General features: G+C 61.8%; 108 protein-coding genes and 2 tRNA genes (2 of these 110 running past the window's edge). 62 read left to right on the top strand and 48 right to left on the bottom strand.

Annotated elements, in window-relative coordinates; genetic code table 11:
- On the bottom strand, positions 1-79 hold the beginning of the coding sequence (locus ACM3N8_RS08575; protein ID WP_416015979.1) for an MATE family efflux transporter. Its footprint begins 1268 nt before the window's first position; 79 of the gene's 1347 nt are visible here — the first part of the coding sequence; its start codon is at positions 77-79; the stop codon falls past the left edge of the window.
- Positions 80-234: 155 nt separating this feature from the next.
- Between ACM3N8_RS08575 and mscM the strand changes: the two genes are divergently transcribed.
- The 7 genes from mscM (at position 235) to frdD (ending at position 10073) form a co-directional block, all read left to right on the top strand.
- Positions 235-3516: a miniconductance mechanosensitive channel MscM gene (mscM, locus tag ACM3N8_RS08570; protein ID WP_416015978.1), complete on the top strand. Its 3282-nt coding sequence runs from the start codon at positions 235-237 to the stop codon at positions 3514-3516.
- Between the two features lie 24 nt (positions 3517-3540).
- Positions 3541-4227 carry a glycerophosphodiester phosphodiesterase gene (locus ACM3N8_RS08565; RefSeq protein WP_416016123.1) on the top strand — a complete coding sequence of 229 codons (687 nt, stop codon included), beginning with the start codon at positions 3541-3543 and terminating at the stop codon, positions 4225-4227.
- 156 nt (positions 4228-4383) lie between these two features.
- The gene (locus tag ACM3N8_RS08560) at positions 4384-6261 is read left to right on the top strand and encodes a methyl-accepting chemotaxis protein (RefSeq protein WP_290021483.1); all 1878 of its coding nucleotides are present in this window, start codon (positions 4384-4386) and stop codon (positions 6259-6261) included.
- A 517-nt stretch (positions 6262-6778) separates the two neighbouring features.
- Positions 6779-8563, top strand: coding sequence for a fumarate reductase (quinol) flavoprotein subunit (gene frdA / locus ACM3N8_RS08555; protein ID WP_043555131.1), 1785 nt, complete (start codon positions 6779-6781; stop codon positions 8561-8563).
- The gene (locus ACM3N8_RS08550; protein WP_241325188.1) at positions 8556-9290 is read left to right on the top strand and encodes a succinate dehydrogenase/fumarate reductase iron-sulfur subunit; all 735 of its coding nucleotides are present in this window, start codon (positions 8556-8558) and stop codon (positions 9288-9290) included. Before frdA ends, ACM3N8_RS08550 begins: the two co-directional genes overlap by 8 nt.
- A gap of 16 nt (positions 9291-9306) precedes the next feature.
- Complete coding sequence (locus ACM3N8_RS08545) at positions 9307-9705, top strand: fumarate reductase subunit C (protein ID WP_021138209.1); 399 nt, start codon at positions 9307-9309, stop codon at positions 9703-9705.
- 11 nt (positions 9706-9716) lie between these two features.
- Positions 9717-10073, top strand: a complete 357-nt coding sequence (frdD, locus tag ACM3N8_RS08540; RefSeq protein ID WP_042867662.1) for a fumarate reductase subunit FrdD — start codon at positions 9717-9719, stop codon at positions 10071-10073.
- A gap of 54 nt (positions 10074-10127) precedes the next feature.
- Here the strand turns inward: frdD and ACM3N8_RS08535 are convergent, their stop codons facing one another.
- The 3 genes from ACM3N8_RS08535 to ACM3N8_RS08525 all read right to left on the bottom strand — a co-directional run bounded on the left by ACM3N8_RS08535 (position 10128) and on the right by ACM3N8_RS08525 (position 12964).
- A complete protein-coding gene (locus tag ACM3N8_RS08535) occupies positions 10128-10904 on the bottom strand; it encodes a substrate-binding periplasmic protein (RefSeq protein WP_290017810.1) in 777 nt (258 codons plus the stop codon).
- Positions 10905-10960: 56 nt separating this feature from the next.
- Complete coding sequence (locus ACM3N8_RS08530) at positions 10961-12181, bottom strand: winged helix-turn-helix domain-containing protein (protein WP_290017811.1); 1221 nt, start codon at positions 12179-12181, stop codon at positions 10961-10963.
- 144 nt (positions 12182-12325) lie between these two features.
- On the bottom strand, positions 12326-12964 hold the full coding sequence (locus tag ACM3N8_RS08525; protein ID WP_290017812.1) for a class I SAM-dependent methyltransferase: 639 nt from the start codon (positions 12962-12964) through the stop codon (positions 12326-12328).
- A gap of 219 nt (positions 12965-13183) precedes the next feature.
- Here ACM3N8_RS08525 and ACM3N8_RS08520 point away from each other — a divergent pair, with 219 nt between their 5' ends.
- From ACM3N8_RS08520 to ACM3N8_RS08490, 7 genes are all read left to right on the top strand, one after another.
- Complete coding sequence (locus ACM3N8_RS08520) at positions 13184-13828, top strand: thermostable hemolysin (RefSeq protein WP_290017813.1); 645 nt, start codon at positions 13184-13186, stop codon at positions 13826-13828.
- Positions 13825-15291 carry an AMP-dependent synthetase/ligase gene (locus tag ACM3N8_RS08515; RefSeq protein ID WP_290017814.1) on the top strand — a complete coding sequence of 489 codons (1467 nt, stop codon included), beginning with the start codon at positions 13825-13827 and terminating at the stop codon, positions 15289-15291. Before ACM3N8_RS08520 ends, ACM3N8_RS08515 begins: the two co-directional genes overlap by 4 nt.
- Complete coding sequence (locus ACM3N8_RS08510; protein WP_290017815.1) at positions 15288-15947, top strand: TenA family transcriptional regulator; 660 nt, start codon at positions 15288-15290, stop codon at positions 15945-15947. The genes ACM3N8_RS08515 and ACM3N8_RS08510 overlap by 4 nt, the downstream gene beginning before the upstream one ends.
- Positions 15944-16789 (top strand): SDR family oxidoreductase, encoded by an 846-nt coding sequence (locus ACM3N8_RS08505; RefSeq protein ID WP_290017816.1) that lies wholly within the window; start codon positions 15944-15946, stop codon positions 16787-16789. Before ACM3N8_RS08510 ends, ACM3N8_RS08505 begins: the two co-directional genes overlap by 4 nt.
- A gap of 1 nt (position 16790) precedes the next feature.
- Positions 16791-17429, top strand: a complete 639-nt coding sequence (locus ACM3N8_RS08500; RefSeq protein ID WP_241325196.1) for a tetratricopeptide repeat protein — start codon at positions 16791-16793, stop codon at positions 17427-17429.
- 84 nt (positions 17430-17513) lie between these two features.
- Positions 17514-18203, top strand: coding sequence for a response regulator (locus ACM3N8_RS08495; protein ID WP_043555117.1), 690 nt, complete (start codon positions 17514-17516; stop codon positions 18201-18203).
- Entirely contained in the window at positions 18200-19642 is a 1443-nt protein-coding gene (locus tag ACM3N8_RS08490) for an ATP-binding protein (RefSeq protein ID WP_416015977.1), read from the top strand. Before ACM3N8_RS08495 ends, ACM3N8_RS08490 begins: the two co-directional genes overlap by 4 nt.
- A 78-nt stretch (positions 19643-19720) precedes the next feature.
- On the opposite strand, the gene ACM3N8_RS08485 is transcribed toward ACM3N8_RS08490, so the two are convergent.
- Complete coding sequence (locus tag ACM3N8_RS08485) at positions 19721-20227, bottom strand: ATP-dependent zinc protease (RefSeq protein ID WP_416015976.1); 507 nt, start codon at positions 20225-20227, stop codon at positions 19721-19723.
- A 393-nt stretch (positions 20228-20620) separates the two neighbouring features.
- On the opposite strand from ACM3N8_RS08485, the gene ACM3N8_RS08480 reads away from it, so the two are divergent.
- From ACM3N8_RS08480 to ACM3N8_RS08460, 5 genes are all read left to right on the top strand, one after another.
- Positions 20621-21664, top strand: a complete 1044-nt coding sequence (locus tag ACM3N8_RS08480; RefSeq protein WP_042867634.1) for a GMP reductase — start codon at positions 20621-20623, stop codon at positions 21662-21664.
- A gap of 94 nt (positions 21665-21758) precedes the next feature.
- The gene (gene earP / locus ACM3N8_RS08475; RefSeq protein ID WP_378081413.1) at positions 21759-23006 is read left to right on the top strand and encodes an elongation factor P maturation arginine rhamnosyltransferase EarP; all 1248 of its coding nucleotides are present in this window, start codon (positions 21759-21761) and stop codon (positions 23004-23006) included.
- Positions 23007-23051: 45 nt separating this feature from the next.
- Entirely contained in the window at positions 23052-23618 is a 567-nt protein-coding gene (gene efp, locus ACM3N8_RS08470; protein WP_042867629.1) for an elongation factor P, read from the top strand.
- A gap of 119 nt (positions 23619-23737) precedes the next feature.
- Positions 23738-24502 carry a DUF3530 family protein gene (locus ACM3N8_RS08465; RefSeq protein WP_290017821.1) on the top strand — a complete coding sequence of 255 codons (765 nt, stop codon included), beginning with the start codon at positions 23738-23740 and terminating at the stop codon, positions 24500-24502.
- A 128-nt stretch (positions 24503-24630) separates the two neighbouring features.
- Entirely contained in the window at positions 24631-25587 is a 957-nt protein-coding gene (locus ACM3N8_RS08460) for a D-2-hydroxyacid dehydrogenase (protein ID WP_290017822.1), read from the top strand.
- Between the two features lie 81 nt (positions 25588-25668).
- Here the strand turns inward: ACM3N8_RS08460 and ACM3N8_RS08455 are convergent, their stop codons facing one another.
- Together ACM3N8_RS08455 and ACM3N8_RS08450 are read right to left on the bottom strand one after the other, a co-directional pair.
- Complete coding sequence (locus ACM3N8_RS08455) at positions 25669-26139, bottom strand: YMGG-like glycine zipper-containing protein (RefSeq protein WP_290017823.1); 471 nt, start codon at positions 26137-26139, stop codon at positions 25669-25671.
- Positions 26140-26349: 210 nt separating this feature from the next.
- Positions 26350-27909 carry a sensor domain-containing diguanylate cyclase gene (locus tag ACM3N8_RS08450; RefSeq protein ID WP_290017824.1) on the bottom strand — a complete coding sequence of 520 codons (1560 nt, stop codon included), beginning with the start codon at positions 27907-27909 and terminating at the stop codon, positions 26350-26352.
- A gap of 288 nt (positions 27910-28197) precedes the next feature.
- Between ACM3N8_RS08450 and ACM3N8_RS08445 the strand changes: the two genes are divergently transcribed.
- Positions 28198-28800, top strand: a complete 603-nt coding sequence (locus ACM3N8_RS08445) for a nitroreductase family protein (protein ID WP_290017825.1) — start codon at positions 28198-28200, stop codon at positions 28798-28800.
- 57 nt (positions 28801-28857) lie between these two features.
- On the opposite strand, the gene ACM3N8_RS08440 is transcribed toward ACM3N8_RS08445, so the two are convergent.
- Positions 28858-29511 (bottom strand): HAD-IA family hydrolase, encoded by a 654-nt coding sequence (locus ACM3N8_RS08440; RefSeq protein ID WP_290017827.1) that lies wholly within the window; start codon positions 29509-29511, stop codon positions 28858-28860.
- On the bottom strand, positions 29508-29753 hold the full coding sequence (locus ACM3N8_RS08435) for a hypothetical protein (RefSeq protein WP_416015975.1): 246 nt from the start codon (positions 29751-29753) through the stop codon (positions 29508-29510). The genes ACM3N8_RS08440 and ACM3N8_RS08435 overlap by 4 nt, the downstream gene beginning before the upstream one ends.
- Positions 29754-29867: 114 nt before the next feature.
- On the opposite strand from ACM3N8_RS08435, the gene ACM3N8_RS08430 reads away from it, so the two are divergent.
- The gene (locus ACM3N8_RS08430; protein ID WP_290017829.1) at positions 29868-30776 is read left to right on the top strand and encodes a LysR family transcriptional regulator; all 909 of its coding nucleotides are present in this window, start codon (positions 29868-29870) and stop codon (positions 30774-30776) included.
- 46 nt (positions 30777-30822) lie between these two features.
- Here the strand turns inward: ACM3N8_RS08430 and ACM3N8_RS08425 are convergent, their stop codons facing one another.
- From ACM3N8_RS08425 to ACM3N8_RS08410, 4 genes are all read right to left on the bottom strand, one after another.
- Complete coding sequence (locus ACM3N8_RS08425) at positions 30823-31779, bottom strand: sensor domain-containing diguanylate cyclase (RefSeq protein WP_290017830.1); 957 nt, start codon at positions 31777-31779, stop codon at positions 30823-30825.
- Between the two features lie 262 nt (positions 31780-32041).
- Positions 32042-32692, bottom strand: coding sequence for a cold-shock protein (locus tag ACM3N8_RS08420; protein WP_416015974.1), 651 nt, complete (start codon positions 32690-32692; stop codon positions 32042-32044).
- A 119-nt stretch (positions 32693-32811) separates the two neighbouring features.
- Positions 32812-33378 (bottom strand): cysteine hydrolase family protein, encoded by a 567-nt coding sequence (locus ACM3N8_RS08415; RefSeq protein ID WP_103471233.1) that lies wholly within the window; start codon positions 33376-33378, stop codon positions 32812-32814.
- A 33-nt stretch (positions 33379-33411) separates the two neighbouring features.
- Positions 33412-34575: an FAD-dependent monooxygenase gene (locus tag ACM3N8_RS08410; RefSeq protein ID WP_416015973.1), complete on the bottom strand. Its 1164-nt coding sequence runs from the start codon at positions 34573-34575 to the stop codon at positions 33412-33414.
- 267 nt (positions 34576-34842) lie between these two features.
- Between ACM3N8_RS08410 and miaB the strand changes: the two genes are divergently transcribed.
- The 5 genes from miaB to lnt all read left to right on the top strand — a co-directional run bounded on the left by miaB (position 34843) and on the right by lnt (position 40605).
- Positions 34843-36276: a tRNA (N6-isopentenyl adenosine(37)-C2)-methylthiotransferase MiaB gene (gene miaB, locus ACM3N8_RS08405; RefSeq protein ID WP_290017832.1), complete on the top strand. Its 1434-nt coding sequence runs from the start codon at positions 34843-34845 to the stop codon at positions 36274-36276.
- A 56-nt stretch (positions 36277-36332) separates the two neighbouring features.
- On the top strand, positions 36333-37373 hold the full coding sequence (locus ACM3N8_RS08400; RefSeq protein WP_290017833.1) for a PhoH family protein: 1041 nt from the start codon (positions 36333-36335) through the stop codon (positions 37371-37373).
- Positions 37370-37834, top strand: a complete 465-nt coding sequence (ybeY, locus tag ACM3N8_RS08395) for an rRNA maturation RNase YbeY (protein ID WP_108535393.1) — start codon at positions 37370-37372, stop codon at positions 37832-37834. The genes ACM3N8_RS08400 and ybeY overlap by 4 nt, the downstream gene beginning before the upstream one ends.
- Positions 37835-37937: 103 nt before the next feature.
- Positions 37938-38822, top strand: a complete 885-nt coding sequence (gene corC / locus ACM3N8_RS08390; RefSeq protein WP_042034712.1) for a CNNM family magnesium/cobalt transport protein CorC — start codon at positions 37938-37940, stop codon at positions 38820-38822.
- Between the two features lie 286 nt (positions 38823-39108).
- Positions 39109-40605, top strand: a complete 1497-nt coding sequence (gene lnt, locus ACM3N8_RS08385; RefSeq protein ID WP_290017970.1) for an apolipoprotein N-acyltransferase — start codon at positions 39109-39111, stop codon at positions 40603-40605.
- Between the two features lie 75 nt (positions 40606-40680).
- Here the strand turns inward: lnt and ACM3N8_RS08380 are convergent, their stop codons facing one another.
- Positions 40681-41163 carry a zinc ribbon-containing protein gene (locus ACM3N8_RS08380; protein WP_043135733.1) on the bottom strand — a complete coding sequence of 161 codons (483 nt, stop codon included), beginning with the start codon at positions 41161-41163 and terminating at the stop codon, positions 40681-40683.
- A 145-nt stretch (positions 41164-41308) separates the two neighbouring features.
- Here ACM3N8_RS08380 and leuS point away from each other — a divergent pair, with 145 nt between their 5' ends.
- The 16 genes from leuS to ACM3N8_RS08300 all read left to right on the top strand — a co-directional run bounded on the left by leuS (position 41309) and on the right by ACM3N8_RS08300 (position 57436).
- Positions 41309-43888 carry a leucine--tRNA ligase gene (leuS, locus tag ACM3N8_RS08375; protein ID WP_290017835.1) on the top strand — a complete coding sequence of 860 codons (2580 nt, stop codon included), beginning with the start codon at positions 41309-41311 and terminating at the stop codon, positions 43886-43888.
- 116 nt (positions 43889-44004) lie between these two features.
- Positions 44005-44487: an LPS assembly lipoprotein LptE gene (lptE, locus tag ACM3N8_RS08370; RefSeq protein ID WP_042867584.1), complete on the top strand. Its 483-nt coding sequence runs from the start codon at positions 44005-44007 to the stop codon at positions 44485-44487.
- Between the two features lie 13 nt (positions 44488-44500).
- Positions 44501-45535, top strand: a complete 1035-nt coding sequence (gene holA / locus ACM3N8_RS08365) for a DNA polymerase III subunit delta (RefSeq protein WP_290017836.1) — start codon at positions 44501-44503, stop codon at positions 45533-45535.
- 76 nt (positions 45536-45611) lie between these two features.
- Positions 45612-46256: a nicotinate-nucleotide adenylyltransferase gene (nadD, locus tag ACM3N8_RS08360; protein WP_290017837.1), complete on the top strand. Its 645-nt coding sequence runs from the start codon at positions 45612-45614 to the stop codon at positions 46254-46256.
- Positions 46257-46429: 173 nt separating this feature from the next.
- On the top strand, positions 46430-46771 hold the full coding sequence (gene rsfS, locus ACM3N8_RS08355; RefSeq protein WP_043135742.1) for a ribosome silencing factor: 342 nt from the start codon (positions 46430-46432) through the stop codon (positions 46769-46771).
- A gap of 22 nt (positions 46772-46793) precedes the next feature.
- The gene (gene rlmH, locus ACM3N8_RS08350; protein ID WP_042034723.1) at positions 46794-47261 is read left to right on the top strand and encodes a 23S rRNA (pseudouridine(1915)-N(3))-methyltransferase RlmH; all 468 of its coding nucleotides are present in this window, start codon (positions 46794-46796) and stop codon (positions 47259-47261) included.
- 101 nt (positions 47262-47362) lie between these two features.
- Positions 47363-49279, top strand: coding sequence for a penicillin-binding protein 2 (gene mrdA, locus ACM3N8_RS08345; protein ID WP_043135745.1), 1917 nt, complete (start codon positions 47363-47365; stop codon positions 49277-49279).
- Positions 49272-50375 carry a rod shape-determining protein RodA gene (gene rodA / locus ACM3N8_RS08340; protein ID WP_043135747.1) on the top strand — a complete coding sequence of 368 codons (1104 nt, stop codon included), beginning with the start codon at positions 49272-49274 and terminating at the stop codon, positions 50373-50375. The genes mrdA and rodA overlap by 8 nt, the downstream gene beginning before the upstream one ends.
- The gene (gene mltB / locus ACM3N8_RS08335; protein ID WP_290017838.1) at positions 50375-51373 is read left to right on the top strand and encodes a lytic murein transglycosylase B; all 999 of its coding nucleotides are present in this window, start codon (positions 50375-50377) and stop codon (positions 51371-51373) included. Before rodA ends, mltB begins: the two co-directional genes overlap by 1 nt.
- Positions 51315-52295 carry a septal ring lytic transglycosylase RlpA family protein gene (locus tag ACM3N8_RS08330; protein ID WP_103470947.1) on the top strand — a complete coding sequence of 327 codons (981 nt, stop codon included), beginning with the start codon at positions 51315-51317 and terminating at the stop codon, positions 52293-52295. Before mltB ends, ACM3N8_RS08330 begins: the two co-directional genes overlap by 59 nt.
- A gap of 195 nt (positions 52296-52490) precedes the next feature.
- Positions 52491-53681: a D-alanyl-D-alanine carboxypeptidase family protein gene (locus ACM3N8_RS08325; protein WP_043555087.1), complete on the top strand. Its 1191-nt coding sequence runs from the start codon at positions 52491-52493 to the stop codon at positions 53679-53681.
- A gap of 279 nt (positions 53682-53960) precedes the next feature.
- Complete coding sequence (gene ybeD / locus ACM3N8_RS08320; protein ID WP_042867550.1) at positions 53961-54224, top strand: DUF493 family protein YbeD; 264 nt, start codon at positions 53961-53963, stop codon at positions 54222-54224.
- 93 nt (positions 54225-54317) lie between these two features.
- Complete coding sequence (lipB, locus tag ACM3N8_RS08315) at positions 54318-55007, top strand: lipoyl(octanoyl) transferase LipB (protein WP_241325213.1); 690 nt, start codon at positions 54318-54320, stop codon at positions 55005-55007.
- Positions 55008-55092: 85 nt separating this feature from the next.
- Entirely contained in the window at positions 55093-56058 is a 966-nt protein-coding gene (lipA, locus tag ACM3N8_RS08310; RefSeq protein ID WP_042867544.1) for a lipoyl synthase, read from the top strand.
- A gap of 163 nt (positions 56059-56221) precedes the next feature.
- Positions 56222-56725: a GNAT family N-acetyltransferase gene (locus ACM3N8_RS08305; RefSeq protein WP_241278546.1), complete on the top strand. Its 504-nt coding sequence runs from the start codon at positions 56222-56224 to the stop codon at positions 56723-56725.
- A gap of 138 nt (positions 56726-56863) precedes the next feature.
- Complete coding sequence (locus ACM3N8_RS08300) at positions 56864-57436, top strand: RBBP9/YdeN family alpha/beta hydrolase (protein WP_241278547.1); 573 nt, start codon at positions 56864-56866, stop codon at positions 57434-57436.
- 41 nt (positions 57437-57477) lie between these two features.
- On the opposite strand, the gene nqrE is transcribed toward ACM3N8_RS08300, so the two are convergent.
- From nqrE to ACM3N8_RS08280, 4 genes are all read right to left on the bottom strand, one after another.
- Complete coding sequence (nqrE, locus tag ACM3N8_RS08295) at positions 57478-58077, bottom strand: NADH:ubiquinone reductase (Na(+)-transporting) subunit E (RefSeq protein WP_042867538.1); 600 nt, start codon at positions 58075-58077, stop codon at positions 57478-57480.
- A gap of 154 nt (positions 58078-58231) precedes the next feature.
- Positions 58232-58642 carry a hypothetical protein gene (locus tag ACM3N8_RS08290; RefSeq protein WP_043135758.1) on the bottom strand — a complete coding sequence of 137 codons (411 nt, stop codon included), beginning with the start codon at positions 58640-58642 and terminating at the stop codon, positions 58232-58234.
- A gap of 284 nt (positions 58643-58926) precedes the next feature.
- Entirely contained in the window at positions 58927-60657 is a 1731-nt protein-coding gene (gene recJ, locus ACM3N8_RS08285; protein WP_416015969.1) for a single-stranded-DNA-specific exonuclease RecJ, read from the bottom strand.
- Complete coding sequence (locus ACM3N8_RS08280) at positions 60623-61339, bottom strand: disulfide isomerase DsbC N-terminal domain-containing protein (RefSeq protein WP_043555080.1); 717 nt, start codon at positions 61337-61339, stop codon at positions 60623-60625. Before ACM3N8_RS08280 ends, recJ begins: the two co-directional genes overlap by 35 nt.
- A gap of 260 nt (positions 61340-61599) precedes the next feature.
- Between ACM3N8_RS08280 and mscL the strand changes: the two genes are divergently transcribed.
- On the top strand, positions 61600-62007 hold the full coding sequence (mscL, locus tag ACM3N8_RS08275) for a large-conductance mechanosensitive channel protein MscL (protein WP_005317444.1): 408 nt from the start codon (positions 61600-61602) through the stop codon (positions 62005-62007).
- Between the two features lie 66 nt (positions 62008-62073).
- Here the strand turns inward: mscL and xerD are convergent, their stop codons facing one another.
- Complete coding sequence (gene xerD, locus ACM3N8_RS08270; RefSeq protein WP_043555079.1) at positions 62074-62985, bottom strand: site-specific tyrosine recombinase XerD; 912 nt, start codon at positions 62983-62985, stop codon at positions 62074-62076.
- A gap of 207 nt (positions 62986-63192) precedes the next feature.
- Between xerD and fldB the strand changes: the two genes are divergently transcribed.
- The 6 genes from fldB to ACM3N8_RS08240 all read left to right on the top strand — a co-directional run bounded on the left by fldB (position 63193) and on the right by ACM3N8_RS08240 (position 68059).
- On the top strand, positions 63193-63711 hold the full coding sequence (gene fldB / locus ACM3N8_RS08265) for a flavodoxin FldB (RefSeq protein ID WP_042867526.1): 519 nt from the start codon (positions 63193-63195) through the stop codon (positions 63709-63711).
- A 14-nt stretch (positions 63712-63725) separates the two neighbouring features.
- Entirely contained in the window at positions 63726-63884 is a 159-nt protein-coding gene (locus ACM3N8_RS08260) for a hypothetical protein (RefSeq protein ID WP_416015966.1), read from the top strand.
- A gap of 189 nt (positions 63885-64073) precedes the next feature.
- Positions 64074-65474: a TldD/PmbA family protein gene (locus ACM3N8_RS08255; protein ID WP_416015964.1), complete on the top strand. Its 1401-nt coding sequence runs from the start codon at positions 64074-64076 to the stop codon at positions 65472-65474.
- Positions 65474-66814 carry a TldD/PmbA family protein gene (locus tag ACM3N8_RS08250; RefSeq protein ID WP_416015962.1) on the top strand — a complete coding sequence of 447 codons (1341 nt, stop codon included), beginning with the start codon at positions 65474-65476 and terminating at the stop codon, positions 66812-66814. Before ACM3N8_RS08255 ends, ACM3N8_RS08250 begins: the two co-directional genes overlap by 1 nt.
- 322 nt (positions 66815-67136) lie before the next feature.
- Positions 67137-67529, top strand: coding sequence for a VOC family protein (locus ACM3N8_RS08245; RefSeq protein WP_043555073.1), 393 nt, complete (start codon positions 67137-67139; stop codon positions 67527-67529).
- Between the two features lie 230 nt (positions 67530-67759).
- Positions 67760-68059 (top strand): type 1 fimbrial protein, encoded by a 300-nt coding sequence (locus ACM3N8_RS08240; protein WP_416015960.1) that lies wholly within the window; start codon positions 67760-67762, stop codon positions 68057-68059.
- 72 nt (positions 68060-68131) lie between these two features.
- Here the strand turns inward: ACM3N8_RS08240 and ACM3N8_RS08235 are convergent, their stop codons facing one another.
- The 5 genes from ACM3N8_RS08235 to ACM3N8_RS08215 all read right to left on the bottom strand — a co-directional run bounded on the left by ACM3N8_RS08235 (position 68132) and on the right by ACM3N8_RS08215 (position 73864).
- Positions 68132-69058 (bottom strand): L,D-transpeptidase family protein, encoded by a 927-nt coding sequence (locus ACM3N8_RS08235; protein ID WP_043135772.1) that lies wholly within the window; start codon positions 69056-69058, stop codon positions 68132-68134.
- 269 nt (positions 69059-69327) lie between these two features.
- Positions 69328-70611, bottom strand: coding sequence for a glycosyltransferase (locus ACM3N8_RS08230; RefSeq protein WP_416015958.1), 1284 nt, complete (start codon positions 70609-70611; stop codon positions 69328-69330).
- A complete protein-coding gene (locus ACM3N8_RS08225; RefSeq protein ID WP_416015956.1) occupies positions 70611-71486 on the bottom strand; it encodes a TauD/TfdA dioxygenase family protein in 876 nt (291 codons plus the stop codon). The genes ACM3N8_RS08230 and ACM3N8_RS08225 overlap by 1 nt, the downstream gene beginning before the upstream one ends.
- Positions 71487-71496: 10 nt before the next feature.
- A complete protein-coding gene (locus tag ACM3N8_RS08220; RefSeq protein WP_241278555.1) occupies positions 71497-72471 on the bottom strand; it encodes an L-tyrosine/L-tryptophan isonitrile synthase family protein in 975 nt (324 codons plus the stop codon).
- A gap of 544 nt (positions 72472-73015) precedes the next feature.
- Positions 73016-73864, bottom strand: coding sequence for a patatin-like phospholipase family protein (locus ACM3N8_RS08215; RefSeq protein WP_416015955.1), 849 nt, complete (start codon positions 73862-73864; stop codon positions 73016-73018).
- 141 nt (positions 73865-74005) lie between these two features.
- On the opposite strand from ACM3N8_RS08215, the gene ACM3N8_RS08210 reads away from it, so the two are divergent.
- The 6 genes from ACM3N8_RS08210 (at position 74006) to fumC (ending at position 82604) form a co-directional block, all read left to right on the top strand.
- Positions 74006-75370, top strand: a complete 1365-nt coding sequence (locus ACM3N8_RS08210) for an endonuclease/exonuclease/phosphatase family protein (RefSeq protein ID WP_416015953.1) — start codon at positions 74006-74008, stop codon at positions 75368-75370.
- A 224-nt stretch (positions 75371-75594) separates the two neighbouring features.
- Complete coding sequence (locus tag ACM3N8_RS08205) at positions 75595-77289, top strand: LytS/YhcK type 5TM receptor domain-containing protein (RefSeq protein ID WP_416015951.1); 1695 nt, start codon at positions 75595-75597, stop codon at positions 77287-77289.
- Complete coding sequence (btsR, locus tag ACM3N8_RS08200) at positions 77283-78032, top strand: two-component system response regulator BtsR (protein ID WP_098982827.1); 750 nt, start codon at positions 77283-77285, stop codon at positions 78030-78032. The genes ACM3N8_RS08205 and btsR overlap by 7 nt, the downstream gene beginning before the upstream one ends.
- Before the next feature lie 214 nt (positions 78033-78246).
- Entirely contained in the window at positions 78247-80055 is a 1809-nt protein-coding gene (locus ACM3N8_RS08195) for a carbon starvation protein A (protein ID WP_290017857.1), read from the top strand.
- 300 nt (positions 80056-80355) lie between these two features.
- Positions 80356-81084 (top strand): dipeptidase PepE, encoded by a 729-nt coding sequence (pepE, locus tag ACM3N8_RS08190; protein WP_290017858.1) that lies wholly within the window; start codon positions 80356-80358, stop codon positions 81082-81084.
- A 125-nt stretch (positions 81085-81209) separates the two neighbouring features.
- On the top strand, positions 81210-82604 hold the full coding sequence (gene fumC, locus ACM3N8_RS08185) for a class II fumarate hydratase (protein ID WP_290017859.1): 1395 nt from the start codon (positions 81210-81212) through the stop codon (positions 82602-82604).
- 65 nt (positions 82605-82669) lie between these two features.
- Here the strand turns inward: fumC and ACM3N8_RS08180 are convergent, their stop codons facing one another.
- Positions 82670-83044, bottom strand: coding sequence for a DUF1090 domain-containing protein (locus ACM3N8_RS08180; RefSeq protein ID WP_290017860.1), 375 nt, complete (start codon positions 83042-83044; stop codon positions 82670-82672).
- 178 nt (positions 83045-83222) lie between these two features.
- On the opposite strand from ACM3N8_RS08180, the gene ACM3N8_RS08175 reads away from it, so the two are divergent.
- Complete coding sequence (locus ACM3N8_RS08175; RefSeq protein ID WP_241278564.1) at positions 83223-83576, top strand: DsrE/DsrF/TusD sulfur relay family protein; 354 nt, start codon at positions 83223-83225, stop codon at positions 83574-83576.
- A gap of 134 nt (positions 83577-83710) precedes the next feature.
- Positions 83711-84793 carry a protoglobin domain-containing protein gene (locus ACM3N8_RS08170; RefSeq protein ID WP_241278565.1) on the top strand — a complete coding sequence of 361 codons (1083 nt, stop codon included), beginning with the start codon at positions 83711-83713 and terminating at the stop codon, positions 84791-84793.
- Here ACM3N8_RS08170 and ACM3N8_RS08165 read toward each other — a convergent pair.
- The 16 genes from ACM3N8_RS08165 to rlmE form a co-directional block, all read right to left on the bottom strand.
- Positions 84790-86010, bottom strand: coding sequence for an MFS transporter (locus ACM3N8_RS08165; RefSeq protein WP_241278566.1), 1221 nt, complete (start codon positions 86008-86010; stop codon positions 84790-84792). The genes ACM3N8_RS08170 and ACM3N8_RS08165 overlap by 4 nt on opposite strands.
- A 132-nt stretch (positions 86011-86142) precedes the next feature.
- Entirely contained in the window at positions 86143-88284 is a 2142-nt protein-coding gene (gene pnp, locus ACM3N8_RS08160; protein WP_043140206.1) for a polyribonucleotide nucleotidyltransferase, read from the bottom strand.
- Positions 88285-88451: 167 nt separating this feature from the next.
- On the bottom strand, positions 88452-88721 hold the full coding sequence (rpsO, locus tag ACM3N8_RS08155; RefSeq protein ID WP_005317514.1) for a 30S ribosomal protein S15: 270 nt from the start codon (positions 88719-88721) through the stop codon (positions 88452-88454).
- A gap of 129 nt (positions 88722-88850) precedes the next feature.
- Entirely contained in the window at positions 88851-89810 is a 960-nt protein-coding gene (gene truB / locus ACM3N8_RS08150) for a tRNA pseudouridine(55) synthase TruB (RefSeq protein ID WP_290017862.1), read from the bottom strand.
- 1 nt (position 89811) lies between these two features.
- Positions 89812-90243: a 30S ribosome-binding factor RbfA gene (gene rbfA / locus ACM3N8_RS08145; RefSeq protein WP_042866616.1), complete on the bottom strand. Its 432-nt coding sequence runs from the start codon at positions 90241-90243 to the stop codon at positions 89812-89814.
- Positions 90244-90298: 55 nt separating this feature from the next.
- Positions 90299-92995, bottom strand: coding sequence for a translation initiation factor IF-2 (infB, locus tag ACM3N8_RS08140; protein ID WP_043555054.1), 2697 nt, complete (start codon positions 92993-92995; stop codon positions 90299-90301).
- Between the two features lie 20 nt (positions 92996-93015).
- Positions 93016-94518, bottom strand: coding sequence for a transcription termination factor NusA (gene nusA / locus ACM3N8_RS08135; protein ID WP_043140200.1), 1503 nt, complete (start codon positions 94516-94518; stop codon positions 93016-93018).
- Between the two features lie 14 nt (positions 94519-94532).
- Positions 94533-94991: a ribosome maturation factor RimP gene (rimP, locus tag ACM3N8_RS08130; RefSeq protein WP_005317527.1), complete on the bottom strand. Its 459-nt coding sequence runs from the start codon at positions 94989-94991 to the stop codon at positions 94533-94535.
- Between the two features lie 166 nt (positions 94992-95157).
- A tRNA-Met gene (locus ACM3N8_RS08125) sits at positions 95158-95234 on the bottom strand.
- Between the two features lie 92 nt (positions 95235-95326).
- Positions 95327-95411: transfer RNA gene (locus tag ACM3N8_RS08120), tRNA-Leu, on the bottom strand.
- 9 nt (positions 95412-95420) lie between these two features.
- Positions 95421-95747, bottom strand: a complete 327-nt coding sequence (secG, locus tag ACM3N8_RS08115; RefSeq protein WP_025326063.1) for a preprotein translocase subunit SecG — start codon at positions 95745-95747, stop codon at positions 95421-95423.
- Positions 95748-96512: a triose-phosphate isomerase gene (tpiA, locus tag ACM3N8_RS08110; RefSeq protein WP_098982802.1), complete on the bottom strand. Its 765-nt coding sequence runs from the start codon at positions 96510-96512 to the stop codon at positions 95748-95750.
- A 131-nt stretch (positions 96513-96643) separates the two neighbouring features.
- Positions 96644-97978, bottom strand: a complete 1335-nt coding sequence (gene glmM, locus ACM3N8_RS08105) for a phosphoglucosamine mutase (protein WP_043140194.1) — start codon at positions 97976-97978, stop codon at positions 96644-96646.
- Between the two features lie 17 nt (positions 97979-97995).
- Entirely contained in the window at positions 97996-98841 is an 846-nt protein-coding gene (gene folP / locus ACM3N8_RS08100) for a dihydropteroate synthase (protein WP_043140191.1), read from the bottom strand.
- A gap of 62 nt (positions 98842-98903) precedes the next feature.
- Positions 98904-100853 (bottom strand): ATP-dependent zinc metalloprotease FtsH, encoded by a 1950-nt coding sequence (gene ftsH, locus ACM3N8_RS08095; protein WP_098982797.1) that lies wholly within the window; start codon positions 100851-100853, stop codon positions 98904-98906.
- Between the two features lie 45 nt (positions 100854-100898).
- Positions 100899-101528 carry a 23S rRNA (uridine(2552)-2'-O)-methyltransferase RlmE gene (gene rlmE, locus ACM3N8_RS08090; RefSeq protein ID WP_042866625.1) on the bottom strand — a complete coding sequence of 210 codons (630 nt, stop codon included), beginning with the start codon at positions 101526-101528 and terminating at the stop codon, positions 100899-100901.
- 97 nt (positions 101529-101625) lie between these two features.
- Here rlmE and yhbY point away from each other — a divergent pair, with 97 nt between their 5' ends.
- Positions 101626-101922 (top strand): ribosome assembly RNA-binding protein YhbY, encoded by a 297-nt coding sequence (yhbY, locus tag ACM3N8_RS08085; RefSeq protein WP_042035811.1) that lies wholly within the window; start codon positions 101626-101628, stop codon positions 101920-101922.
- A 105-nt stretch (positions 101923-102027) separates the two neighbouring features.
- A complete protein-coding gene (locus ACM3N8_RS08080; protein WP_043140188.1) occupies positions 102028-102621 on the top strand; it encodes a hypothetical protein in 594 nt (197 codons plus the stop codon).
- A gap of 47 nt (positions 102622-102668) precedes the next feature.
- Here the strand turns inward: ACM3N8_RS08080 and greA are convergent, their stop codons facing one another.
- From greA to pomA, 3 genes are all read right to left on the bottom strand, one after another.
- On the bottom strand, positions 102669-103145 hold the full coding sequence (gene greA, locus ACM3N8_RS08075; RefSeq protein ID WP_042866628.1) for a transcription elongation factor GreA: 477 nt from the start codon (positions 103143-103145) through the stop codon (positions 102669-102671).
- Between the two features lie 144 nt (positions 103146-103289).
- Positions 103290-104183: a flagellar motor protein MotB gene (locus ACM3N8_RS08070; protein WP_043140185.1), complete on the bottom strand. Its 894-nt coding sequence runs from the start codon at positions 104181-104183 to the stop codon at positions 103290-103292.
- Positions 104184-104188: 5 nt separating this feature from the next.
- The gene (pomA, locus tag ACM3N8_RS08065) at positions 104189-104947 is read right to left on the bottom strand and encodes a flagellar motor protein PomA (protein WP_290017877.1); all 759 of its coding nucleotides are present in this window, start codon (positions 104945-104947) and stop codon (positions 104189-104191) included.
- Positions 104948-105167: 220 nt separating this feature from the next.
- Between pomA and xseB the strand changes: the two genes are divergently transcribed.
- From xseB to dxs, 3 genes are read left to right on the top strand one after another with little or no spacing between them, the layout of a single operon-like run.
- Positions 105168-105419, top strand: coding sequence for an exodeoxyribonuclease VII small subunit (gene xseB, locus ACM3N8_RS08060; protein ID WP_005317577.1), 252 nt, complete (start codon positions 105168-105170; stop codon positions 105417-105419).
- Positions 105420-106310 carry a (2E,6E)-farnesyl diphosphate synthase gene (gene ispA / locus ACM3N8_RS08055; protein ID WP_416015941.1) on the top strand — a complete coding sequence of 297 codons (891 nt, stop codon included), beginning with the start codon at positions 105420-105422 and terminating at the stop codon, positions 106308-106310.
- 21 nt (positions 106311-106331) lie between these two features.
- Positions 106332-108197, top strand: coding sequence for a 1-deoxy-D-xylulose-5-phosphate synthase (gene dxs / locus ACM3N8_RS08050; protein ID WP_416015939.1), 1866 nt, complete (start codon positions 106332-106334; stop codon positions 108195-108197).
- A gap of 87 nt (positions 108198-108284) precedes the next feature.
- On the opposite strand, the gene ACM3N8_RS08045 is transcribed toward dxs, so the two are convergent.
- The 4 genes from ACM3N8_RS08045 to ACM3N8_RS08030 form a co-directional block, all read right to left on the bottom strand.
- A complete protein-coding gene (locus ACM3N8_RS08045) occupies positions 108285-109226 on the bottom strand; it encodes an ABC transporter permease (RefSeq protein WP_043140174.1) in 942 nt (313 codons plus the stop codon).
- Between the two features lie 101 nt (positions 109227-109327).
- Positions 109328-110302, bottom strand: a complete 975-nt coding sequence (locus tag ACM3N8_RS08040) for an ABC transporter permease (RefSeq protein ID WP_043140172.1) — start codon at positions 110300-110302, stop codon at positions 109328-109330.
- A gap of 97 nt (positions 110303-110399) precedes the next feature.
- On the bottom strand, positions 110400-111956 hold the full coding sequence (locus ACM3N8_RS08035) for an ABC transporter substrate-binding protein (RefSeq protein WP_098982787.1): 1557 nt from the start codon (positions 111954-111956) through the stop codon (positions 110400-110402).
- Between the two features lie 70 nt (positions 111957-112026).
- Positions 112027-113411, bottom strand: partial view of a dipeptide ABC transporter ATP-binding protein gene (locus tag ACM3N8_RS08030; protein WP_416015936.1) — the 3' portion only. 340 nt of this gene lie beyond the right edge of the window; only the last 1385 of its 1725 coding nucleotides appear in the window; its start codon lies beyond the right edge, outside the window — the gene reads right to left on this strand; it ends in the stop codon at positions 112027-112029.

Here is a 113411-nt window from a genome sequence, read left to right as displayed (position 1 = left end):
GCATGGCGGCCACGGTCGGCGTGACGTAGCGCCAAAACAGGCGGGAAAGGGGGGCCGAGCCCAGATCGACTGCTGACATAAGATGCTCTAAGGAGGGGAAAACGGCCGGAATAATAGCCAAACAAGGTCCGGATCGCCCGTTATTTATGTTACAAATCATTAATATGGAAAACTTTACCCGCCTCGGCCCCTGCTTTAGGCTAGGGCGACCTCTCATGAACGGAAACGTGCGCCATGTTGCAACGCCTGCTCTCCCTGCTGCTGCTCTCCCTCTGCCTCTCCCCCGCATTCGCTCAGGCCAATGACGCCATCACCCAGGTGGAGGAGCTGCTGCAGAGCGTGCCCAAGACCGACAGCCCGGAAAACCAGAAGTTGCGGGAAAGTTATCAGCAGGCGCTGCAATTTGCCCGGGAAGCCCAGCGCTATCGCGAGCAGGGCAAGGCCTATCAGCAGATCCTCATCGACTACCCCAAGGAGTCGGCCCGCCTCAAGGAGAGCCTGCACAACTATCAGCCCCAGTCTCGCCCGCCGCTCTCCTCCCTCAAGGAGGAGCCGCTGCGCCAGGCCATAGGCCTGAGCAGCAACCGCCAGCTCAACCTGCGCAAGGAGCGCCAGGCTGTGATGGACAGCCTCAACCAGCTGGAGAGCACGGGCCAGGAGTATCACCTGCGGGTCGACGAGCTGCGCAAGCAGTTGCAACAGACCCGCACCCTGCTCGATCGGCTCAGCTTCAGCAACGAATCGGATCGCCAGCAGGAGGCCCAGCAGCTGGTCACCCGCCTCAAGGAGCAGAGCCTGTCCGACCGGATCCAGATGCTGGAGCTGGAGCAGCTCTCCGCCCAGCAGCGCAACGATCTCGGCAAGCTGAAGCTGCAGGAGCTCAACCTCGCCATCACGGACGAGGACGAGTGGCAGACCAGCCTGCTCAACCAGCAGAACCAGCTGCGACGGGAGAAGACGGAGCTGGCGCTGGCGGAGAGCGAGCGGCTGCGCAAGCAACTCACCTCCGACATGCCGCTGCTGCTGGAACAGCAACAGCAGAACCAGGCGCTCTCCATCCAGCTCGGTGCGCTGGAGGATCAGATAGAGCGGGTGCAGGACGATCAAAGGGCCATCGACAAGAACCTCTCGGCCCTGAACGATCTGGTCAACTCGGTGCGGGAGCAATTGGAGTGGCTGCAGATCAGCAACGCCTACGGCGAGAACCTGCGCAGCAAGCTCTCCGATCTGCCGGCCTACTTCCCCCTCGACAAGCTGGAATCCGCCATCGTCAACGCGCGCATGGCCAAGTACCAGTACGAGACGGAGCAGGACGCGCTCAAGGATCCGCGCCAGATGCGCGAGCAGCTGATGGCCACCGATGAGATGGCCCTCGACCGCTCCCAGCAGGCGGTGCTCGACAACCTGCTCAAGGCCAGGCGGCAACTGCTGACCCGGCTCAACGACGCCTCCGACAGCCTGATCCAGGAACAGACCCGGCTCAAGCTGCTCTACAGTCGCCAGAACAGCAAGATCGACGAGATCCGCGATCTCAGTGCCAGCCACCTGTTCTGGATGCCGGACGTGCGCCCGCTCACCCCGGCCGTGCTGCTCGGGGTACCGGCGGCCCTCGGCCTCGCCCTCAACCCGGTCAACTGGCTGCAACTGCCCCAGGCCATCGCCGAGAACAACCCCATCACCCTCACCTTCGCCGGTATCGGCATCCTGGTGCTGGCCTGGTGCTGGTTCAAGCTGGCCCGCCATCTGACCCAATACAGCCAGCACATAGCGCCCCGCATCGGCAAGGTGACCCAGGACAAGTTCAGCCTCACCAGCCGGCTGCTGATGCGCTCCCTGCTCGCCTCCCTGCCCCTGCCCGCCATGGTGCTGATGGTGCGCGGCCTGCTCGACGGCGCCTGGCAATATCCGTTCGCGGTGGCGGTGGCCCGCGGTCTCGGCGAGATCTGGTTCCTGCTGCTGGCACTCTTGATGGCACGTCACCTGACCCTGGAGAAGGGGATCCTGATCCTCCATTTTCGCTGGCAGAAGGAGCGGGTGCAGAAGGTGTGGAGCCAGTTTCGCACCCTGCTGCTGGTGATCATTCCCAGCTTCTTCGTGCAGGGCATGGCCAACAGCTATCAGGATCACGCCTTCTACGACTCCCTCGGCCGGATGGCCTTCATCGTCGGCGCCCTCTGGCTGCTGCTGTTCTTCGCCCGTCTCAACCGGGAGCGGCTGCCGCTCACCTGGGGCCAGGCCGACATGACCAAGCCGCATTTGCTGCACCACTTCATCTGGAACAGCCTGATGCTGGCCCCGCTGCTGGCAGTGATCGGCTCCCTGCTCGGCTACTTCTACACCTCGCGCATCCTGCTGCGCCAGCTGGAGCTGAGCCTGCTGATGGGGCTGGGCTGCCTGCTCGTCTACTATCTGGCGCACCGCTGGATGCTGATCCAGCGCCGCCGTCTCGCCTTCGAGCGGGCCAAGAGCAAGCGGGCCGAGATACTGGCCCAACGCGGCCGGGAGGAGGGGCACGACGAGCTCAGCTCGGAGATCCCGGACGTGGTGGAAGATACAGAGCTGGATCTGGATACCATCAGCGCCCAGTCGCTGGGGCTGGTGCGTACCCTGCTGATGCTGGGCTTCACCATGCTGGTGGTGGTGCAGTGGTCCGAACTCAACTCGGCGTTCAGCTTCCTGCGCAGCATAGAGGTGTGGCAAGTCACCAGCAAGATTGGCGGCATAGAGCAGCTTTCCGCCATCACATTGCAGGATCTGATGCTGACGGCGTTTACCTTCATCCTGACCGTGGTCACGGCCCGCAACCTGCCTGGCCTGATGGAGCTGACCCTGCTCCAGCACCTGAGCCTCTCCCCCGGCACCGGCTTTGCCATCACCACTGTCACCAAATACATAGTGCTGGTGGTGGGGGCGCTGAGCGGTTTCTCCATCCTCGGCATCGACTGGTCCAAGGCGCAGTGGATGGTGGCAGCCCTCTCTCTCGGCCTGGGTTTCGGCCTGCAGGAGATCTTCGCCAACTTCGTCTCGGGTCTCATCATTTTGTTCGAGAAACCGATCCGGCTCGGCGACACAGTCACCATCCGCGAGCTGACCGGCACAGTCACCAAGATCAAGACCCGCGCCACCACCATAGTGGATTGGGACAGGAAGGAGATCATCGTCCCCAACAAGGCCTTCATCACAGAGCAGTTCATCAACTGGTCCCTGTCAGATGCCATCACCCGGGTACGACTGCGCATCCGCATCGGCCTGACCCAGGAGCCCAGGCGGGTACAGACCATTCTGGAAGAGTCGATCCGGGCCTCCACCCTGGTGCTGGAGACCCCCTCCCCCGAGGTGTTCCTGATCGAATTCACCGACTCGGCGCTGATCTACGAGATCCGGCTCTATGTGAACAGTATGGATCACCGCATGCCCATCACTCACGAGGTGCACTCGCTGGTGCTGGAGAAGCTGCAACAACAGGGGCTGGGGCTGCCGCACCAGCAGATCGACATTCGACTGAGCCGCGCCTGATCGCGGCGCAACAGGAGCCATATGATGCAGATCATTGCCCATCGCGGCGCCAGCGGGCTGGCGCCGGAAAATACCCTCAAGGCCATCCGGCTGGCGCTGACACTGGGCGCCCAGGCCATAGAGATAGACGTACAGCGGGCCGACGGCGAGCTGTGGGTCTTCCACGACCGGCGACTGGAGCGTTGCACCGACGGCCGCGGCGTGCTGACGGCGCAATCCCGTGCCTATCTGGCGGGACTTGATGCGGGGGAAGGAGAGCCCATCCCGACCCTGTGGCAGGTGATGGAAGCCATCGCCGGCAAGGCCGAGCTGCATATCGAGCTGAAAGGGGCACAAACAGCCGACGAGGTGGCCCGACTGACCCGGCGCGCCGAGGCCGAGCTCGGCTTCACGCCAGCGCACTGGGTCGTCTCCTCCTTTCACCATCCTGAGCTGGCCCGCTTTGCAGCCTTGCGGCCCGAGATCCGGCTGGGGGCACTGACTTCCACCATTCCCCTCACTCTCGCCAAGTTTGCGGCCGAGCTCGGAGCCTGGTCGCTCAACTGCGACCTGGACTTTGTCGACGCAGCGCTGGTCATGGATGCCCATCGACGGGGATTGAAGGTGCTGGTCTATACGGTCGATCACACTGCCGACCTGGCGGCACTGGCCGCCATGGGGGTGGACGGGATATTTACCAACCGGCCGGACCGCTTCCTTACTGCAGCCTGATCGGACTCATTATTTCGGCAGGAGATCGATAAACGCTGATTTAGGCTATAAATTTAAGTGCGCACCGGGATACAAAAAGTTCGACTTTGGCCGATAACAGTTGGCTCATAACAATAAAACGACACATCGCAGACTGACGCTCACAAGGATGTAAATATGAACTTATCCATCAAGAACAAGCTTGTCCTCGCCATCGGGGTCATTATCCTGGTCATCACAGGCCTGCAGGTCTGGTACAACACCTCCCAACTGAGAAGCGAAACCCAACGCCTGATCTGGAGTTTCATCGATGACAGCTCGGCTTCCAATGTGAAAGGCATCTCCCGCTGGCTGGATGCCCGGATCAGCATGGTCACCTCCACCAAGGAGGCCTTCACCAAGGAAGATGAACCCATCAGCCATCTGGCCCAGTCCATGAATGCCGGCAACTTCGATCTGGTCTATGCGGGCACGAAAGATGGCAAGATGATCCAGAGCAAGCCGACCAATCTGCCGGCCGGCTATGACCCCCGTCAGCGCCCCTGGTACAAGGACGCCATGGCTGCCGGCAAGCTCGCCATCACGGCGCCCTACGCCGACATCACCACGGGTCAACTCATCATCACCATCGCCGAGCCCTTCACCCGCGGCAATACCCAGGGGGTGATCGCCGGTGACGTCTCCATCGATGCGCTGGTACGCGATGTGCTGGCCATCAACTCGGAAGGCACCTACGCCATCCTGGTGGACAGCAATGGCACCATCATAGCCCACCCGGACAAGGAGCTGGCCCTCAAACAGGCGACCGCCATCTCCCCGGATCTGACCGCCGCCAAGGTCAACGAGCTGGCCCATGACAACACCATCTCGGAGATGGAGATCAGCGGCAAACCCAGCGTGTTCGACCTGACCGAGATCCCCAACACCAACTGGTATTTCGGCATAGTGGTGGATGAGGCGGTTGCCTATCAGTCCGTGTCCCGCATGGTCACCTCCGCCCTGCTGCAGGGCCTGCTCACCATTCTCATCGTGGCCGGCTTCTCTTATGTCGCCATCAACGGCTCCCTGGCCCCGCTGAAAACCCTGGGGGAGGCCATCGCCGACCTCTCTCGCGGCAACGGTGACCTGACTCGCCGCGTCAAGATCGAGCGTGAAGACGAGGTGGGGGTCGTGGCCAAGCACGTCAACACCTTCATCGACCGCATCCACGTGATGGTGCAGGACATCTCCAACTCCTCCGGCCAGCTGAACCAGCAGGCCAAGTCCTCCCACAACATGGCGGAGAAATCCAGCCAGGGTCTGGCACGTCAACAGAACGAGATCTCCCAGATCGCCACCGCAGTGCACGAGATGTCCGCCACCGCGGTGGAAGTGGCCAGCAACGCCGAACAGACCGCAGATGCGGCCCGCAGCTCCTCCAGCAGCTGTGATCACGGCAAGCAGGTTATCGCCCGCAACCAGCGCTCCATCACGGATCTCGCCACCCAGGTCAAACAGGCCTCCGGCATCATTCAGGAACTGGAGAAGAACGCGCAGGAGATCAACACCATACTCTCCACCATCCAGGGCATAGCCGAGCAGACCAACCTGCTGGCACTGAACGCCGCCATCGAGGCTGCGCGGGCCGGTGAACAGGGTCGTGGCTTTGCGGTGGTGGCCGACGAGGTGCGGGTGCTGTCACAGCGTACCCACAGCTCCACCGTCGAGATCCGCAGCATGATAGAGACGCTGCAACGCAACACCCAGGGCGCCGTCAGTACCATGCACGAAGGCCAGCTGCTGGCCCAGAACAGCGTGGAAGATGCGAACGATGCTACGCAGGCGCTGGAGCAGATCACCGCCTCCATCAACCAGATCTCCGACATGGCCACCCAGATCTCCAGCGCCGCCGAGGAGCAGCGCGCCGTGACCGACGAGGTCAGCCGCAACATCCAAGCGGTCAAGGATGTGTCGGACGAACTGGCGGTAGACGCCGACAGCTCTCGCCATCTGTCCGAACAACTTAAAAATATTTCAGGTGAACTGAGCAATCAGGTCGGCATGTTCCGCATCTGATCGGCGTAAATCAAAGGGGCCACACAGGCCCCTTTTTTTATGAAAAAATGCTTTTGTTTCAATAGTTATTACCACATCAACGATCGGGACTATGGGGATGAAAATTCTCATACGAAGCGGTATCTCGTCATAAAACAACGCATCACGATCGACATTCGGATTAGTTTTTTGAACTCATCCGCGTCATTAGCCAATCCGTGAATAATTCTTATTAAATATTTTTGATAAAAAACTTAAAAACTTTATGGGTAATACCTAAAAAGAGAGGTGTTTCTCATTTTTTTGAAAGAAAACTACGTATAATCCTGAGCTTAAAATAACCATAGCAATGACAGCGGCTGATACCGATAACTGAAGGATGGCGATAATTACGGCGTTTTCATCCATGGAATGGGGTGATTTTGATAAAAGTCACCATTGCCAAGCACTAAAACAAACCAGTTTGACTTGCATCAAGCCTGAATTTTTTTCATAGAGCAAAATCGTGCCCAGCAAATCTATCCCTAAGGAGGCAGATGTGGATATTATCAAGACCGATGTCGCCATCATCGGTGCCGGTGGTGGTGGCCTGCGTGCCGCAATCGCCATAGCAGAAGCACACCCGGATCTGGACATCGCCCTGATCTCCAAGGTCTACCCGATGCGCAGCCACACAGTGGCCGCAGAAGGCGGTGCCGCCGGTGTTGTCCGTGATGATGACTCCCTCGAAAACCACTTCAACGACACCGTATCCGGTGGCGACTGGTTGTGTGAGCAGGACGTGGTCGACTACTTCGTCAACAACGCCACCAACGAGATGATCCAGCTGGAGCACTGGGGTTGCCCCTGGAGCCGCAAGCCGGACGGCAAGGCCAACGTGCGTCGTTTCGGCGGGATGAAGATCCCGCGGACCTGGTTCGCGGCAGACAAATCCGGTTTCCACATTCTGCACACCCTGTTCCAGACCTCCATCAAGTACCCGAGCATCAAGCGCTTCGATGAGCACTTCTGCATGGACTTGATCGTGGACGACGGTCGCGTGCAAGGCGTGCTGACCTTCGATATCCAGAACGGCGTATCCCGCTTCATCCAGGCCAAGTCCGTCATTCTGGCCACAGGTGGCGCCGGTCGCGTTTACCGCTACAACACCAACGGCGGCATAGTCACAGGTGACGGCATGGCGCTGGCCTACCGCCACGGCGTACCGCTGCGCGACATGGAGTTCGTTCAGTATCACCCGACCGGTCTGCCGGGCACCGGCATACTGATGACCGAAGGTTGTCGTGGTGAAGGCGGCATCCTGGTCAACAAGGATGGTTACCGCTACCTGCAAGACTACGGCCTGGGCCCGGAAACTCCGGTCGGCCAGCCGAAGAACAAACACATGGAGCTGGGTCCGCGCGATCGTCTCTCCCAGGCATTCTGGCAAGAGCAGCAGAAAGGCCGCGTGATCCAGGGCCCCATGGGCGACGTGGTTCACCTCGACTTGCGCCACCTCGGCGAGAAGTACCTGAAAGAGCGTCTGCCCTTCATCTGCGAACTGGCCAAGGCCTACGTGGGTGTGGATCCGGTCAAGGAACCTATCCCGGTACGTCCGACCGCCCACTACACCATGGGTGGTATCGAGACCAACGGTCAGTGCGCCACCCGTATGCCGGGCCTCTACGCCCTGGGCGAGTGTGCCTCCGTCGGTCTGCACGGCGCCAACCGTCTGGGCTCCAACTCCCTGTCCGAGATAGTGGTATTCGGCAAGGTAGCGGGCGAGCACGCCGGTGAATTCGCCAAGACCCAGGCGCACGGCGACACCCAGGCGCTGGCCGCCAAGGCCGAACAGTTGATCAAGCAACACCTCTCGCTGATGGACATAGACGGTACCGAAAACCCGGCCGATATCCGCAACGAGTTGGGCATGTCCATGGAAGCCGGTGTCGGTATCTACCGTACCGAAGAACTGATGCAGGGCACCATCGACAAGATCAACGAGCTGAAGGCCCGTTACAAGAAGGTCAAGATCAACGACAAGTCCTCTGTCTTCAACACGGATCTGCTGTACGCCATCGAACTGGGCTACATGCTGGACGTGGCCGAAGCCATGGCACATTCCGCCATCAACCGGAAAGAGTCCCGCGGTTCCCACCAGCGTCTGGACGGTTATGAAGAGCGGGATGACGTGAACTACCTCAAGCACTCCCTCTCCTTCTACAACCAGGAAGGCGCCCCGACCATCGATTACTCCGATGTGAAGATCACTAAATCCCAACCGGCAAAACGCGTATACGGTTCCGAGGGTGAGAAACAAGACGAGGCTAAGAAGAATGGCTGAGATGATCGAAATTGAAATCCTGCGTTATCGCCCTGAGCAGGACAACGAGCCCTGGATGCAGACCTTCCAGGTGCCTTATCTGAAAGAGATGTCCCTGCTGGATGCGCTGCAATACATCAAGGATCAGCTCGACTCCACCCTGAGCTTCCGCTGGTCCTGCCGCATGGCGATCTGCGGCTCCTGCGGCATGATGGTCAACGGTATTCCGAAGCTGGGTTGCAAGACCTTCCTGCGTGACTATCTGCCGGGCAAGATGACCATAGAGCCGCTCAACAACTTCCCGATCGAGCGCGACCTGGTGGTCGACATGTCCGATTTCATCGAGAAGCTGGAGAGCATCAAGCCCTACATCATCCCGTCTGAGCCGCGCAGCCTGTGCGAGGGCGAGTACACCCAGACCCCGGCCGACATGGCGAAGTATCACCAGTTCTCCATGTGCATCAACTGTGGTCTGTGCTACGCCGCCTGTCCGCAGTATGGCATCAACAAGAAGTTCACCGGTCCGGCGGCCCTGGCACTGGCCTATCGCTACAACGCCGACAACCGCGACAGCGCGTCCAAAGAGCGGATGAAGATCCTCAGCCAGGACGAGGGCGTCTGGGGTTGTACCTTCGTGGGTTATTGCTCCGATGTCTGCCCCAAGGGTGTGGATCCGGCCGCAGCCATCCAGCTTGGCAAGGTCGAGAGCGCCAAGGACTACATGATCGCCATGTTCAAGCCAGATTGAGATCAGGAATGAGACCATGAACAACACCAATAGCAAACGTAAGCCTTACGTCCGCGAAATGAAGAAAGACTGGTGGCTGAAGAATGCCTTCTACACCGGTTACATGATCCGCGAAGGCACCAGCATCTTCGTCTCCATCTATGCCGTCGTGCTGATGTGGGGTCTGCTGCGTCTGGTTCAGGGTCAGGAAGCGTTCAACGGCTGGCTGGAATCCCTGCAAAGCCCGATCGCCATCCTGTTCCACGTCATCGCGCTGGCAGCCTGCCTGTTCCACGCCAAGACCTGGTTCGCCCTGGCCCCCAAGGCCATGCGCATCTTCCGTGGTGAAGACCTGGTGCCGGAGAAGCCGATCGTCATCGCCCAGTATGTGGCGCTGGCAGTGGTATCCCTGCTGATCCTGATCATCGTGGCTTGAGGAGATTAATGATGAGACGTTCTGACGAACCCATTTACTGGGGACTGTTTGGTGCCGGTGGCATGGTGGTTGCCATGTTGCTGCCAGTGATTGTCCTCATTACCGGTCTGCTGGTGCCCATGGGCATCATGGACGTGGAGACCATGAGCTACGAACGCGCACTCGAGTTCGCCAGCTCCTGGTGGGGTGCCTGCATCCTGCTGGTGATCATAGCCCTGCCCATCTGGCACGGCATGCACCGCATCTACCACGGTCTGCATGATCTGGGGATCCATACCACCAAGCTGCACCACTATGTGTTCTATGGCTTCGCCTTCCTGGTGTCCGCCATCACCGTCGGTCTGCTGATGGTGCTGGTCTTCCAGTAAGCGCATCCTGACGCAATGACAAACCGGGCCAAGTGCCCGGTTTTTTTATGGCCATCACTCCACCGGCGGCAAGAATCTGCGCATCACCTCGTCGCTGTAGCCGCTGTCCTGAAACTGGATGAGCACCTGATTGATACGGGTCACCAGCTCATAGGCCCGTGGTGAGCCCTTGCTCACCAGCAGATAGAAGCCCTTGCGACTGGGCAGGGCGAGGTTGAGCAGACCGCTCTCGCTCTGGTAGATGCCAAGGCCGATGCCGCTCGTCAGCGGCTCGATTTCACTTGGCAGAAAGTCGCAGCGATCCCGCCCCAGCATGTCCAGCGCCTGCTGCAACTGCTTGACCCGGCGCGGCTCCAGCACCAGCCCATAGGGGGCATAGTTGTAGCCAATCACACCACACACCCGGGAGCGGTTGACCGTCTGCAGATCGGGCACCTCGGGGAAGCGGCGCTTGAGATAGAAAAATCCGAGGTGGGTGTAGTAGAGCGGCACGCTGTAGAAGGCATATTCCGCCCGCTCGGGTTTGTAACTGGCATCCCAGGTCAGCTCGCACAGTCCGTTCTGGCGATAATCCGCAAGTTCCTGCTGCACCCGCGCCCAGGGCAGGTAGCGGATCTGGTGCGACAGTCCCAGTTTTTTCAGGGCATCGAGCACCAGTGTGGTGGCCGAGCCGGTGAGGCGGCGGGTGTCGGGCACGCCATCCTTGCGCTCCCAATAGGTGAAGGGGGCCCACTCATTACCCTCCCCCAGGCAGATCTGCACCTCGGTCTTGGCCGCCTCCACCAGCCCGGCCAAGCCCCATCCCAGCAGCAACAACATGGATCGCGTCATCGTCTCCCTCCTTCGCTTCCCTTGCAGCTTAGTTCAGGCGGGGGTGATGCTCCCCGTCAGGGTGCCCCCTCCTGCCACAGGGCCAGCAGGGGCGCGGGAATGGCGCCGTACTGCAGGCTCGGGGTCTGATGCCACTGCGCCAGCTTCTGCAGTGCCCTGGCCAGATCCTGCGCCAGGATGCGGGTCACCCTGACGCCCGCCTCCAGATAGAGGCTCTTTATCTCGAACACCCCTTGCTGGCGATGGGCCTTGGCGTCCATCCTGCCCACCAGCTTGCCGCGGTGCAGCAGCGGCAGCACGAAATAGCCGTACTGGCGTTTGGGCGCCGGGGTATAGCACTCGATGCGATAGTCAAAATTGAACAATTCACCTGCTCGCTTGCGATCCCAAACGAGCGGGTCAAACGGCGACAGCGCCGTGGTGTGGGTCGCCTTGAGGGTGCCGGACAGGGCCTGGGCCAGCTCATCGGCAAGGGAGGCGTGCACGAAGGCGCCGTGCTGCCACCCCTCCACCCGCACCGGCAGCAGCTCCCCCTCGTCCGCCAGCTGGTGGAGCAGGGCGTCGTATTTGCCGCGCCGCAACCGATAGTAGTCGGCGACCCAGCCGGTCTTGACCAGCCCCAGCGCCCGGCAGCTGGCCCGCACCATGTCCCTTTGCGCTTGTTCCGGGCTCGGCAGATCCCGCTCGTCACGCCAGTCGGGCATGATACGCTCGGCCAGATCATAGACCCGCTGGAAGTTGCGCCGCTCGCGTACCATCAGCTGGCCCGCGGTAAAGAGCACCTCCAGATGGCGCTTCTCCGGCTTCCAGTCCCACCAGCCGTTGCCCTTCTCCCCCTTGCGCTCGAAATCGGCCGCCCGCACCGGGCCATGCTGGCGAATGCGCTCGATGATTTGGCCTATCTCCTGCTGATGGGTGGCGAGCCAGTTGGCCGAAAACTTCCAGCCCATGGCGGCGGGATCCAGCATGCGATGGCGCAGCAGGCGGTAATCCTCGCGGGGTACGAAACAGGCCTCGTGGGCCCAGTATTCGAAAATCTCGCCGTCGGCCAGCAGTTGCTCCAGCCAGCGCGGCTCGTACTGGCCGAGCCGGCTGAACAGCACCAGATAGGGGCTGCGGGCCACCACAGAGATGGTGTCTATCTGCAGCAGCGCCATGCGGCGAATGGTGGCCAGCAGATCGGCCGGGGTCGCTTTGCTGCGACGGGGGGTCAACAGGCCCTGGGCCGCCAGTTGCAGATGACGGGCGTCCTGCAGCGAGAGATGGGGGATCGACATGAAAAACCACTCCTTGGTTTCAGGGTGCCGCGCTTGCCGCCTCATCGCGGCTCGCAGCGCCAGTGCGATGATAAACGGGGAAGGTAACGCCCTGCGGTCAGGCCATCAGCATGCCCAAGCCGCCGCCAAATGAAAATGCCCCGTTCAGGGTTTGGTGATGACCACCACATCCGCGTGGGGGAAGCAGACGTCCGCCTGCCAGCGGGCCGCCAGGGCGCGAAACGAGGCCTCGGCGAAGAAGACGATGTGGGTCGGATCGTGACGGTAGCGCCACTGCCTGAAGCGATCGTCTCCCAGCACCCGCTGAGTCTGCAACACCAGGATGCCGCCGGGCTTGAGGCAGCCCCACAGCATCTCCAGCACGGCGCGTGGGGTGGCGATGTGCTCGATCACCTCGGTACTGGTGATGAAGTCATACTGCCGCGTCAGCAGCTCGGGGAAGTCGGCATAGAACTTGTCGTAGCCCGCCATCTGGTAGCCCACCTCCCGTCCCATGGCGATCAGCGCCGGGCCCGGGCCGCAACCGAAGTCGAGGCCGCTGGCCGGTGGCGGCAGCCGGCTCAGCACCTCGCCGAAGGCCCGCATCAGAAAGCTGCGATAGCGGGGATCATCCACCTGGTTGTCGTGGCCGTCATAGACCGCCTTCTCGCGCTCGGGATCCAGGTGCTCGGCCGCATCCAGCCAGACCAGCTCGCAGGCCCGGCAGCGATGATACAGCTTGCCGGCCACCGGCAGCCCATAGGCATCGGTGGCGCAACAGAGCGGGCAGGATAAGGGGGTCATGGCATCTTCTCTCGAAAGCGGGGGGCGGTCTGAAATGGCCGCAGCTTGCCTGCCTGTCTGCTGGCTGACAAGGTTTTTGTCCTGCCGACCGGATGGCTCGTCACAGCTTCGCTTCATTTTTCAGGACGTTGCATCGCCCTGATACAAATTTTTTACCTCTTAAGGGTTTCTTAAGTTTGCCCCTTTAGTCTGACAACAACAGATCAGAAGGAGCCATCCATGACCACAGACATTCAAGCCCCCTACCGTTTGGTACTGGCCGATACCCCGCAACAGGTCATGGCATTGCAGGCCTACATACAAGCGGCCTACAGCCAGGAGTTCAACGCCCGCATTCCCCATTTTCTGCCCTGCCTGCTCGGTCTCTACCGGGCAGACGGCATCTTGGTTGGCGCCTGCGGCCTCAAGTTGGCAAGTGATGAACGCCTCTATCTGGAACAGTATCTGGACCACCCCATAGAGGTCGCCATCGAGACAAGGCTGGGTACCCCCACCCGGCGAAATCGCATCGTAGAGGTGGGCAATCTCGCCTGCAGCGAGCCGGGTAACGCCCGTCTGATGTTTGCTGCGCTCTGCCGCCTGCTGTGCGACAACGACCTCGATTATGTTGTGTTCACCGGCACAGCCCGGCTTCGCAACAGCTTCCATCGCCTCCACCTCACCCCGGTGGAGCTGGCCCCCGCCCAGGCCGACAAGGTGGGTGACGATGCCAGCGCCTGGGGCGCCTATTACCACTGCCAGCCCAAGGTGATGGTCGGCGATCTCGGCCAGGGACGGCAGGCACTGGCCCAGGGCAGCCTGCTGCTCTCCCTGCTGGCCCCCATGCCCTCCCTGTTCAACTGCCCGCACCGGAACGCCCTATGATGCTGTTTGACCAGATAGCCCATTTCGCCCGCCATACACCCCACAGCCCGGCCCTGAGCGGCGGCGAGCATAGGATCAGCTACCAACAGTTGTGGCTGCAGGTGTCCGCCCTGGCCGACCATCTGCAGCAGGCCGGCATAGCCCGGCTGGCACTGCAACTGGATAACGGCCTGCCCTGGGCATTGATCGACTTGGCCTGCGCCAAGGCCGGCATAGTGGTGATCCCGGTTCCCCACTTCTTCAGCCCGGAGCAGCAGGCGTGGCTGCTGGAGAGCAGCGGCGCCGACGCCCTGATCGGCCCCCACCATCCCGGCTGGCAGGCCAGCGAGCCGTTGCAACTGGCGGTCGGCGAGCTGCCGCTGTGGCGCCGCACGCCTGCCAGTCTGCCGCCCCTGCCAGCCGGCACCGCCAAGATCACCTATACCTCCGGCAGTACGGGGCAGCCCAAAGGGGTCTGCCTGTCGCTGGCCCAGATGATGGCGGTCTGCGCCTCGCTGGCCGAGCGGGTCGCCCCGGCCAACGTTGAGAAACACCTGACCCTGCTGCCGCTCACCACACTGCTGGAAAACCTGACCGGCCTCTACGTGCCACTGCTCACCGGCGCCTGCAGCCGCATTCCCTCGCTGGGAGAGCTCGGCTTTGCCGGCTCCAGCAAGCTGGACCCGGCCACCCTGGCCCAGGCCCTGCTGCGCTGGCCCACCCACAGCCTGGTGCTGGTGCCCGAGCTGCTGCGCCTGCTGCTGGCCCTGTGCAGTGCCAACCCGGCGCTGGCCGAGCAGCTGGCCGGCCTGCGCTTCGTCGCTGTGGGCGGCGGCAAGGTCTCACCCGAGCTCATCAGCCGGGCCCGCAAGCTGGGGCTGCCTGTCTATGAAGGTTATGGCCTGTCGGAGTGCGGCTCTGTGGTGGCGCTCAACGGCCCGGATGGACACAGCCTGGGCAGCGTCGGCCAGCCACTGCCCCACTGCCGGGTATCGATCGCCGCCGACGGCGAGATCCTGGTGGAGGGGGCTGCCATGCTCGGCTATCTGGGCAGCGACGAACCGGCGCCAGAGCTGGTCGCCACCGGCGATCTGGGCCACCTAGATGCGGAGGGTTACCTGCACATCACGGGGCGCAAGAAGAACGTCCAGATCACCGCCTTCGGTCGCAACTTCTCCCCCGAGTGGATCGAGGCGGAAGCCCAGCTCTGTCCCGCCATCGCCCGCATCGTGATCTTCGGCGACGGCCAACCGGCCAACGTGGCGCTGATCCAGCCGCTGCCCGGCGCCGACGCCCAGCTGGCCCAACAGATAGAGCAGCTCAACCACCGCCTGCCCGATTACGCCCGCATCCATCACTGGCTGCCGGTGGCGCTGGATCAGCATCCCGACCTGCTGACCGCCAACGGTCGCCCCCGCCGCGAGCGGATTTATCACCACTTTTCCCGGCAGATCAGCCAATGCCTCACAGGAGAGACCTCATGAGCTTCTACCAAGTGCTGCAACAAGTCACAGCCCAGGCCCGGGAGCATCTGTTCAATGCCCCCATCATAGAGGCATGCCGCAAGGGGGATATCTCCCGCGACACCTACCTGCGCTTCCTCGCCCAGGCCTTCTATCACGTGCGCCACACGGTACCGCTCTTGATGGCCACCGGCGGCAAGCTGGGCCAGGAGTATGAATGGGTGCGCGGCGCCATTGCCGAGTACATCGACGAGGAGTACGGCCATCAGGAGTGGATCCTGAGCGACATCCGCGCCTGCGGCGGCGATGCCGAGGCGGTGCGCCACGGCCAGCCCGAGCTGCCCATCGAACTGATGGTGGCCTTTCTCTACGACCAGGTGCAGCGCGGCAACCCCATGGGCTTCTTCGGCATGGTGCAGGTGCTGGAAGGCACCAGCGTCGCCATCGCCCTGACAGTGGCCGATCAGCTGAAAACGGGTCTCGGCCTGCCCCCCCAGGCCATGAGCTACCTGAGCTCCCACGGCGCGCTGGATCAGGAGCACCTCAAGTTCTTCGAATCCCTGATGAACCGGGTGGAAGACCCGGCGGATCAGGCGGCCATCATTCACTCGGCCAGGGTGGTCTACCGCCTCTACGCCGACATGCTCTATCAACTGACGGAAAACCAGACATCATGAAGCTTGAAGGAAAACTCGTGCTGCTCACGGGCGCCAGCGGCGGGATCGGCGAAGCGCTGGCCCAGGAGCTGGCTGCCCAGGGGGCACACCTGTTGCTGCATGGACGCAGGGCCAGTGCGCTGGAGCGCCTCTGCAAGGAGCTGCCGCACCCGGAGCGCCACCAGACGGTGATCGCCGATCTGGGCTCGCCCCAGGAGCGGGCCAAACTGCTGCAGCATCCGGCGCTGGACGAGGGGCTGGACGTGCTGATCAACAACGCCGGCTGCAACCAGTTTGCCTGGCTGGAGGATCAGAGCAGTGAACAGGTGGAGCGCCAGCTGCTGCTCAACATAGAGGCGCCGATCCAGCTCACCCGCATGCTGCTGCCCCGGCTGCGCAAGCCCGCCGTGGTGATGAACATAGGGTCCAGCTTCGGTGCCATCGGCTACGCCGGCTACAGCGTCTACTGCGCCAGCAAGTTCGCCCTGCGCGGCTTCAGCGAGGCGCTCGGCCGCGAGCTGGAGGGAACCGGCATCCAGGTGCTGCACTTTGCCCCCCGCGCCACCCGTACCCGCCTCAACTCGGAGGCAGCCTACGAGATGAATGCCGAGCTCGGCACTCACACCGACAGCCCGCAGGACGTGGCCGAGGAGGCCGTCATCGCCCTGTGCAACGAGACCCGCCGCAGCTGGCTCGGCTGGCCGGAGAAGCTGTTCGTGCGGCTCAACGCCCTGCTGCCCGGCCTGGTCGATCGGGCGCTGGCCAAGCAAAAACCCATCATAGAGCGCTATGCCCGCCACACGGCGCCCGGTGCCGGCAATCCGGGGCACTCCACTTCCGTCATGACAGAGAAGGAACGTTAAGATGAAGCACGCCACTTTCCGCCCCCGTTTCAGCCACGGCGCCCTCCTGCTGCTCATGCTGGGTTCAGGTCTGGCCCAGGCCGCCGACGCCCTGCCCGTCATCCAGCAGCAGTGGGCCGTCTGTCAGTATCAGCAGACCGGCAAGGCCAAGGAGAACTGCCTCGAGCAGTTGAGCAGTCAGGCCGATCAGGCCAGCGCCAAGGAGGCCTTTCGCACCGACCTCTTGATCTGGTCTGCCATCGTCAAGAGCACCTGGGCCGGCGCCAAGGGCGGGCTGGGGGCGCTGGGCCTGGTCAAGGAGGCCAAGGCCAAGCTGGAGATAGCCCTCAAGCAGGATCCCAAGGCGCTGGAAGGCTCCGCCTACACCAGCCTGGGCTCGCTCTACTATCAGGTGCCGGGCTGGCCGGTGGGCTTTGGCGATGACGAGAAGGCCGAGCAGCTGCTCAAGCAGGCGCTGCTCATCAACCCGACCGGCATAGATCCCAACTTCTTCTACGGCGACTTCCTGCTCGATCAGGGCCGCAAGGATGAAGCCAAAACCTATCTGGACAAGGCACTGGCGGCGCCGGACCGCCCCGGCCGCGAGCTGGCGGATCAGGGCCGTCGCATCGAGATCCGGGACCGCCTCGCCAAGCTATAAAAACAAGCCGGATCAAACAGCTATTTAAACTCTGCCCGCCCGCTTGCATACTGGTGGGCAGCGTCGTTTAAGGGGGGAGTGACTATGCGGATCCTGTTGGTCGAAGATGATGTGATGCTGGGTGATGGCATGGTGGATGCCCTGCGCAGCAGTGGCTACACGGTGGATTGGCTACAGCAGGGGCTGCCCGCCCTGTCGGTGCTCAAGAGCGAGGAGTTTGCGGCCCTTATTCTGGATCTCAACCTGCCGGATATCGACGGCATCAGCCTGCTGCGCAAGCTGCGCCGGGAAGGCCAGACACTGCCGGTGCTGATCCTCACCGCCCGCGACGCCCTGGACGACCGGGTACTGGGGCTGGATGCGGGCTCCGACGACTACATGGTCAAGCCGTTCGCCCTGCAGGAACTCAACGCCCGTCTGCGCGCCCTGGTGCGGCGCAGCAAGGGCCAGGCCCAGGCGATGCTGGAATATGGCGAGCTGCAGCTCTATCCCGAGTCTCAGCAAGTCATCTATCGGGGCGAGCCGGTCAAGCTGACCCCCCACGAATACAAGCTGTTGCAGGAGCTCATCACCCAGAGCGGCCGGGTGCTGAGCAAGGATCAGCTGCAACAGAGCCTCTACGGCTGGGACGAGGGCGCCGAAAGCAACGCGGTTGAGGTCCATATCCACCACCTGCGCAAGAAGTTCTACAGCGACCTCATCCGCAACATTCGCGGGGTCGGCTACATCATCCCCCAGCTTGAGCAGGCCCAACGCCGGGACGGCCGGGCATGACGAGTCCCCGCTCCATCCGCCGTTTTCTGCTCTCCGGCATACTGGCGCTGGTCAGCGTCAGCCTGGCCATCAGCGCCCTCATCGGCTATCTGGAGGCCAGCCACGAGATGGAGGAGCTGTTCGATGCCCGCCTCGCCCAGTCTTCCCGCATCACCAATCAGCTGCTCAGCCGTTATCTGGAGCAAAATGGCGAGCTGCCCGCCAACGGCACCGTCTACGAAGATTGGGAGCAACACAACCCGGATCAGTGGCAGAAGGACACCAGCCTCAATCTGAGCGGCGAAGACAGGGAGCTGACCCCCTTCGGCCACGAGTTCGAACGCAACCTCTACTTCCAGCTGCTGAACGAACAGGGCAGCATACTGCTGCGCTCCCCCAGCGCGCCGAGCCAGCCACTGGTCGAACTGGCGCCCGGCTTCAACACGGTCGAAAAAGACCAGCATCAGTGGCGCACCTTCACCCTCTACAACCGGGGCGAACATACCTGGCTGGTGGTGGCGGAGCGGGACGACGAGCGCAGCGAACTGGCCAGCAAGATGGCCACCCTGACCATGCTGCCGCTGCTCATCACCTTGCCCTTTCTGCTCGGCCTGCTGTGGTGGCTCATCTCCCGCGGCCTGGCACCGTTGCGACTGCTGGCCCAGGCCATAGGCGAACGCCACCCCGCCAACCTGAGCCCGCTCAACCTGAAGATCCGCGCCCAGGAGCTGACCCCGCTCACCAACGAGATCAACCGCCTGATGCACGCGCTGGCCGACACCATAGAGCGGGAGAAGCAGTTCACCAACGAGGCGGCTCACGAGCTGCGCACCCCGCTGGCCGTGCTGCGTATCCACAGCGAAAACGCGCTGGCCGCCGAGGATGACACCAGCCGCGAGCAGTCGTTGCAAAAGATGCTGCTGGCGCTCGATCGCAGCGATCGCCTGCTGCGCCAGCTGCTGACCCAGGCCCGTATCGACAACCAGCAGGGGCTGGAGCTGACCGAGCTCAATCTGAACCAGCTGCTGCAAGGCACCCTGGCCACCCTGGCCCCCATAGCCCTGAAAAAGGATCAGCAGCTGTCGCTGGAGGGGGCGGAGCCGCTGACCGTGATGGGTCAGGCCACCCTGCTGGACCTGATGTTCAGCAACCTCATCGACAATGCGCTGCGCTACACCCCGACCCGGGGCGAGATAGCCGTCGAGGTGCGGCACGAAAGCAACAGGATCAGGGTCGATATCCGCGACAACGGCCCCGGCATCCCCACCGCCGCCCTGTCACGCCTGTGCGAGCGCTTCTTTCGGGTCAATCCCCAGCAGGGAGACGGCGTCGGCCTCGGCATGGCCATCGTCTCGCGCATCGCCCAGCTGCACGGCGCGGATCTGGACATTCACAACCGGCCAGAGGGAGGGCTGGAGGTAAGCGTGCTGCTGCCCGTGCCGCCGCTGTCTTCTTCATGAAACCGCTTCGCCGCGCATGGAAAACGGGGGCCTGAGCCCCCGTTTCTGTTGTTTGCAGCGCCTCCTGCGCGACACCACTCAGCGGCAGCCGGGCTGCACAGTGAAGGTGCGGCTCGAATCCACGGCCCCCAGATCCGCCAGCAGACGGCGACCGAGCAGCACCGGATAGATCATCTTGCTGCGATCCCGCAGGGTGAACCACTCCTCATACACCTTGTCACCCAGGCAGATGGCCATGGTGACCGTGGGCCTCTGCTCCATGCCGCCGGCGCCGCGCACCGTCACCATGTGCTCCACCGGCCGCTCCAGGGTCTGGCGCACCTGCTGGTCGGTGTTGGCATCCGTCACCTGCAGGGTAAAGCGCACCCAGGGTTTGCCATCGCGCTTGAAGTGGTGCAGATCCCGCGCATCCATCGAGGAGGTGAGCGCCCCGGTATCCAGCTTCATCTTCACCGCCACGCCGCTTGGCATTATTAGCCCCTTCTCGATCCAGCCATACACGGCGGAAGCCGAGGCGGCACGGGCCGCCCCCGGCAGGGAGAGGCAGGCCAGCAGCAACAGCGGCATCATTCGCGATCCAAACATGTCAGTTCCTCGTCCAGACAGGGCCCAGGCTGGCCCGAGAGGCCCAGAATGGGGATGCAAACGGCGGCTGTCAACTGGCGAAGCGCGGCGGCAGACGAGCTTGTTCTGCCCGCGTCGAAGGCGCGACATGGGTTGGTAAAAAGGCGTGATTGAGGACTCTGTTCGCGGGGAAGTTCAGGCCGAAAAGCGGTGTTGGATGACACCCGAGGCTGCGCTCAGGTTGTGACGCCAAAGGCTAACACAATGATGAGTGAATTATCAGTCTTGTTCTGGCGGGATTTTTGCCTACACTGTTGTAAACCGGAGGCCATGAAAACCGCCGGTTTTTTTGCGCCTGCCGAAAATTGACCACTGCAAAAGTGACTTTCAACAAGGCTCAATAAGGAATTCGTCATGCGTATCGAAGAAGACTTGAAGCTCGGTTTCAAGGATGTTCTGTTCCGCCCCAAGCGCTCCACTCTCAAGAGCCGTTCCCAAGTCAGCCTGACCCGTCAGTTCACCTTCAAGCACACCCAGACTCAATGGCAGGGCGTTCCCGTCATCGCCGCCAACATGGATACCGTCGGCAGCTTCGCCATGGCCAGAACCCTGGCCGGCTTCGAGATGATGACCGCAGTCCACAAGCACTACAGCCTTGCGCAGTGGCAAGCCTTCGTGAACGAGACAGACCCGGCGCTGCTGGGCCATGTGATGGTATCGACCGGCACCTCAGAAGAGGACTTCATCAAGACCCGCCAGATCCTGGCCATGTCGGCGGCCCTGCGCTTCATCTGCGTGGACGTGGCCAACGGCTACTCCCAGCACTTCGTCGAGTTCCTGCGCAAAATACGTGAAGCCTGCCCGAACCACGTCATCCTGGCCGGCAACGTGGTCACAGGCGAGATGGTGGAAGAGCTGATCCTCTCCGGCGCCGACATCGTCAAGGTCGGCATAGGCCCGGGCTCTGTCTGCACCACCAGGGTCAAGACAGGGGTCGGCTACCCCCAACTCTCCGCCATCATAGAGTGCGCCGATGCGGCCCACGGCCTCGGTGGCCAGATCGTCGGTGACGGCGGCTGCACCTGCCCGGGTGACGTGGCCAAAGCCTTCGGCGGCGGCGCCGACTTCGTGATGCTGGGCGGCATGCTGGCAGCCCACGAGGAGTGCGGCGGCGAAGTGGTGGACGTGGATGGCACCCCCTTCATGAAGTTCTACGGCATGAGCTCATCGAGCGCCATGGACAAGCACGCCGGCGGCGTCGCCGACTATCGCGCCTCCGAGGGCAAAACCGTGCTGCTGCCCTACCGCGGCCCGGTCGAGAACACGGTGCGCGACATCCTTGGCGGCGTGCGCTCCACCTGCACCTACGTCGGCGCCAGCCAGCTCAAAGAACTGACCAAACGCACCACCTTCATCCGGGTGCGCGAGCAAGAGAACAACGTCTACGGCAAGGAGTAACCTGCCGCAGCCACCGTCACGCGCTGACGGTTAGAAGCCAGCCAACCGGTGTGCTACCCTGCGCACCGGTTTTTTTGCATCTGGATGCCCTGACATGACCAGCCCCCTCCCCCCGTTTGACTGGGATATCTTCTGCTGCGTAGTGGACAACTTCGGCGACATAGGTGTCACCTGGCGGCTGGCCCGCCAGCTGGAGCGGGAAGGGCATGTCCCGACCCACGTTAGCGAAGCAGAAGAAGGGCAAGGACTGGCCCACGGCAGTGAAGCAAACGTCAGGCTCTGGGTGGACGATCTGGCGAGCTTCGCCCGCATCTGCCCGGGACTCGATCCCGCGCAAGATGGCCAGTGGGTCGCGGGCATCTATATCCAGCACTGGCACGACGCGCTGCCGGCGGATGTGATCCCGGCAAAGGTGGTCATAGAGGCGTTCGCCTGCGAACTGCCCGCTCCCTTCATCGAGCGCATGGCCAGCCAGTCCAAGCCCCCCTGCTGGATCAATCTGGAGTACCTCTCGGCCGAGAGCTGGGTCGAGGATTGCCACGGCCTCGCCTCGCCGCAACGTCTCGTTAACCAGAGCCTCGGCAATCTGAGCCTCAACAAATACTTCTTCTTCCCGGGCTTCACCCCTAAAACCGGCGGCCTCTTATGCGAGCGGGGGCTCATCGCCGAACGTGAACAGTGGCAGCAGGATGAAGCTGGCCTTTCAGCCTATTGGGCCGGCCTGGGCCTGCCACCTCAAGCGAACGACGAGCTGAGGGTCAGCCTCTTTACCTACGAGAGCGACGCGCTGCTGAGTCTGGTCAACAGCTGGTGCCAGAGCCCAACCCCCGTCACCCTGCTGCTGCCCCTCGGCCGCTCCCTCGATGACGTGCTGCGCGGCGCCGGCCTTGAAAGCGCCATCACCACCGCGCAAGCGGGGGACCTGCTGCATTCGGGCAATCTGCGCATCAAGCTGCTGCCCATGACAGATCAGGCCGGTTACGATCGGCTGCTGTGGAGCTGCGATCTCAATCTGGTGCGCGGCGAGGACTCTTTCGTGCGGGCCCAGTGGGCCGGTCGCCCCTTCCTGTGGCACATCTACCCGCAGGAAGAGCAGGCCCACATGGTCAAGCTGGACGGTTTTCTCGATCACTATCTGGCAGACTTGCCTGCGGATGCAGCCCAGTGGCTGCGCGCCTTCAGCCACGCCCTCAATCAGGGGGAAGAGACCCGCGAACTTTGGGCCCAATGGCCGCGATACGGTGCCATTTGGCGGCAACATGCGCGAAGCTGGTCACAGAAGCCACTCGCGGACGGGGATCTCGTCACGCGGTTGGTGAAATTTTTAGAAAGCCGTATATAATCTGGCAGTTTTTATCCGTCCGTTTCACGAACAGGAATTTTTTACATGAAAACCGCACAGGAAATCCGCGCTGGTAACGTAGTCATGATCGGCACCGAGCCGATGGTGGTCCAGAAAGCTGAGTTCAACAAATCCGGCCGTAACTCCGCCGTGGTCAAGATGAAACTGAAGGGTCTGCTCAACGGTAGCGCGACCGAGACCGTATTCAAGGCCGACGACAAGCTGGACGTGGTTCAGCTGGAGCGTAAAGAGTGCACTTACTCTTACTTCTCCGACCCTCTGTATGTCTTCATGGACACCGAGTACAACCAGCACGACGTCGAGAAAGACAACCTGGGTGACGTGCTGAACTACCTGGTAGATGGCATGGAAGACATCTGCGAAGTGACTTTCTACAACGAGAAAGCCATCTCCGTCGAACTGCCGACCACTATCGTGCGTGAAGTCGAGTACACAGAGCCGGCCGCCCGTGGCGACACCTCAGGCAAAGTGACCAAGCCTGCCCGTCTGAAGGGCACCACCTACGAGCTGGCCGTTGCCGCCTTCGTAGAGATCGGTGACAAGATCGAAATCGACAGCCGCACCGGCGAATTCAAGCGTCGCATCTCCTGATCGACCCCTTGAGTTGAATGCAAAAAAGCGAGCCAATGGCTCGCTTTTTTATTGATGCCATACCCGCGCTTCAGAAAACCGGCCCTGTGCCGCTAACCCAGTTAACCGGGGAGCGCACTATGGCCAGATTATCCTTATCACTGCTGTTACTGACCCTGCTGGCAAGCAACCCCTTGCAGGCCAGCGATGTCGCGCCCCCCGTCGCCGAGCCACAGCCCCTCGACTACTGGCAAAACAGCGACTGGCAGGGGCTGCCCAACAGCACCCAGATAGACAAGCAGACTGTGCTGTTTGCCAAGCACGACAGCGACAGCTATGTCGGACTGGCGATCCTGCTGCCGGACTGGCAGCGCAGCGGCCAGCTGTGGCAGCTGACCCGGGCCCTCGGCCGGCTCGGCTTCGATACCCTGCTGCTGCTCCCCTCCCCCCAGCAGATTGAGCTGGATCCCGCCGCCGAGAAGAAGCAGCAGGCCATCGATGACTTTCGCAAGCAGTTTGCCACCCGCATCAGCAAGCTGGGGGACGCCAAGCTGCAGGAGGGGGGCTTCAAGCTGATACTGGCGCAGGGCACCAGCGCCGCCTGGGCCACCAACCTCATCGCCAGTGAACAGTTGCCCGCCCCGGATGCCCTGGTGCTGCTGGACGGCTTCTTCCCCAATCAGCAGAGCAATCAGACCCTGGCCAAGCAAGTAGCCCAGGCCACCATGCCAACCCTGGACCTCTATCAGGAAGCGGGCGACCGCTGGCCTCTGCTCGCCGCCGAGGCCCGCCAGAGCGAGAGCCGCCGCAGCCACAAGCTCAACTACCGTCCCTACGCCCTGATGGAGCTGGATGAGACGCCGACCCGCATTCAGGGCTGGCTCACCCACCTCGGCTGGCTCTGAGCCATGCCGCAGCACCAAAATGCTGCCTGCCTCACATCCGTCGCGATCGGATCGCCGCTGAGCCCGTTCGGGCTGGCCCCCGAGTGCCCATGTTTGGCATCATGTCCGCACCAATGGCAGGAGGCGTCATGCAGCAAATTGTGTTTCTCGACAGCGATACCCTGGATGCGGGTGTCACCCTGCACCATCCCGGCTTCCCCCACCACTGGCAGAGCCATCCAAGCACGGCTCCCGAACAGGTGGTGGAGCGGCTCCAGTGCGCCAGCATCGCCATCATCAACAAGGTGCGCATCGGCGCCACCGAGCTGGCCCAGCTGCCGGATCTGAGACTCATCGCCCTGGCTGCCACCGGCAGCGACAACGTGGATCTGGAGGCGTGCCGCGCCGCCGGGGTCGGGGTGTGCAACATCCGCAACTACTCGGGCCCCTCGGTGCCGGAGCACGCCATGGCGCTGATGCTGGCCCTGTCGCGCAATTTGTTCGCCTGGCGCCAATCCCTGCTGGAGGGGCGCTGGCAGCAGAGCGGCCAGTTCTGCTTCTTCGATCACCCCATCATGGATCTGCACGGCAAGCGACTCGGCATCATAGGCAAGGGCACCCTGGGCCAGGCGCTCGGCGAGCGGGCCAGGGGGATCGGCATGGAGGTGCGCTACGCCCAGAGCCAGGTGGGGGCCAGTCACGATGAGGATCGGCTGCCGCTGGACGCGCTGCTGCAAAGCGCGGATGTGATCAGCCTGCACTGCCCGCTCACCCCATATAACCGCCATCTGATAGGCGAGCGGGAGCTGGCGCTGATGAAACCGGGCGCCCTGCTGATCAACGTGGGTCGCGGCGGCCTGGTGGATGAAGAGGCCTTGCTGCGGGCACTGGCCAACGGCCGGCTCGGTGGCGCCGGCTTCGATGTGGCGAGCGTCGAGCCGCCGCCCCCCGATCACCCGCTGATGCAGGCCCTGCAATACCCCAACTTCATCCTGACCCCGCACGTGGCCTGGGCCAGCGAGGAGTCGATGCAGCGCCTCGCGGATCAGCTGATCGACAACATCAACGCCTTCGCCGAGGGACGGCGCCAGCACCGGCTGGTCTGAGTCACACCATGCAAAAAGGGGCCTGTTGGCCCCTTTTGTCTATGGCTCGCCACCATGGCGCGCCAGCCAGCACGGCTGACATCAGTCATCGTCGTGCCATCTGTGTTTCTTGTGCTTCTTGTGTTTCTTGTGGTGCCTGTGCTCATCGTCGTAGTAGCGATCGTTGTTGCTCTTGTGACCGTCTCCCGTCTTGGCACCTATGGCCGAGCCGCTGGCGCCGCCGATGCCGGCACCGATCAGCTGACCCGTGCTGCCTCCCACGCTCTTGCCGATGGCCGCGCCACCCAGGGCACCGACGGCGCCCCCCAGGGCGGCTTCATTCTTGTTGCCCTTGTTGGCGGTGGCGGCGCCACCGGCCGCACCACCGACTGCAGCTCCCACCAGGGCGCCGGTATCGCCCCCCAGCTCCTTGCCTATCATGGTGCCCGCCACGCCACCGGCACCGCCGCCGAGTATGGTGTTGAGGGTTTCCGAGGCCTGCACTGCGCCGTTCGCCAGCAACAGGGAGCCCAACAGGGCCAGGGCGCTCATGCCGTGCTTGTTCATCTCCATGGGGTACTCCTGCCAAACCTGATTAATTTCCCCGAACTATACAATTCCCGACAAACGGCGCCACTGTCGCAGGAGAGCGACACACAGCCCCATCCACCTCGTCCAGGCTGACAAGTTAATTCGTAACACATTGAATTTATTTGCCAAAAAAGCACAAGAAGGAAACCGTATGCAGAAGGGGTCCAAGGTTGGCCGAGCGACGGAGATCACTTAACCGTTATCGCTCTGACAGGATCTGTCAGCACCCTCGCCCTGTCGGTTCCGCTCTGTCAGCGACCAGCAGTCGCGCCCCAGCCGCTTGCTCCGATAGAGACACTCGTCGGCCCGCTCGAACAGAAAGAGGGCATCATCCGGATAGTGGGCACCGCCCGCACTCAGGGTGACCTCTGCCCTGAACTCCCGCCACTGCTGATTGCGTACCCGGGCCAGCAGCTGGTTCAGCCGGGGCTCCAGCTCATGGCGCGTCCACGGCAGCAGGGCAGCAAACTCGTCCCCCCCGATCCGGTAGGCGCTGCCGCTGCCAAGCTCGGCCACCATCAGTTCAGCCACCCGGCAGAGCACGCCATCCCCCACGCTGTGACCCCAGCTGTCGTTGATGCATTTGAAATTGTCCACATCGAACAGCACCAGCCAGTGGGGCGTCCGATTTGCTTCCAGCTCGCTGCGGCGCTGGGTAAAGGCGCGCCGGTTCATGATGCCGGTGAGGGGATCGTGCAGCAGCGCATCCTGTCCCTGCAGGAAGCTGGTGCGGACCAGCTCTATCTCGCTGAGGCTGTTGCGTACAAACCAGGTTTTCAGATGGCGCGAAGGCTTGGGACAACAGGGTGCTTGCACTATGCCGGTCAGCGAACCCGAGACCAGCGCCTGCTCCTGACGGAACACCCGCACCAGAAAATTGATGCTGCAAAACCAGATGATGAAGAGGGAGAGCAGCGGCAACACCACCATCAGCAGGGCCTCGTAGAGGCTGTCACGAAACAGGGCGGGAGGCAGATAGATGTTGAGGTCCCAGTCTATGTCCTCCAGCTCGCGCCTCAGGTGGCTGCCATGCCAGATCACATCCAGCCCCAGCAGATGGGGCTCTGCCGTCGCGTGCGCCCTGTCATAGAGCGCCATCTTGCTGCCCACCAGCAGGCGGTCACTGCCCCGCTGGCTGAGGTAGATGGCCGCCTGGTTGCTGCCCATGGCCCGTTGCAGCGCCTGCTGAATGGCGTTGAACGACATGTCCACCATCAAGAGGCCGAGCAGCTTGCCCTCATCATCCTTCACCCGCTTGATCAGGGTGAGGATGCGCTCGTGGGAACTGTACTCCTGATAGGGGCCAAACCAGACCAGCTCGTCCCCTTTCATCGACAACACCCGGTACCAGGGGCGCAAGGCAGCGCTGTATTCGGCTGGCTGCACCCAGAGGGGATAACTGCTGATCCGATCGAAGCGGGAGTTGTAGAAGTAGATGTAGTGATCGTCCCGCTTGATCTGATGGGCTATGGCCCAGATCGGGTTGTCGGCGGGCTCGCCACGGGCGATGGCGGCCTTGTCCAGCGATGCCTCCAGCACGGCCAGCTGACGCTGGTTGGCCAGCACCAGCTCGTGAATGAGCGCCGCCTCTATGGAGGAGATCATGTGACCGTAACCGGCCATCGTCTTGTCTATGCTGCGCAGATAACTGACCGCAGCCAGGGTCAGGGTGGCGACCAGCACCAGAGCGCCCAGCAGGAAGGAGCACGAGGTCAACACATAGTAGCGCCGGTTGAGCACCCACTGGATCATCATAGCTCCCTGAAAACAGCCGACGTGACAGGATTTTATGGTGAATATGCCGGATTAATCATTGATTGAAATCAGCTGAATGAGGGCTAGTTGACAAGAAACATAAAAACATGAGACGGCTCATCCAGACCGCGCATATGAATATCCACAAAAAGTAAAAACAGTGACCACTGTGCGTTGACGGTTCAGCGGGAAGGGGGTGTTATAGTCTATAGCTTGAACAATCGGAGCCGGATGGCCTTCTTGCTGGCCACCGAATGCGATTTTCTGTCAAACCAAGGAGATGTTATGAGCAGTCCGTTTATCGAACAGATCAAAGTACGTCGTACCATCTATGCCCTGGGCGACCAGGTCTCCCACACGCCGGAGCAGCTCACGGCCCTGATCCAGGATGCCATCAAGCACAGCCCCTCCTCCTTCAACTCCCAAACCTCCCGTGCCGTCATTTTGTTTGGCGCCCAGCACCACAAGCTGTGGGATATCGTCAAGGCGGAGCTGAAGAAGATAGTGCCGCCAGAGGCCTATGCCCAGAGCGAAGCCAAGGTGGATGGCAGCTTCCGCGCCGGTTTCGGTACTGTGCTCTTCTTCGAAGACACGGATGTGATCAAGGATCTGCAACAGAAATTCGCCCTCTATGCCGACAACTTCCCCATCTGGTCCGAACACGGCACGGGCATCGCCCAGTTTGCGGTCTGGACCAGCCTGGCACAGGAAGGGGTTGGTGCTTCCCTGCAGCACTACAATCCGCTGATCGACGAAGCGGTGCGCAAGGAGTGGAACCTGCCCGCGAGCTGGCTGCTGCGTGCCCAGATGCCCTTTGGCAGCATCAAGCAGCCGGCCGGTGACAAGACCTTCATGGACGACTCAGTGCGTTTTCGCGTCTTCAAATAACCCGACTCGTCATCCCAAGCCCCCGCTCGCCGGGGGCTTTTTGTTGGCGGCGCCCCATCAGATCAGCAGCGTCACCTGCAACGCCCCCTCAGCCCCATCACCCACACTCACCTGGCGCCAATCCTGGATCACCGCCGCCACGGCCGGATCGAGCCGCCGGTTGCCACCGACCTGCACCACGGTGCAACCGGCCCGCAGGGCACTCTCTATGCCAGCCGGTGCATCCTCGAACACCAGACAGTCGGCGGGGGCAACCCCGAGCCGCGTCGCGGCCAGCAGATAGGGCTCGGGATCCGGCTTGCCCCGCATCACGTCTTCCGCCCCCACCAGCAGGGCCGGCAGTGGCAGACCTGCGCTCGCCAGCCGATGGCGGGCGACCCTCTGACTGGCGGAGGTCACCAGCGCCCAGCGCTCGATGGGCACGCTGGCCAGCACGGCCCGGCACCCCATGATGGCCTCGCCGCGCCCCGTGTGATGGATCTCCATCTCATCGAGCAGGGCCACCTCCTGCGCCATGTCCAGCTGAGGTGCCAGGGCCCGGATCACCTCCCGCGAGCGCAGGCCGTGACACATGGCCAGCACGGGCTCGGGCGCCAGCTGATGACGTCGACACCAGAGCCGCCACACGGTTTCCACCTCGCCGGTGGAGTGAACCAGGGTGCCGTCCATGTCCAGCAGCAGGGCGGCGGCCCACAGGGTGAGCCGGGTCATGACGGGGCTCCAGCCAGCACGGGCTCAGCCCCTGCCAGCACGCTGGCGAGGGCCGACTGCTGGGCCGCCTGCTCATAACCGGCCAGCGCCTGCTCGGCATTGCCCGCCCAGACCTGCTGGGGGGCCACCACAAATCCCTGTTGCAGCAGGCTCGCCAGCAGCTCTCCCGTCTCCGGCGCCGCCAGAGGCTGGGCCATCACCAGGGTTCCCTTGATCAAAAACAGATAGCGTTCGCTAGACATGACATGGCTCCTCGTTGTGCGTCAGGCGGGCAGATGGCCCGTTACGAGACCATTAGAACAAGGCGGTTAGATAATTTATAATCAATAAATCGCCACATTGGATAACCAAACGGAATGAAATTCGACTTGAGGCAACTGCAGGCGTTCGTGATGCTGGCCGAGACCGCCAACTATCGAGAGGCCGCCAGCCGGCTGTTCATCACCCAGCCGGCACTGACCAAGCAGATCCAGGGGCTGGAGCTGGCGCTCGGCAGCACCCTGTTCAACCGGGGGCGCCACGGCGCCGAACTGACCGCCATGGGGGCACAGCTGCTCACCCAGGCCAGCGCACTGGTCGAACACGGCAAGGGGTTTGAGCGCCACGCCCTGGCGCTGGCGAGCGGCATAGCCGGGCGGCTCAAGATTGGCTTCGGGCTGTCGAGTTTCGCGCTGGCCCCCTCGCTGGTCGCCCGTTTCAAGCAGCAGGTGCCCGATGTGATGGTGAATCTGCAGGACATGACCTCCGCCATCCAGCACGAGCGCTTGCTGTCGGGTCAGTTGCAGCTAGGATTCATGCGCCGGCCGCACGCGCCGCAACTGCGGGAGCACAGGCTGCTGACCGACCGGTTGGTGCTGGCCGTGCCCAGCCAGATGACGGGGCAGGATCCGGCTGCGTTCGACGTGGAGTGGGCGCTGGCCCATCAACCACTGTTGCAGATGGTCGGGCACCGCTGCCCGGGCCTCAGCCAGCAGATCGCCAGCTTCCTCGGCGCCAACCGGCTGACCGGCATGGTGCAGGAGGCGGAAGATATCCAGACTCTGGTCGCCCTGGTGGCCGCCGGCATAGGCAACGCCATATTGCCACGCAGCGTCAGCTTCATTGCGGGCCAGGATGTCACCCTCTACCCCTTGTCCGGCCCCTGGTCAGAATGGGAAATCAGCCTGGTCTGGAACCCGGCATTTGCCGATCCCATCCGCGATCGTTTCCTGCAACTGGTCATGGCGGCGCATCCCACGCCATGCTCGGCCGTGCCCGAGCGCTGAGGCGGCTTATGCGCAAAAAAAAAGCCCCATCAAGGGGCTGTGGTGCTCAAGGGGCGGGTAATGGCGGACAGCCGACGCTGTGGCAGCGATTCTTGCCCCCCTTTTTGGCCATGTAGAGCGCCATGTCGGCCGCTGCCAGCAGCTCGTTCTCCGAGCCCGGCAACTGCTCCGGGATCTGGGTGGCAATGCCGATGCTGGCACTGAGTCGGGCATCACCCGCCTCCTCGGTACTCAAGGCATGGATCCCGAGGCGGATAGCCTCCCCCATTCGCAAGGCGGCCTCCTTGCCGGTATTGCCGAGAACCAGCGCAAATTCATCGCCCCCGAACCGGCTTGGCAAGTCTGCTGGCCGCTGGCACAAGGCGTTGAGCAGGTGGCCCACCTGCAGCAGGAAATCATCCCCGACCTGATGGCCGAAGCGATCGTTGCACGCCTTGAAGTTGTCCAGATCCAGCATGATGAAGGAGATGGGCGTACGCTCCCGCATGCTGCGGCGCCACTCGTTATGCAGGAAGCTGTTGAACAGACGCCGGTTGGCCAGGCCGGTCAGGGGATCGTGCTGGGAGAGGTGGGTCACGTCCAGCTCCTGCAACTTGCGCTCCGTGATGTTGATGTGGGCTATGGTGTAAAACGCGACATCCACCCCCAGCACGGGAGAGACCCGCATCATGAACCAGCGCTGGATATCCGGGCTGTGGCAGGGATATTCCAGAGAGAAGTGCTCCTGCTCACCGCACAACACGCGGCGGATCCCCTCTGCCGCCATCAGAACCAGGGGATCGACCAGGCTGTCGAACACCCTCAGATAGTTGACCCCCAGCCAGTTGTACCCTGGCGGCATGCCATTTTGCTCGGCAAACCGGTTCCAGGCGAAATTGGTATAGTGGATCACCCCGTCCCGATCAATCACGGATATCTGGTCTTCCAGCGAGTTCAGCAAGGCCGCCAGATATTGCGCCCGATCGGAAAAGTGAAACAGAGAGCCCCGAAAATCATCCACCATGACCGTCATCCTGAAATGAAAACGCCAAGCAAAAATTAGAGACAAATGAGTCATCACCAGAAGTAAAGCAGCCCTGACTCACTTCGCCAAATGCGGTCACCGGCCACAGAGGAACAAGGGGATGGCCCCTTCTCCCCGACCGTGATGACCCTTCAGGATAAAAGAGCCCTTGATTCTCAACCTGTTAGTCGCGGCAACAATTGAGCAGTCCGGCCTCAGTGGCCACACGACTTAGTCGCAGCGGCGAGCGAGCAGGCCGGGCTCAGTGACCACACCACTGACTTTCACAAGGAATGCCATTGCCTCTCCCTCTGCCATCCATCTTGGTATTGGGGCAATTTTGCAAAAACCAGGTCGCCTCCTCGCAGGAGGTCATCTGGGAGCAGTACTGCCGACCGTCGCACTGACGGACGAAGGTGGGGCTGTATGAGCTGCCGGCCTCCTCCTGACTGAAAGAGGAGGCCGGCGGAGGTGAGACCGACTCGGCCGAGAAGCGGGAGTAGACAGAAAACAGGCCCGCCAGCACCAGCAGGGGGATCAACTTGCCGCGCCAGTTGCTCTTGCGGCGATAGGAGGGGCCAGGGCGGGGCCTGGACGAAACGGGTGGCTGTGCTCCCCTGGCCGCGGGTCGGCGGACTGCATCCTTGCCGGGCAAGGGGGGCGCTGAGGTATCAGCCAGCGACAGCGGCCGATCGGGAAAGAACACCTGCACGGCCCTGGGCTTGTCGTCCTTGCCCCTGCCTATCAGGTAGGAGACCCGCTCCCCCGCCTCGGGCAGCCGGCCATCGGATTGCAGCGCCGAGATATGCACGAACAGCTCGCGCCCTTGCTGCTCGCCCCCCTGCTGCTCCGGCGTGATAAAGCCGAAGCCTCGCGCCTCGTTCCAGCTCGCGATCCGTCCCTGATAACGCATGCCCTCATCCTTGTGGCCATCAATGCTGACTCCATGTTGCCCTAAAACGGCGCCGGCTCAACAGGGGACTGGCGACAAAATGTCAAAATAGTGAGCGAAAACAGCCTTGACCGGCGGGATCACGCCAGCTGGGCCACCTTGATGATCTCGGCGATGCGGCCGAGCATCCGCAGCGAGCCCTGGTGCTCGCTGGCGTCGGCGGCGGCGCAGGCATCCTCCAGTATGGTGATGGCGTAGTCCCGATCGTGGCCGTCTCGGGCCGCAGCCTGAATGGCCCAGCTGGTGCTGACCCCGCATAGATAGAGGTGACCGATGCGATTGGCCCGCAGCGCCGGCTCCAGCGCGGTGCCATAGAAGGGGCTGACCCTGGGCTTGGTCAGCACCAGATCGCCGGGTTGCACGTCGAGGTCGGGGTGAAAGTCGGTGCCGCTGTCCGCCAGGGAGAGCGCACCAAACTGATTGGCCCGACCAAACATGGGGGACCCCTTGGGTTGCAGCAGGTAGCCGCCGTCAAAGCCGACCTTGATCAGGATCACCAGCCAGCCGTGGGCACGGGCATGGGCCAGCGCCTGATTGGCATGGGTGATGGCATCCTGCTCCAGCACATGGGCCGCAGAGGCGGCGATGCGCCCGTCCGGATGGGCTATGTCGTTGATAAAATCGATCGCCAGCAGTGCCTTGTTCATCATCTCTGCTCCCTCGTGATGGCGCCCGGCGCCTTATACCAGCCCCAATGCGTAGCGCAGCGCCATCTCCTTGAGCGGGCCTGCCTTGTCCGCCAGATTGAGGGCCAGATTGCGGGCCAGCTTGAGCGGCCCTATCTCGTTGCTGAACACACCATAGAAGAGATCCATTCCCGACTGCATCAACAGGTTGTCAGGGCGACGGCGACGCTCGTAACGCTCCGCCAGGGCCGGCTGATGCCAGTCGGCGCCCGCCTTTTCCAGCAACCCGGCCCAGCAGGCCACGTCCTTGAAGCCGAGGTTGACCCCCTGCCCCGCCAGCGGGTTGATGGTGTGGGCGGCATCGCCGAGCAGCAGCACCCGACCGGCGTGATAGTCGTTGGCGTGGCGCCGCACCAGCGGGAAACTCCCCTTGGCCGTGACGGTGAAGCCGCCGAGCCGGGCCGGAAAGTGGCGGCGCACCTCCTCCCCCAGCTTCTCGTTGCTCATGGCCGACAGGGCGCGGATGCGGGCCGGGCTGTCATACCACACCAGGGAGCCGTGCCGGCCGGGCAGCGGCAGGAAGGCGCGCGGGCCGCTCGGGGTAAACTGCTGCCAGGTGATGTCTTCCTGTTCGAAGTCGGTATCGATATTGATCAGCATGCAGTGCTGGCGATACTCGAAGCGCGACACGCCTATGCCCGCCAGCCGGCGCATCTGGGATTCGGCGCCATCGCAGGCCAGCACCCAGCGGGCGGCCAGTTCGGTGCCATCGTCCAGGGTCAGCACCGCCTCGTCGGCGCCCTGGCGCAGACTCGTCACCGCCGCCGGGGTATGGGTCTGGATAGTGGGGAAATCCTCCATCCTCTTGAGCAGGGCCAGCTGCACCAGCCGGTTCTCTATGATGTAACCGAGCTGGGGCAGGCCGAGATCGGCCGCGTCGAAGCGGGTGGCAAAGCCGTCCAGCTCCCAGGTCTCCAGCCGGCGGTAGGGACAGAGCCGCATCTGCTGCAGGTGCGACCAGGCACCGGCCTGCTCCAGCAGCGCCACCGAGGCCTGGCTGATGGCGGAAACCCGCAGATCCAGCGGCTGCTGTGGGGCGAATTGCTCGGGCAATTGGGTCTCTATGACCCGAATGGAGAGGCCCTGCGCCGCCAGCAGACAGGCGGTGGCGGCGCCGACCATGCCGGCGCCGACGATGGCGATATCACACTGTTCCATAACTTGATTCCTGAAAGGAGACGCCCCGGACAAGGGTAGGCGGGGTAAAACCGAATGGGGACATGATACCGCAAGGGACCGGCAGAAACAGTGAGACAAATTGCGAATTGCCGCGCCAAATCAAGGAGAAAGGCCGAGCAAATAGCGACTGTCCAGGAGGGAGAGAGACCCATGACGGGCTGGATATTAGCTAGGCAGTATCCAGATTGCGGAGTAAAATGCCCGGTCCTTTGACCATGCCGATTTCAAAACAAGTCAAGAGAAGCAATGAGCAAGAAACTTCACATTAAAACCTGGGGTTGCCAGATGAACGAGTACGACTCGTCCAAGATGGCCGACCTGTTGGATGCCAGCAATGGCTATGAACTGACCGAGGAGCCCGAAGAGGCAGATGTCTTGCTGCTCAATACCTGCTCCATCCGCGAAAAAGCACAGGAGAAGGTGTTCCACCAGCTGGGACGCTGGAAAAAACTCAAGGCCAACAAGCCCGGTCTGGTGATCGGCGTGGGTGGCTGTGTCGCCTCTCAGGAGGGGGACAACATTCGCACTCGCGCCCCCTATGTGGATATCGTCTTCGGTCCACAGACACTGCATCGCCTGCCCGCCATGATCAAGCAGGTGCAGGAGGGGCGCGGTGCCCAGGTGGACATCGCCTTCCCCGAGATCGAAAAGTTCGACAGCATGCCGGAACCCCGTGCCGAAGGCGCCACCGCCTTCGTCTCCATCATGGAAGGCTGCTCCAAATACTGCTCCTTCTGCGTGGTGCCCTACACCCGTGGCGAGGAGGTGAGCCGGCCGATGGACGACGTGCTCTACGAGATCGCCCAGCTCGCCGAACAGGGCGTGCGCGAGGTGAACCTGCTGGGCCAGAACGTCAACGCCTACCGGGGCCCGACCTTTGATGGCAGCATCTGCTCCTTCGCCGAGCTGCTGCGACTGGTGGCCGCCATCGATGGCATAGACCGCATTCGCTACACCACCAGCCATCCGATCGAGTTCACCGACGACATCATAGAGGTCTACAAGGACACGCCGGAAGTGGTCAGCTTCCTGCACCTGCCGGTGCAGAGCGGCTCCGACCGTATCCTGACCATGATGAAGCGCCCTCATACCGTGCTGGAGTACAAGTCCAAGATCCGTCGCCTGCGCGCCGCCCGTCCCGACATCACCATGAGTTCCGACTTCATCGTCGGCTTCCCGAACGAGACGGACGAGGATTTCGAGGCCACCATGAAGCTGATCGAAGAGATCAACTTCGACATGAGCTTCAGCTTCATCTACAGCCCGCGCCCCGGCACCCCGGCCGCCGACATGCCAGACGACGTCGACATGGAAGTGAAAAAGGCCCGCCTGGCCCGCCTGCAGCATGTCATCAACAACCAGTCGATGCAGATTGGCCGCGCCATGCTGGGTTCCACCCAGCGCATCCTGGTGGAAGGGCCCTCCCGGCTCGATCCCATGCAGCTGTGTGGCCGCACCGAGAACAACCGGGTGGTCAACTTCGAGGGGCAGCGCACCCTGATCGGCGGCTTTGCCGACGTGGAGATCACGGAGGTGCGTCCCAACTCCCTGCGCGGTCGTTTTATCCGCGGCGAGGATGAGATGAATCTGCGCATCGCCACCGCCCCGCGCGAGATCCTGGCCCGCCGCCCGGATAACGTACCGGACGAGCTGGGCGTTGCCGCGTTTACTCCCCACTAATCTCTTCGTGCCCATCCGGCCTGGCCTGATGGGCACTGCGTCAAGACGAGGATATTTTGAGCCGACACATCTCGACCCTGAACCTGCATCTGGAGCCCGCCGACAATCGGCGCCTCGCCAGCCTGTGCGGTCCCTTCGATGACAACATCAAGCAGCTGGAACGCCGCCTCGGCGTCGAGATCAGCTACCGTGACAGCCACTTCCAGCTGGTTGGCAAACAGGCCCAGCTGGATGCCGCGGCCGTCATCCTCAAGCACCTCTATGTGGAAACCCAGCCCCTCAAGGGCGGCAAGGTGACCGACATAGTGCCCGACATGGTGCACCTGGCCATTCAGGAGTCGCGGGTGCTGGAGCAGGACGACGAACCGGCCGCCGGCATGCCTTATGGCAAGGAGGTGACGGTCAAGACCAAGCGTGGCCTCATCAAGCCGCGCAGCCCCAATCAGGCGCAGTACATCGCCAACATAGTCCAGCACGACATCAGCTTCGGCATAGGCCCGGCCGGTACCGGCAAGACCTATCTGGCGGTGGCCGCCGCCGTGGATGCGCTGGAGCGTCAGGAGATACGCCGCATCCTGCTGACCCGCCCGGCGGTGGAAGCGGGCGAGAAGCTCGGTTTTCTGCCCGGCGATCTCTCCCAGAAGGTCGATCCCTATCTGCGCCCGCTCTACGACGCCCTGTTCGAGATGCTGGGGTTCGAGCGGGTCGAGAAGCTGATGGAGCGCAACATCATCGAAGTGGCGCCGCTCGCCTATATGCGCGGTCGCACCCTCAATGACGCCTTCATCATCCTGGATGAGGCCCAGAACACCACCACGGAACAGATGAAGATGTTCCTGACCCGCATCGGCTTCAACTCCAAGGCGGTGGTCACCGGCGACATCACCCAGGTGGATCTGCCGCGCAGCACCAAGTCCGGCCTGCGCCACGCCCTGGAAGTGCTGCAAGGGGTCGACGGCCTGTCGTTCAACTTCTTTGAATCCAAAGACGTGGTACGCCATCCGGTGGTCGCCCGTATCGTGCAGGCCTACGAGGCGTTCGACGCCAAACAGGCCGAATCCATCCCTGCCAAAGCCCATAAAGAGAGTGCCCAATGAGTGTGACCCTGGATCTGCAACTGGCCTGCGCTCAGGCGGAAGATCTGCCGAGCGAAGCCAGGCTGCAAGGCTGGCTTGACGGCACCATACTGGGCTTTCAGCAAGAGGCAGAGGTGACGGTGCGCATCGTCGACGAGGCGGAGAGCCGCGAGCTCAACCTCACCTATCGCGGCAAGGACAAGCCCACCAATGTGCTCTCCTTCCCGTTCGAGGCGCCACCCGGCATGGAACTGCCGCTGCTCGGCGATCTCGTCATCTGCCGCCAGGTGGTGGAACAGGAAGCTGTCGAGCAGAACAAACCGCTGGAGGCCCACTGGGCCCACATGGTTGTGCACGGCAGTCTGCATCTGCTAGGTTATGACCATATCGAGGATGAGGAAGCCGAAGAGATGGAAGCGCTTGAGCGCGACATCATGCAGGAACTCGGTTTTGCCGACCCTTATCTGAACGACGAAGAGTAAACGCGTAAAGGACGGGACAGTCATCGCCTTGAAACAGCCGATGGCCATCCTTATATCACCAAGACAATTTCAAATGTGTTCAAGCGAGTAACCAAGAGAAAAAATGACCGACGATCACCCTAGTACCGGCTCGCCGAAGAAAACCTGGCTCGACAAACTCAGCCAACTCTTCCAGGGCGAGCCAAAAGACCGCAACGATTTGGTGGATGTGATAGCCGATGCCGAGGAGCGCGATCTTATCGATCAGGACACCAAGGACATGATTGAGGGCGTGCTCGAAATTGCCGAGCTGCGCGTTCGTGACATCATGATCCCCCGCTCCCAGATGGTCACCATAGAGAAGTCCCAGCCGGTGGACGACATCTTGCCCGTGATCATCGAATCAGGTCACTCCCGCTTTCCGGTGATCAACGAAGACAAGGATCATGTGGAGGGCATCTTGCTCGCCAAGGATCTGCTGCCGTTCGGTTTCGGCGGCCACCATGCCAGCGAGCCGCTGCAGCTCGAGAAAATCTTGCGCCCTACGGTGATCGTGCCCGAGAGCAAGCGGGTCGACCGTCTGCTCAAGGAGTTTCGTGAAGAGCGCTACCACATGGCCATAGTGGTCGACGAATTTGGTGGCGTCTCGGGTCTGGTGACCATTGAAGACATACTGGAGCTCATCGTCGGCGAGATAGACGACGAGTTTGACGACATCGAAGATGAGCCGGACGAGATCCGCCGCATCAGCAAGCGGGTCTTCTCGGTCAGTGCCCTCACCGAGATCGAGGATTTCAACGACTTCTTCGGCACCCAGTTCAGCGATGAAGAGGTGGATACCGTGGGCGGTCTGGTGATGCACGCCTTCAGCCACCTGCCGAAAAAAGGCGAGGAGATAGAGCTGGACGGCTACCTGTTCAAGGTGATGCACGCCGACCGGCGCCGCCTGCAGCAGCTGCAGGTGAAGATCCCCGACAACCATGTCGCGGCCCAGTCTGAAGCCCAGTAAATCCAGCGCGGCCCCCGGCCAGCCGTGAAGCATCAGCGCCCCGCTCGTCGGGGCGCTTGCCATTTGGCCACGGGGCAAGGCAACCATATCCTCCAACCCCGCACGTCATCCCCTGCCCGACAGACCGCCCTTTATTTCCCGATCCCAGCCCGGTTGCGCCCGCCACAGCCGGGAGGCTCGCCGTTGACCGCATTTACAGGTTAAGATACCGGCCAATCAACCTGTTGCAGTCCAATCCGAGCCTCTATTGCCCGTGAAATCGAAACTCCTGACAAGCCTCTGTGCCATGGCATCCGGCGCGCTCGCCGTGCTGGCCTTCTCCCCCTTCAACTACTGGCCGCTGGTGATCCCGTCCCTGCTCGGCCTCTATGCCCTGCTGGACAAGGCCAGCCCCAGGCAGGCGGCCTGGCGCGGCTTTGGCTATGCCATGGGGCTGTTCCTGCCAGGGCTCTGGTGGATCCACGTCAGCATGACCATGTTTGGCGGCATACCGCTGCCGGTCGCCTTCGTGCTGCTGGCCGGCCTGTCGGCCTATCTGGCGCTCTACCCGACCCTGGCCTGCTGGGCCTTCGCCCGCTTCTTCAGCGGTCGCCACTGGAGCCGCTGGCTGCTCGCCTTCCCGGCGCTCTGGCTGGTGGCGGACTGGCTGCGCGGCTGGGTGATGACAGGCTTCCCATGGCTCTGGTTTGGTTACAGCCAGATCGACGGGCCGCTCAAGGGGCTGGCCCCCATCCTCGGCGTGCAGGGCATCACGCTGGCGCTGCTGCTGTCGGCCTCCGCCCTCTGGCTGGTATGGCAGAGCCGCAAGCCGGTCTGGCTGCTGCTGCCCGTCGCGCTGATCGGTGCCGCTCAGGGGCTGATGCAGCTCAACTGGGTGACCCGCGGCGAGCCGGTCAAGGTCGCCCTGGTGCAGGGCAACATAGAACAGTCCCTAAAGTGGGATCCCGAGGCGCTGGTGCCGACGGTGCGCAAGTATCAGGATCTCAGCCGCGAGCACCAGGATGCCGACATCATCATCTGGCCGGAATCGGCGATCCCGGCCATCGAGAAGGAGATGGGCAACTACCTGGAGAGCCTGGACAAGGCGATGAAGGTGAACGACACCGGCCTGCTGGCGGGTATCATTCATTACGATTTCGAGCAGCAGCGCTTCTTCAATACCGTGCTGGGCATGGGAGTGCAGGACGCGGACGGCAAGGAGTCGTATCACTACGAGCACAAGAACCGCTACTACAAGTACCACCTGCTGCCCATCGGCGAGTTCGTGCCGTTTGAAGATCTGCTGCGCCCCATAGCGCCCTTCTTCAACCTGCCCATGTCCTCCTTCAGCCGCGGGAATGAGCAGCAACCGAACCTGATCGCCAAGGGGCTCAAGTTCGCCGCCGCCATCTGCTACGAGATCATCTTCCCGGACGAGGTGCGCCGCAACGTGCAGCCGGATACCGATTTCCTGCTGACCGTTTCCAACGATGCCTGGTTCGGCACCAGCATAGGTCCCTGGCAGCACATGGAGATAGCCCGCATGCGCGCGCTGGAGCTGGCTCGCCCGCTGCTGCGCGACACCAACACCGGCATCACAATCGTCACCGAGATCGATGGCAGCATCATAGCCCAGCTCCCCCAGTTCGAGGCCGGGGTGCTGAGAGCCGAGGTGCGTCCCGCCCACGGTTCGACCCCCTACCTGCGCTTTGGCAGCTGGCCGCTGTACGGGCTGACCGCCCTGCTGCTCGGTCTGGCGCTGGCGCTGCGTCCCCGTGCCCACCCCTGGGCCCGCGAGCTCTGAACCGGTGATCCGGTTCGTCGCTGAATGAAAGAGGCGCCCCCTGGGCGCCTCTTTTCATCTGGTTGTCTGACGGGATCAGGGCGAGAGCGGCTCGCGGTGATACTCGTGGCCGCCGCACTCGGGGCAGGTATCGAGCGGCTGCGGGTGCAGCACTGTATGGCGCCAGCCACACTGCTCGCACACCATGACGCCGAGGCCCACCCAGTCACCCGCCTCGTAGACGCCCTTGTGCTCCAGCTCGTCCGCCAGCTCGCGCCACTCCACCTGGGCGCGGTCGGTCACGTCCGCCAGCCAGGACCAGGCGGTGTCCTTGAGCGCCAGCATGAAGGCGGACTCCTCCACCTCGGCGCGCCCCTCGTCATAGTTGCCCAGATCCCGCTTCACGTACTCGGCGATCAGCGCCAGCTCATCCTGGGTCAGGTCGCCGGCCGCCTCCAGATAGGCCTGCACCTTGGCGATCATCCGGTTGAGGCGCTCCCCCTGGAACTCTTCAGTCTCTTGCCACTGCTTCTGCAGCTCTGCAATGAAGGCTTCGTACCCTTTTTGACGTTTGTCCATGGTCGTTACTCCTCTACTGAACCCTGATCATGCCCGGCATAAGGCCTGACGGATGCTGGCGGTTGTTGCCGCCGCTGGATATGGGTATTCTATTGCGATTTCCCAGCTGATTTATCTATTCATTTCACAGATCCGGATGTCACCAATGCAAGAGCAATACGTTCCCCAATCCATAGAACCAGCAGTGCAAAAGCACTGGGATGCCAAGAAAACCTTCAAGGCGGTGGAGAAAGTAGACAAGGAAAAGTTCTACTGCCTCTCCATGTTCCCCTATCCGTCTGGTCGTCTACACATGGGGCACGTTCGCAACTACACCATAGGTGATGTGATCTCCCGTTATCAACGCCTCAATGGCAAGAACGTGCTGCAACCCATAGGTTGGGACGCATTCGGCCTGCCGGCGGAGAACGCCGCGGTCAAAAACAACACGGCACCGGCGCCCTGGACCTACGAAAACATCGAATACATGAAGAACCAGCTGAAGATGCTGGGTCTGGGCTATGACTGGGATCGCGAGCTGGCGACCTGCAAACCGGATTACTACCGCTGGGAGCAGTGGTTCTTCACCAAGCTGTACGAGAAGGGTCTGGTCTACAAGAAGACCTCCTCCGTCAACTGGTGCCCGAACGACATGACGGTACTGGCCAACGAGCAGGTGATCGACAACTGCTGCTGGCGCTGTGACACCCCGGTGGAGCAGAAAGAGATCCCCCAGTGGTTCATCAAGATCACCGACTATGCCGAAGAGCTGTTGAATGACATCGACAATCTGGAAGGCTGGCCGGAGATGGTCAAGACCATGCAGCGCAACTGGATTGGCCGCTCCGAAGGGGTCAACATCCACTTCCAGGTCGCCGATCAGGCTGGCGACCTCGAGGTCTACACCACCCGTCCCGATACCCTGATGGGCGTCACCTATGTCGGCATAGCCGCCGGTCACCCGCTGGCCCTGCAGGCTGCTGCCGGTAACCCCGAGCTTGCCGCCTTTATCGACGAGTGCAAGAACACCAAGGTGGCCGAAGCCGAACTGGCCACCATGGAGAAGAAGGGCATGGCCACCGGCCTGTATGCCATTCACCCGCTGGATGGCCGCAAGGTGCCGGTCTGGGTCGCCAACTTCGTGCTGATGAACTACGGCACAGGCGCCGTGATGGCCGTCCCGGCCCACGACCAGCGCGACCATGAGTTTGCCACCAAGTACGGTCTCGAGATCAAGCCTGTCATCAAGCAGGCTGACGGTGAAGCGCCGAACGTGATCGAGGCCGCCTACACCGACAAGGGCGTGCTGTTCGCCTCCGGCGAGTTCGACGGTCTCGAGTTCCAGGCCGCCTTCGATGCCATCGCCAGCAAGCTGGAAGCGATTGGCAAGGGCAAGCGCACCGTCAACTTCCGTCTGCGCGACTGGGGTGTCTCCCGTCAGCGTTACTGGGGTGCCCCCATCCCCATGCTGACTCTGGCCGACGGCACTGTGGTGCCGACCCCGGAAGATCAACTGCCGGTACTGCTGCCGGAAGACGTGGTGATGGATGGCATCCAGAGCCCGATCAAGGCCGACGCCGAGTGGGCCAAGACCACCTATAACGGCCAGGAAGCGTTCCGGGAAACTGATACCTTCGACACCTTCATGGAGTCCTCCTGGTACTACGCCCGCTACTGCTCCCCGGACTACGACAAGGGCATGCTGGATCCGGCTGCCGCCAACCACTGGCTGCCGGTGGATCAGTACATAGGCGGCATCGAGCACGCCTGTATGCACCTGCTCTACGCCCGCTTCTTCCACAAGCTGCTGCGTGACGCAGGGCTGGTGAACAGCGATGAGCCGTTCAAGCGCCTGCTCTGCCAGGGCATGGTGCTGGCCGACGCCTTCTACTACAAAGACGAGAAGGGCGGCAACGTCTGGGTCAGCCCGGTTGACGTCAAGGTCGAGCGTGACGACAAGGGTCGCATCACCAAGGCCATCGACCTTGAGGGCCGTGAAGTCATCCACTCCGGCATGACCAAGATGTCCAAGTCCAAGAACAACGGCATAGACCCCCAGCTGATGGTGGAGCGTTACGGCGCCGATACCGTCCGTCTGTTCATGATGTTCGCCTCGCCGGCCGAGATGACCCTGGAGTGGTCCGACTCCGGCGTGGAAGGTGCCCAGCGCTTCCTGCGTCGCCTGTGGCGCATCACCTTCGAGCACGTCAGTGGCGGTGCCGCCCCGGCGCTGGACGTGGCGGCACTCAGTGCCGACCAGAAAGCCGTTCGCCGCGAACTGCACAAGACCATCGCCAAGGTGAGCGATGACGTGGGTCGTCGTCAGACCTTCAACACCGCCATCGCCGCCATCATGGAGCTGATGAACAACCTCTCCAAGCTCGGCACCGACGAGCAGGATCGCGCCCTGATGCAGGAAGCGCTGGAAGCCGTGGTGGTCATGCTCTCCCCCATCACCCCGCACATCGGCTTCGAGCTGTGGAAGATGCTGGGCAAGGGCGACGACCTGGACCACGCCGCCTGGCCGGTGGCCGACGAGGCTGCCATGGTCGAGACCGAGAAGCTGGTGGTGGTGCAGATCAACGGCAAGATGCGCGGCAAGCTGACAGTGCCGGCCGAGATAAGCCAGGCCGACGTCGAGAAACTGGCCATGGCCGATGCCTCTGTGCAGAAGTTCACCGATGGCCTGACCGTTCGCAAGGTGGTCTATGTGCCGGGCAAACTGCTCAACATAGTGGCCAACTGATGCCATATCGCGTGGCAACTCAAGCTGACTGCCTGGTTGCCAAGCGGTAACGACAAACGGATGATAACGGCGGGCCCTGCGCCCGCCGCTTTCCCCTAATGCAAAGAGGATTTCATATGGGCACCCCCCTCATTCGCTGGATGGCCATAGTGCTGATGGGCCTGCTGCTGCAGGCTTGCGGTTTTCAGATGCGAGGCACGGCCATCCCGCCCGAGTTGATGACCATGAAGGTGGTCGGTGACAACAAGAGCGACTTCTACCGACTGGTCACCACCCGCCTCAAGGCGGCTGGCGTCAAGCTCGCCGACAAGGAGGGCATACCTGTGCTGACCCTGTCCGGCGTCGGCAGCACCAGTCAGGTTGCCTCGGTTGACTCCATAGGCCAGGCCCGTGAGTACGTGCTGGGCTACAACACCCAGTTCACCGTCTCCATGCCGGGCAAACCGACCCAGGTCTTCCCCATCACCTTCAACCGCAGCTTCCTGAACAAGCCGGACGCGGCGCTGGCCTCCTCCCGCGAGCAGGAGCAGCTCGGCAAGGAGATGCAGGAGCAGGCCGCCAGCCTGGTGATCCGCCAACTGAGCCAGGTCAAGTTCTGATGCGAGTATCTTGATGAGAGTCTATCCCGAGCAGTTTGCGGATCATCTCAAGGCAGGGCTAAAGCCCTGCTACCTCGTTTTTGGTGACGAGCCTCTGCTCAAGCTGGAGGCCATCGACGCCATCCGTCAGGCCGCCCGCAAGCAGGGGTTCGATGAGCGCCATACTTTCGTGGTGGAGCAGGGACTGGACTGGAATCAGGTTTATGACGCCTGTCAGGCCATGAGCCTCTTCTCCGCCCGCCAGATCATAGAGCTGGAGCTGCCGGCCAAGGTCGACAAGGATCTGGCCGCCCGCATCACTGAAATTGGCAAGCAACTGCATCCGGATCTGCTGCTGGTACTGAGCGGCGGTCGCCTCAACCAGACCCAGATGAAGGCAGCCTGGTTCGACAAGCTCAGCCAGAACGGCACCTATGTGCCGGTCAATCACCCCGAGCCCCGCTTCTTTCCGCGCTGGATGAGCGCCCGCTTCCAGCGTTTCGGCCTCAAGGCGCTGCCGGATGCCATCAACTTCATGTGCCACTCCTACGAGGGCAACCTGCTGGCCGCCAGCCAGGAGATAGAGAAGCTGACCCTGCTGGCACCGCCCCAGCCCATCAGCGTCGCCTATCTGCAAGAGACCATCATACGCCACGCCCATTTCACGCCGTTCCAGCTCATCGATACCCTGCTGGAGGGCAAGGTGAACCGGGCCCAGCGCATCCTGCTGGCCCTGCGCGCCGAGGGCACAGAGCCCGGCATGCTGGCCTGGGCCCTGTGCCGCGAGCTGGAGCAGCTCACCGAGCTGGCCCTGGCCGCCAGAGCCGGCCAGCCGCTGGTGGAGCACTTCTCCCGCCTGCGCATCTGGCAGAGCCGCCAGCAGCTGATCCAGCAGGCCCTGACCCGGCTGCCCTTCACCAAGTTGCAGCAGCTGTGGCAACTGATGGCCCGGCTTGACGACGCCCAGCGTCGCTTCGACACCGAGCAGGCCTGGCTGATGTTGCAGACCCTGGCCCTGGGTTTTCGCGATGGTACGCCGTTGCCCCTGCTGGAACCCGCCGCATGCTGAAGGCCCCCATCAACCTGCTGGCCCGAGCCACCTTAGACCCCATCCACATAGGTTCCCTTACTGCTGAGGACTGCTCATGCTGAAGCCACCCATCGGGCTGCTGGGCGGGACCTTCGACCCCATCCATATCGGCCACCTGCGCCCGGCCATAGAGGCGCGGGACGCCATAGGGCTGGCCGAAATCCGGCTGATCCCGAACCATATACCGCCCCATCGCGCCAACCCCTTCTGTTCGAGCGAGCAGCGCCTCGCCATGGTCAAGCTGGCGGCGGCGGAGAATGCGGGATTCGTGGTGGATGAGCGGGAACTGAAGCGGGACACCCCCTCCTGGACCATAGACACCCTCATCGAATTGCGGCAAGCGCTGCCGGGCACCCCGCTCTGCTTTCTGATGGGGATGGATTCCCTGCTCGGCCTGCCGAGCTGGCACCGCTGGCAAGAGCTGCTCGACTATGCCCACCTGGTGGTGAGCGTGCGGCCGGGCTGGCAACCTGACTACCCGGGGAAGGTGGCCGAGCTGCTGGCTCGCCATCACACCACGGATGCCACCGCGCTGCACCGGCGCCTTGCCGGCCATATCTGGCTGGCGAACAACCAGCCCATCGAGCTGTCGGCCACCCGGCTCAGAGCCCTGCTGGCGGCCGGGGAGGATCCCCGTTACCTGCTGCCGCCGTCGGTGGCCGATTACATTCGCCAGCAAGGCCTCTACCAGCCAAGCTGACCACAACCGGCGCCGACTATTGTCCCGGCCGGTTGCGCACTATATTGATCAACAGGGGCCTGGTTTGCCACACGGGCACAGCCCCCGTTCCACTCCCCTTCACCGGACTGGGAAACGGGAGTGACCATGATATAATCCGCCGCCCTCAGGCGTCGGAACACAGGAGAAGATCATTGCAAGGCCAAGAACTGCATGCCTTTATCGTCGACAAGATCGATGACATGAAAGGCCGCGACATCATCACCCTCGATGTGCGCGGTAAATCCAGCATCACAGACACCATGATCGTCTGTTCCGGCAACTCCAGTCGCCACGTCAGCGCCATCGCCCATCACCTGGCCAGCGAAGCTCGCCATGCCGGGCTCGATCTGCTGAGCGTGGAAGGCCAGCTCACGGGGGAATGGGTACTGGTGGACTTGGGGCAAGTCATAGTGCACGTGATGCAGGACGAATATCGCGACTTCTACCAACTGGAAAAACTCTGGGGCGCTACCGCTCAAGTGAATGCGCAATAACAGAGCACAAGTGTAACAAACGATGAAGATCCAGTTGATTGCAGTGGGCACCAAGATGCCTGCCTGGGTAGAGCGTGGCTTCGAAGAGTACCGTCGCCGTTTCCCCAAAGACATGCCGTTCGAGCTGGTCGAGATCGGCGCCGGAAAGCGCGGTAAAAATGCCGATATTCCCCGCATCCTGCAAAAGGAGGGGGAAGCCATGCTGGCCGCCGCCGGCCGTTCGCGCATAGTGACCCTGGATATTCCCGGCAAGCCCTGGACCACGGAGCAGCTCGCCGTACAACTGGAAGCCTGGAAGCTGGATGGGCGCGACGTGGCGCTGCTGGTCGGGGGCCCGGAGGGGCTGTCACCCGAGTGCAAGGCCGCCGCCGAGCAGAGCTGGTCGCTGTCGCCGCTGACCCTGCCCCACCCGCTGGTACGGGTGCTGGTGGCCGAGAGCCTCTATCGCGCCTGGAGCATTACCACCAATCATCCGTATCACAGGGAATGAACCATGCACATCTGGCGCATCACCCCCTTATATCACCCGTATCACAGGGAATAACCCATGGGGTTTTTGTCTTCTCCCTTCGTCTGTCATAAGGTAGCGGCATGCTGAAGAATCGCATCGAAATGCGCGACCACAGCGCCGAGGGTCGCCTCTTCTTCCGACGCACCCTGGTCGCCTACATCGGCATGATAGTGCTGATGCTGGTGCTGCTGGGCAATCTCTATTACCTGCAGGTCGAATCCTTCGAGACCTATCAGACCCGCTCCAACGACAACCGGATCCGGGTCGTGCCCGTGGCGCCGCCACGGGGCCTCATCTATGACGCCAACGGCGTGCTGCTGGCGGAGAACCGCCCCGTCTACAGTCTCGAAATCGTGCCGGAAGAGACCAAAGACCTGGACAAGACCGCCGACGAGCTGATCACCCTGCTGGCCCTGCCGGAAGGGACCAAGGAGAAGTTCCTGGCCGAGGTCAAACGCCAGCGCCGCTTCAAGCCGGTGGCCCTGTTCGAGAAGCTGACCGAATATCAGGTCGCGCTCTTCTCGGTCAACCAGCACAACTATCCGGGCGCCAGCATAGAGGCCTACCTCAAGCGCTACTATCCGTTTGGTGACACCCTCACCCATGCGCTGGGCTACGTGGCCAAGATCAACACCCGCGACGTGGAGCGCCTCGACAAGGAGGACAAGCTCGCCAACTATGCCGCCACCAAGGATATCGGCAAGCAGGGGGTGGAGAAGTTCTACGAGGATCAGCTGCACGGGGTGGCCGGTTATCAGGAGGTCGAGGTCAACAACCGCGGCCGCGTGGTACGGACCCTCAAGTTCCAGCCGCCGGAGCCCGGCAAGGACATCTACCTCAACATCGACATTCGCCTGCAACTGAAGGCCCAGCAACTGCTGGCCGGTCGCCGGGGCGCCATCGTCATGATGGATCCCAATACCGGCGCCATCCTGGCCATGGAGTCGAGCCCGAGCTACGACCCCAACCTGTTCGTGACCGGCATCTCCAACACCAACTATTCGGCGCTGCTCAACGATCCGGCCCGTCCGCTGGTGAACCGCACCACTCAGGGCATCTATGCCCCCGCCTCCACCGTCAAGCCCATGATGGCGGTGATGGGACTGAACGAGGGGGCCATCACCCCCAACTACCGCTACTTCGGCGGCCCCAGCTTCTCCATCCCCGGCACCACCAAGAAGTTTCGCGACTGGCGCCGCTGGGGCCACGGCTGGCTCGACGTCTACCGCGCCATCGAGGTGTCGGCAGATACCTATTTCTACGATCTCGCCTATCGAGTCGGCATCGACAAGATCCACAGCTACATGACCAAGTTCGGTTTCGGTCAGTACAGCGGGGTGGATCTGTACGAGGAGACCAAGGGCGTCATGCCCTCTCGCGACTGGAAGATGGCACGCTGGCGCCAGCCCTGGTATCAGGGTGACACCATTTCCATCGGCATAGGTCAGGGCTACTGGAGCGCCACCCCGATCCAGCTGGCCAAGGCGATCAGCATACTGACCCAGAACGGTCACGATGTGACGCCGCACCTGCTCAAGAGCACGGCCTCGCTGGATGGGGTGGTCAACGCCCCCGTCAACCCGAACATGGCGCTCAAGGCCAAGAACGATGCCTATTGGCAGGTGGCCAAGGACGGCATGTGGCGCGTCATCAACGGCAATGAAGGCACGGGCCGACGCGCCTTTGCCAACACGCCCTACAAGGCCGCGGGCAAGTCAGGTACCGCCCAGGTGGTGGGTCTGAAAGAGAACCAGGTCTACAACGCGGCCACCACCAAGGTGGAGCACAGGGATAACGCCCTGTTCGTCTCCTTCGCCCCGTTCGAGGCACCCAAGGCCGTGGTGGCCCTGGTGCTGGAGAACGCCGGGGGCGGCAGCAGCATGGCCGCGCCTGTGGCACGTCAGATGCTGGATGCCTATCTGGTGCCACCAGAGCCCCAGTTGCCACCGGCTCCCAAGCAGCCGTCCCCATCACGCGAGGCCGTTTCCCATGAGTAATTCCGCGCAGCGACAGAGCATCTGGTACCGGCTGCATATCGACCTGCCGCTGTTTCTCGGCCTGCTGGCCCTGATGTCCCTCTCCATGGTGGTGCTCTACTCCGCCTCCGGTCAGAGCGTGGACTCCATCGTGCGCCAGCTGGTGCGCGGGGGGCTGGCCTTCGCCCTGATGATCGGCATGGCCCAGCTGCCCCCCTCCCTCTACGCGCGCTGGTCCGTGCCGCTGTTCGTGGTGGTAGTGCTGCTGCTCATCGCGGTGGACGTGTTCGGCCACATCGGCAAGGGGGCCCAGCGTTGGTTAGACCTCGGCTTTATGAAGTTCCAGCCCTCCGAGGTGATGAAGCTCTCCATGCCCATCATGGTGGCCGCCTGGCTCAGCCGCCATTCGCTGCCCCCCAAGTTCAGCCATGTGGTGATCGCGCTGGTGATGGTACTGCTGCCCACCCTGTTGATCGCGGCCCAGCCCGATCTCGGCACCTCCATCCTGGTGGCCGCCTCCGGCTTCTTCGTTATCTTCCTGGCGGGGATCAGCTGGTGGCTGATCGGGCTGGCGGTGCTGCTCATCTGCGCCTTCATGCCGGTGCTCTGGTTCTTCCTGATGCACGACTACCAGCGCCAGCGGGTACTGATGCTGCTCGACCCGGAGAAAGACCCGCTCGGCCGCGGCTATCACATCATCCAGTCGAAGATTGCCATCGGCTCCGGCGGCGTCTTTGGCAAGGGCTGGCTGCAAGGCACCCAGTCCCAGCTCGAGTTCCTGCCCGAGCGTCACACCGACTTCATCTTCGCGGTGTTCAGCGAGGAGTTCGGTCTGGTGGGCGTCGCCCTGCTGCTGGTGATCTATCTCTACATCATCAGCCGCTGCCTGTTTATCTCCATGCAGGCCCAGAACAGCTTCGAGCGCCTGCTCGGTGGCGCCCTGACCCTCACCTTCTTCGTCTATGTGTTCGTCAACATGGGCATGGTGAGCGGTATTCTTCCGGTGGTAGGGGTGCCCCTGCCGCTGGTGAGCTACGGCGGCACCTCCATGGTGACCCTGATGGCAGGCTTCGGCATCCTGATGTCCATCCAGACCCACAGAAGGCTGCTGGCCTGATGAGAGGTGCCTGGCTGGCACTCTCCCTGTGCTCGCTGACGGCGAGTGCAGCCCCTGTGCCCGAGCGGCTGGCGTTGCTGGCCGAGCAGCAGCAGGTGCCGCTGGCCGAATTGCAGGCGGCCACGGCGCAGGCCCGGCTGCGCCAGGAGATACTCGACACCATCAGCAAGCCATGGGAAGCCAGGCCCTGGCACAGCTACCGGCCCCTGTTCGTGACCCAGGCCCGCATACAGGACGGGGTCAACTTCTGGCAACGCCATGCCGATGCCCTGGCGCGGGCCGAGCAGCACTATCGGGTGCCTGCCTCCCTCATAGTCGCCATCATAGGCATAGAAACCTTCTACGGCCGCCAGATGGGCCGCCATTCCGTGCTCGACAGCCTCTACACCCTGGGATTTCACTACCCAGCGCGCGAGGAGTTCTTCGCCAAGGAATTTGCCCAGCTGGTGCTGCTGGCCAAAGAGGAGAAGTGGCCACTCACCCGCCTCAGGGGCTCCTACGCGGGCGCCATGGGCATGGGACAGTTCATGCCCTCCAGTTACCGCCACTACGCGGTCGATTTTGACGGAGATGGCAAGCGGGATCTGTTTGCCAATCCGGTGGATGCCATCGGCAGCGTCGCCAACTATTTCGCCCTGCACCAGTGGCGCTGGGGCGAGTCGGCCGTCGAGCCCGCCTTGATCGGGCTGGCGCCAGTGAGTACCCTGCTTCGGCCCGAACCCGAGCTCAGGCAGCTGTGGGCAGAGCTGGCCGCCGCCGGGATTGAACTCGCCACCCCGCTGGCACCCGACACGCCGGTGAAACTGCTGGCATTGGAACAGGCCGATGGACCGGAATACTGGGTCGCGCGCCACAATTTTTATGTGATCACCCGCTATAACCGCAGCCCTCTCTATGCGATGGCGGTGCATCAACTCAGTCAAGCAATCCAGGAAGCGTATGCATTACAGCCACAAACTTCTCCCGCTCAGCCTGAGCTTGTTGCTGGCCGCCTGTAGCAGCCAGCCGGAACAGGCTCCCCTGCCGCAGGAACCCGTCCAGCAGGAAAAACCCCAGGTCATCGAGATCCCGCAAGCCACGGGCGCCATTCCGCGTCCCGAGCCCCTGAGTGCCAGCGGCAACCGGGACTACTGGATAGGCAAGCAGAAGAACGAGGTGTGGCGCGACATCAAGCACTACACGGAAGAGGGCACCGCCAGCTGGCTGGCCCAAGATCTGGACGGTCAGCAGACCGCCAACGGCGACGTGCTGGACAGCAAGCTGTTCAGCGCCGCCCACCGCAACCTGCCGCTGCCAAGCTATGTGCGGGTCACCAACCTGACCAACGGGCTGGAGACCATAGTACGGGTCAACGATCGCGGCCCGTCCGACAGCACTCGCCTCATCGATCTCTCCTACGCCGCCGCCAAACAGCTGGACATGGTGGAGAGCGGCGAGGCGCGCGTGCGGCTGGAGCTGATCAACGACAAGCCGGATCAGATGGTCGAGATGGTGCCCATGATGACGATGCAGCCCATGCAAGCGGCGCAGAGCCCGGCGACCCCGGTCGCTCCGCAGGCTGCGGCGCAGGAGGGTTTTCTGGGTGAACCGACCGCGCTCGCCATGGCCACGCCGGCCGCCGCTGAACCGGCCCCCGTCAAGGCCCCCGCGGCCAAACCCGCCAAACCGGCACCGGCCCAGGCGGCCGCCCCCGTCGGCAGCGGCGACGGCAAGATGATCCAGGTGCTGGCCAGTGGCTCCCAGCCCAGGGCCGAGGCCATGGGCAAGGTGATGACCCAGCGCTACGGCGTGCCGTATCAGGTGGTGGCCCACGGCGCCATCTTCCGGGTCCTGCTGGGACCGGTCGCCGCCGATCAGCAGGCAAGCCTGCTGGAACAGATCCGTCAGGGGGGGCTGGAGCAAGCCTTTATCGTCCCCTGACACCAGCTGGCTCACCTCGGGTGAGCCACCGCCGGGTGCCCGTCGTCACGTCGTTTCCCGGCGTGACGACGGCTCCCGATGGATAAAAAACCAGACCAGATGGCACGTCGGACTATGACCGACGGTCGCTTCTGGTATAGTGAAGCCCGCATTTTTAACTTGGGTTACCCCCATCCAGGCTCCAGGAATTTCAAGATGTCCAAATTTGCCCGTTCAGTTATTCTGGCCTCCCTGTTAAGCGCCACCGCCCAGGCCAACCAGCCTGTACCGACCCCGAACGCAACCCCCATGGTCGTTCCCGCCGCGCCGGAGATCTCCGCCAAGGCCCATATTCTGATCGATTACTACTCGGGTCAGGTGCTGGCCGAGCAGAACGCCGAAGAGCGTCTGCCGCCCGCCAGTCTGACCAAAATGATGACCTCCTATATCATCGGCCAGGAGCTGCTGAAGGGGAACATCAAGCGCACCGACATGGTGACCATCAGCCAGAACGCCTGGTCCAAGAACTACACCGACTCCTCCAAGATGTTCATCGAGGTGGGCAAGCAGGTCTCCGTCGATGACCTCAACAAGGGCATCATCATCCAGTCCGGCAACGATGCCTGCGTCGCCATGGCCGAATTCCTGGCCGGCAGCACAGACTCCTTCGCCAGCCTGATGAACTCCTGGTCCGCCAAGCTCGGCATGAAGGACAGCCACTTCATGAACCCGCACGGTCTGGATGCGGAAGGCCACTACAGTACCGCCCACGACATGGCCCGTCTGGGTCAGGCCCTGATCCGCGATCTGCCTGAGGAGTACAAGATCTACTCCCAGAAATCCTTCGTCTTCAACGGCATCACCCAGCACAACCGCAACCGCCTGCTGTGGGATCAGTCCCTGCAAGTGGATGGCATCAAGACCGGCCACGTCAGCCAGGTCGGCTACAACCTGGTCTCCTCCGCCACCAACAACGAAGGCATGCGCCTGATCGCCGTGGTGCTGGGCGCCAGCAGCGAGGGTTCCCGCGCCGCCGAGAGCAAGAAGCTGCTCACCTACGGTTTCCGTTTCTTCCAGAGCCTGACCCCGTACAAGGCCGGCACCGAGCTGGTCACCCAGAAGATCTGGATGGGCGACAAGTCTGAAGTGAAACTGGGCGTCGACAAGGATGTGTCCGTGCTGGTTACCCGTGGTCAAGGCAACAACCTGAAGGCGGACTTCCAGCTCGAGAGCGAACTGAAAGCCCCGCTGGCCAAGGGCCAACGGGTCGGCACCGTGTTCCTGAAGCAGGGCGACAAGGAGATCAAGCAGGTTCCGCTGGTCGCGCTGGAAGAGGTGCAGGAAGGCGGACTGATGAGCCGTCTGTGGGATTACCTGGTGATGCTGGTCTCCAGCTGGTTCAAGTAAGAGAGACGCACAATCCTGACCAAACAGCGGCGCCAACAGGCGCCGCTGCTGTCTTTACCCGGTCATACCAGCGAATAACCCTGCAATCTGCAGGTTCCGCCGACTGGCGATTTGTGGTAAAAAGCAGCATCTTCATGTCTTGTCGCGCGGCCCGGGCCTTGATCTCTGCCCGGGCTATGCCCATATAGACTTGTACATGACGGCCTGATGAGCCATTGGCCACCAGCCACGCAAGATTAAAGATGAAGTCATCCCGTGATGACGCCAAAAGGTGAGTAGATGAATACCAAGTTTGATGAACTGCTGGAGTTCCCCTGCAAGTTCCCGTTCAAGGTGCTCGGCATTGCCGACCCGGCCCTGCCGGATCAGGTGGTTGAAGTGCTGCAGCAACACGCCCCCGGCACTTACAGCCCGACCGTTCAGCCCAGCTCCAAGGGCAACTACCACTCGGTCCGCGTAACCGTGACAGCCCAGAGCAAAGAGCACATCGAAGCTATGTACCATGCCCTTGGCAAGATCGAGCTGGTGAAATACGTACTGTAATTTCTCTCTCGCCCCGCCAGGGGCGATTGATTTTGCGTCACCCCCGAGCGCTGACCCATGGTGCCGACTCAAGCGCCAGCCTGTGAGGAAAAGATGTCACCCCAGATCCCCGCCCAGCCACAGCTGCTCGTCAGACACCTGGGTCGCCGCCCCTACCAGCCGGTATGGGACGCCATGAAGGCCTTCACCGACAGCCGCACCAGCGACACCCCGGACGAGTTCTGGGTGGTGGAGCACGACCCCGTCTACACTCAGGGCCAGGCCGGCAAGGCCGAGCACCTGCTCGCCCCGGGCGACATCCCTGTGGTGCAGAGCGATCGCGGCGGTCAGGTGACCTATCACGGCCCCGGCCAGTTGGTGCTCTACGTGCTGGTGGATGTGCGCCGCAGCAAGCTCACGGTGCGCGAGCTGGTGACCTGCCTGGAAACCGCCATCATCAAGACCCTGGCCAGGAGCGGTATTGAGGCCTATGCCAAGCCCGACGCCCCCGGCGTCTACGTGAAAAGCGAGCTTGGCGCCTCGCTGCAGACAGAAGCCAAGCTGGCCTCGCTGGGCCTGCGCATCCGCAAGGGCTGCTCCTTCCACGGCCTGGCACTCAATATCAACATGGACATGACCCCCTTCCTGCGCATCAATCCGTGCGGTTATGCGGGCATGGCCATGACCCAGACCAGCGCCCTGGGCGGCCCGCAGAGCGTGGCCGAGGCGCAGGCCATTCTGGTGGCCGAACTGGCCAGCCTGATTGGCTATGAGACGATCACCCATACCGAAGAGGCGGCATGAGCAAGCCCATGCTGCGTGGCCATGAGGGCACAGAGATGACCCCGACGGCTATCTACCAAACAATAACAAACACCGAGAGTGAATCATGAGCAAACCCGTTCGTATGGAGCCGGGCGTCAAGCTGCGCGATGGCGACAAGATGGCCCTGATCCCGGTGAAATTCATGCCGGATCCCGACGAGGAAGTGCTGCGCAAGCCGGACTGGATGCGGATCAAGCTGCCGCCGTCGAGCCAGAAGATCGAGCACATCAAGAGCACCCTGCGCAAGAACAAGCTGCACTCAGTGTGTGAAGAGGCCTCCTGCCCCAACCTGGCCGAGTGCTTCAACCACGGCACCGCCACCTTCATGATCATGGGCGCCATCTGCACCCGTCGTTGCCCCTTCTGCGACGTGGCCCACGGCCGCCCGCTGGCGCTGGATCCCGACGAGCCGCACAAGCTGGCCCTCACCATCAAGGAGATGGGGCTGAAATACGTGGTCATCACCTCGGTGGACCGCGATGACTTGCGCGACGGCGGTGCCCAGCACTTCGCCGACTGCATCAAGCAGATCCGCGAGCACAGCCCGCAGACCCGCATCGAGATCCTGACCCCGGACTTCCGCGGCCGGATGGAGCAGGCGCTGGAGGTGTTCCGCGAGACGCCGCCTGACGTGTTCAACCACAACCTGGAAACAGCCCCGCGCATGTACCGGGTCGCCCGCCCCGGCGCCGACTACAAGTGGTCCCTCGAGCTGCTGCGCCGCATCAAGGAGATGCACCCCCATGTACCGACCAAGTCCGGTGTCATGATGGGTCTGGGCGAGACCAACGAAGAAATCGTGCAGGTGCTCACCGATCTGCGCGAGCACGGCGTCAACATGCTGACCCTGGGCCAGTATCTGCAGCCGAGCCGCCACCACCTGCCGGTGAAGCGCTACGTGCCGCCCGCAGAGTTTGACGAACTGAAGGATGTCGCCATGGGGCTGGGCTTCTCCCACGCCGCCTGCGGCCCCTTCGTCCGCTCCTCCTATCATGCGGACCTGCAAGCCAAGGGCGAAGAGGTGAAATAACCTCATCCACCCCTGATCAAAAAAGAGCGCCCAAGGGCGCTCTTTTTTATGGGCCAGCCGCGGGCTGACGCCGTTCCGGCTCCCGACAGCAGCCAGCGTCGTTTGCGCTCACTTCGCCGCCGGGTTAACGTGAACCCCCTTCTCCCTTTGAGTGATCTGCAGTATGCCAACCCCCCTCGTTCGCCTGATCCCCATGAGCCAGGCCCACTACCCCGCCTATTGCACCTACTTCATCGAGGATTACGCGCAGGATATCGCCAGCAATCATGGCCATGATCTCGCCACCGCCCGTCGCAAGGCCGAAGCCTCTCTGCTGCACTCCCTGCCGCAGGGGGTAGCCACCGCCGGCCACAGCCTGCTCTGCATCCTGCCCGCAAGCGAAGAGGAGGCGGTTGCGACCGCAGAGGTGCAGCCACTGGGCTATCTCTGGCACGCCATCGACCCCGATGCCAGCGCCACCTTTATCTATGACTTCTATGTCGCCCCGGCTCACCGCAGCCAGGGCATCGGCAAGGCCGCCATGGCGGTGCTGGAGGCCGAGCTCAGGGCCAGTGGCATCAGCCAGATCAAGTTGCGGGTCGCGTACGACAACCCGCGCGCCCTGGCGCTCTACCAGGAGGCGGGCTTCGCCATCACCGGCTACAACATGGCCAAGCTGCTGGACTGAGCGGTTTGTCCCTCCCCTGTATCGCCCGGATAGGGGCGTGTCGGCACCCAGGGGGTGCTGGTATTATGTGGCCGCCCCGGCCAGTTGCCGCAGCGGCACGGTTTTTCATTCCCTGTTGCCCGTTTCAGGATCATGCTCATGTCACACACCCGCGTCTTCATAGTGCACGGCTACACTGCCTCCCCCCAGTCCCACTGGTTCCCCTGGCTCAAGGAGAAACTCGAAGCCCGCGATATCCGGGTCGAGGTGCTGGCCATGCCAGACCCGCACCGGCCGGAACCAGCCGCCTGGGATGCCGCCATGGACAGCCTGGTGCGGGATCACGATGAGCGCACCTTCCTGCTGGGCCACAGCCTCGGCTGCATCGCCATACTGCGTCAGCTCAGCCGCCTGCCCGCCTGCCGCCGGGTGGGCGGGATCCTGCTGGTGTCCGGTTTCGATCAGCCCCTGCACACCCTGCCGGAACTGGATCCCTTCATGCAGCCGGGCTATGACCCGGCACACATCATGACCCTGGCTCCCCAACGCGTCGTGGTTGCCTCCCGCGACGATGCCATAGTGCCTTATCGCTACTGCCAGCACCTGAGCGAGCAGCTGGCCGCGCCGCTCTACAGCCTGGAGCAGGGTGGCCACTTCCTCGACCGGGACGGCTTCCTGACACTGCCGCTGGTCCACGACCGGCTGTTGGGGATGATAGCCCCCGCCGCATAGCAAAACGGCCACGCAAGTGGCCGTTTTCACAGGTGGCGTGCCTAGAGCGACATGCCGGAGAAGGACATGAAGCCGAGCGACATCAGCCCGGCCACTATAAAGGTGATGCCGATGCCGCGCAGCCCCTCGGGTACATCCGAATACTTCATCTTCTGGCGCAGGCCGGCGATGGCGACGATGGCCAGCAACCAGCCAAGCCCTGAACCCGCCCCATACACTATGGATTCGATGAAATCATAATCCCGCTGGGCCATGAACATGACGCCGCCGAAGATGGCGCAGTGCACCGTCAAGAGCGGCAGATAGATGCCCAGCGCGTGATGGAGCGCCGGGAAGTGCTTGTCGAGCACCATCTCCATCACCTGCACCAGCGCGGCCAGCACCCCTATGTAGACGATGAAATCGAGAAAGCTGAGATCAAACTCGCCGAGGAAGGTGCTCTCGGGCCGCAGGATATGGCGGTAGATCAGGTTGTTGAGGGGAATGGCGATCACCATGACCACCAGCACCGTCAGGCCCAGGCCGAAGGCGGTATTGATGTTCTTGGAGACGGCCAGGAAGGTACACATGCCCAGAAAGAAGGCCAGCGCCAGGTTTTCGACAAAAATCGACTGAATAAACAGGTTTACATAATAATCCATCGGATCGGCTCACAACTTGTGCAGATAAGGGCCCGGCTCCCGCACGGCGGGTGGGATAGCAGGGGCAACAAGGCGCGGCAACCGATCGCAGGCGTCAGCCGGCAGAGGGGTCAAACAGTCAGTCGACGGGGAAACGCCGGGATCCGGTGCGCGCTCAGCAGCAAGCCGGACGCGAGTGGCCGTGGCAGAAGCGAAATTGCAGGTGATGGCAGACCAGCAGGCGTTTGTGCAGGTAACCGAAGTAATCGGACAGCTGCCTGAGGTAGATGAGGGGCAGGAAGAACAGCAGGCCACAGAGCAGACCGAGGATCTCGTGCTGGAACCAGGCCAGCAGCATCTGATAAAGCTCGGGGTGGCCGGCGCTCTCCAGCCGCCGCCCCTGCTCGAAGCTGAGCCGCCACTGGCCGCCCGGCGGCAGGCTGACGCTGTTGACAAACCCGGGATCGGACGGCTCGTGCAACTGCATCGCGGCGCCCTGGCCGACCGAGGCCTGACGAACGGCTGCACCGACCTCTGCCGCGGCAAAGGCGGCAAGCCACAGCAGACTGGCGATGGCGAGAGCCATCGCCCAGGTCGAGAGTCGGCCAGAGGGTGACAAGCGGGCGGTCCCTTCTTGAAAAGAGGATTCAGCGAGGCCGAATATATCACAATCCATCTTTTTATTGAATTTGAAACCCTGCAAATCAGCCTGGATTGATACTAAAAACCCTCGTTATCAATAAAGCCGGCAATTTAAAACCAGCATGAGCGAAGGGAACATTCACTATGTGCCCCGAAGTGCAACCGCCCACAACAACACGGCCACCCCGAGGGATGGCCGTGACAAGACAGCTGACAAGCGACCAACGGCTAGAGACCGGCCGCCTCCAGATGCTCCACCAGCAGCTGCACGCTGCGGTTGCCGCGCCACTCGTTGACATCGAGCCGATAGACCAGCCGCACCCGCTTCACCGAGGCGTCCGGCCAGCGCTTGAGATCGACCCCGAAGGCGATGGCATCCACCGCATGACCGGACTCCGTGGTCAGCATCATCTTGAGGTGCTTCTCCCCCACCAGCCGCTGCTGCACCAGCACGAATTCGCCGTCAAACAGCGGCTCGGGGAAGGCCTGGCCCCAGGGGCCGGAGGCGCGAATAAGTTCAGCCAGCTCAAGACTCAGTTCATCGGGCAGCAATTCGCCGTCGGTGAGCAGCACCCCGGTCAGCAGTTCGGGCGTCACCAGCTCGCTTATCACAGTCTCAAACGCCCGGCCAAAGGCCTCGACATTGGCCTTGGGCAGGGTCAGTCCGGCCGCCATGGCATGACCGCCAAACTTGCCCATCAGGCCCGGATGGCGGGTATCGAGCAGCTCGAGGGCATCGCGCAGGTGCACGCCGGGGATGGAGCGACCCGAGCCCTTGAGCTCGGTGTCGCTGCTCTCGGCGAAGGCGATCACCGGTCTGTAGTACTTCTCCTTCACCTTGGAGGCCACCAGCCCCACCACCCCCTGATGCCACTCGTCTCTGTGCAGCACTATGCCGGACGGCACCTCGCCGTCCCGGAAACGGATCTGCTCCAGAGTGGCGAGCGCCTCCTGCTGCATCCCCTGCTCTATCTCCTTGCGCTCCTGGTTCAGGCTGTCCATTTCGGAAGCGAGCTGGCGCGCCAGATTGAGATCGTCGCTCAGCAGACAGGCGACTCCGAGGGACATGTCATCGAGCCGGCCCACGGCGTTGAGACGCGGCCCCAGCGCGAAGCCGAGATCGGCGGCAGTGAGGCGGCGGCCATCCCGGCCCGACACGTCCACCAGCGCCTGGATGCCGGGACGGCAGCGACCGGCCCGGATCCGCTGCAGCCCTTGGTGCACCAGGATGCGGTTGTTGCCATCCAGCGCCACCACGTCGGCGACCGTGCCAAGCGCCACCAGATCCAGATAATCCGCCACATTGGGGGCGCGAATGCCCTGGCGCTCGTACCAGCCCAGCTGACGCAGGTGGGTGTTGAGGGCCGCCATCAGATAGAAGGCCACCCCCACCCCGGCCAGGGACTTGGAGGGGAAGTCGCAGCCGTGCTGGTTGGGGTTCACTATCGCATCGGCAGCCGGCAGCTCCTGGCCCGGCAGGTGATGATCGGTGACCAGAACCTGCATGCCAGCCGCCTTGGCCGCCGCCACCCCGGCGATGCTGGAGATGCCGTTGTCTACCGTGATGAGGAATTCGGCGCCGCGCGCCACCGCCAGCTCGACTATCTCCGGGGTGAGGCCGTAACCGAACTCGAAGCGGTTGGGCACCAGAAAGTCGATGTGCTTGCCGCCCATGGCCCGCAGCGCCAGCACGCACAGGGCCGAGCTGGTGGCGCCGTCGCAGTCGAAGTCGCCGACGATCAGGATGCGCTGCTGGGCGGTGAGCGCCGCCGCCAGCAGCGGTACCGCCTGCTCCATGCCGAACAGGCGCTGGGGTGGCAGCAGCGAGCTGGCACTGCGCTCCAGCAGGACGGGATCCTCTACGCCACGGCTGGCGAAGACTTGACGAAGCAGTGGATGCAGGGTGGCGGGCAGATGGGAATCATCAACTCGCGGACGACGACGGATTTGCAGGGGCATTGATGTGATCCAGTATCTTGAGCAGTTGTTCAGGGCTCTGATAACCCCGTACCAGATCCCCGTTTGGCAGGACCCAGCTCGGCAGCGCCTTGATCCCGAGCCACTGGCTCAGGCCGATATGATGGGCAAGGATCTCATTACAACCGGCCGCAGGCAAACGATCACTGAGACTGAGTTCACTGAACAGGGCGGGATCGCACCAGCGCGCCTGCGCCTCGGCCAGATCGGCGAAGGTACTCAGCGCTGGCAACAGCTGCACGCTTACCCCCTGCGCCTGCAGTATGGGCAGCTCATCGAGCGAGGTACGGCAGCTGCGGCAAGTCAGATCGGTAAAGAGTGTGATGCTGTGACGTTCGGGCACCGCCTTGAGCTGCATACGCCGTTCGCCGATCTGGGTCAGGGCCCGCTGCCGTTGTTGACGCTGGCCCAGCATGGTGAGGTTTTTCATGTCGTGGCCCAGATCCAGCATGATGCCCTGGAGCACATAGTCCCCCTTGGCATCGGCATAGAGCGGCCCCTGACTGGTGCCCAGCATGAAGAGGCCGGGCATGGGGGTCGCATCCACCAGATAGACCTGGACCCCGAGCCGCTGCTCTATACGCTGTTTCAATAATTGGGGATCCATCCCCGCGCTGGCAGCAAAGGTGCACAGCAGCATCATTCCCAGTAGTAAATGCTTCACTCTTTTACTCACTTGGCATGAACGAATGGACTCACAAGGTAACTCAGGCCATATACTGGCCTCAACCTGTTAATTACTGATTGATTAATAGCGAGGGCTGCAAAAAAATCCCTCCCTGACAGGTTGCCAATTGGGCAGAGGCCCAGCAAGCTAACCGTGACGACAGGAAACAAGACGGTCATCCCTCTGTTTTCCTGATGCTTTATTATTCAAACCTTGGTGCGGCAGCGGCCGCACTCTGCCCATTTTTGGAGGGAAACATGAGTCTGATTCAAGAGTTCAAGGCCTTTGCAGCCAGGGGCAACGTCATCGACATGGCGGTCGGTATCATCATAGGTGCCGCCTTCGGCAAGATAGTCTCCTCCTTCGTGGGTGACGTGATCATGCCGCCAATTGGTCTGATCCTGGGGGGAGTGGACTTCAGCGATCTCGCCGTGACCCTGAAGGCCGCCGAGGGTGCCACCCCGGCCGTGGTCATCGCCTACGGCAAGTTCATCCAGACCATCATAGATTTTCTGATCATCTCCTTCGCCATCTTCATGGGGCTCAAAGCCATCAACACCCTCAAGAAGAAGCAGGAAGAGGCAGCCGCTCCCGCCGGTCCCACCAAGGATCAGGAGCTGCTGAGCGAAATCCGCGATCTGCTCAAATCCCAGCAGGGAAAATAAGCGCCAACTCCTGTCGTGTGTTTAAAAAAACCGCCCAAGGGCGGTTTTTTGTTGCGCGTCGGCGGCTCAGGCGCGGGGGTGGTGCTCCCCGTGCAGCGCCTTGAGTCGCTCGTTCGCCACATGGGTGTAGATCTGGGTGGTGGAGAGATCCGCATGACCCAGCAGCATCTGCACCACCCGCAGATCGGCGCCGTGGTTGAGCAGATGGGTGGCAAAGGCGTGACGCAGGGTGTGAGGAGAGAGCTCGCCCTGGATCCCGGCGCGCAGGGCATAGAGCTTGATGCGATGCCAGAAGGTCTGGCGGGTCATCATGCGGGCCAGCCTGGAGGGGAACACCACGTCCGAGCTGGTGCCGCCCAGCAGCAGGGTGCGGGCCTCCCGGTAGTAACGCTCGAGCCAGTGGATAGCCTCCTCCCCCATGGGCACCAGCCGCTCCTTGTTGCCCTTGCCCACCACCCGCACCAGCCCCTGGCGCAGGCTGACATGCTCGGCGGTGAGCCCCACCAGCTCGGAGACCCGCAGTCCGGTGGCGTAGAGCAGCTCCAGCATCGCCTTGTCCCGCAGTTCCAGCGGATCGTCCACCAGCGGCGCCGCCAGCAGCGCCTCCACCTCCCCTTCACTGAGATCGGAGGGGAGCTTCTTGGGCAGCTTGGGCCCCTCCAGCAGCACGGTCGGGTCATCACTGCGCAGTTTTTCGCGGTTCAGATACTGGTAAAAGCGGCGCAGGGCAGACAGAAAGCGGGCCGTGCTGCTGGCGGCGAACTGGTGATCCACCCGCCAGGCGAGGTAGTGCTGGATCTCGTCCATCCCGGCCAGCAGCAAAGAGCTGCCCTGCTCATCGAGCCAGAGGGCAAATTTTTCCAGATCGCTGCGATAGGAGCTGACAGTGTTGTCAGACAGACCCCGCTCCAGCCAGAGGGCGTCGAGGAAGGGTTCGATCAGGGGATGATTGTGCACGGCAGGCGCTGGCTTGGTCATGGTACTGGGTCTTGGGCAAACGGTGGCCCATTGTAGCGCGCCCGGCGCCCGGCGACAGCGGGATCTGATGAGGCCTGCACCACGCTTGCCCCGTGAAGGGTGCCGGGCAATCTGTTAAACTGGCGCCCCTCCCTGCTGCCTCCGCGCGCGCCAGCCCCACGCGCCGCCAGGATAAAGAGCTATCTGTTTTACGGTAAGGACAGTGCGATGAAGATAGGTTTGTTTTACGGTTCCACCACCTGTTACACCGAGATGGCCGCCGAGAAGATCCGCGCCCTCATAGGCCCGGAGCTGGTCGATCTCCACAACATCAAGGATGTGCCCCTCATCCGCATGCAGGAGTACGACATCCTGATCCTCGGCATCTCCACCTGGGACTTTGGCGAACTGCAGGAAGATTGGGAGTCCCGCTGGGAGGACATCAAGGATGTCCATCTGGAGGGACGCATCATAGCCCTGTTCGGCCTGGGCGATCAGCTGGGCTATGGCGAATGGTATCAGGATGCCCTCGGCCTGCTGCACGATCAGCTGGTGCCCAAGGGGGTCAAGCTGGTGGGTTACTGGCCCAGCGAGGGGTATGAGTTCGACGCCTCCAAGGCGCTGATCGACGATGGCCGTCACTTCGTCGGCCTGGCGCTCGATGACGCCAACCAGTACGACCAGACCGAATCCCGCATCGAACAGTGGGTCGACCAGATCCTGAGCGAGATCCACGAGCTGCTCTGATCCAGGTGGCTTGCATGCTCGATGCCCCCTTGGATGCGGATCGACGATGGCCGTCATCTTGCGTCGGTCTGGTCCTCGACGACGCCAGCCAATGGGACCAGAACGACCAGACCGAATCCCGCATCGAACAGTGGGTCGACCAGATCCTGAGCGAGATCCACGAGCTGCTCTAACCTCTCCTGCCGGCGGCCTGGATCTGGGCCGTCGGGCGCACGAATCGCACCGATTTTCTCAATCGGTATCATCGCATGACGCTATAGCGACTTTTTTGTGCTGGTCTGCAACAATGCAATCGACACCCCATAACACAATCAGAACGGGTGTCGGAAGCAAACAGGAAACAGACCAGAAAAGGATATTCTATGACCTCATTTTCCCTGTTGGCCCCCGCCATTGCCCGCGACGTACTCGATCACGCGCTGGCGCTCGGTGCCGACTTCGCCGAGCTGTTTGTGGAGCGCAAGCGCCGCAGCCAGCTCAGCCTGCTCTCCAGCCAGATCGAAAATATCAGCGGCGGCCTCGATTTCGGCATAGGCGTGCGCCTGTGCTACGGCCACAAGGTGCTCTACGGCTACACCAACCTGGCCGATCGCAACGAGCTGCTGCGCATCGTCACCCTGCTGGCGGCCAAGGACAGACGCGACCCAGTGGTGACCGCCACCGCCTTCGACTTCAGCCGTTTCACGGACCGCAACCCGGTCACCCTGCCGCTCGGTGCCGACAAGCTGCTGGAGCAGAAGATTGCCTATCTGCACGCCATGGATGCCGCGGCCCGCGCCGAGAGCGCCAAGGTAAGCCAGTTCTCGGGCAATGCCCTGGGCTGGGAGCAGGAGGTGGAGATCTTCAACAGCGAAGGGCTGCAAGTGGCCGATCGTCGCCACTACAACCGCATCATGGCCCAGACCATAGCCATGGAAGGGAGCGAGCAGAGCGTGGGCTACGAGGCCCCCGGCGCCATGATGGGCTGGGAACACGCGGCCCTCATAGACCCGCGCGAGCTGGCCCTCACCGCCACCCGTCAGGCGCTGGTGAAACTCGGCGCAGCCCCCTGCCCGAGCGGCACCCTGCCGGTCATCATGGAGAGCGGCTTTGGCGGCGTCATCTTCCACGAGGCGTGCGGCCACCTGCTGGAGACCACCTCGGTAGCCAAGAAGGCCTCGGTGTTTCACGACAAGATGGGCCAGCTCATCGCCAACCCCGTGGTCAACGCGGTGGACGAAGGCTTGCAGGGCAACGCCTGGGGCTCCATCAACGTCGATGACGAGGGCATGGCGACCCAGCACACCCAGCTCATCAAGGATGGCGTGCTGACCGGCTTCCTGGTTGATCGCATGGGGGCGCTTAGAACCGGCTACGCCCGCACCGGCTCGGGAAGACGCGAATCCTATCGCTTCGCCCCGGCGTCGCGCATGCGCAACACCTATATCGAGGCGGGTAGCCACAGCCTGGACGAGATGCTGGCGACGGTGGAACACGGCATCTATGCCAAGCGGATGGGCGGCGGATCTGTGCAGCCGGGCACAGGCGAATTCAACTTCAACGTGCAGGAGGCCTACCTCATCGAGGGGGGCAAGATCACCCGGCCGCTCAAGTCGGCCACCCTGATCGGCACAGGGCCCCAGGTGCTCAAAGAGATCTCCATGGTGGGCCGCGATCTCGCCATCGCTGCCGGCATGTGCGGCTCTGTCTCAGGCTCGATCCCGGCGTCCGTCGGCCAGCCACCACTCAAGGTCGACAATATTCTGGTCGGAGGGAACGCCTGATGAGCCAACTCGATATGAATACTCTGCTCACCCGCCTGCTGGACAAGGTCGCCGATATCAATGCCGAGGCGGACATCATAGCCAATCGGGACAAGGCTTTCTCCCTCAAGGCCGACAAGGGCGAGCTGGGTGAATACAAGGTCACCAGCAGCCAGCAGATCGGCATCCGCCTCATCAAGGATGGCCGGGTCGGCATCGCCTACTCGGAATCCCTGGATGAGCCGGCGCTGGATGCCATGCTGCAGGATGCGCTCGATGCCAGCCGCTTCGCCAAGCTGGATGCGGATCAGCGCATCTCGGTGGCCAACAGCCGGATCACCACAGACTGCGCCGAGATAAACCAGCCAGACACCACGGCGGCGGAGGAGAAAATCGCCCTGGCCCTGCGCCTCGAGGCGGACATGCTGGCCCTGCCGGACGTGACCGGCGCCCCTTACAACAGCTTCTTCGAAGGGGAGAGCCAGCTCTGGCTCGCCAACAGCCTGGGCAGCCTCTGCCAGCACAGTGAATTCAGCGTCGGCTGCTACACCTCGGCGCTGATCGAGCGGGCTGGCCGCCAGTCCATGCATTCCCAGGGGCAGTATGGCCGTCGCTTCGACGAACTCGACAGCCAGGCCCTCATAGCGCAGATCCATGCCGTGGCCGACGGCCTGCTGCCGGGGGAAGCCGTGCCGAGTGGTCACTACAGCGCTATTTTCAGCACCAACTGCTTCGCCAGCCTGTTTGGCTGCTTTCAGGCGGCGCTGTCGGGCAAGTGGGCCCAGCAGGGGATCAACCCCTGGCGCAGCAAGCTTGGGCAGTCTGTGGCCTCCCGCTGGCTCACCCTGGAGAGCCGGGCCTATATGCCGGGCGGCATGAACATCAAGGCGTTTGACGGTGAAGGGGCCCCCACCTCGGATCTGCTGCTGATTGGCGAGGGCGAGCTCAAGACGCTGCTGCACAACAGCGCCACCGCTCACCACTTCGGCCTGGCCAGCAACGGTTCGGCAGCGCGCAGCGCCCGCGGCGCGCTGGATGTGACGGCGCGCCACCTGGTGTTTGGCACAGGCCCCCACAGCGAGGCCGAGGTCAAAACCGGCGAGTATCTGGAACTGGTCAAGCTGGACGGTCTGCACTCCGGTGCCGATGCGGTGAGCGGCGACTTCTCGTTCGGGGCGTCGGGCTTCCTGTGCCGGGACGGCGTTCGCATCCAGCCGGTGCGCGGCATTACGGTGGCGGGCAACTTCTACCGCCTGCTGGGCGAGCTGGAGGCGGTCGGCGATCGGCTTCACCACGACGATGGCAAGGGCTTCTATGCGCCCCTCATCCGCTTTGGCGGGCTGAACATCGCAGGCAAGTAACAGCCAATGAATGAGAAGGAGGACCAGGCTCCTCCATCCATCCGCTTTGGCGGGCTGAACATCGCAAGCAAGTAACAACCTATGGATGACAAGGAGTACCAGGCTCCTTCCATCCGCTTTGCCGGGCTGAACATCGCAGGCAAGTAACTGTATATCGAGGGGAAAAGACTTCACTTCCCCACCCAAAAACGGCGCCATCAGGCGCCGTTTTTTTGCCTCTGGCGCCCCTCAAAGGCCACTCCTACCCTCTAAGAACCTCTCTACGATCTGTCGCGAGAGGCCGTCAGCAAGGAAAAGAGCCGCCGGTCGCATCGGCCGGAACATGCTGGAGATCACCAAGATGGACAATACCCTGGTCTGGGCCGACATTCCGACACGGGATCTGGATCGCGCCATGGCCTTCTACTCGGCCCTGCTCGACGTGCCGGTCACGCCGATACAGGAGGAGATACGCTTCGCCATGCTGCGCCACGATGGCAACAACGCGGCGGCCTGCCTCGGCCCCATGGATAAATACCACCAGCCGGGCGGCACTGGTCCTCTCATCTATCTCTCCCTCGGAGACAGGCTGCAAGCGGCGCAAGAGATGGTCCCAAGGCTCGGCGGACGCGTGCTCGAACCCTTGCACAGCATCGGCAGCGGCCATGGATCCCGGGTCATCATAGAAGACACCGAAGGCAACTGGCTTGCCCTCTACGCCCCTCCCACCCCCTGAGCAAGATAAGCGCCGCGTCTGGATGCACGCGGCCTTGTCACCCGCAGCCGGCGGCCATAGCAAGGGCAACCTCTGGGTTGCCCTGTTTTTTTCAGTCAACCCGCCAGCGCCGGGCGACATGGCAAGCGGTCAAATAACGCTCAGCTCCCTTCTGATCAGGTCGATAGTGACAGTGCAAGGCAATGAAAAAGTGGTTTCCTACCAACGTGCAAGACAATCAGGAGGTCTGCATGAAGACAATCGCAGTGGCGCTCACCCTCGCCACCATCTCCACGGCACAGGCGGTGCCGGCAACCAGTACGGGACGCATCAGCTTCAGCGGAGCCATAGTGGAAGATGCCTGCCGTATCAAGCAGCAACAGGATCAGATGCAGGTCACCTGCCTCTCGGGCCCAGCGCAAACCACAGAGACACTCAATCTGCAGCAGTTGGCGAAGCAGTCGCCACTGCGTCTCGCCAGCAGCCAGGTTTCCTGTCGATGGATTGACCCGCGCCATACCATGGCGGTGATCACCATCAGCCACGAATAGTTCTCACCAAGGCCAGAAACAACAACGGCGACCACAAGGTCGCCGTTGTTCATTACCGGGTCTCCCGGGCCATCAGGCCTGCGGGTTGAGACGGGTCGGCATGCCGGTACGCTGTTCCAGCACCTGCTTGACCACATTGGAGTCGCTGTCCATGTGGGCGATGAAGCGGGTGATGGCCGGGGTCATGGGCAGCGGCACGGACGTGGTGGAGTTGAACTCCTCCTCGTTGCGCGACAGCGGCTCATGGACTTCCATGTAGCGACCGCCATCCGGCTCGACCGTGGACTTGACCGGCTGGTTGACGAACTGGACACGGGTACCGACCGGCACCTTGTCGAACAGGTACTTGATGTCGTCGGCACGCAGACGCACGCAACCGCTGCTCACCCGCAGACCTATGCCGAAGGTGGCGTTGGTGCCGTGGATGGCATACAGGTTGCCGATGTAGAGGGCGTGCAGACCCATGGGGTTGTCCGGACCGGCCGGCCAGACCGCAGGCAGTGTCTTGCCCTGGGCGGCGTAGCGGCGACGGATGTTCTCGGTCGGGGTCCAGGTCGGGTTGGCGCGCTTGCGCTCCACCTTGGTGATCCAGTTTTCCGGGGTATTCACACCCAGCTGGCCTATGCCGATGGGCAGCACTTCCACCACGTTCTTGCCTTTGGGGTAGTAGTAGAGGCGCATCTCGGCCACGTTGATGACGATCCCTTCACGGGGCGCATTCGGCAGGATCAGCTGATGGGGGATGACCAGCTTGCTGCCCGGTGTCGGCAGATAGGGGTCGACGCCCGGGTTGGCTTCCATGATGTTGGTCAGGCCCAACTGGAAGTCGGAGGCGATCTGCTCCAGCGGACGGTTGTCCGCAGGCACCACGTATTCCTGGTTCTCACCGATCAGGCGGCTGTTGGCCGCGGGCAGTGTGTATTCAACGGCGGCGGCCTGATGGCTGACCAGCGTCAGAGTACATAAAAGGGCCGAAGCGGCAGTGCGAAGGGGATTCATAAAATTCCTGTGTGGTTTCCTGTACCAAGTTGGCCGGGGGCCGTGTCATCCTCGGTCTGGCCTGTGACGAGTCACCCTGCGCCCGAGGTCAATAACCGAGCGCGCATTCTTTCCTGAGTCGGCCAAAAATTCAACGTCGGGATGGCTCTTTTTGCATGAAAAAGTGCATCCATCGCCGCCGGCGCCTGCTCTTTAGCTGGCAAGCAGGCTAACAACCGCAAACTGAGCAGAAGCTGAACAAAAAGGGAGGCCAGATCGGCCTCCCTCCGTTATCGGGTGCTGGCGAGCAGGGTCGTCACCGCCCCGGCGATGGCGACCCTGGCATCCAGCCTTCCCATCTCGTCGGCCAGCAGGCGCGCCCGTGCCCGATAGCGCGGCTCGCGCACCAGCTTGCGCACCGCGGCGGTTACGGCCTCTGCCGTCGGCTCGTTGCTGTGCAGATTGATGCCAACGCCACTCCACGCCACCCGGGTGGCAACCTCGGCCTTGTCCTCCCCCGTGCCCGCCACCACCAGCGGCACCCCGTGGGCCAGTGCGGCCTGCACAGAACCATAGCCGCCGTTGGTCACCAGCACGGCGGCGCGGGGCAGCGCCAGCTCGAACGGCACATGCTCGGTGACGATGGCATTGGCGGGGATGGATGGACCCAGCAGCGCCGGATCCCGCCCGCCCGTGGTCAGCAGCAGTTGCAGCTCGTCACCCGCCAGCCCTTGCATGGCCGGGATCAGCAGTTGTCCCAGATCCACGTTGGCCAGGGTGCCCTGGCTGACGATGACCAGTGGCCGTTCATCCAGTTGCTCCCACCAGGGCGGCGGCACCAGCTCAATCCGGGGTGGCAGCAGGGGGCCGATATAACGGATCACCCCCTCAAGCTCCGGCCGCTCGTATTCAAAGCCGGCACAGGAGAGTTGCAGGAAGGCATCCGGCGCCGTCACCATCACATCGGTGAAGGGGGCCGCCAGCGGCGGCGCCCCCGCCTCGGCCAGCGCGACATCGAAGCACTGCTGTACCTCGGCCTGCAGTCGCCTGGTCTGTTCATCCAGCCAGGGCAGCTCGCCAAGGGAGCGGCGCAGCTCGGGGGCGATGCGCGGGCCGTAGAAGATGGCATCCGGGCTCGAGAAGGAGACGGGGTTCACCCCCAGCATCAGTATGGGAAGGCGCCGGCCGCGCGCCTGCAGCAGCAGCGGCAGCACGCCGTAAAAGCCGTTCTCCACCAGCAGCAGATCCACCCCCTCTTCCGCGATCAGCGCCCGCAAGCGGCGGTCGTGCTGCGGGATGGGCGCGGCGAAGAAACGCCTGAGCGCCAGCGCCATCTGGGTGGTGCCGCTCAGCTCGGCCCGCTCGGGGAAGTGCTGCTCCAGCGCCCGGTAGTCAAAATCCAGCTCGGGGGCGAAGGGCACAAACTCGGCGCCGCTCTGGCGGATGCGCTGCTCGAACAGGGCGCCGCACAACATCAGCACCCTGTGCCCCTCCCCCACCAGCAGGCGGGCCGCCGCCAGCATGGGGTTGACGTGGCCAGGGGTGGCGGTGGCTGCCAGCAAAATGGTCGCCATCACGCCGCCCCTTGCGGCGCCAGCGCCGGGTTGAGGCAGAGCGGGCTGGCCTGGATGTGGACCCGCTGGATGTGGCGCGCGGAGCGGGCTGTGAAGCCTTCCCGCCCGTGCAGCAGGCCTAGGTTGTCGGCGATCACCAGGTCCCCCGGCTGCCACTGGTGGGCATAGAAGTAGCGCGGATCGTAGAGTCGCTCGTGCAGATCCTGCAGGAAGGCGGCCTGCTCATCGGGCGGGATCCCCTCAATCTGCAGCGCATGCTGGTTGAGGAAGCGCACCCCCTCGCGCGGCGGCTCGTTGTAGCGCATGACGGTTTCGCCGCTCACCGGGTGAGGCACCAGCAGGGGCGAGCTCACCTCGCCACCGTAGTGCACCACCTGCTTGATGCGATAGGTGATCCGTATCCGCTCCCAGCGGGCCAGCCGCTCGCCATCGAGATCCACCAGCAGCTGGCGGGTATTGATGAAGGTGGTGCGCCCCCCCTCGTCGGCCGCCGGGGCGTGCACGCAGTGAAACAGCTGGAACTCGGGCAGGGTCGGCTTGTACATGCCATCCCAGTGCAGCGGCACATAGCTGGAGTCGAAGATGTGGTCGGTGGCGTTCTCGTGCTCCTTCACGTCCAGCACGGCGCCGAACGGCCACATCATGATCTCGCCCCACGCCTCGCCATAGCGGGTCAGCCGCTCGGGGTCGGTGAAGCCGGACTCGAATCCGCGCAGGATCAGCACGCCGTGGCGACGGGCCAGTTCACGCAGCGATTCGACCGGCAGGGCCTGTACCGCCTGCCCTTCCCGGGCCGGTTCGATCAGCAGACCGAAGGGGGCCTGGGGGTGAATGCGGCAATGCTCGCCGCCGAGGGGAATGATGGATGCTGTCATGGTGAACTCCTCAGGCGGCGGCCTGCTTGCTGTGGATCAGGTAGTGACTGGGACGGCCATGGATATGGACCAGCTCGTGCTCCAGAGCCAGCACGTCGCGCCGCTTCATCAGCACGAACTGGCCATCCAGATTGGCCGCCACCCCATGCCAGGGGGTGAGCCAGTCATCCCGGGTCGGCAGCATGTGAATGCCCATCTTCAGGCTGTGGCTCGCCTGGGGGTGGATGGAGAGGCGGATGGCCTCGGGGAAGCGCTCAGCCAGCAGGTTGCCCCAGGCGCGGCTGCGCTGGATCACGGCATGGGTGCGCGACTTGGCATCCCGCTGCAGCGCCGTGTTGGAGAGTGGCGTGTCCGGCAGCTGGCTGTCTTCATAGAGGAAGCGGGTCATGGCGCGATAGAGACGAACCCCCTCCTCCGTGGTCTTCACCTCTTCACTGATCTGCGCCAGCGGCTCGGCATAGCGCTCGACCAGCTGTTCACGCAGGGTGTCGAAGTCGCGGCTGGCGCAGAACTCGGCCATGCCCGCCACCATCCCCAGGTGGAAGACCCCGAGGTGGGTCGCCCCCAGCTCCAGGATCAGCTGCTCGATATGGGCCTGATAGGCGTCGATGGCCGGATCCGGCACCCGGATGAGGTCACCGAACACATGGCCATCCGAGCAGATGAGGATCCGCATGCCGGGCCTGTAGTGCAGCTGGATGCGCTGGCAGAGGTGATTGAGAAAGCTGAGGGAGAGGCGCTCCGCCATGTCCGGCAGGGTGCCCAGCACCTTGTTCGGGTTCGGTGACTTGGTGGGGAAGGCGGGCAAGACGCAGGTGATGGTCTCGCCCCGCTCGATGAAGGCCTGCAGCCGGGGGATCTGGATGGCGGCCACCTCCTGCTCTTCGCTGTGCCGATCCAGGATGGGATCGGGGAAGCGACGACGATAGGGCAACAACTCGGCAAATATCTCACGGGCAATTTGATGGGAAGATAAACCACTCATTATTCCGGCTCCTTTGGCAGGATTAAAATCAATAAAGATGACTCTTTATCAATGCGTCCAGTCTCTGTCGTTATTATTGACGTATCCGTTTGCTACCCAAACGAATCGAGAGGGGACAGTAGCCGAGATGAAGTCAGGCTATCAATTCGCCATTAATGTAAAGAGATTCAACCCAGCGCTAATAATCTATTTCGCATAAGCTAACTCACCCTATGTATATGAATAAAAACAGATTTAATGAATATCCAGGCGTATTAAAAAACACCAGTCAGGAAAGTTCCCCACCGGCTTTATTATTCAGTCACAATTTGACTCGTGGATTATTTAGCTCAACTTAATAGTGATATTTCTTCATGCCGGCAATGCTGACCATTTCGCTTTAAATATCGCAAACAATTATCCAGCTGCATATTAAGCGGACGAAAAAAAGCTGGCTCTGGTCATCAATACAGGGAGTGATGGGCGGGATGATTCATCCCTGACCCGCAGCGGCATCGCCATGGCTTTGCATGATGGCGGCCCCGGGCGGAGCCGCTCAGGGGACTCAAGGCTGGGCCGGGTCGGCCGCCAGATAGTCCAGGGCCGCCTGCCAGCCCATTTGGTAGCCCTGCTCCAGTCGCGCCCGGTCTGTGGTCATGCGGCCAACCCGAAAACCCGCCGGCGGCACTATGACCCGGATGCGGCAATCGGCCGGCGGCTGGCGGATGAAGTCGATGGCATCGTTGTAGCTTTGATGGCGCGAGAGGCTGGCGCGAGCCAGGGCCGGCGTCTCGCGCAGCAGGTAGCGATGCAGGGCCGGCAGACGTGGCGCCCGCTTGCGATAACCCAGCGGCCGGGAGAGCACCACTGTGATGTCGCGCGCCCCCTGTTCGTAGGCATGACGCACCGGAATGGAGTCGGCCACTCCGCCATCCGTCATGGCTTCCCCGCCGATGCGCACGAAGTCGCGATAGACCAGGGGCACAGAACAGGAGGCCTTGATCTGCTGCTCCAGCTCGGCCGCATTCCCCTTGAGGTAGGCGGCCTGGCCGTCCGCTACCCGGGTGGCCACCACGGTCAGCGGCACCGGATTGGCGGCGAAGCGGGCCAGATCGAGTCGGCACTCACGGATGGTGATCGCCCACAGCCAGTCGAGATCGAGCCAGTGGCCGCCGCGCACGAACCTGGCCAGACTGATGAACTCGGGGCGGCAGGAGTAGTCCGTGATGACGCTGTGGTTGCGCCCCCGCTGGCCGGCCAGAAAGGCCGCCAGATTGACCGCCCCCGCCGAGACCCCGATGCAGTGATCGAACGCCGTCCTGCCCTGTGCCAGAAAGGCATCCAGCACACCGGCGGCAAAAATGCCGCGCATGGCGCCCCCCTCGACCACCAGGGCCGTTTGTCGCCGACTCATCTCGCCTCCCCTCATTGCTCTGTGAATGGACTCACACTTTGGCTCATCCGGCGCCCGGCCCGGGGCCGGGATCCCTATAATGGGCACGCCTCAACGCTCGTACCAACGAGATATAACTTATTGATGCTACGGAATATTACAATGAAAAATATCAGCAAGTCCCTACTCGCCGCTGCCATTTCCCTCGGATTGATGGCAGGCTGTAACAGCCAAAACGACTCCGAGACCCCGACCCCCATGGTTCGCTTCGCAACTTTCAACCTCTCCTTTGATCGCACCGCTCCCGGCATGCTGAGCGGGGAACTGGTCCTGACCCGCGCCGAGCAGGACGCCCTGCTGGCTCGCCTCGCCGACGGCAGCCTGAGCGGTGCAGAGAAGACCAAGGCCCTGGACGTGCAGCAGATCCGCAATATCGCCGAGATAGTGCAGCGCACCCGGCCGGACGTCTTCCTGCTCAACGAGTTCGACAACGACGGCAAGGGCGCCGGCACCGCCGACCTCAAAGCCTTCAACGACAACTATCTGGCCCACGCCCAGCACGGCGAGGTGACCGCCATCAGCTACCCTGTGCTGCAAAACTTCGCCACCAACACAGGCCTGATGAGCGGCCATGACCTCAACCTGGATGGCAAGGTCAACAGCGGGCCGGACGACGCCTGGGGCTTTGGCAACTACCACGGCCAGTACGCCTTTGCGGTGATGTCCCAGTATCCCATCGATACCAAGCAGATCCGCACCTTCCAGCACTTCAAGTGGAAGGACATGCCGGGCGAGCAGAACCCCGTCATCGACGACTGCAACAATGCCAAGGCCCCGATCCCGGCCGGCCGCCAGTGTGGCGATGCCTGGTATGACGACGCCGCCTGGCAGGCCTTCCCGCTCTCGTCCAAGAACCACGCTGACGTGCCGGTGCGCATCAAGCGCGGCAACAAGGAGGAGGTGATCCACTTCCTCGTCTCCCACCCGACCCCGCCCATCTTCGGCAACGCGGCGCGCCACAACGTCAAGCACAACCGCGCCGAAGTCGCCTTCTGGCAGGACTACGTGGAGACCGCCAGCTACATGGTGGATGACGCCGGCAAGGCAGGTGGCCTGGCCGAGGGCGCCAAGTTCGTCATCGCCGGCGATCTCAACGCCGATCCCCAGATCGGTGATGGGGATCTCACCGCCATCCAGGATCTGCACAACCATGTGCTGGTCAATCAGGCGGTCACCAACGGCGCCATCATTCCGGTCAGTCAGGGCGGCCCCGAGTGCCTCGCCAGCCAGCCGGATCAGTGCAAGCGCAACAACAACCGCCCCACCCCGGAGCGCATCACCAGCAGCAGCGGCCTGCAGCTCGATCATGTGCTGCCCTCCGCCAACCTGAACGTGGTCGCCTCCGGCGTGTTCTGGCCGGCCAGCTTCGAGCCGGGCTATCACCTGGTGTACGACGCCAAGCTCGGCATCGCCAAGGGAGTCAGCTCGGATCACCGGCTGGTGTGGGTCGACTTCAAGCTCGACTAATTTGATGCTGTTATCAACAATCAGGGGGCCCGCGGGCCCCCTGATTGTTGACAGCTTTCGTGAATGGGCAGGCCAGGCGGCGACATGGGATGCCTTTGGCTCAGGCTGTCAACCAAATCTGTGCGCAACCCCGCTATTCCGGCGCCCGTGGCTTGCAGCGCAAATCTGGGTTTGCTAATACTCCGCGTCCATTGGATGAGCATCCCCTTTCGAGATAGTGTGCCGTGGCTTTCGAACAATTCGCGCTCGTGATATCTCTCTTCCAGCAGCTCTGCGTCTATCTGGTGATCGCCTGGCTGCTCTCCAAGACGCCGCTGTTCATGCCGCTGACTCAGGTGACCCTGAGCTGGCCCCACAAGATCCTCTGCTACCTCATCTTCTCCGGCTTCTGCGTGATGGGCACCTACTTTGGCCTGAGAGTCGAGGACTCCATCGCCAATACCCGCGCCATCGGCGCCGTGCTGGGGGGCATAGTCGGCGGCCCTGTCGTGGGGCTGCTGGTGGGGCTCACCGGCGGCATCCATCGCTATTCATTGGGAGGCTTCACCGCCCTGGCCTGCACCTTCTCCACCATAGCCGAGGGGCTGCTCGGCGGCCTGGTGCATCGCCACTTCGTCGCCCGCCACCGGCTCGACCTGCTGTTCAGCCCCTGGGTGGTGGGATCTGTGGCCCTCATCGCCGAGCTGATGCAGATGGGCATCATATTGCTGGTGGCCCGCCCGTATGATGACGCCATCCACCTCATCGAGAACATCATAGCCCCCATGCTGGTGGCCAATACCCTGGGGGCCGCCATGTTCATGCGGATGATCCTCGATCACCGCGCCATGCTGGAGAAGTACTCGGTCGCCTTCTCCGCCCGCGCCCTCAAGATCGCCGAGCGGGCGATGCGGGTGCTGGACAAGGGCTTCACCCAGCAGGCGTGCCAGCAGATGGTGCGCATTCTCTACGAGGAGACAGGGGTGGGCGCCGTGGCCATCACCGATCGGGAGAAGCTGCTCGCCTTCATCGGCATAGGCGAGGATCACCACCTGCCGGGCACCGCCATCAACTCGGCCCACACCTTCAAGGCGATCCAGCACAACGAGGTGGTCTATGCGGACGGCAACCTCATCCCCTACAGCTGCAACCTGCATCCCCAGTGCCGGCTCGGCTCCTCCCTGGTCATTCCGCTGCGGGGGGAAGAGGGGTCGGTGGTGGGCACCATCAAGCTCTACGAGCCCAAGCGCAAGTTCTTCTCCTCCATCAATCGCACCCTGGGAGAAGGGATTGCCCGGCTGCTCTCCGGCCAGATCCTGGCCAGCAAGTACAACGAGCAGAAGCGGCTGCTGGCCCAGTCGGAGATCAAGCTGTTGCAGGCGCAGATCAACCCGCACTTCCTGTTCAACGCCCTCAACACCCTGGCGGCGGTGATCCGGCGCGACCCCGAGGATGCCCGCACCCTGGTGCACCACCTCTCCACCTTCTTTCGCAAGAACCTCAAGCGCCAGGGGGACGAGGTGACCCTGGCCGACGAGCTGGAGCACGTGAACGCCTACCTGCACATAGAGCAGGCCCGTTTCGCCGAGCACCTGAGCGTGGAGATCCATATTCCCGAGCCGCTGCTGGAGTACCGGCTGCCCACCTTCTCCCTGCAACCCATAGTCGAGAACGCCATCAAGCACGGCATCTCCCAGATGTTCGAGCCCGGCCGACTGACCCTGACCGCGCGGCAGGAGGGCGAGCAGCTGGTGCTGGAGGTGTGTGACAACGCCGGCCTCTATCAGGCCAAACGGGAAGAGAGCGGCCTTGGCATGAACATAGTGGATCGGCGCATCAAGGCCCGTTATGGCGCCGAGTACGGGGTCACCATTCACTGCGAACTCCATCAATCCACCCGGGTGAGGATCACCCTTCCCCTGCAGGAGAGCCCATGCTGACCGCCCTGATCGTCGACGATGAACCCCTCGCCCGCGAGGAGCTGCGGCTGCTGCTGGAGCAGGCGGGCAATATCCGCCTGCTGGGGGAGTGTGCCCACGCCATGGAGGCGCTGCCCGCCATCCACCGCCTCAAGCCCGACCTGCTGTTTCTCGACATCCAGATGCCGCGCATCAGCGGGCTGGAGCTGGTGAGCATGCTGGACCCGGACTTGCGCCCCCACATCGTCTTCATTACCGCCTACGACGAGTTTGCCCTGCGCGCGTTCGAGGAGAACGCCCTCGACTACCTGCTCAAGCCGGTCACGGCTGAGCGGATGAACAAGGCGCTGGAGCGCATCCAGCGACTGCTCTCCCCCCTCTCCTCCAAAGGGGGTGAACTGGCTGGCCAGCCGCTGCCGGATCCTACCCGCATCGCCCAGCCCCTGCGCAGCATCCCCTGCAGCGGCCACAACCGCATCCTGCTGCTGCCCCTTGGCGAGGTGGAGTTCGTCCACAGCGATCTGGCCGGCAACAAGGTGGTGAGCGCCCAGCAACAGGGCACCACAGAGCTGACCCTGCGCACCCTGGAGGAGAAGACCGGCTTCGTGCGCTGTCACCGCCAGTACCTGCTCAACCCCGGCCAGATCCGCGAGATCCTGCTGCTCGACGGCGGGCTGGCGGAGGTGGTGACCCAGGGCGGCCACAAGGTGCCGGTGAGTCGGCGCTACCTGAAACCGCTCAAGGAGCTGCTGGATATTCCCTGATGGGGCGGGGCGCTTCACTCCGCCACCCTGCCCGTTACCGCTCACCCGCCTCCCACGCCCGCCAGCTCCCCCCTCAAACCGCTCGGGGCCGCTTTTCTGCCGCTCGCGGGCGGCCCTCTGCCACTGACCTTTTCTGCGCTCCCCTTTCCCTGCCGCCTGCGTAGAGTGCAGCCTGAGCCCGGCCGGATTGGCCGCAGGAAAAGGAAACTCCGTCATGCAACACGCAATCACCTTCGTCATTGCGGCCCTCTGCATCCTCGCCATCGCCTATCGCCTCTACGGCGTGTTCTTTGTGCGCAAGGTGCTGATGGCCGACGACAAGCTTGTCACCCCCTCCCACCAGCTGGAAGATGGCAAAAACTATGTGCCGACCAACAAGTGGGTCAACTTCGGCCAGCACTTCGCGGCCATCGCCGCCGCCGGCCCCCTGGTGGGCCCGGTCCTGGCGGCCCAGTACGGTTACCTGCCGAGCTTCCTCTGGCTGCTGATCGGTTGCGTCATCGGCGGCGCGGTGCACGATACCGTGGTGCTGTTCGCCTCCATGAAGCATCAGGGCAAGTCCCTCTCCGAGGTGGCCAAGGCCGAGCTCGGCCCCATCGCCGGCTGGTGTACGGGGCTGGCCATGTTGTTCATCATCACCATCACAATGGCGGGCCTCTCCATGGTGGTGGTGCACGCGCTGGAGCGTAACGCCTGGGGCGTGTTCGCGGTCTTCATGACCATCCCCATCTCCATGGTGGTGGGGATCTGGCACAAGCTGACCGGCAACCTGCAAGCCGCCTCCTGGGTGGGCTTCATCGCCGTGCTGGCCTGCGTCTTCTTCGGCCCCTACGTGCAGGAGAGCGCCTTCGGTGCCTGGCTGACCCTGCGTGCCGAGACCATCAGTCTGGCGCTGCCCATCTACGCCTTCTTCGCGACCGCCCTGCCGGTCTGGCTGCTGCTCACCCCGCGCGGTTACATCTCCAGCTTCATGAAAATCGGCGTGTTCGGCGCCCTGGTCATCGGCGTTATCTGCATCAACCCGGAGATCCAGTTCCCCGCCATGACCCAGTTCGTCCACGGCGGCGGCCCGGTACTGGGCGGCCCGGTCTGGCCCTTCATCTCCATCACCATCGCCTGTGGCGCCATCTCCGGCTTCCATGCCTTCATCGGCTCAGGCACCACCCCGAAACTGGTGGACAAGTGGAGCGACATACTGCCGGTCGCCTTCGGTGCCATGCTGGCCGAGTGCGTGGTGGGCGTGATGGCGCTGATCGCCGCCACCGCCCTGCACCCGGCCGACTACTTCGCCATCAATGCCACCCCGGAGGCCTTCGCCAAGCTGGGGATGCAGGTGGTGGATCTGCCCTTCCTCTCCCAGGAGATCGGTATGGACCTGAACGGTCGCACCGGCGGCGCCGTCACCCTGGCGGTGGGCATGTCCTACATCTTCACCAAGGTGCCCTGGTTCAGTAACCTCGCCTCCTACTTCTTCCAGTTCGTGGTGATGTTCGAAGCGGTGTTCATCCTGACCGCCGTCGACTCCGGCACCCGGGTCTCCCGCTACCTGATCCAGGACTTCTTCGGCGAGTTCTACCCGCCCCTCAAGCGCATCGACTGGATGCCGGGCGCCATCGGTGCCAGCGTGCTCGCCTGCGTGATGTGGGGGTATCTGCTGATGTCCGGTGATATCGGCTCTGTGTGGGCACTGTTCGGGGTATCGAACCAGCTGATGGCCTCGGTCGGCCTCATCATAGGTGCCACCATCATATTGCGACTGGCCAGCAAGCGCCGCTACATGCTGACCTGCCTGATCCCGCTGGCCTACCTGTTCGTCACCGTCAACTACGCCGGTTACTGGATGGTGAGCCATGTCTACTTCAACCCGGAATCCAAGGGCTACAACCTGCTCAACGGAGGCATCTCGCTGCTGATGCTGGGGCTGGGCGCCGTCATACTGGTGTCGGCCATCCGCAAGTGGATTGAGCTGTGGAAGCTGCGCCAGCAGCCCGAGTTCCAGATTGCCCCGGCCAGCGCCAGCTGACGGGAACCGCCTTCAAGGATCAAGGCCCCACCTCGGTGGGGTCTTTCGTATTTGAAACGCGGCGGGAGGCAGATCACCGCCGGTTGCGGCGGCCCGGCGGATACATATAGAGCCGCCGGGCAGTGGTCCAGAGAGTGGCGCAGAGGGTGGACTGCTTGATAACCGGCCAGAGGGCAGCCTCATCGGGATACATGAACCGATCACAGAACCCTGCGGCCAATCGGGTTAGAATGGGGGCTCCTGTCGCCACGGCACGTCCTGGCGGCGCCTCCTCCGCTTTCACTCATGAGGACATTTTTCATGGAACTGCTTCTTCTCAGCAACGGTAAAGCCACCGAATTTCCGGGTCTGCTCGGCTGGGCCCGGGATCGGGTGCAGACCCTGCTCGCCCGCAAACAGGTCAAGCGCATCCTGCTCATCCCCTACGCCGTGATCCGCAGCGACTGGGATGCCAGAGCCAATGAGCTCGGCGAAAGTCTGGGGGTGGAAGCCATCAGCATCCATCAGTTTGACGATCCGGTGGACGCCATCAACCAGGCCGACGCCATCTTTGTCAGTGGCGGCAACACCTGGCGCCTCAACCAGCTGCTGCACGAGAACGGCCTGATCGTGCCCATCCAGCGCGCCGTGCGTGAGCGGGGCGTGCCCTATGTGGGCTGGAGCGCAGGTTGCAACGTGGCCACCCCCAGCATTCGCACCACCAACGACATGCCGGTGTGCAACGCCGCCGTGCTGCCCGCACTTGGCCTGTTCCCGCTGCAGATCAACCCCCACTATCTGGACGCCAGCATCAGCGGCCACATGGGGGAGACCCGCGACGAGCGTCTGGCGGAGTTCTGCGCCATCAACCCGAGCGAACATGTGGTGGCCCTGCGCGAGGCCAGCCTGCTGCAAATCAGCGGCGACACCCTCGAATACTGGAGCGCCCGCGGCGAGGGCTTCAAGATCTTCAAGCACGGCGAGGCGATTCAGGAGTACATGGATGCCAGCCCGCTGGCGGCGCTGACACCGTTTCGCCCCCACGGCTGAACCATGATGCAAGAGGGCACGCCACAACGTGAGGCGCCATTCTGAGCGACCTGGCCTGTGGTTTGCCATGCTGTGAGGGGCAAGGGATATTCCCTCGCCCCTTTTCTTTTCGGCGGGAGGATGCAATGACGACACGGATAGAACACGACAGCTTCGGGGAGATAGCCGTTCCGGCCGAGCGGCTGTGGGGGGCCCAGACCCAACGCTCCCTGCACCATTTCGACATCTCGGGGGAGCGTCAGCCCATGGAGCTGATCCACGCCCTGGCGCGCATCAAGTCTGCCTGTGCCCGGGTCAATCACGCCAAGGGACTGCTGCCCGCTCGCACTGCCCAGGCCATCATGAGCGCCGCCGATGAGGTCCTCTGTGGCCAGCACGGGGAGGAGTTTCCACTCAGGGTCTGGCAGACAGGCTCGGGCACCCAGACCAACATGAACGTCAACGAGGTGCTGGCCAACCGGGCCAGCGAGCTGCTCGGCGGCCCGCGCGGCGAAGCGCGCCTGGTGCACCCCAACGACGAGGTGAACAAGAGCCAGTCGAGCAATGACGTCTTCCCGAGCGCCATGAACCTGGCGGCCGTCAGCGCCATCACGCTGCAACTGCTGCCCGCCCTGATCACCCTGAGTGCAACCCTTGCGCGCAAGGCGCACGCCTTCGACGACATCGTCAAGATTGGCCGCACCCACTTGCAGGACGCCACCCCGCTCACTCTGGGGCAGGAATTCTCCGGCTGGGTCGCCCAGCTGGAACAGGCGGAGCGCCACATTCGGGCCGCCCTGCCCCACCTGTGCGAGCTGGCGCTGGGAGGCACGGCCGTCGGCACAGGCCTGAACACGCCACCCGGCTTTGCCGACGAGGTGGCGGCCACCCTGGCGGAGCAGACGGGCCTGCCGCTGGTGAGCGCCCCCAACAAGTTCGAGGCGCTGGCGGCGAGCGATGCACTGGTGCATGCCCACGGCGCCCTCAAGACGCTGGCCGCATCGCTCATGAAGATCGCCAACGACGTGCGCTGGCTGGCCAGCGGCCCCCGCAGCGGGCTGGGAGAGCTGCTGATCCCGGAAAATGAGCCAGGTTCCTCCATCATGCCCGGCAAGGTCAATCCGACCCAGTGCGAGGCGCTGACCATGCTGTGCGCCCAGGTGATGGGCAACGACGTGGCCATCAACATAGGCGGCGCCAGCGGCAACTTCGAGCTGAACGTGTTCCGCCCGCTCATAGCCCACAACTTTTTGCAGAGCGTGCGGCTGCTGGCCGACGGCATGCAGAGCTTCCACGATCACTGCGCCATCGGCATCACACCGAACCGGGCGCGCATCGATGATCTGCTGGCCCGCTCCCTGATGCTGGTCACGGCGCTCAACCCCCACATTGGCTACGACAAGGCGGCCGAGATAGCCAAGCGGGCACATCATGAGGGGCTCAGCCTGCGAGAAGCGGCCATCGCCTCAGGCCATCTCACGGCGCAGCAGTTCGATGCCTGGGTGGTGCCGGCCAACATGGTCGGTCGACGGGGAGCATGATAGGAGGGATCACTGAACAGCAAAAAGCCGGGCATGCCCGGCTTTTTCACGCTGCAATGCGGCGATCAGTGGGTGATCAGCTTGCTCAGCGCATCCAGCTCGTTCTGGGCTGCCAGCAACTTGGTCTGGGCCTCTTCCAGCTTGGCCTGCTTCTTGGCGATCTTGTCAGGCTTGCCCGACACCCGCGCATTTTGCAGCTCGATCAGCCGCTCGTTCACCTGCGTTTTCAGTTCGGCCACCCGTTGCTGTTGCTCCTTGAACAGGCCCGCATCGGTGCAGTGAGCCTCGATATTGCGCAGTGCCCGCTCCAACCCGGCCACCTGATCCGCGTTGTTGTGCGCCTTGGCGAAGACCAGCTGATCCGCCACCGCCTGTTGCCGTGCCTTGCAGCCCACCTCCTGGCTGCCATAAGCCTGACCGGCCAACAGCAGCATACTCATTCCGATAACCTTCCACATAACGACCTCACTCCTCTGTCATGTTTGATGGCCGCCTATCAGACCTCACTCGGCCGGACGGGTCAAGCCGTGTGCCAACCGGTACGACAGAGTTTGTGCAACATCACGCCAGCGCGGCCCCGACGAGTCTACAATAGCGGCTTTCAGAATGGAGTCTTTTATGAATCAACGTATTGTCATCATCGCCAACGGCGCACCCTACGGTAGCGAATCCCTGTTCAACGCCCTGCGGCTGGCCATTGCCCTGGGCGAACAGGGCGGTGCCAGCCTGCAACTGTTCCTGATGTCCGATGCGGTCGGCGCCGCGCTGGCAGGGCAAGCCCCGGCCGAGGGGTACAACCTGCGCCAGATGCTGGAGATCCTGCTGGCCCATGGCACCATCATCCGCCTGTGCAAGACCTGTACCGATGCCCGCGGCATCACGGCCCTGCCGCTCATCGAGGGGATCGAGATCGGTACCCTGCCGCTGCTGGCCCAGTGGACCCTGGCGGCCGACAAGGTGCTGACCTTCTAGTAGATAGAGCGATGGGCGCAGCCGTTGACCTGCAACAAACCTGCGCCATTTGAAAACCTGTCCCCTGCCGTTAATGTCTACACTGTCAGTTAGATAACAAAGTGCGCGTCGTCATTTTCGTTCAGGGAACAGCCATGAATCCAACCGAACAGACTCTGCTGGAACAGATGCGGATCACAGAGTTCGAAATAGCCCATCGCAAGGAGCTGTTGCTGCTGGGCGAGGACGATTTCACTCTGCTCGCCAGTTATCGCATCAAGATAGAGCCCCACATAGATGCGCTGGTCGACAAGTTCTATACGCTGCAGACCGGGATCACCGAGATTGCCCTGCTGATCGGCGATGCCGATACGCTCACCCGGCTGCGGGCGGCCCAGCGCCGTTACATCCTCGACCTGTTCAGCGGCCAGTATGATCTGGAGTACGTCAACAACCGGTTGCGGATCGGGCTGGTGCACAAGCGGATCGGGGTGGAACCCAAACTCTATCTGGCCGCCATCAACACCCTCAAGGGGCTGCTCATCGAGGATATCTTCACCCAGATAGAGCATGAGCAGAATCGCATGACCATGCTGACCGCCCTCGACAAGCTCTTCCTGTTCGACATCACTCTGGTGTTCGAGACCTATATCCGCAGCCTGGTCTCGGAGATAGAGTCATCCAAGGAGAAGTCGGAGATCTACGCCAAGACGCTGGAGGAGAAGGTGCGCGAGCGCACCCAGCAGCTGGAGGAGATGAGCCGGACCGACTCCCTCACCGGCCTGCTCAGCGTGCGTCACCTGCAGGAGAACCTGACCCGCACCCTGCGTACCTGCCAGCGCCGCGCCGAGCCCGTGGTCATCGCCTACCTCGACATCGACGACTTCAAGCAGATCAACGACACCCAGGGACACCAGCGGGGAGATGAGATACTGCGCATCGTCGGCGCCTGCATTCGCAAGGTGTCGCGGGCGGAGGATTGCTGCTTTCGCTACGGCGGGGATGAGTTCTGCCTGATCCTGCCCAACTGCAACGAGGATCAGGCCAGGGACGTCTATCTGCAACGGCTGACCCACACCCTGGCAGAGCAGCTAGGGGACGTGACCCTCAGCATCGGCATGGTGCAAACGGGCCCCATCCAGTTCGACGAGGGCAACAGCCTGATCCGGCTGGCCGACGAGCGCATGTATGCCGCCAAGAAGGCGATGAAGCAGGTCAACCTGAAGGAGACCCACTAACCCTCGCGGGAACAGGCTTTCACCACCTCGGGGCGCGGGATCCGCGCCCCCCACTCGTACAGCAGAAAGGTCAAGATGCAGCACAGCGCCATCAATATGTAGAGTGACGGCCCGCCCCACAGTTCCAGGATCCAGCCCCCCAGCACGGCCCCTATGGCACCGCCCAGCCCGGCCAGCGCCCCGGCCCCGAAATAGCTCCCCTTCAGATGAGGGGGCGACATCTGATCGATCAGCACGTTGAGCAGCGGGAACAGTATGGTCTCCCCCACGCTCAGCAGCAGCACGGCCCCGATCCAGTGCGACCACTGCGCGGGATCCCCCAGCGCAAACAGCACCTGAGCCCCCAGAAACAGCATGATGCCAAGCTGCAGCCGCACCTTGCCGGGCCAGCGGGCGAGCAGGTGCAGCAGCGGGAATTGCAGCAAGACCACGGTCAGCGCGTTGATCGTCACCAGAATGGCGACCAGCCGCGCCACCTCCGGGGTCTCGGCCCGGGTCAGGTACTGCACCAGGGGTGAGTGAAACTGGGAGTAGACCAGCACCATCAGCAGGTTCGCCATTACCAGCAGCAGAAAGCCCCGATCCAGCCACAGCACCTTGATGGCGGCCCGCAGACCCAGGCCGCCACCGCGCCGCTCTTCCTCATTCAGCCTGCGAAAGCCCCAGACGAAGGCGGCCCCCAGCAACAGATAGCTGCCGGAGAGCAGCAGGAAGGTCTGCTGCTGGGCGCTGATGCCCAGGGTCACCCCGAGCAGGGGCCCTGTCGCCGCCCCCAGGTTGAGCAGGAAGTAGCGCATATGCAGCGCCAGCTCGCGCGCCTTGGCCGAAGCGAGACTGTCGGCCATCAGCGCCTTGCCCGGTGCATCTATGAGACCGGAGGAGAGACCGCTGCCGATCACCCCGACCCCGAGCCAGAGCACTGAGTGGGAGAAGCCGAGCAGGCCGTAACAGAGCAGCGCCACCAGGCAGCCGGCCAGCAAGATGTTGCGCCGCCCCAGCCGGTCCGACAACCAGCCGCCATAGAAGCTGATCAGGGTGGAGAGCGCCGCACTCGCTCCCAGCATGGCCCCTATGCTGGTGGCCGAGAGGGCATACTCCCGATAGAGCAAGATGGAGAGAAAAGGCCAGACCATGTAATAGCTGGTGCGCACCATGAAGGTACCCAGGATCACGGTCCAGACCAGCGGAGGAAACTGCCTGAGGAGGGCCAACGACATCATACTGCTCCTTGTTGCCCGTCGCGCGGGGAGCCCATTGTTGTAACAGAGGGCTTCATAAGAAACAACATCGCCGCCGAGCAGGCACAAAAAAGCCGACCCTGAGGTCGGCTTTTCAACGGCACGGCAGCCTTATTCGGCAGTCGGCTCTTCGGCAACAGCCACGTCAGCAACCGGTGCGGCGGCTTCGGTCGGTGCATTCGCTTCCTTGATGGAGAGACGCACGCGGCCTTGACGGTCCACTTCCAGTACCTTCACCTTCACAACATCACCGATCTTCAGGAAGTCGGCCACGTTCTGCACGCGGGCATCGGTGATCTGGGAGATGTGTACCAGACCGTCTTTACCCGGCAGGATATTGACGAAGGCGCCGAAGTCGGCCAGACGCACAACCTTGCCTTCATAGATGCGGTTCACTTCGATCTCGGCGGTGATGGCCTCGATGCGACGAATGGCTTCCATGGCGGCTTCGTTGGCAACGGCGGAGATGCGGACGGTACCGTCATCATCCAGCTCTATGTTGGTGCCAGTCTCTTCGGTCAGCGCGCGGATCACGGAACCACCCTTGCCGATCACGTCCTTGATCTTCTCAGGATTGATCTTGATGGTGTGGATGCGCGGGGCGAAGTCGGAGATTTCGCTACGCGGCGCCTGGATGGCTTCGTCCATCACTTTCAGGATGTGCAGGCGAGCACCACGGGCTTGCTTGAGGGCAATCTCCATGATCTCTTTGGTGATACCTTCGATCTTGATGTCCATCTGCAGCGCTGTGATACCTTGAGTAGTACCGGCCACCTTGAAGTCCATGTCGCCCAGGTGATCTTCGTCACCCAGGATGTCGGACAGCACGACGAAACCTTCTTCTTCCTTCACCAGACCCATGGCGATACCGGCAACGGAGGCCTTGATCGGCACACCCGCGTCCATCAGCGCCAGGGAGGAACCACAGACGGAGGCCATGGAGGAGGAACCGTTGGATTCGGTGATTTCAGACACCACGCGCACCACGTACGGGAACTCGGCGGCGCTCGGCATCACGGCAGCAACGCCGCGCTTGGCCAGACGACCGTGACCGATTTCACGACGCTTCGGGCTACCCATCATGCCGGTCTCACCGACGCAGTACGGCGGGAAGTTGTAGTGCAGCATGAAGCGGTCAGCACGGTGGCCAGCCAGCTCGTCGATGTTCTGGGCGTCACGCTCGGTACCCAGGGTCGCAACCACGATAGCCTGAGTCTCACCACGGGTGAACAGGGCGGAGCCGTGAGCGCGCGGCAGGATGCCGGTGCCGACGGACAGGGCGCGGATCATTTCCGGATCGCGACCATCGATGCGCGGCTCGCCACGGACCACACGGCCACGGACGATGCGGCTTTCCAGGCTGTGGAACTCTTCGCCGATCTTCTTGGCATCTTCTTCCACACCGGAGGCGATCACTTGCTCAACCACACGGGACTTGATGGCACCGATGGCGGCGTAACGCACGGCCTTCTCGGTGATGCGGTAAGCTTCACCCAGCTCGGCGGTGGCCAGCTCGGCAACCTTGGCTTTCAGCGCTTCGTTGGTCGCAGGCGGGGTCCAATCCCACGGCTGGGTACCCACCTCGGCGGCGAATTCGTTGATGGCGTTGATCACGACTTGCATCTGCTCGTGGCCATAAACAACGGCGCCCAGCATGGTCTCTTCAGACAGGATGGCCGCTTCGGATTCGACCATCAGTACCGCGTTGGCGGTACCGGCAACTACCAGGTCCAGATCGCTCTGGGGCAGTTCGGCTGTAGTCGGGTTCAGCACGTACTGACCGTTCATGTAACCCACGCGAGCCGCGGCAATCGGGCCACCGAACGGGATGCCGGAGATGGCCAGTGCAGCAGAGGCACCGATCATGGCAACTATGTCCGGGGAAACCAGCGGGTTCACGGACATGACGGTGGCAACCACCTGAACCTCATTGAGGAAGCCTTCCGGGAACAGCGGACGAATAGGACGGTCGATCAGGCGGGAGGTGAGGGTTTCGCCTTCGCTCGGACGGCCTTCACGACGGAAGAAACCACCCGGGATACGACCAGCAGCATAGGTACGCTCCTGGTAGTTGACGGTCAGCGGGAAGAAATCGCGACCGTGATCGGCCTCTTTCTTGCCTACTACGGTCACAAATACGCAGGTATCGTCCATGCTGACCATTACGGCCGCAGTGGCTTGACGGGCCATCACACCGGTTTCCAGAGTGACGGTGTGTTGACCGTACTGGAATGACTTTACAATAGGATTCACGTGAATTTCCTTTTTACAATTTGGCTCTTTAAATTCGCGTGCAAGTATACTTGATTCGAACCAAAAGGTAAGCAGTGACACAAATTCTGTGAAGCCGGCAACAGCCTGACGCGCAATAAAAAAGGGGAACCCTGAGGTTCCCCTTTTTCGCGAAATCTGATGGTCGATTAACGACGCAGACCCAGCTTGGCGATCAGAGCAGCATAACGCTGAACATCTTTACGCTTCAGGTAGTCCAGCAGCTTGCGACGCTGGGAAACCATGCGCAGCAGACCACGACGACCGTGGTGATCTTTAGCGTGCTCTTTGAAGTGACCTTGCAGATGGTTGATCTGGGCAGTCAGCAGGGCAACCTGCACTTCGGGGGAGCCAGTGTCGTTGGCGCAACGAGCGTTGTCAGCAACGATGGAAGCTTTGATCTCAGCATTTAGAGACATGGTATTACTCCAAGTAGAGTGTTTAAAGGTTCACAGCCAATCTCTAATTCAGCCGTGAAATGAGGGCGGTATCATAATCGTCCCCGTCACTTTTCGCAACGGGAAAGACGCCCTGATACCGCCGGAGGATCACTCCTCGTCGTGATCGTCGTGGTAGCGCACCAGACGCTTGGGGGCAACCCGCCCTTCGTCGTCGATCTCGCCCACCCCGATGAACTCACGCTCAGGGCCGACCGTCATGCGGACCTGGCCGCTTTGCGGCGCGCTAGCTACCTGCACGGCCTGACCCTGGTTCACATAGGCGGCGACTGCCGCCAGCATGTTCACCTCGGGCAGCGCAGCCACGGCGGTATCCATCGGCAGCAACAAGGGGTCGAGCTGCTCCCGTGGCGGGATGCTTTCAGCCTTGGCCTGTTCGAAGATGCACTCGAGCTGTTCCAGGGTCAGCATCCGCTCATAGGGATAGCTGGCCACCTGGGTGCGGCGCAGCTGGGTGACGTGAGCGCCACAACCCAGCACTTCTCCCAGATCGTCCACCAGGGAGCGAATGTAGGTGCCCTTGCTGCAGTGCACCTCCAGCTTGACCTCATCCCCTTCAAAGCTGATGAGCTTGAGCTCGAACACAGTGATGGGGCGGGCTTCGCGCTCTATCTCTATGCCTTCACGGGCATATTCGTAGAGCGGGCGACCGTTGTGCTTGAGGGCGGAGTACATGGACGGCACCTGCATGATGGGGCCGCGGAACTGGTCCAGCGACTCGATCAGGGTGCCCACGGCCACGTTCACCGGCCGGGTGGAAACCACCTCGCCGTCGGAGTCGCTGGTGTTGGTGCGCTCGCCCAGCTTGGCGGTCACCTCATAGCGCTTGTCCGCTTCCAGCAAATACTGGGAGAACTTGGTGGCCTCGCCGAGACAGATCGGCAGCATGCCGGTCGCCAGCGGATCCAGAGCACCGGTGTGACCGGCCTTGGCGGCGTTGTAGATACGCTTGACCTTCTGCAACACATCGTTGGAGGTCAGACCGGTCGGCTTGTCCAGCAGCAGGATGCCGTGTACGTCACGACCCTTGAAACGGCGTCTACGAGACATCTCAGGCTTTATCCTCTGTATCATCCGGTGCGGCTTCGTCTTCTTCACGGCCGGCTTCGGCCATGCGACGCTTGTCGTCACGCACTGTGTTGGACACCAGGTTGGAGATGCGCATCCCCTCGACCAGGGTCTGGTCGTAGTAGAAGCGCAGCTCGGGCACCACCCGCAGGCGCATGGCACTGCCGAGCAGGCTGCGGATGTAGCCGGCCGCTTCGGTCAGGCCCTTGAGCCCTTCCGCGATGCGCTCGGCATCGATATCCAGCTGCAAGAAGGTGACATAAACCTTGGCATAGTTGAGGTCCTTGGACACTTCCACGTCCGAGACGGTTACCATGCCGATGCGCGGGTCCTTGACCTCACGCTGCAAGATCAGCGCGATTTCACGCTGGATCTGCTGGCCGACCCTGTTGGTCCGGCTGAATTCTCTGGCCATATTCTATCCTGCGATAAAAGGGGGCCGCGGCCCCCTATTTTGTCTAACTCTCGGCTTACAGAGTCCGTTGAATTTCAATGGTCTCGTAAACTTCGATCTGGTCGCCTTCGCGTACGTCGTTGTAGTTCTTGACCGCGATACCACATTCGTAACCGTTGCGGACTTCGTTGACGTCATCCTTGAAGCGGCGCAGGGATTCCAGCTCGCCTTCATAGATAACCACGTTGTCACGCAGAACACGGATACGGTTGGAACGCTTGACCACACCTTCGGTAACCATACAGCCGGCAACGGCGCCGAACTTGGGTGACTTGAAGACGCTACGCACTTCAGCCAGACCGATGATCTCCTGACGATACTCAGGAGCCAGCTTGCCGCTCATGGCCTGCTTCACTTCGTCGATCAAATCATAGATGACGGAGTAGTAACGCAGATCCAGGCTCTCGGACTCGATGACCTTGCGAGCAGAGGCGTCGGCACGGACGTTGAAGCCCACCAGGATGGCGCTGGAAGCCGCTGCCAGAGTGGCGTCGGTTTCGGTGATGCCACCGACACCCGAGCCCACGATCTTGACCTTGACTTCGTCGGTAGAGAGCTGGACCAGCGCATCGCAAATCGCTTGCACCGAACCCTGTACGTCGGCCTTGATCACCACGTTCACTTCGGACACTTCGCCCTCGGTCATGTTGGCGAACATGTTTTCCAGCTTGGCCTTCTGCTGGCGAGCCAGCTTGACGTCGCGGAACTTGCCCTGACGATAGAGTGCCACTTCACGGGCCTTCTTCTCGTCACGTACAACGGTGGCTTCATCACCGGCAGACGGCACCCCGGACAAACCCAGGATTTCCACCGGCAGGGACGGACCCGCTTCCTTGATTTCACGACCCAGCTCGTCACGCATGGCACGGATACGACCGTATTCCAGACCACACAGTACGATGTCGCCCTGGCGCAGAGTACCTTCTTGTACCAGCACTGTGGCAACCGGACCACGACCCTTGTCCAGGAAGGATTCGATCACGACGCCGCTGGCCATGCCATCGACAACCGCTTTCAATTCCAGTACTTCGGACTGGATCAGGATGGCTTCCAGCAGGTCGTCTATGCCTTCGCCAGACTTGGCGGAGACGTGAACGAACTGGCTGTCGCCACCCCAGTCTTCGGACATGACGTTGTAACGGGCCAGCTCGGTCTTGACGCGATCCGGATCCGCTTCGGGCTTGTCGATCTTGTTGACCGCAACCACGATGGGCACTTCTGCCGCCTTGGCGTGCTGGATGGCTTCGATGGTCTGCGGCATGACGCCGTCATCGGCAGCAACAACCAGAACGACGATATCGGTCGACTTGGCACCACGAGCACGCATGGAGGTAAAGGCCGCGTGACCCGGGGTATCCAGGAAGGTGATCATGCCACTGTCGGTTTCGACGTGGTAAGCACCGATATGCTGGGTGATGCCACCGGCTTCGCCAGCAGCGACCTTGGCTTTACGGATGTAATCCAGCAGCGAGGTCTTGCCGTGGTCGACGTGACCCATGATGGTCACGACAGGTGCGCGCGGCTTGGCTTCGGAGGTCTCGTCACGATCGGACAGTACCGCCTCTTCCAGCTCGTTCTCACGACGCAGCACAACCTTGTGACCCATCTCTTCGGCGACCAGCTGAGCTGTCTCCTGATCGATCACCTGGTTGATGGTCGCCATGGCGCCCATCTTCATCATCGCCTTGATGACTTCTACGCCCTTGACGGCCATCTTGTTGGCCAGTTCGGCCACAGTGATGGTTTCGCCGATGACGACGTCACGGTTAACCACGGCCGCAGGCTTGTTGAAGCCGTGCTTCATGGCATTGGGCATGGCCACCTTGCCGCGCTTGCCTTTACGGGCACGCGGGTTGCGGGAGTCGCGATCATCTTCACGACGACCGGCCTTTTTCGGCGCCTTGACGGCGGCGGCGGCGGTACGACGGCTGGTCTCTTCCTTCCGGTCCAACTCGTCTTCTGCGGCTTGCGCATGCTTGTTGGTGGTCAGATGATAGTCACTGCTCTCTTTGGCGCGAGCAGCTTCTTCTTCAGCCCAGCGAGGGCCGTTTTGTTCCGCCATGACGCGAGCCTCTTCGGCTTTCTTCGCGGCGAGTTCTTCTGCTTTTTGCAAAGCGGTTTGATCCTGTTGGCGCTTCAGTTCTTCTGCTTCGCGCTTGGCCATCTTTTCTGCCTCTTGCTGAGCTGTGCTACTGGCTGCTTTGGCGGGCTGTGGAGCCTGTCGAGCCTTTTGTTGTGCCTCGATCCGCGCCTTTTCCTCAGCTTCACGACGAGCCTGCTCAGCCTCACGGCGAGCCTTCTCTTCAGCATCGAGACGAACCTTGTTTTCGGCCTCGCTACGAGCTTTTTCTTCTGCTTCCAAACGCGCTGTTTCCTCGGCTTCCGCCTGGCGCTGTTCATCTTCCAGCGCCGAGCGTCTTACGTAGGTGCGAGATTTACGCACTTCAACCTGCACTTCCTTGTTCTTGCCGCCAGTCCCCTGAACACTGATGGTGCTCTTGGTCTTGCGCTGCAAGGTCATGCGGGCAGGTGCGGCGACCTCGTCACCTCCATGCTGTTTCTTCAGATGGGTCAGCAGAGTCTGTTTCTCAGACTCGCTAACCATGTCGTCGGCCTTGCTCTTGCTGATACCGGCATCGACAAACTGCTGGAGAAGACGATCAACCGGTGTGTCGATGTCAGTGGCAAGTTGTTTGACTGATACTTCTGCCATTCATTTTCCTCCGTTTGATCTTACTCAGACTGCTCTTCTCCGAACCAACAGATATTACGAGCAGCCATAATCAGCTCACCGGCTTTCTCTGCCGTCAGCCCTTCAATATCAGCAAGGTCATCGATGCCTTGCTCTGCCAAATCTTCCAGGGTGCCGATACCGCGAGCGGCCAGGGCATACGCCATGTCACGGCCAAGGCCGTTCAGATTGAGCAGATCTTCGGAAGGTTCTACACCTTCAAAGGATTCTTCTTTGGCCAGAGCCTTGGTGGTCAGCGCATTCTTGGCGCGCTGGCGCAGCTCTTCAACCATGTCTTCGTCCAGGCCATCGATGGCCAGCAGCTCGTTGACCGGTACGAAGGCGATCTCTTCCAGGGTAGAGAAGCCTTCTTCCATCAGCAGACCGGCGAAATCATCGTCGATGTCGAGGGTGCTGGTGAACAGGGTCAGGATGCGGTCGTTCTCGGCCTGGTGCTTGGCACGCATGTCCTCAACGGTCATGACGTTCAGCTCCCAACCGGTCAGCTGGGATGCCAGACGCACGTTCTGACCGTTGCGACCAATGGCCTGGGCCAGGTTGGCGGCTTCCACGGCGATATCCATGGTGTGGTTGTCTTCATCCACTATGATGGAGGCCACATCGGCGGGCGCCATGGCATTGATCACGTACTGGGCGGGGTTGTCATCGTACAAGACGATGTCGGCACGCTCACCGCTCAGCTCGGCGGAGACGGCTTGCACACGGGCACCGCGCATGCCGATACAGGCACCGATCGGGTCGATACGACGATCGTTGGTCTTCACCGCTATCTTGGCGCGGGAGCCCGGGTCACGGGCGGCGCCCATGATTTCGATCATCTCTTCACCGATTTCCGGTACTTCGATGCGGAACAGCTCTTTCAGGAAGTCCGGGCTGGAACGGCTGACGAACAGCTGGGAACCACGGGCTTCGGGACGCACGGCGTAGAGCAGGCCACGGATGCGATCGCCCGGACGGAAAGTCTCGCGCGGCAGCATGTCGTCACGGAAGATCACGGCCTCGGCATTGCTGCCCAGATCCAGGATCACGTTGTCACGGTTGCTCTTCTTGACCACACCGCTGATGATGGTGCCTTCCTTGTCCTTGAACTGGTCAACGACTTGGGAACGCTCGGCTTCGCGCACTTTCTGCACGATAACCTGTTTGGCGGTCTGGGTGGTGATACGGTCGAAGGTCACAGAGTCGATCTGATCTTCTACATAGTCACCGAGCTGGATCTCGGGCTGCTCGATCTGAGCGGCTTCGAGGGTGATTTCACCGTACGGGTTCTCCATTGCAGCCTGATCGGCCACCACAACCCAGCGACGATAGGTATCGTAGTCACCGGTCTTGCGATCGATTTCGACCCGAACTTCAATCTCGCCTTCATATTTTTTCTTGGTCGCAGTCGCCAGCGCGGTCTCCAGAGCCTGGAAAATTTTCTCGCGGGGCACAGCTTTCTCGTTGGATACTGCGTCAACGACCAGCAAAATCTCTTTATTCATATCCGATAGCCTCGTTAACCAAAGTTCGGCACTATGTTCGCTTTTTGGATATTGGTGAAAGCCAACACGTCGTCCTTACCATCTACTGTCAGGGTGATCATGTCGCCTTGCACAGCTTTGATTACGCCTTTGAACTTGCGGCGGTTATTTGTTGCCATCCGCAGCTGCACCGCCGCCTCTTGGCCAACGTATTTTTCGAACTGGGCAACCTTGAACAGCGGACGATCCAGACCAGGGGAGGATACTTCCAGGAAGTATTCTTCTGTGATGGGATCCTCGACATCCATGATGGCGCCAACCTGATGGCTGACTTCAGCACAGTTCTCGACAGTCACACCATTCTCGCCGTCGATAAAGACACGCAAAGTGGAGTGGTTACCCGCGCGGATAAACTCAATACCCCAAAGTTCAAAACCCAAGGCAACGACCGGAGCCTCGAGCAGATCGGTCAAACGTTGTTCCAACGTAGCCAAAGTCACCCTCCGAAAAACAAAAAAAGGGCATAAAGCCCAGATAGAGATCGATTCAGAGTAAATCGCACATAACAAAAAGCCCCGATGTCAAATCGGGGCTTGGCGCTTTACCCTGATTGTCGCCTCGCAGCGACCGCCTTCCTGAGCGTAGGAAATGCGTGAAATTTGGTTGCGGGGGCCGGATTTGAACCGACGACCTTCGGGTTATGAGCCCGACGAGCTACCATGCTGCTCCACCCCGCGTCCGAAATCGTGCGAGATTATAGCCAGTTCATTCTCTTCACACAAGACTGACTGGCTATAATATACCCGGTTGCCCGAGCTCACTACTTAATTGGTGCCGTGGGCGGGACTCGAACCCGCACACCCTAGAGCACTACCCCCTCAAGATAGCGTGTCTACCAATTCCACCACCACGGCAAAACTCACTTATTCGGGAACGTCAGTGTCTTTCTTTACTGGCGCTTTGGTCTGCTCAACCTGTTGGGTTTGTTGCAAATTTTCCCATTCACTACCCTGTTTTACCTTGTTGCTGGACATAGAGCCGAGCACCAAGCTAATCAGAAAGAACAGAGTAGCCAAAATTGCTGTTGTTCGGGTCAGGAAACTGCCTGAACCACCGGAGCCGAATACGGTATTCGATGCCCCTGCGCCGAAGGAGGCGCCCATGTCAGCCCCTTTACCTTGCTGAATCATCACCAGACCAATCAGAGCCAGTGAAACCAGCAGATAAACGACTAAAAGAATTTCGTACATTTAACTTGCACCCTTTGCCGCTTCAACAATTCCTAAAAACGTCTTGTCATCGAGACTCGCTCCACCAATCAGGCCGCCATCAATGTCGGGCTGGGCAAACAAATCTCTCGCATTGGTCGGTGTCACGCTCCCACCATAGATGATTCTAACTTTCTCACCTATTACCGGAGTATCCTCCGCCAAGCGACCACGTATAAAGGAATGAACCTCTTGTGCCTGCTCGGGTGTGGCGCATTTACCTGTACCTACAGCCCAAATCGGCTCGTAGGCGATGATAGCATTATCGAAAGCCATCGCGCCATTTTTCTCTATGACGATGTCCAGCTCTTCGGCGATCACCTCGAAGGTTCTTCTCGCCTGCCTCGCCGCGCCCGACTCACCCAAACAGAGGATGGGGATCAAGCCTGCCGCTCTGGCTGCCGCAAACTTCTCTGCGACGATAAAGCTGGTCTCACCAAAGAGACGCCTGCGCTCGGAGTGCCCTACCAGTACGTAACGACACCCTGCCTCAACCAGCATCTGACACGAGACTTCACCCGTGTAAGCGCCAGCCTGGTGCTGACTCACATTCTGAGCCCCCAACTTCATCACCTTCTGCTCGTTGAGCAGAGCGGCCGTGAAGTCGAGATGCACATGGGATGGACACAAGACCACATCTACTCGCTCATCCATGCCTTGCAGGCACTGGCCAGTAAACTGCTCTAACTGCGACCTACTACCGTGTAACTTCCAGTTGGCGGCTACAAACGGCTTGCGATGTCCCATCGGCAACTCCCTTGCGAAAGCGGGGCTGATAATATCCAGAGGATTGTCAGCTGACAAGCGCTATTTTTGAATTTTCGAATCGTTTGAACAAGATACAACCAGGGCGGCTAAAAAGCCGCCCCTTTTGTTCATTAAAACGCCGATTCGACCTGTTGAGCGATGCGTTGTGCCATATCACGCACCTGCTGCTCATGCTCACCTTCCACCATGACCCGGATCAGGGGTTCGGTGCCGGATTTGCGCAGCAGGACGCGGCCACGGCCAGCCAGCTCCTGTTCCACCTTGGCCACTTCCTGGTTGACGGCATCAGCCGCCAGCGGATCCTTGCCCTCGGCAAAACGGACGTTCACCAGCACCTGCGGGAACTTGCTCATGCCGGAACGCAGCTTGGCCAGCGGCATCTCGGCGGTGCAGATGGCCATCAGCACCTGCAGGGCAGCGACGATACCGTCCCCTGTGGTGGTCTGATCCAGGCAGATGATGTGACCGGAGTTTTCACCCCCGATACGCCAGCCCTTCTCGTTCATCATCTCCAGCACGTAGCGGTCACCCACCTTGGCACGGGCGAACGGGATGCCCAGAGTCTGCAGCGCCAGCTCCAGGCCCATGTTGGCCATCAGGGTACCAACCACACCGCCCTTGAGGCGGCCGTTGCGCAGCGCATCGCGGGCGATGATGTAGAGGATCTCGTCACCGTCAATGATGTAACCCGTGTGGTCCACCATCACCAGGCGATCGCCGTCACCGTCGAAGGCCACGCCCAGATCCGCCTTGCACTCCAGCACCTTGGCCGCCAGCGCGTCGGGAGCGGTCGAGCCGACACCGTCGTTGATGTTGAGGCCATCCGGGCTGCAGCCGATGGCTATTACCTCGGCGCCCAGTTCGCGGAACACGGAGGGGGCTATGTGATAGGTAGCGCCATTGCCGCAGTCGACCACCATCTTCAGCCCTTCCAGGCTCAGATGGGAGGGGAAAGTGCTCTTGCAGAACTCGATATAGCGACCCGCCGCATCCTCGATGCGCACAGCTTTGCCCAAATCGGCAGACTCGACGCACTTGATCTCGTGATCCAGCTCGGCCTCGATGGCCATCTCGACCTCGTCAGGCAGCTTGGTGCCATCGGCTGAGAAGAACTTGATGCCGTTGTCATAGTAAGGGTTGTGGGAGGCGCTGATGACGATGCCGGCCTCGGCACGGAAGGTGCGGGTCAGATAGGCAACGGCCGGGGTAGGCATGGGGCCCATCAGTATGGCCTTGAGACCGGCGGCGGAGAGACCCGCTTCCAACGCGGACTCCAGCATGTAGCCGGAGATGCGGGTATCCTTGCCGATCAGCACTTTACGGGTGCCCTTCTTGGAGAGCACCTTGCCTGCGGCCCAACCCAGCTTCATCACGAAATCAGGGGTGATAGGGAATTCGCCAACCTTGCCGCGGACACCATCGGTGCCAAAATACTTTCTTGCCATTGTCTGTTCTCGTTTTTTTATTTGGATATGAAATCTTGTCCCGTCATTACCATCCAGCCGGCGCGCAGGGCATCCATGGTCTCTCGCACATCGTGCACCCGGATGATACGGGCGCCATGCTGCATCCCGATGAGCGCACAGGCCAGACTGCCGGCCAGCCGTTCATCAACCGAACGGCCGAGCAGGTTGCCTATCATAGACTTTCGCGACATACCGACCAAGAGCGGAAGCTGGTAATCGAGCAACTTCTCCTGCCAGGCCAGCAGCTGATAGTTGTGTGCCAGCGTCTTGCCAAAGCCGTAGCCCGGATCCAGCAACAACTGCTGGCGCCCTATCCCGGCGGCCAGACAGGCGGCGATACGCTCGTCGAAGAAGGCCCTCACCTCCCCCAGCAGGTCGTCATAGTGGGGCTCGGCCTGCATGGTTCTCGGCTGGCCTTGCATGTGCATCAGGCACACGGGTACGTCAGCTTCTGCGGCGGCGGCCAGGGCGCCGGGTTCGAGCAAGGCCCGCACGTCGTTGATGAGATGGGCCCCCGCCTTGCAGCCTTCCCGCATCACGGCAGCCTTGGAGGTATCGAGGGAGATCATCACATCCAGCTCGGCGACCATCCGCTCGACCACGGGGATCACCCTGTCCAGCTCATCCTGCTCGCTCACGTCGGGGGCACCCGGACGCGTCGACTCGCCGCCGATGTCGATGAGCGTTGCCCCGTCGGCGATCATCTGGCGAGCATGGGCCATGGCCCGATCAATCTGATTGAAATTGCCGCCATCGGAGAAGGAGTCGGGTGTCACATTGAGGATCCCCATCACATGGGGACGATCGAGGGAGAGGCTGAGCCCCTTGCTGGTTAGCTGCATCTTCGCTTCCATTTACATAAAGAAAAACCCCGGGACCAGCCCGGGGTTTGCATCATCACGATTTATTTGGCCGGGAGATCGTTGGCCTTGTCGATGTCGACATCCGCCACCGGCTCCACGTCGGTCACTGCCGGTTTGGCATCCGCCGCGACAGTGGCACCGCCTTGCGGAGTGTCGCTGTGCTCGTCATGCCAGTTGCTGGGAGCACGCACCTCGCGACGCGCCATCAGATCGTCGATCTGCTTGGCGTCAATGGTTTCGTACTTCATCAGCGCATCTTTCATGGTGTGCAACACGTCCATGTTGTCCAGCAGGATCTGCTTGGAGCGAGCGTAGTTGCGATCGATGACCTGCTTGACCTCGGCGTCGATGACGCGCGCCGTGTCATCGGACATGTGCTTGGCCTTGGCCATGCTGCGACCGAGGAACACTTCGCCATCTTCTTCCGCATAGAGCATGGGACCGAGACGCTCGGACATGCCCCACTGGGTAACCATCTTGCGGGCGATGTCGGTCGCACGCTCGATATCGTTGGATGCACCGGTCGATACCTTCTCGGCACCGTAGATCAGCTCTTCCGCCAGACGACCGCCGTACAGGCTGGAGATCATGGACTCCAGGTGCTGCTTGGAGTGGCTCCAGCGATCCTGCTCGGGCAGGTACATGGTCACACCCAGCGCACGACCGCGCGGTATGATGGAGACCTTGTAGACAGGGTCATGATCCGGTACCAGACGGCCGATGATGGCGTGACCCGCCTCATGATAAGCCGTCATCTCCTTCTCGGAGTCTCTCATCACCATGGAGCGACGTTCCGCACCCATCATGATCTTGTCCTTGGCCTTCTCGAATTCGGTCATGGAAACCACACGACGGCTCTCACGAGCGGAGAAGAGGGCGGCTTCGTTGACCAGGTTGGCGAGATCAGCACCGGAGAAACCTGGAGTACCACGGGCAATCAGGGCCGCATTGACATCATCTGCCAACGGCACCTTGCGCATGTGCACCTTCAGGATCTGCTCGCGACCGCGCACATCCGGCAGACCGACCACGACCTGACGGTCGAAACGGCCCGGACGCAGCAAGGCAGGGTCCAGAACATCGGGACGGTTGGTGGCGGCGATGACGATGACGCCTTCATTACCTTCAAAACCATCCATCTCGACCAGCATCTGGTTCAGGGTCTGCTCACGCTCATCGTGACCACCGCCGAGACCGGCGCCACGCTGGCGACCGACCGCATCGATTTCATCGATGAAGATGATGCAGGGGGAAGACTTCTTGGCCTGCTCGAACATGTCACGCACCCGGGAGGCACCGACACCCACGAACATCTCGACGAAGTCGGAACCCGAGATGGTGAAGAAAGGCACCTTGGCCTCGCCCGCAATGGCCTTGGCCAGCAGGGTCTTACCGGTACCGGGAGGGCCTACCAGCAGTACGCCGGTGGGGATCTTGCCACCCAGTTTCTGGAACTTGCTCGGATCGCGCAGATAGTCGACCAGCTCTTTCACCTCTTCCTTGGCCTCATCGCAGCCTGCGACGTCGGCAAAGGTGGTCTTGATCTGATCTTCACTCATCAGGCGAGCCTTGCTCTTGCCGAACGACATGGCACCCTTGCCACCACCGCCCTGCATCTGACGCATGAAGAAGACCCAGACACCGATCAGCAACAGCATCGGGAACCAGGAGATGAAGATAGAGGTCAGCAAAGACGGCTCTTCCGGCTTCTCGCCCATCACTTTGACATTGTGATTGAGCATGTCGTTGAGCAGCTGGGGATCCGGCGCCGGTATGATGGTGGTGAAGCGTTCACCAGTGCGCTTGACGCCATTAATGACCTTGCCATCCATCCGCACTTCACGGATCTGCTCTTGGGTCACTTCTTTAACGAAGCTGGAATAGTCCAGCTGGCGACTGGTGGTATCGCTGGGGCTGAAGCTATTGAACACCGACATCAACACGACGGCGATGACCAGCCACAGGATTAGGTTTTTCGCCATGTCACTCAAATCAATGACCTCGCAGACTGACAGTTAACGATGAAGGTTAGGGTACTACAGTTTAAAACCGGTAGCCACAATGTAGACTTCTCGTGAACGGGCACGAGACGAGTCTGGTTTACGAATCTTGACAGCAGAGAAAAGCTTACGAATTTCATTGAGATAGGCATCAAACCCCTCTCCCTGGAATACCTTCACCACGAAGCTGCCATTACTGCGCAATACCTGGTTGCACATGTCGAGCGCCAGCTCGACCAGGTACATGGCGCGGGCCTGATCCACCTGTTGGGTGCCACTCATATTGGGCGCCATATCAGACATGACCAGGTCCACCTTGTCCGGACCGACACGGGCCAGCAAGGCGCCGAGTACAGTTTCCTCCCGAAAGTCCCCTTGCAGGAAATCGACACCGGCAATGGGATCCATCGGCAAAATATCACACGCGATGACCCGTCCATCGTCACCCACCTGCTCAACGGCAAACTGGGACCAGCCACCCGGGGCCGCCCCCAGATCCACCACTGTCATGCCGGTACGGAGCAATTTGTCCTTGCCCTGGATCTCATCAATCTTGAAAACAGCGCGGGAACGCAGCCCCAACTTCTGGGCTTTTTTGACGTATTGATCGTCGAAATGTTCTTTTAACCAGCGGCTTGAGCTGGGGGAACGTTTTTTCTGGGTCATGATTGTCGACTTTAAAAAACCACAAGGGTTATTAGTATTAAGGGCTAAGTGGGGGTAGAATACGCCCCTTTCAACCCTGACTTATGAAGAAATTGCCATGATTCTCAACAATAAACAGAAACAGTACCTCAAGGGCCTTGCCCACAGTCTGAAGCCCGTTGTCCTGCTGGGTCAACATGGTCTGACCGAAGGCGTACTGGCCGAGATCGATCTGGCCCTGAACTACCACGAGCTGATCAAGGTTAAGGTTGCGTCTGAAGATCGTGAGATGAAACAGCTGGTTATGGATGCAATCGTCCGTGAAACCGGCGCGGTCAAGGTACAGAGCATCGGCCACGTGCTGACCATCTACCGTCAGGCCAACGAGCCGAAAATCCAACTGCCCCGCAAGTAACAGGAAAGAGCCTCGCTCTTTCCTTCATTTCCCTTCTTCCCAAGTCGCTTGCCAAAGTAGTCTCCAGGCCCTTAACCTGCGATGAATACTCGTGGACACCCCGCTATGGATCACCATCAGATTCTCACCGAAGATGAACTGGCCATGTTACGGGACTTGGGGAGCAGTCAGGAGACGGCCGCCGGACAATCCCTGAGCGGTTATCTCGCCACCCCCTTGCTCGGACTGCTGCAACGCGCCGATCAACTGGTGCTCGAAGCCCGCTTCGCCGGGCATCAACTCCGCTTTCCGCTGCGCTTCACCCAGGGGGACGATGGCTTCGTCGAACCGCGCATCGCCGCGCCCGTCATCAAGGAGCTGGGTTATCCCCATCTGCGCGCCTGGCGCCTCGACCAAGAGGCGCGCCTGAAGGTGGCCGATACCGAGTGTCTGGTGCACAGCCTGTCGCTGGACGGATTGGTGGTGGAGGGCTTGCCCGCCGGCCTGACGATAGGCGCCACCCTCAGCGGCACCCTGCTCATCCAGGAACTGGCCCCCCTGCCCCTCTGCGCCGAGCTGGTCAGACATATCCATCAACGCAATGGTGTACAGGGCTGGGCACTGCACTTCCAGATGGCCAAGCCGGATCTTGAGCAACTGCGCAGCTGGATGTTCCAGCGCCATCAGGACGCCTTCACCCAGGCTTACCAGCCCCGCTAAATACAAACAGGGGAGCCGGGCTCCCCTGTTTCAGGCATCACCTCACATCAGAGGTAAGCGACGGCCAGAACTTCGTATTCCACATCGCCGGCCGGCGTCTTGACGATGGCCACATCGTCCACTTCCTTGCCGATCAGGGCACGGGCGATGGGCGAGTTCACTGAAATCATGTTCTGTTTGATGTCAGATTCGTCGTCACCCACGATACGGTAGACAACTTCCTCTTCCGTCTCGCTTTTCAGCAGGGTCACGGTCGCCCCGAAGATGACGCGACCATTGTTGGTAATCTTGGTGACATCGATCACCTGGGCATTGGAGAGCTTGCTCTCAATTTCCTGAATGCGGCCTTCACAGAAGCCCTGCTGCTCACGGGCGGCATGGTACTCGGCGTTTTCTTTCAGATCACCATGTTCACGGGCATCTGCAATCGCTTCGATAATCTGCGGACGAAGCTCGCTCTTCAGATAGTCGAGCTCTTGACGCAGCTTTTCAGCGCCGCGAACAGTCATCGGAGTATGATTCATAGTCGAAACCTGGGTTGCTTGAAAAGAGAAGCTGCGGCTATCAAAGAGAGCCGCAGCTATCGGTTCGGATGAGGCATCTTAATATGAAGCCGGCACAAAATCCATGTCAGTCCCTGCGAGCGGGATCGCGCTTTGCCATCGACACTACTTCTGCTCAGAGACGCCGATTGGGGCCGATACTGTCGGCTTGCCCTGCATGATGGCGATCTCCACCCGCCGGTTCATGCGCCGGTTTTCCGGGGTGGTGTTCGGCACCAGCGGCTGGGAATCGGCCATGCCCTGCACCACCAATCGCCCGCCGTCGAAGCCGGGCACCTTGATCATCTGATGGGCCACCGCCACCGCCCGCTGGGAAGAGAGCTCCCAGTTGGACTGAAACAGCTCATCTTCGGTGGCCACATCATCGGTATGACCCGAGATGGTGATCTCCCCCGGTACATCCTTGAGCAGAGTCGCCACCTTGCGCACCACGGGCCAGAACTGGGGCTGCAGGAAGGCGGAACCAGCCGGGAAGGCCGCCTTCTCGCGGATCCGTATGATAATCTGCTGACCCAGCGCCTCCACTTCGATGGCACCATCCTGGATCTGGGCCTTCATCTGCTCCGCCAGCTCCTTGGCCAGGGCATTGGACTGCTCCTGCTGTTTCTGCGCCTCCTGCCGGGTGTCGCCCCCCACCAGCTTGTCTTCGCTCTTGTCATGACCCCCGGCCTGATCGGCGTCACCTGGCTGGAAGTCCAGCTCTGTCTGGGTCATGTCCATGGTCTGCTGCATGATGGTGTCTATGGGGGTCGGCTCGGGGCGGCCCGGCCTGAACTCGAGGGCAACGACGGACGTCCCCTTGGGTATGTCTTTGACCTCCAGAATATTCTGCACCCCGAACGCCTTCTCCATGGAGCCGGCGATCTGCTTGAACTTCTGCACATCCATCTCGGCGAAGGAGAGCAGCAGTACGAAGAAGCACATCAACAGCGACATCAGATCGGCGAAGGTGCCCATGTAACCGGGCAGACCAGGTGGCGGACACTTGCACTTAGCCATGGGGATTACTCGCTGCCATTGTTGCGTTTGGACTGGTTCAGGTAATTTTGCAGCATGGACTGGATCACCCGCGGGTTCTGGCCATCCTGAATGCCCATGATGGCGTCCAGCACCAGACAGCGGCTCAGCTGCTCTTCACCGCTGCGTAGCTCCAGCTTGTCGGCGATGGGGATAGCAATCATGTTGGCCTCGATGGCGCCATACAGGGTGGTGAGCAAGGCCACCGCCATGGCCGGGCCTATGGATTTGGGATCGCTCATGTTGGCCAGCATGGCAACCAACCCCACCAGCGTGCCTATCATGCCCATGGCGGGCCCCAGATCCCCGAGCGCGCGAAACACCTTGATGGCGATGACATGCCGTTCGGCGGTGAGCTCAATGTCCTTCTCCATCACGGCGCGGATGACATCGGCATCGTGCCCGTCCACCAGCATGTCGATGCCTTTTTTCATAAAGGCATTCGGCACTTCAGCGGCTTCCAGCGCCAAAAAGCCCCCTTTACGGGCCGCATCGGCCAGTTCAACCGCCTTGATGATGAGGTCATCCAGCTTGTCGCCCTTGTAGATGAATGCCTTGCCGGCCACCTTGAACGCCATCAGGAACTGACCGATGTTGAACTTCATCATGCAGATAAAGAGGGAGCCCAGTATGGTGATATAGACCGAAGGCATATCCACATACATGCTCATGGGGCCACCCAGCAACATGCCGTACACCACGACCCCAAATCCCAGCACTATGCCAATCAGACTACCTAGATCCACATCCCTACTCCTGTCAGCTGAAATTCGTTGTATCTGCAGTTTGTTGAATTTTCTGCTATTGGCTCATCAGCGGCAAGGGCCACCACGTTTTTCCTAGTTCACAAGATGGCTTATTATCGGCCACTTTTCCGAGAGTTTAAGCCGACCGCACTTTTCAGCCTCCCCCCTGCCCGCCGTCGATGTTAAGATAAGCCGTTTTTTTCAATCCCCGAGGATGGACATGGCCAGTAAAAAAATCGACCGCCTGAGTTTTGATGCCACTCTGGAAGAGCTGGAAACCATAGTTCATCAACTGGAACAAGGTTCCTTACCGCTGGAAGAAGCGCTCAAGCAGTTCGAACAGGGTGTCCACCTGGTGCGGGCCGGCCAGCAGAAGCTGGAACAGGCCGAACAGAAGATCCAGATCCTGCTGACTCAGGCCGATGGCACAGAGCAAGCGGTTCCCTTCCAGCCAGAGCAAGGAGAGGAGTGAGTGACGCTGGACGATTTTTCCCGTTTGCATCGTCAACGTATTGACGACTGCCTGTCTGCACAACTTGAATCCTTGCCCGCCATGGCTCCGCGTCTGCGCGATGCCATGCGCTACGGCCTGCTGCTCGGCGGCAAGCGGGTGCGCCCCTTCCTGGTCTACGCCGTAGGCGAGATGCTGGGCGTCAAGAGCGAGCTGCTGGATGGCCCCGCCGCCGCGGTGGAGTGCATCCACGCCTACTCACTGCTGCACGACGACCTGCCCGCCATGGACAACGACGACTTGCGTCGCGGCCAGCCGACCGTGCACAAGGCATTTGACGAAGGCACCGCCATCCTGGCCGGCGATGCCCTGCAGACCCTGGCCTTCGCCATTCTGGCCGATCACCCCATGCCGGCCGCCCTGATGACCAACCGGGTGCGGATGCTGAGCGCTCTGGCCCGTGCCTCCGGCTACCTCGGCATGTGTGGTGGTCAGGCGCTGGATCTGCAGGCCGAAGGGCGCCAGATCAGCCTGGCCGAGCTGGAGCAGGTGCATCGCCACAAGACCGGGGCCCTGATCGAGTGCGCCGTGGCACTGGGTGCCCTGTGCAAGCCCGACGTGGACGACGCCACCCTGGCGGCGCTGCAAACCTATGCGGCCGCCATAGGCCTCGCTTTTCAGGTGCAGGACGACATCCTCGACATCACGGGCGATACCGCCACCCTGGGCAAGCCGCAAGGCTCGGATCTGGCGCAGGAAAAGAGTACCTACCCGGCCCTGCTCGGACTCGACAATGCCCGTGAGCTGGCTCGCGAACTGCACGGTAAAGCCTTAACAGCCTTGCAATCTTTGCCCTACAATACCGACATTCTGGAAGCGTTTGCCGATTACATCATCGAGCGAACCCACTAAACGCTGGATAACAGTAACAATATGAGCGTTGATATAAGCAATTTCCCCAACCTGGCCCTCGCGGATACGCCGGTCGAGTTGCGATCCCTGCCCTTCGAGCGACTGCCCGTACTGTGCAACGAACTGCGTGAATATCTGCTGCGTTCGGTGAGCCGCTCCAGTGGTCATCTCGCCTCCGGGCTCGGCACAGTCGAACTGACGGTGGCGCTGCACTACGTCTACAACACGCCGTTCGATCGACTGGTGTGGGACGTGGGCCATCAGGCCTATCCCCACAAGATCCTGACCGGTCGTCGCGACCGTATGCAGAGCATCCGCCAGAAAGACGGCCTGCACCCCTTCCCCTGGCGCGGCGAGAGTGAGTATGACGTGCTCAGCGTCGGCCACTCCAGTACCTCCATAGGTGCGGCGCTCGGCATGGCGGTCGCCGCCGAGAGCGAGGGTCTGGGTCGCAAGGTGGTGGCGGTGATAGGTGACGGCGCCATCACGGCCGGCATGGCCTTCGAGGCGCTCAATCACGCCGGCGATGTCCACAAGGACATGCTGGTGGTGCTCAACGACAACGAGATGTCCATATCCGAGAATGTCGGGGCACTCAACAATCACCTGGCCCGCATCATGTCGGGCAAGCTCTACACCACCATACGTGAGGGTGGCAAGAAGGTGCTGGCGGGTCTGCCGCCGGTCAAGGAGCTGGCCAAGCGGGCCGAGGAGCATCTCAAGGGGATGGTGGTGCCTGGCACCCTGTTCGAAGAGTTTGGCTTCAACTACATAGGCCCCATCGACGGCCATGACATCAACGCCCTGGTCGAGACACTGCGCAACATGCGCAACCTCAAGGGGCCGCAGCTGCTGCATGTCAAGACTAAGAAGGGCAAGGGCTACGAGCCTGCCGAGAAAGACCCTATCGGTTATCACGGCGTGCCCAAGTTCAATCCGGACGAGTGCACCCTGCCCAAGGCGAGCGGCGGCAAGCCGAGCTTCTCCGCCATCTTCGGTCAGTGGCTGTGCGACATGGCGGCCAAAGACGAGAAGCTGGTCGGCATCACCCCCGCCATGCGCGAGGGCTCAGGGCTGGTCAAGTTCAGTCAGCAGTATCCGGATCGCTACTTCGATGTGGCCATCGCCGAGCAGCATGCGGTCACCTTCGCCGCCGGCCTCGCCATCGCCGACAAGAAGCCGGTGGTCGCCATCTATTCGAGCTTCCTGCAGCGCGCCTATGACCAGCTGATCCACGATGTGGCGCTGCAGGAACTGCCTGTGCTGTTCGCCATCGACCGGGCCGGTCTGGTGGGCGCCGATGGCCCGACCCATCAGGGGGCGTTCGACATCAGCTTCCTGCGCACCGTGCCCAACATGGTGGTGATGACGCCGTCCGACGAGAACGAGTGTCGCCAGATGCTCTACACCGGCTATCAATGCAACCAGCCTGCGGCGGTGCGCTACCCCCGCGGCAGCGGCGCAGGCATCGAGGTGCAGACCGAGATGCAGGCGCTGGCGCTCGGCAAGGGCCGTGTCATTCGCCAAGGCAAGGGCACCGCCATACTGGCGTTCGGCACCCTGCTACAGCAGGCCAGGGCCGCCGCCGAGGCGCTCGATGCCACCCTGGTGGACATGCGCTTCGTCAAGCCGATGGATGAGGCGCTGGTGCTCTCCTTGGCCGCCAGCCATGACCAGTTCGTGACCATAGAGGACAACGCCATCATGGGCGGCGCCGGCTCCGCGGTGAACGAGCTGCTGATGCGCAACAAGCGGTGCAAGCCGGTGCTCAATCTCGGCCTGCCGGATCGCTTCGTGGAGCAAGGCACCCAGGAGGAGATCTACGCGCTGCTGGGACTCGACAGCACTGGCATTCAAGCCAGCATCGAGGCCTGGCTGCTGGCCTGATCAGGCACGTTGACGAGCAAATAAAGAAGGGCGCCTGATGGCGCCCTTCTTGTATCTTCACTTCTGTCTCTTCACTTCTGACCCGGGTTAACCTTTGTAGATCTTGGGGTTGAACACATCCCGCAGCCAGTCGCCCAGCAGGTTGATGACCAGCACCAGCACCACCAAACAGATGCCCGGGAAGGCGGTGATCCACCAGGAGCCGGAGAAGATGTAGTTGAAGCCGACGCTGATGAGCGAGCCCAGCGATGGCTGATCCACCGGCATCCCCAATCCGAGGAAGGAGAGTGCCGCCTCGCTCATGATGGCGTTGGCCACCTGTACGGTGGAGATGACCAGGATGGGTGACAGACAGTTCGGCAGAATGTGGCGGAACATGATGCGCGGGGCACGGAACCCCATCACCTGCGCCGCTTCCACATACTCCTTCTTCTTCTCCGCCAGCACGGAGGCACGCACGGTACGGGCGTACTGCGGCCACTCGGCGATGCCGATGATCACCACCAGCATGACGATGGCAAATTCGGAGTAAACCTCGGAGCCAAAGCTGGCCTGGAAGATGGCGGAGATGATGATGGCCACCATCATGGTGGAGAACGACAGCTGCACATCGGCGAAGCGCATCAGCAGGTTGTCGATGCGGCCACCGAAGTAACCGGCGATCAGGCCGATGACGATGCCGAGCACCAGTTGCAGCCCCACCGCAAACAGCCCTATGGTCAACGAGATGCGGGCACCGTAGAGGATGGTGCTCCAGATGTCGCGGCCCTGGTTGTCGGTACCGAGCCAGAAGCGCTCCTCGCCCCCTTCCAGCCAGGAGGGCGGCAGCTCGGCATCCATCAGATCGAAGCTGGTCTGATCGTAGACGTTGTGCGGCGCCAGCCAGGGCGCCAGCAGCGCGGCCAGCACGAACACCACGAACACGGCGAAGCTGAACATGGCGACTTTATCGCGCAGGAAGTAGTAGACGATGTCGGAATTTTTAAAACGTGCCCAACGGCTTGGGCTTGCAGTTACTGCGTTACTCATGCTTACCCCTTCGTAGCCAGGTAGATAGCCGGGTTGATGGCAAGACCCGCGTGGTTGCGCCATGTCAAACAGCGGCTCACAGTCACAGCGTTAGTCATGTGTTACCCCTTGGCAGTCAGGTTGACGGTCGGGTTGATGAACCCGTAGAGCAGGTCGACCAGGGTATTGGTCACCACGAAGATCAGGCCGACGAAGATGACGTAGGCGGTGATCAGCGGGGTATCGACCCTGTGGATCGCCTCGAGGAACAGGAAGCCGGTCCCCGGCCACTGGAACACGCTCTCGGTCAAGATGGTGTAGGCAACCATGGTGCCGATCTGCACGCCGCCGACGGTAATGACCGGCAGCATGGTGTTTTTGAGGGCGTGCTGGTAGTAGACCTTGTTGTTGTCCAGCCCCTTGGCACGGGCGAACTTGACGTATTCGGAGGAGAGCTGCTCCAGCATCTCGGAGCGCACCAGCCGGATGAACAGCGGCAGCATGATGGAGGAGAGCGACACCGCCGGCAGGATCAAGTGCTTGATGCCATCCCAGGTGAAGAAGCCCGACTCCCAGCCCAGCAGGTTAAGGGTCTCGCCACGGCCATAAGCCGGCAGCCAGCCGAGCTGGATGGAGAACAGATACATCAGCATGATCGCCGTCAGGAAGACAGGGATCGAGATGCCGATGCTGCTCACCGCCATGATGAGTTTGGTCAGGAAGCTGCGTGGCCTTATCGCCGAGTAAACCCCCAGCGGAATGGAGACGGCGACGATGATCAGTGCAGCGGCAAAGACCAGCTCAAGGGTAGCCACCAGCTTGTCGAGTATCACCTCGAGAGCGGGTCGCTTGAAGAAGTAGGAGGTGCCCAGATCCCCTTGCACTGCATTTTGCAAGAAGCGGCTGTATTTCACCAAAAAGGGATCGTTAAGGCCCATCTTTTCGCGCAACTCATGGCGCACGGACTCGGAGACGGATTGTCCCACCAGCTCGCGCAGCGGATCCCCCAGGTTGTCCTGGATGGAGAAGGCGACCAGGCTGATGACGAACATCACTATCACGGCCTGATAGAACCGTTTCAGCAGGAATGTAAACATGCTTGTCCTTCTACGTGGCCTGTGTCTTGGCACAGGCTTCTGTTAATGGCGGGGGCAGCCATGGCCGCCCCCGCCAGGTCCTTCTTTACGACCCTGCTTACTTGTTGACCACCAGGTCACCCAGGTAAGGGAAGTTCATCACGTTGACCACAGGCTTGATGTCGACGTTTTTCTTGGCGCCATAGGCCAGGTCTTCCCAGTGCAACGGCACATAGGCGGCGTCGTCGATCAGCATGGCTTCCACCTTCTGCAGGATGGCGGCACGCTTGGCCGGATCGGTTTCGGCGTTGGCATCCATCACCAGCTTGTCAGCCTCTGCGTTGGCATAACCGCCGCAGTTGTACTGACCCATGCCGGTCTTGGCATCCTTGGTGAAGGTCAGGAACTCGAAGAAGTTCGCACTGTCTTCGGTGTCTGAGTGCCAGCCGATCAGCTGCATGTCTGCCGCACACTTGTCAAACTCGGGCCAGTACTGGGCCACCGGCATGGTCTTCAGATCGACCTTGATGTTGATCTTGGACAGCATGGCGGAGACAGCCTGGGCGATCTTGACGTCGTTGACGTAGCGGGCAGCCGGGGAGATGAAGCTCATCTTGAAGCCCTGCTCGAAACCGGCTTCCTTCATCAGCTGCTTGGCCTTGGCCAGATCATACTGGGGCTTGAGCGCCTCGTTGTGACCGGCATAGCCTTTCGGGCTCAGCTGGCCGGCCGGGGTGCCAAAGCCTTTGTTGATCTTGTCGACTATGCCGACTTCGTTGATGGCCAGGTTGATCGCCTGACGCACACGCTTGTCTTTCAGCGCCGGGTTGGTGTTCTGGTTCAGCTCTATGATGATGGCGCGGGTACCGGACAGGGTCACCAGTTGGGAATCCTTGCCATTCTTCACGCGCTCCAGATCGTTCGGGGCAACCGGGTAGATCATGTCCACGTCACCACCCAGCAGGGCGGCCACACGGGTGGCATCTTCCTTGATCGGTACCACGGTCAGGTTCTGAACGTTGCCCTTGGAAGCCTTGTCCCAGTAGTTGGCGTTGCGCACGTATTCCAGCTTGACGCCCTGCTCGCGGAACTTGACGCTGAACGGACCGGTACCGGAAACATGGGTGGAGGCATAGGAGCTGCCGTTCTTGACGATCTCGGCCTTGTCTTTGCCAGCTTCATCCTTGCCGGTGTAGAACTTGGAGTCCATCGGGAATATGTAGGTGACGGTCTGCAGCACCAGCGGGAACGGCTTGGCGGTGATCAGATCGACGGTCAGATCATCGACCTTCTTCACTTCGGCGATGGGGTCGAAGATGGCCTTGAAGTCGGGAGAGGCCTTCAGGCGGTTGACGGTCCACACCACGTCATCGGCGGTGAAATCATTGCCGGAGTGGAACTTGACGCCCTTGCGCAGGTGGAAACGCACCGTCTTGTCGTCGATACGTTCAAACTTCTCGGCCAGACGCGGCTCAAACTTCAGATCCTGGGTGTAACGCATCAGGGGATCGAACACCAGGTGAGACATCTCCAGGGTCTGGCCGGAGAGCTGCTCCTGCGGATCCAGCGAGGTGGCGTCGGAGGCGACGGCCACTGTGATGTCGGCGGCAGAGACGTTAAACGCGAGACCCGCGGCGAACAGCGCCATGGCAATCTTGGATAATCCTTTCTTCATGTCTTTCTCCATGCTTTTGGCTTTTTATTGACACTTTTTGTGACAAGCAGACCGGCGAGCCGGCTCTTTCCTAGCTTGCGATTTCCAGCCCCTCGCGGGACATTCCCTTGAACTCCGGCATCAGCGAGATCAGCTTGCGGCTGTACTCATGCTCGGCATTGGTAAACAGTTTTTCGGTCTCGGCCACTTCCACCAGATGACCGTGCTGCATCACGCCGATGCGATCGCACATCTGGCGGATCACCGGCAGATCGTGACTGATGAACAGCATGGTCAGCCCGAGTTCCTGCTGCAGATCCTTGAGCAGGTTGAGGATCTGGGCCTGTACCGACACATCCAGCGCCGAGGTGGGCTCGTCGCAGATGAGGAAGCGCGGCCGGGTCGCCAGGGCGCGGGCGATGGAGATGCGCTGACGCTGACCACCGGAGAACTCGTGGGGATACTTGACCCCGGCCCCACGGCCGAGCCCGACGTGATCGAGCAGATCGTTGACGATTCCCTCGATCTGGCTTTCGCTGCCCGCCAGCTTATGGAAGCGGATGGGTTCGGCGATGATGTCACGCACCTTCATGCGCGGGTTCATCGAGGAGTAAGGGTTCTGGAACACCATCTGCATCTGGCGGCGCAGCGGACGGCGCTCGTGCTCCCCTTTCAGAGCCGTCAGATCGATCCCCTCGAAGAAGATCTTGCCGGTATCGGGCGGATATAGGCCTGTGATGGCACGGGCTATGGTGGATTTGCCGGAACCCGACTCCCCCACCAGACCGAAGGTTTCACCCTCGAAGATCTCGAAGCTGATGTTGTTGCAGGCACGCACATACTGGCGGCGGCTCGGGAAGATGGAGTCCTTGGTGACGAACCTCAGATCCACGTTCTCCACCCGCAGCAGGGCCCCCTCGTAGGTGCGCTCGTCCTGACTCTGGCCGAGCCAGTGGGTCTTGAGATCGATATTGGTATCCGGCGCACTGGCATCCTCGATATAGGAGACCAGCGGGAAGCGCACCAGCTTGACGTCCGAGCGGGGCACAGCCGAGATGAGACTGCGGGTATAAGGGTGAGTGGGGCGACCCAGCACCTGTTCGGTGGTACCGAACTCCACCAGATCGCCGCGATACATGACCGCCACCTTGTCGGTGACGTTGGAGACAACGCCCATGTCGTGGGTCACCAGCATGCAGCCCACCTGGCGCTCTTTGCAGAGGTTGCGGATGAGCTGGAGGATCTGATCCTGAATGGAGACGTCGAGGGCCGTGGTCGGCTCATCGGCGATGATGAGCTCGGGATCGCACGACAACGCGATGGCGATGACCACCCGCTGGCGCATGCCGCCGGAGAACTGATGCGGATACTGCTTGATGCGCAGCTCGGGCTGCGGGATCCCGACCGCGCCCATCAGCTCGAGCGCCTTGGCAAAGGCGGCATCGTGAGAGAGCTTGGTATTGGCCAGTATGGTCT

This window comes from Aeromonas sp. A04, from assembly GCF_047780465.1.
GTDB classification, from domain to species: domain Bacteria; phylum Pseudomonadota; class Gammaproteobacteria; order Enterobacterales; family Aeromonadaceae; genus Aeromonas; species Aeromonas bestiarum.
This window is presented reverse-complemented; position numbering and strand designations above follow the sequence as displayed.

What these genes read in the sequence shown, in the direction of transcription:
- mscM (WP_416015978.1), top strand. Translation starts at nt 235, where the DNA reads ATGTTGCAACGCCTGCTCTCCCTGCTGCTGCTCTCCCTCTGCCTCTCC.
- ACM3N8_RS08565 (WP_416016123.1), top strand. Translation starts at nt 3,541, where the DNA reads ATGCAGATCATTGCCCATCGCGGCGCCAGCGGGCTGGCGCCGGAAAAT.
- ACM3N8_RS08560 (WP_290021483.1), top strand. Translation starts at nt 4,384, where the DNA reads ATGAACTTATCCATCAAGAACAAGCTTGTCCTCGCCATCGGGGTCATT.
- ACM3N8_RS08550 (WP_241325188.1), top strand. Translation starts at nt 8,556, where the DNA reads ATGGCTGAGATGATCGAAATTGAAATCCTGCGTTATCGCCCTGAGCAG.
- ACM3N8_RS08545 (WP_021138209.1), top strand. Translation starts at nt 9,307, where the DNA reads ATGAACAACACCAATAGCAAACGTAAGCCTTACGTCCGCGAAATGAAG.
- frdD (WP_042867662.1), top strand. Translation starts at nt 9,717, where the DNA reads ATGAGACGTTCTGACGAACCCATTTACTGGGGACTGTTTGGTGCCGGT.
- ACM3N8_RS08535 (WP_290017810.1), bottom strand. Translation starts at nt 10,904, where the DNA reads ATGACGCGATCCATGTTGTTGCTGCTGGGATGGGGCTTGGCCGGGCTG.
- ACM3N8_RS08530 (WP_290017811.1), bottom strand. Translation starts at nt 12,181, where the DNA reads ATGTCGATCCCCCATCTCTCGCTGCAGGACGCCCGTCATCTGCAACTG.
- ACM3N8_RS08525 (WP_290017812.1), bottom strand. Translation starts at nt 12,964, where the DNA reads ATGACCCCCTTATCCTGCCCGCTCTGTTGCGCCACCGATGCCTATGGG.
- ACM3N8_RS08520 (WP_290017813.1), top strand. Translation starts at nt 13,184, where the DNA reads ATGACCACAGACATTCAAGCCCCCTACCGTTTGGTACTGGCCGATACC.
- ACM3N8_RS08515 (WP_290017814.1), top strand. Translation starts at nt 13,825, where the DNA reads ATGATGCTGTTTGACCAGATAGCCCATTTCGCCCGCCATACACCCCAC.
- ACM3N8_RS08510 (WP_290017815.1), top strand. Translation starts at nt 15,288, where the DNA reads ATGAGCTTCTACCAAGTGCTGCAACAAGTCACAGCCCAGGCCCGGGAG.
- ACM3N8_RS08505 (WP_290017816.1), top strand. Translation starts at nt 15,944, where the DNA reads ATGAAGCTTGAAGGAAAACTCGTGCTGCTCACGGGCGCCAGCGGCGGG.
- ACM3N8_RS08500 (WP_241325196.1), top strand. Translation starts at nt 16,791, where the DNA reads ATGAAGCACGCCACTTTCCGCCCCCGTTTCAGCCACGGCGCCCTCCTG.
- ACM3N8_RS08495 (WP_043555117.1), top strand. Translation starts at nt 17,514, where the DNA reads ATGCGGATCCTGTTGGTCGAAGATGATGTGATGCTGGGTGATGGCATG.
- ACM3N8_RS08490 (WP_416015977.1), top strand. Translation starts at nt 18,200, where the DNA reads ATGACGAGTCCCCGCTCCATCCGCCGTTTTCTGCTCTCCGGCATACTG.
- ACM3N8_RS08485 (WP_416015976.1), bottom strand. Translation starts at nt 20,227, where the DNA reads ATGTTTGGATCGCGAATGATGCCGCTGTTGCTGCTGGCCTGCCTCTCC.
- ACM3N8_RS08480 (WP_042867634.1), top strand. Translation starts at nt 20,621, where the DNA reads ATGCGTATCGAAGAAGACTTGAAGCTCGGTTTCAAGGATGTTCTGTTC.
- earP (WP_378081413.1), top strand. Translation starts at nt 21,759, where the DNA reads ATGACCAGCCCCCTCCCCCCGTTTGACTGGGATATCTTCTGCTGCGTA.
- efp (WP_042867629.1), top strand. Translation starts at nt 23,052, where the DNA reads ATGAAAACCGCACAGGAAATCCGCGCTGGTAACGTAGTCATGATCGGC.
- ACM3N8_RS08465 (WP_290017821.1), top strand. Translation starts at nt 23,738, where the DNA reads ATGGCCAGATTATCCTTATCACTGCTGTTACTGACCCTGCTGGCAAGC.
- ACM3N8_RS08460 (WP_290017822.1), top strand. Translation starts at nt 24,631, where the DNA reads ATGCAGCAAATTGTGTTTCTCGACAGCGATACCCTGGATGCGGGTGTC.
- ACM3N8_RS08455 (WP_290017823.1), bottom strand. Translation starts at nt 26,139, where the DNA reads ATGGAGATGAACAAGCACGGCATGAGCGCCCTGGCCCTGTTGGGCTCC.
- ACM3N8_RS08450 (WP_290017824.1), bottom strand. Translation starts at nt 27,909, where the DNA reads ATGATCCAGTGGGTGCTCAACCGGCGCTACTATGTGTTGACCTCGTGC.
- ACM3N8_RS08445 (WP_290017825.1), top strand. Translation starts at nt 28,198, where the DNA reads ATGAGCAGTCCGTTTATCGAACAGATCAAAGTACGTCGTACCATCTAT.
- ACM3N8_RS08440 (WP_290017827.1), bottom strand. Translation starts at nt 29,511, where the DNA reads ATGACCCGGCTCACCCTGTGGGCCGCCGCCCTGCTGCTGGACATGGAC.
- ACM3N8_RS08435 (WP_416015975.1), bottom strand. Translation starts at nt 29,753, where the DNA reads ATGTCTAGCGAACGCTATCTGTTTTTGATCAAGGGAACCCTGGTGATG.
- ACM3N8_RS08430 (WP_290017829.1), top strand. Translation starts at nt 29,868, where the DNA reads ATGAAATTCGACTTGAGGCAACTGCAGGCGTTCGTGATGCTGGCCGAG.
- ACM3N8_RS08425 (WP_290017830.1), bottom strand. Translation starts at nt 31,779, where the DNA reads ATGGTGGATGATTTTCGGGGCTCTCTGTTTCACTTTTCCGATCGGGCG.
- ACM3N8_RS08420 (WP_416015974.1), bottom strand. Translation starts at nt 32,692, where the DNA reads ATGCGTTATCAGGGACGGATCGCGAGCTGGAACGAGGCGCGAGGCTTC.
- ACM3N8_RS08415 (WP_103471233.1), bottom strand. Translation starts at nt 33,378, where the DNA reads ATGAACAAGGCACTGCTGGCGATCGATTTTATCAACGACATAGCCCAT.
- ACM3N8_RS08410 (WP_416015973.1), bottom strand. Translation starts at nt 34,575, where the DNA reads ATGGAACAGTGTGATATCGCCATCGTCGGCGCCGGCATGGTCGGCGCC.
- miaB (WP_290017832.1), top strand. Translation starts at nt 34,843, where the DNA reads ATGAGCAAGAAACTTCACATTAAAACCTGGGGTTGCCAGATGAACGAG.
- ybeY (WP_108535393.1), top strand. Translation starts at nt 37,370, where the DNA reads ATGAGTGTGACCCTGGATCTGCAACTGGCCTGCGCTCAGGCGGAAGAT.
- corC (WP_042034712.1), top strand. Translation starts at nt 37,938, where the DNA reads ATGACCGACGATCACCCTAGTACCGGCTCGCCGAAGAAAACCTGGCTC.
- lnt (WP_290017970.1), top strand. Translation starts at nt 39,109, where the DNA reads ATGGCATCCGGCGCGCTCGCCGTGCTGGCCTTCTCCCCCTTCAACTAC.
- ACM3N8_RS08380 (WP_043135733.1), bottom strand. Translation starts at nt 41,163, where the DNA reads ATGGACAAACGTCAAAAAGGGTACGAAGCCTTCATTGCAGAGCTGCAG.
- leuS (WP_290017835.1), top strand. Translation starts at nt 41,309, where the DNA reads ATGCAAGAGCAATACGTTCCCCAATCCATAGAACCAGCAGTGCAAAAG.
- lptE (WP_042867584.1), top strand. Translation starts at nt 44,005, where the DNA reads ATGGGCACCCCCCTCATTCGCTGGATGGCCATAGTGCTGATGGGCCTG.
- holA (WP_290017836.1), top strand. Translation starts at nt 44,501, where the DNA reads ATGAGAGTCTATCCCGAGCAGTTTGCGGATCATCTCAAGGCAGGGCTA.
- nadD (WP_290017837.1), top strand. Translation starts at nt 45,612, where the DNA reads ATGCTGAAGCCACCCATCGGGCTGCTGGGCGGGACCTTCGACCCCATC.
- rlmH (WP_042034723.1), top strand. Translation starts at nt 46,794, where the DNA reads ATGAAGATCCAGTTGATTGCAGTGGGCACCAAGATGCCTGCCTGGGTA.
- mrdA (WP_043135745.1), top strand. Translation starts at nt 47,363, where the DNA reads ATGCTGAAGAATCGCATCGAAATGCGCGACCACAGCGCCGAGGGTCGC.
- rodA (WP_043135747.1), top strand. Translation starts at nt 49,272, where the DNA reads ATGAGTAATTCCGCGCAGCGACAGAGCATCTGGTACCGGCTGCATATC.
- mltB (WP_290017838.1), top strand. Translation starts at nt 50,375, where the DNA reads ATGAGAGGTGCCTGGCTGGCACTCTCCCTGTGCTCGCTGACGGCGAGT.
- ACM3N8_RS08330 (WP_103470947.1), top strand. Translation starts at nt 51,315, where the DNA reads ATGCATTACAGCCACAAACTTCTCCCGCTCAGCCTGAGCTTGTTGCTG.
- ACM3N8_RS08325 (WP_043555087.1), top strand. Translation starts at nt 52,491, where the DNA reads ATGTCCAAATTTGCCCGTTCAGTTATTCTGGCCTCCCTGTTAAGCGCC.
- ybeD (WP_042867550.1), top strand. Translation starts at nt 53,961, where the DNA reads ATGAATACCAAGTTTGATGAACTGCTGGAGTTCCCCTGCAAGTTCCCG.
- lipB (WP_241325213.1), top strand. Translation starts at nt 54,318, where the DNA reads ATGTCACCCCAGATCCCCGCCCAGCCACAGCTGCTCGTCAGACACCTG.
- lipA (WP_042867544.1), top strand. Translation starts at nt 55,093, where the DNA reads ATGAGCAAACCCGTTCGTATGGAGCCGGGCGTCAAGCTGCGCGATGGC.
- ACM3N8_RS08305 (WP_241278546.1), top strand. Translation starts at nt 56,222, where the DNA reads ATGCCAACCCCCCTCGTTCGCCTGATCCCCATGAGCCAGGCCCACTAC.
- ACM3N8_RS08300 (WP_241278547.1), top strand. Translation starts at nt 56,864, where the DNA reads ATGTCACACACCCGCGTCTTCATAGTGCACGGCTACACTGCCTCCCCC.
- nqrE (WP_042867538.1), bottom strand. Translation starts at nt 58,077, where the DNA reads ATGGATTATTATGTAAACCTGTTTATTCAGTCGATTTTTGTCGAAAAC.
- ACM3N8_RS08290 (WP_043135758.1), bottom strand. Translation starts at nt 58,642, where the DNA reads ATGGCTCTCGCCATCGCCAGTCTGCTGTGGCTTGCCGCCTTTGCCGCG.
- recJ (WP_416015969.1), bottom strand. Translation starts at nt 60,657, where the DNA reads ATGCCCCTGCAAATCCGTCGTCGTCCGCGAGTTGATGATTCCCATCTG.
- mscL (WP_005317444.1), top strand. Translation starts at nt 61,600, where the DNA reads ATGAGTCTGATTCAAGAGTTCAAGGCCTTTGCAGCCAGGGGCAACGTC.
- xerD (WP_043555079.1), bottom strand. Translation starts at nt 62,985, where the DNA reads ATGACCAAGCCAGCGCCTGCCGTGCACAATCATCCCCTGATCGAACCC.
- fldB (WP_042867526.1), top strand. Translation starts at nt 63,193, where the DNA reads ATGAAGATAGGTTTGTTTTACGGTTCCACCACCTGTTACACCGAGATG.
- ACM3N8_RS08260 (WP_416015966.1), top strand. Translation starts at nt 63,726, where the DNA reads ATGCTCGATGCCCCCTTGGATGCGGATCGACGATGGCCGTCATCTTGC.
- ACM3N8_RS08255 (WP_416015964.1), top strand. Translation starts at nt 64,074, where the DNA reads ATGACCTCATTTTCCCTGTTGGCCCCCGCCATTGCCCGCGACGTACTC.
- ACM3N8_RS08250 (WP_416015962.1), top strand. Translation starts at nt 65,474, where the DNA reads ATGAGCCAACTCGATATGAATACTCTGCTCACCCGCCTGCTGGACAAG.
- ACM3N8_RS08245 (WP_043555073.1), top strand. Translation starts at nt 67,137, where the DNA reads ATGCTGGAGATCACCAAGATGGACAATACCCTGGTCTGGGCCGACATT.
- ACM3N8_RS08240 (WP_416015960.1), top strand. Translation starts at nt 67,760, where the DNA reads ATGAAGACAATCGCAGTGGCGCTCACCCTCGCCACCATCTCCACGGCA.
- ACM3N8_RS08235 (WP_043135772.1), bottom strand. Translation starts at nt 69,058, where the DNA reads ATGAATCCCCTTCGCACTGCCGCTTCGGCCCTTTTATGTACTCTGACG.
- ACM3N8_RS08230 (WP_416015958.1), bottom strand. Translation starts at nt 70,611, where the DNA reads ATGGCGACCATTTTGCTGGCAGCCACCGCCACCCCTGGCCACGTCAAC.
- ACM3N8_RS08225 (WP_416015956.1), bottom strand. Translation starts at nt 71,486, where the DNA reads ATGACAGCATCCATCATTCCCCTCGGCGGCGAGCATTGCCGCATTCAC.
- ACM3N8_RS08220 (WP_241278555.1), bottom strand. Translation starts at nt 72,471, where the DNA reads ATGAGTGGTTTATCTTCCCATCAAATTGCCCGTGAGATATTTGCCGAG.
- ACM3N8_RS08215 (WP_416015955.1), bottom strand. Translation starts at nt 73,864, where the DNA reads ATGAGTCGGCGACAAACGGCCCTGGTGGTCGAGGGGGGCGCCATGCGC.
- ACM3N8_RS08210 (WP_416015953.1), top strand. Translation starts at nt 74,006, where the DNA reads ATGAAAAATATCAGCAAGTCCCTACTCGCCGCTGCCATTTCCCTCGGA.
- btsR (WP_098982827.1), top strand. Translation starts at nt 77,283, where the DNA reads ATGCTGACCGCCCTGATCGTCGACGATGAACCCCTCGCCCGCGAGGAG.
- ACM3N8_RS08195 (WP_290017857.1), top strand. Translation starts at nt 78,247, where the DNA reads ATGCAACACGCAATCACCTTCGTCATTGCGGCCCTCTGCATCCTCGCC.
- pepE (WP_290017858.1), top strand. Translation starts at nt 80,356, where the DNA reads ATGGAACTGCTTCTTCTCAGCAACGGTAAAGCCACCGAATTTCCGGGT.
- fumC (WP_290017859.1), top strand. Translation starts at nt 81,210, where the DNA reads ATGACGACACGGATAGAACACGACAGCTTCGGGGAGATAGCCGTTCCG.
- ACM3N8_RS08180 (WP_290017860.1), bottom strand. Translation starts at nt 83,044, where the DNA reads ATGAGTATGCTGCTGTTGGCCGGTCAGGCTTATGGCAGCCAGGAGGTG.
- ACM3N8_RS08175 (WP_241278564.1), top strand. Translation starts at nt 83,223, where the DNA reads ATGAATCAACGTATTGTCATCATCGCCAACGGCGCACCCTACGGTAGC.
- ACM3N8_RS08170 (WP_241278565.1), top strand. Translation starts at nt 83,711, where the DNA reads ATGAATCCAACCGAACAGACTCTGCTGGAACAGATGCGGATCACAGAG.
- ACM3N8_RS08165 (WP_241278566.1), bottom strand. Translation starts at nt 86,010, where the DNA reads ATGTCGTTGGCCCTCCTCAGGCAGTTTCCTCCGCTGGTCTGGACCGTG.
- rpsO (WP_005317514.1), bottom strand. Translation starts at nt 88,721, where the DNA reads ATGTCTCTAAATGCTGAGATCAAAGCTTCCATCGTTGCTGACAACGCT.
- truB (WP_290017862.1), bottom strand. Translation starts at nt 89,810, where the DNA reads ATGTCTCGTAGACGCCGTTTCAAGGGTCGTGACGTACACGGCATCCTG.
- rbfA (WP_042866616.1), bottom strand. Translation starts at nt 90,243, where the DNA reads ATGGCCAGAGAATTCAGCCGGACCAACAGGGTCGGCCAGCAGATCCAG.
- infB (WP_043555054.1), bottom strand. Translation starts at nt 92,995, where the DNA reads ATGGCAGAAGTATCAGTCAAACAACTTGCCACTGACATCGACACACCG.
- nusA (WP_043140200.1), bottom strand. Translation starts at nt 94,518, where the DNA reads ATGAATAAAGAGATTTTGCTGGTCGTTGACGCAGTATCCAACGAGAAA.
- secG (WP_025326063.1), bottom strand. Translation starts at nt 95,747, where the DNA reads ATGTACGAAATTCTTTTAGTCGTTTATCTGCTGGTTTCACTGGCTCTG.
- tpiA (WP_098982802.1), bottom strand. Translation starts at nt 96,512, where the DNA reads ATGGGACATCGCAAGCCGTTTGTAGCCGCCAACTGGAAGTTACACGGT.
- glmM (WP_043140194.1), bottom strand. Translation starts at nt 97,978, where the DNA reads ATGGCAAGAAAGTATTTTGGCACCGATGGTGTCCGCGGCAAGGTTGGC.
- folP (WP_043140191.1), bottom strand. Translation starts at nt 98,841, where the DNA reads ATGCAGCTAACCAGCAAGGGGCTCAGCCTCTCCCTCGATCGTCCCCAT.
- rlmE (WP_042866625.1), bottom strand. Translation starts at nt 101,528, where the DNA reads ATGACCCAGAAAAAACGTTCCCCCAGCTCAAGCCGCTGGTTAAAAGAA.
- yhbY (WP_042035811.1), top strand. Translation starts at nt 101,626, where the DNA reads ATGATTCTCAACAATAAACAGAAACAGTACCTCAAGGGCCTTGCCCAC.
- ACM3N8_RS08080 (WP_043140188.1), top strand. Translation starts at nt 102,028, where the DNA reads ATGGATCACCATCAGATTCTCACCGAAGATGAACTGGCCATGTTACGG.
- greA (WP_042866628.1), bottom strand. Translation starts at nt 103,145, where the DNA reads ATGAATCATACTCCGATGACTGTTCGCGGCGCTGAAAAGCTGCGTCAA.
- ACM3N8_RS08070 (WP_043140185.1), bottom strand. Translation starts at nt 104,183, where the DNA reads ATGGCTAAGTGCAAGTGTCCGCCACCTGGTCTGCCCGGTTACATGGGC.
- xseB (WP_005317577.1), top strand. Translation starts at nt 105,168, where the DNA reads ATGGCCAGTAAAAAAATCGACCGCCTGAGTTTTGATGCCACTCTGGAA.
- dxs (WP_416015939.1), top strand. Translation starts at nt 106,332, where the DNA reads ATGAGCGTTGATATAAGCAATTTCCCCAACCTGGCCCTCGCGGATACG.
- ACM3N8_RS08045 (WP_043140174.1), bottom strand. Translation starts at nt 109,226, where the DNA reads ATGAGTAACGCAGTAACTGCAAGCCCAAGCCGTTGGGCACGTTTTAAA.
- ACM3N8_RS08040 (WP_043140172.1), bottom strand. Translation starts at nt 110,302, where the DNA reads ATGTTTACATTCCTGCTGAAACGGTTCTATCAGGCCGTGATAGTGATG.
- ACM3N8_RS08035 (WP_098982787.1), bottom strand. Translation starts at nt 111,956, where the DNA reads ATGAAGAAAGGATTATCCAAGATTGCCATGGCGCTGTTCGCCGCGGGT.